At 31.1% G+C, this 81422-nt stretch carries 90 protein-coding genes and 1 riboswitch; of the genes, 66 read left to right on the top strand and 24 right to left on the bottom strand.

All coding sequences use genetic code 11. The features are described from left to right. Positions 1-69: 69 nt before the first annotated feature. Genes AACQ14_RS18150 through AACQ14_RS18140 form a run of 3 tightly spaced genes read left to right on the top strand, consistent with a single transcriptional unit; the run spans position 70 to position 1642 of the window. Positions 70-411, top strand: coding sequence for a hypothetical protein (locus tag AACQ14_RS18150; protein WP_339365001.1), 342 nt, complete (start codon positions 70-72; stop codon positions 409-411). 13 nt (positions 412-424) lie between these two features. Then, on the top strand, positions 425-1360 hold the full coding sequence (locus AACQ14_RS18145; protein ID WP_339365000.1) for a helix-turn-helix domain-containing protein: 936 nt from the start codon (positions 425-427) through the stop codon (positions 1358-1360). Between the two features lie 3 nt (positions 1361-1363). Beyond that, the gene (locus AACQ14_RS18140) at positions 1364-1642 is read left to right on the top strand and encodes a hypothetical protein (RefSeq protein ID WP_339364999.1); all 279 of its coding nucleotides are present in this window, start codon (positions 1364-1366) and stop codon (positions 1640-1642) included. 5 nt (positions 1643-1647) lie between these two features. Here the strand turns inward: AACQ14_RS18140 and AACQ14_RS18135 are convergent, their stop codons facing one another. Further along, positions 1648-1890 (bottom strand): hypothetical protein, encoded by a 243-nt coding sequence (locus AACQ14_RS18135; protein WP_339364998.1) that lies wholly within the window; start codon positions 1888-1890, stop codon positions 1648-1650. A 119-nt stretch (positions 1891-2009) separates the two neighbouring features. Between AACQ14_RS18135 and AACQ14_RS18130 the strand changes: the two genes are divergently transcribed. From AACQ14_RS18130 to AACQ14_RS18120, 3 genes are all read left to right on the top strand, one after another. Then, complete coding sequence (locus AACQ14_RS18130) at positions 2010-2243, top strand: hypothetical protein (RefSeq protein ID WP_339364997.1); 234 nt, start codon at positions 2010-2012, stop codon at positions 2241-2243. 263 nt (positions 2244-2506) lie between these two features. After that, on the top strand, positions 2507-3166 hold the full coding sequence (locus AACQ14_RS18125) for a DUF2786 domain-containing protein (protein WP_339364996.1): 660 nt from the start codon (positions 2507-2509) through the stop codon (positions 3164-3166). Between the two features lie 44 nt (positions 3167-3210). After that, complete coding sequence (locus AACQ14_RS18120; protein ID WP_339364995.1) at positions 3211-3645, top strand: ASCH domain-containing protein; 435 nt, start codon at positions 3211-3213, stop codon at positions 3643-3645. Between the two features lie 813 nt (positions 3646-4458). Here the strand turns inward: AACQ14_RS18120 and AACQ14_RS18115 are convergent. Continuing rightward, positions 4459-4701 (bottom strand): hypothetical protein, encoded by a 243-nt coding sequence (locus tag AACQ14_RS18115; RefSeq protein WP_339364994.1) that lies wholly within the window; start codon positions 4699-4701, stop codon positions 4459-4461. Between the two features lie 141 nt (positions 4702-4842). On the opposite strand from AACQ14_RS18115, the gene AACQ14_RS18110 reads away from it, so the two are divergent. The 41 genes from AACQ14_RS18110 to AACQ14_RS17910 all read left to right on the top strand — a co-directional run bounded on the left by AACQ14_RS18110 (position 4843) and on the right by AACQ14_RS17910 (position 38417). Then, positions 4843-5190, top strand: coding sequence for a hypothetical protein (locus AACQ14_RS18110; protein WP_339364993.1), 348 nt, complete (start codon positions 4843-4845; stop codon positions 5188-5190). Positions 5191-5297: 107 nt separating this feature from the next. Further along, on the top strand, positions 5298-5762 hold the full coding sequence (locus tag AACQ14_RS18105; RefSeq protein ID WP_339364992.1) for a sigma-70 RNA polymerase sigma factor region 4 domain-containing protein: 465 nt from the start codon (positions 5298-5300) through the stop codon (positions 5760-5762). A 194-nt stretch (positions 5763-5956) separates the two neighbouring features. Further along, the gene (locus AACQ14_RS18100; RefSeq protein WP_339364991.1) at positions 5957-6328 is read left to right on the top strand and encodes a hypothetical protein; all 372 of its coding nucleotides are present in this window, start codon (positions 5957-5959) and stop codon (positions 6326-6328) included. A 37-nt stretch (positions 6329-6365) separates the two neighbouring features. Beyond that, positions 6366-6920, top strand: coding sequence for a tyrosine-type recombinase/integrase (locus AACQ14_RS18095; protein WP_339364990.1), 555 nt, complete (start codon positions 6366-6368; stop codon positions 6918-6920). Positions 6921-7276: 356 nt separating this feature from the next. Continuing rightward, positions 7277-7843: a DNA-packaging protein gene (locus AACQ14_RS18090; protein ID WP_339364989.1), complete on the top strand. Its 567-nt coding sequence runs from the start codon at positions 7277-7279 to the stop codon at positions 7841-7843. After that, positions 7809-9635, top strand: coding sequence for a phage terminase large subunit family protein (locus tag AACQ14_RS18085; RefSeq protein WP_339364988.1), 1827 nt, complete (start codon positions 7809-7811; stop codon positions 9633-9635). The genes AACQ14_RS18090 and AACQ14_RS18085 overlap by 35 nt, the downstream gene beginning before the upstream one ends. Continuing rightward, positions 9632-9856, top strand: coding sequence for a DUF6148 family protein (locus AACQ14_RS18080; RefSeq protein ID WP_339364987.1), 225 nt, complete (start codon positions 9632-9634; stop codon positions 9854-9856). The genes AACQ14_RS18085 and AACQ14_RS18080 overlap by 4 nt, the downstream gene beginning before the upstream one ends. 9 nt (positions 9857-9865) lie before the next feature. After that, on the top strand, positions 9866-11386 hold the full coding sequence (locus tag AACQ14_RS18075) for a phage portal protein (protein WP_339364986.1): 1521 nt from the start codon (positions 9866-9868) through the stop codon (positions 11384-11386). Beyond that, positions 11379-12464 (top strand): head maturation protease, ClpP-related, encoded by a 1086-nt coding sequence (locus AACQ14_RS18070; protein WP_339364985.1) that lies wholly within the window; start codon positions 11379-11381, stop codon positions 12462-12464. The genes AACQ14_RS18075 and AACQ14_RS18070 overlap by 8 nt, the downstream gene beginning before the upstream one ends. Further along, the gene (locus AACQ14_RS18065) at positions 12464-12847 is read left to right on the top strand and encodes a head decoration protein (RefSeq protein ID WP_339364984.1); all 384 of its coding nucleotides are present in this window, start codon (positions 12464-12466) and stop codon (positions 12845-12847) included. The genes AACQ14_RS18070 and AACQ14_RS18065 overlap by 1 nt, the downstream gene beginning before the upstream one ends. A 30-nt stretch (positions 12848-12877) precedes the next feature. Next, entirely contained in the window at positions 12878-13897 is a 1020-nt protein-coding gene (locus AACQ14_RS18060) for a major capsid protein (protein ID WP_339364983.1), read from the top strand. Between the two features lie 11 nt (positions 13898-13908). Further along, positions 13909-14073: a hypothetical protein gene (locus tag AACQ14_RS18055; protein WP_193774563.1), complete on the top strand. Its 165-nt coding sequence runs from the start codon at positions 13909-13911 to the stop codon at positions 14071-14073. A 38-nt stretch (positions 14074-14111) separates the two neighbouring features. Further along, on the top strand, positions 14112-14429 hold the full coding sequence (locus tag AACQ14_RS18050; RefSeq protein WP_339364982.1) for a hypothetical protein: 318 nt from the start codon (positions 14112-14114) through the stop codon (positions 14427-14429). After that, a complete protein-coding gene (locus tag AACQ14_RS18045; protein WP_339364981.1) occupies positions 14426-14998 on the top strand; it encodes a phage tail protein in 573 nt (190 codons plus the stop codon). Before AACQ14_RS18050 ends, AACQ14_RS18045 begins: the two co-directional genes overlap by 4 nt. Before the next feature lie 5 nt (positions 14999-15003). Beyond that, on the top strand, positions 15004-15477 hold the full coding sequence (locus AACQ14_RS18040; RefSeq protein WP_339364980.1) for a hypothetical protein: 474 nt from the start codon (positions 15004-15006) through the stop codon (positions 15475-15477). A gap of 19 nt (positions 15478-15496) precedes the next feature. Beyond that, a complete protein-coding gene (locus AACQ14_RS18035) occupies positions 15497-16882 on the top strand; it encodes a phage tail sheath family protein (RefSeq protein WP_339364979.1) in 1386 nt (461 codons plus the stop codon). Between the two features lie 16 nt (positions 16883-16898). Continuing rightward, positions 16899-17414, top strand: coding sequence for a phage major tail tube protein (locus tag AACQ14_RS18030; RefSeq protein ID WP_339364978.1), 516 nt, complete (start codon positions 16899-16901; stop codon positions 17412-17414). A 25-nt stretch (positions 17415-17439) separates the two neighbouring features. Then, a complete protein-coding gene (locus AACQ14_RS18025; protein WP_339364977.1) occupies positions 17440-17739 on the top strand; it encodes a phage tail assembly protein in 300 nt (99 codons plus the stop codon). A 156-nt stretch (positions 17740-17895) separates the two neighbouring features. Next, the gene (locus AACQ14_RS18020; protein WP_339364976.1) at positions 17896-20181 is read left to right on the top strand and encodes a phage tail tape measure protein; all 2286 of its coding nucleotides are present in this window, start codon (positions 17896-17898) and stop codon (positions 20179-20181) included. After that, entirely contained in the window at positions 20174-20377 is a 204-nt protein-coding gene (locus tag AACQ14_RS18015; protein WP_339364975.1) for a tail protein X, read from the top strand. The genes AACQ14_RS18020 and AACQ14_RS18015 overlap by 8 nt, the downstream gene beginning before the upstream one ends. Further along, a complete protein-coding gene (locus AACQ14_RS18010) occupies positions 20377-21306 on the top strand; it encodes a phage late control D family protein (RefSeq protein WP_339364974.1) in 930 nt (309 codons plus the stop codon). Before AACQ14_RS18015 ends, AACQ14_RS18010 begins: the two co-directional genes overlap by 1 nt. Next, positions 21306-21527 (top strand): hypothetical protein, encoded by a 222-nt coding sequence (locus AACQ14_RS18005; protein ID WP_339364973.1) that lies wholly within the window; start codon positions 21306-21308, stop codon positions 21525-21527. The genes AACQ14_RS18010 and AACQ14_RS18005 overlap by 1 nt, the downstream gene beginning before the upstream one ends. Further along, positions 21524-21916, top strand: a complete 393-nt coding sequence (locus AACQ14_RS18000) for a phage tail protein (protein WP_339364972.1) — start codon at positions 21524-21526, stop codon at positions 21914-21916. The genes AACQ14_RS18005 and AACQ14_RS18000 overlap by 4 nt, the downstream gene beginning before the upstream one ends. A 4-nt stretch (positions 21917-21920) precedes the next feature. Next, the gene (locus AACQ14_RS17995; protein ID WP_339364971.1) at positions 21921-22223 is read left to right on the top strand and encodes a hypothetical protein; all 303 of its coding nucleotides are present in this window, start codon (positions 21921-21923) and stop codon (positions 22221-22223) included. Beyond that, positions 22216-23313: a baseplate assembly protein gene (locus AACQ14_RS17990; protein ID WP_339364970.1), complete on the top strand. Its 1098-nt coding sequence runs from the start codon at positions 22216-22218 to the stop codon at positions 23311-23313. Before AACQ14_RS17995 ends, AACQ14_RS17990 begins: the two co-directional genes overlap by 8 nt. After that, positions 23306-23869, top strand: coding sequence for a phage tail protein I (locus AACQ14_RS17985; RefSeq protein WP_339364969.1), 564 nt, complete (start codon positions 23306-23308; stop codon positions 23867-23869). The genes AACQ14_RS17990 and AACQ14_RS17985 overlap by 8 nt, the downstream gene beginning before the upstream one ends. 14 nt (positions 23870-23883) lie before the next feature. Then, positions 23884-25245: a phage tail-collar fiber domain-containing protein gene (locus tag AACQ14_RS17980; protein WP_339364968.1), complete on the top strand. Its 1362-nt coding sequence runs from the start codon at positions 23884-23886 to the stop codon at positions 25243-25245. A 13-nt stretch (positions 25246-25258) separates the two neighbouring features. Continuing rightward, complete coding sequence (locus AACQ14_RS17975; protein ID WP_339364967.1) at positions 25259-25942, top strand: hypothetical protein; 684 nt, start codon at positions 25259-25261, stop codon at positions 25940-25942. Positions 25943-25964: 22 nt separating this feature from the next. Further along, positions 25965-26465, top strand: a complete 501-nt coding sequence (locus AACQ14_RS17970; RefSeq protein WP_339364966.1) for a hypothetical protein — start codon at positions 25965-25967, stop codon at positions 26463-26465. Next, complete coding sequence (locus AACQ14_RS17965; protein WP_339364965.1) at positions 26465-26764, top strand: hypothetical protein; 300 nt, start codon at positions 26465-26467, stop codon at positions 26762-26764. Before AACQ14_RS17970 ends, AACQ14_RS17965 begins: the two co-directional genes overlap by 1 nt. After that, positions 26761-28083 (top strand): radical SAM peptide maturase, CXXX-repeat target family, encoded by a 1323-nt coding sequence (locus AACQ14_RS17960; protein ID WP_339364964.1) that lies wholly within the window; start codon positions 26761-26763, stop codon positions 28081-28083. The genes AACQ14_RS17965 and AACQ14_RS17960 overlap by 4 nt, the downstream gene beginning before the upstream one ends. Then, the gene (locus AACQ14_RS17955) at positions 28083-28346 is read left to right on the top strand and encodes a hypothetical protein (protein ID WP_339364963.1); all 264 of its coding nucleotides are present in this window, start codon (positions 28083-28085) and stop codon (positions 28344-28346) included. The genes AACQ14_RS17960 and AACQ14_RS17955 overlap by 1 nt, the downstream gene beginning before the upstream one ends. Before the next feature lie 13 nt (positions 28347-28359). Beyond that, the gene (locus AACQ14_RS17950) at positions 28360-28488 is read left to right on the top strand and encodes a hypothetical protein (RefSeq protein ID WP_339364962.1); all 129 of its coding nucleotides are present in this window, start codon (positions 28360-28362) and stop codon (positions 28486-28488) included. Then, positions 28479-29189 carry a hypothetical protein gene (locus AACQ14_RS17945; RefSeq protein ID WP_339364961.1) on the top strand — a complete coding sequence of 237 codons (711 nt, stop codon included), beginning with the start codon at positions 28479-28481 and terminating at the stop codon, positions 29187-29189. Before AACQ14_RS17950 ends, AACQ14_RS17945 begins: the two co-directional genes overlap by 10 nt. A 16-nt stretch (positions 29190-29205) precedes the next feature. Continuing rightward, on the top strand, positions 29206-29385 hold the full coding sequence (locus tag AACQ14_RS17940; protein ID WP_339364960.1) for a hypothetical protein: 180 nt from the start codon (positions 29206-29208) through the stop codon (positions 29383-29385). A 231-nt stretch (positions 29386-29616) separates the two neighbouring features. Next, the gene (locus AACQ14_RS17935) at positions 29617-30990 is read left to right on the top strand and encodes an RNase A-like domain-containing protein (RefSeq protein WP_339364959.1); all 1374 of its coding nucleotides are present in this window, start codon (positions 29617-29619) and stop codon (positions 30988-30990) included. A 17-nt stretch (positions 30991-31007) separates the two neighbouring features. Beyond that, complete coding sequence (locus tag AACQ14_RS17930) at positions 31008-31307, top strand: hypothetical protein (protein ID WP_339364958.1); 300 nt, start codon at positions 31008-31010, stop codon at positions 31305-31307. Positions 31308-32869: 1562 nt separating this feature from the next. Next, entirely contained in the window at positions 32870-33703 is an 834-nt protein-coding gene (locus AACQ14_RS17925; protein WP_339364957.1) for a DUF6385 domain-containing protein, read from the top strand. 35 nt (positions 33704-33738) lie between these two features. After that, complete coding sequence (locus tag AACQ14_RS17920; protein ID WP_339364956.1) at positions 33739-34530, top strand: DUF6385 domain-containing protein; 792 nt, start codon at positions 33739-33741, stop codon at positions 34528-34530. 141 nt (positions 34531-34671) lie between these two features. Continuing rightward, entirely contained in the window at positions 34672-36459 is a 1788-nt protein-coding gene (locus tag AACQ14_RS17915) for a tetratricopeptide repeat-containing glycosyltransferase family 2 protein (RefSeq protein ID WP_339364955.1), read from the top strand. Between the two features lie 14 nt (positions 36460-36473). After that, complete coding sequence (locus tag AACQ14_RS17910; protein ID WP_339364954.1) at positions 36474-38417, top strand: glycosyltransferase family 2 protein; 1944 nt, start codon at positions 36474-36476, stop codon at positions 38415-38417. A gap of 222 nt (positions 38418-38639) precedes the next feature. Here AACQ14_RS17910 and AACQ14_RS17905 read toward each other — a convergent pair whose 3' ends face one another. The 4 genes from AACQ14_RS17905 to AACQ14_RS17890 all read right to left on the bottom strand — a co-directional run bounded on the left by AACQ14_RS17905 (position 38640) and on the right by AACQ14_RS17890 (position 41339). Then, the gene (locus AACQ14_RS17905; protein ID WP_339364953.1) at positions 38640-39146 is read right to left on the bottom strand and encodes a hypothetical protein; all 507 of its coding nucleotides are present in this window, start codon (positions 39144-39146) and stop codon (positions 38640-38642) included. 30 nt (positions 39147-39176) lie between these two features. Further along, entirely contained in the window at positions 39177-39665 is a 489-nt protein-coding gene (locus AACQ14_RS17900; protein ID WP_339364952.1) for a GNAT family N-acetyltransferase, read from the bottom strand. A 262-nt stretch (positions 39666-39927) separates the two neighbouring features. Then, positions 39928-40326, bottom strand: coding sequence for a helix-turn-helix domain-containing protein (locus tag AACQ14_RS17895; RefSeq protein ID WP_339364951.1), 399 nt, complete (start codon positions 40324-40326; stop codon positions 39928-39930). A gap of 764 nt (positions 40327-41090) precedes the next feature. Continuing rightward, positions 41091-41339, bottom strand: a complete 249-nt coding sequence (locus tag AACQ14_RS17890; RefSeq protein ID WP_339364950.1) for a hypothetical protein — start codon at positions 41337-41339, stop codon at positions 41091-41093. Between the two features lie 262 nt (positions 41340-41601). Here AACQ14_RS17890 and AACQ14_RS17885 point away from each other — a divergent pair, with 262 nt between their 5' ends. Together AACQ14_RS17885 and AACQ14_RS17880 are read left to right on the top strand one after the other, a co-directional pair. After that, positions 41602-41967, top strand: a complete 366-nt coding sequence (locus AACQ14_RS17885) for a hypothetical protein (protein WP_339364949.1) — start codon at positions 41602-41604, stop codon at positions 41965-41967. 165 nt (positions 41968-42132) lie between these two features. Further along, the gene (locus AACQ14_RS17880; RefSeq protein ID WP_339364948.1) at positions 42133-43458 is read left to right on the top strand and encodes a sulfatase family protein; all 1326 of its coding nucleotides are present in this window, start codon (positions 42133-42135) and stop codon (positions 43456-43458) included. A 95-nt stretch (positions 43459-43553) separates the two neighbouring features. Here AACQ14_RS17880 and AACQ14_RS17875 read toward each other — a convergent pair whose 3' ends face one another. The 4 genes from AACQ14_RS17875 to AACQ14_RS17860 all read right to left on the bottom strand — a co-directional run bounded on the left by AACQ14_RS17875 (position 43554) and on the right by AACQ14_RS17860 (position 47312). After that, positions 43554-44561, bottom strand: a complete 1008-nt coding sequence (locus tag AACQ14_RS17875) for a lipoate--protein ligase (RefSeq protein WP_339364947.1) — start codon at positions 44559-44561, stop codon at positions 43554-43556. Further along, positions 44551-46308 carry a dihydrolipoyl dehydrogenase gene (gene lpdA, locus AACQ14_RS17870; protein ID WP_339364946.1) on the bottom strand — a complete coding sequence of 586 codons (1758 nt, stop codon included), beginning with the start codon at positions 46306-46308 and terminating at the stop codon, positions 44551-44553. Before lpdA ends, AACQ14_RS17875 begins: the two co-directional genes overlap by 11 nt. Before the next feature lie 89 nt (positions 46309-46397). After that, the gene (locus AACQ14_RS17865; protein WP_339364945.1) at positions 46398-46751 is read right to left on the bottom strand and encodes a carboxymuconolactone decarboxylase family protein; all 354 of its coding nucleotides are present in this window, start codon (positions 46749-46751) and stop codon (positions 46398-46400) included. A 135-nt stretch (positions 46752-46886) separates the two neighbouring features. Next, positions 46887-47312: a MarR family winged helix-turn-helix transcriptional regulator gene (locus tag AACQ14_RS17860; protein ID WP_339364944.1), complete on the bottom strand. Its 426-nt coding sequence runs from the start codon at positions 47310-47312 to the stop codon at positions 46887-46889. 314 nt (positions 47313-47626) lie between these two features. On the opposite strand from AACQ14_RS17860, the gene AACQ14_RS17855 reads away from it, so the two are divergent. The 9 genes from AACQ14_RS17855 to AACQ14_RS17815 all read left to right on the top strand — a co-directional run bounded on the left by AACQ14_RS17855 (position 47627) and on the right by AACQ14_RS17815 (position 57434). Beyond that, entirely contained in the window at positions 47627-48637 is a 1011-nt protein-coding gene (locus AACQ14_RS17855; protein ID WP_339364943.1) for a LacI family DNA-binding transcriptional regulator, read from the top strand. Between the two features lie 142 nt (positions 48638-48779). Then, complete coding sequence (locus tag AACQ14_RS17850) at positions 48780-49823, top strand: aldo/keto reductase (protein WP_339364942.1); 1044 nt, start codon at positions 48780-48782, stop codon at positions 49821-49823. 17 nt (positions 49824-49840) lie between these two features. Then, positions 49841-50878 (top strand): galactitol-1-phosphate 5-dehydrogenase, encoded by a 1038-nt coding sequence (locus tag AACQ14_RS17845; RefSeq protein ID WP_339364941.1) that lies wholly within the window; start codon positions 49841-49843, stop codon positions 50876-50878. Positions 50879-50893: 15 nt separating this feature from the next. After that, a complete protein-coding gene (locus AACQ14_RS17840) occupies positions 50894-51757 on the top strand; it encodes a class II fructose-bisphosphate aldolase (protein WP_339364940.1) in 864 nt (287 codons plus the stop codon). 9 nt (positions 51758-51766) lie between these two features. Next, positions 51767-52699 carry a 1-phosphofructokinase family hexose kinase gene (locus AACQ14_RS17835; protein ID WP_339364939.1) on the top strand — a complete coding sequence of 311 codons (933 nt, stop codon included), beginning with the start codon at positions 51767-51769 and terminating at the stop codon, positions 52697-52699. 193 nt (positions 52700-52892) lie between these two features. Then, a complete protein-coding gene (fucU, locus tag AACQ14_RS17830) occupies positions 52893-53318 on the top strand; it encodes an L-fucose mutarotase (RefSeq protein WP_339364938.1) in 426 nt (141 codons plus the stop codon). Further along, positions 53318-54823 (top strand): xylulokinase, encoded by a 1506-nt coding sequence (locus tag AACQ14_RS17825; protein ID WP_339364937.1) that lies wholly within the window; start codon positions 53318-53320, stop codon positions 54821-54823. Before fucU ends, AACQ14_RS17825 begins: the two co-directional genes overlap by 1 nt. Positions 54824-55155: 332 nt before the next feature. Next, entirely contained in the window at positions 55156-56256 is a 1101-nt protein-coding gene (locus AACQ14_RS17820) for a helix-turn-helix domain-containing protein (protein WP_339364936.1), read from the top strand. Between the two features lie 773 nt (positions 56257-57029). After that, on the top strand, positions 57030-57434 hold the full coding sequence (locus tag AACQ14_RS17815) for a helix-turn-helix domain-containing protein (RefSeq protein ID WP_339364935.1): 405 nt from the start codon (positions 57030-57032) through the stop codon (positions 57432-57434). Positions 57435-57523: 89 nt separating this feature from the next. On the opposite strand, the gene AACQ14_RS17810 is transcribed toward AACQ14_RS17815, so the two are convergent. From AACQ14_RS17810 to AACQ14_RS17795, 4 genes are all read right to left on the bottom strand, one after another. Then, positions 57524-58651: a glycerate kinase family protein gene (locus tag AACQ14_RS17810; RefSeq protein ID WP_339364934.1), complete on the bottom strand. Its 1128-nt coding sequence runs from the start codon at positions 58649-58651 to the stop codon at positions 57524-57526. Between the two features lie 34 nt (positions 58652-58685). Next, complete coding sequence (locus AACQ14_RS17805) at positions 58686-60029, bottom strand: GntP family permease (protein ID WP_339364933.1); 1344 nt, start codon at positions 60027-60029, stop codon at positions 58686-58688. 151 nt (positions 60030-60180) lie between these two features. Then, on the bottom strand, positions 60181-61332 hold the full coding sequence (locus AACQ14_RS17800; protein WP_339364932.1) for a CdaR family transcriptional regulator: 1152 nt from the start codon (positions 61330-61332) through the stop codon (positions 60181-60183). 18 nt (positions 61333-61350) lie between these two features. After that, positions 61351-62190: an MBL fold metallo-hydrolase gene (locus tag AACQ14_RS17795; RefSeq protein ID WP_339364931.1), complete on the bottom strand. Its 840-nt coding sequence runs from the start codon at positions 62188-62190 to the stop codon at positions 61351-61353. 360 nt (positions 62191-62550) lie between these two features. Between AACQ14_RS17795 and AACQ14_RS17790 the strand changes: the two genes are divergently transcribed. Beyond that, entirely contained in the window at positions 62551-63018 is a 468-nt protein-coding gene (locus tag AACQ14_RS17790) for a hypothetical protein (RefSeq protein ID WP_339364930.1), read from the top strand. Positions 63019-63164: 146 nt separating this feature from the next. Then, positions 63165-63803 carry a single-stranded DNA-binding protein gene (locus AACQ14_RS17785; protein WP_339364929.1) on the top strand — a complete coding sequence of 213 codons (639 nt, stop codon included), beginning with the start codon at positions 63165-63167 and terminating at the stop codon, positions 63801-63803. Between the two features lie 230 nt (positions 63804-64033). Here the strand turns inward: AACQ14_RS17785 and feoB are convergent, their stop codons facing one another. Together feoB and AACQ14_RS17775 are read right to left on the bottom strand one after the other, a co-directional pair. Continuing rightward, positions 64034-66187 carry a ferrous iron transport protein B gene (gene feoB / locus AACQ14_RS17780; protein WP_339364928.1) on the bottom strand — a complete coding sequence of 718 codons (2154 nt, stop codon included), beginning with the start codon at positions 66185-66187 and terminating at the stop codon, positions 64034-64036. Next, positions 66187-66432: a FeoA family protein gene (locus AACQ14_RS17775; RefSeq protein WP_339364927.1), complete on the bottom strand. Its 246-nt coding sequence runs from the start codon at positions 66430-66432 to the stop codon at positions 66187-66189. Before AACQ14_RS17775 ends, feoB begins: the two co-directional genes overlap by 1 nt. 361 nt (positions 66433-66793) lie before the next feature. Here AACQ14_RS17775 and AACQ14_RS17770 point away from each other — a divergent pair, with 361 nt between their 5' ends. Continuing rightward, entirely contained in the window at positions 66794-67201 is a 408-nt protein-coding gene (locus AACQ14_RS17770; protein WP_339364926.1) for a metal-dependent transcriptional regulator, read from the top strand. A gap of 36 nt (positions 67202-67237) precedes the next feature. Here AACQ14_RS17770 and dapB read toward each other — a convergent pair whose 3' ends face one another. From dapB to AACQ14_RS17750, 4 genes are all read right to left on the bottom strand, one after another. Continuing rightward, positions 67238-67999: a 4-hydroxy-tetrahydrodipicolinate reductase gene (gene dapB / locus AACQ14_RS17765; RefSeq protein ID WP_339364925.1), complete on the bottom strand. Its 762-nt coding sequence runs from the start codon at positions 67997-67999 to the stop codon at positions 67238-67240. Positions 68000-68110: 111 nt separating this feature from the next. Beyond that, positions 68111-68995, bottom strand: coding sequence for a 4-hydroxy-tetrahydrodipicolinate synthase (gene dapA / locus AACQ14_RS17760; RefSeq protein ID WP_273325683.1), 885 nt, complete (start codon positions 68993-68995; stop codon positions 68111-68113). A 420-nt stretch (positions 68996-69415) separates the two neighbouring features. Next, positions 69416-69595: riboswitch (Lysine riboswitch) on the bottom strand. A gap of 65 nt (positions 69596-69660) precedes the next feature. Further along, positions 69661-71553, bottom strand: a complete 1893-nt coding sequence (htpG, locus tag AACQ14_RS17755) for a molecular chaperone HtpG (RefSeq protein ID WP_339364924.1) — start codon at positions 71551-71553, stop codon at positions 69661-69663. 319 nt (positions 71554-71872) lie between these two features. Then, positions 71873-72361 carry a DUF5721 family protein gene (locus AACQ14_RS17750; RefSeq protein WP_339364923.1) on the bottom strand — a complete coding sequence of 163 codons (489 nt, stop codon included), beginning with the start codon at positions 72359-72361 and terminating at the stop codon, positions 71873-71875. Between the two features lie 171 nt (positions 72362-72532). Here AACQ14_RS17750 and AACQ14_RS17745 point away from each other — a divergent pair, with 171 nt between their 5' ends. The 3 genes from AACQ14_RS17745 to AACQ14_RS17735 all read left to right on the top strand — a co-directional run bounded on the left by AACQ14_RS17745 (position 72533) and on the right by AACQ14_RS17735 (position 75564). Then, a complete protein-coding gene (locus AACQ14_RS17745; RefSeq protein ID WP_339364922.1) occupies positions 72533-73117 on the top strand; it encodes a DNA-3-methyladenine glycosylase in 585 nt (194 codons plus the stop codon). Positions 73118-73262: 145 nt separating this feature from the next. Beyond that, on the top strand, positions 73263-74558 hold the full coding sequence (locus tag AACQ14_RS17740) for a M18 family aminopeptidase (RefSeq protein WP_339364921.1): 1296 nt from the start codon (positions 73263-73265) through the stop codon (positions 74556-74558). 166 nt (positions 74559-74724) lie between these two features. After that, entirely contained in the window at positions 74725-75564 is an 840-nt protein-coding gene (locus tag AACQ14_RS17735) for a DegV family protein (protein ID WP_339364920.1), read from the top strand. Between the two features lie 48 nt (positions 75565-75612). Here AACQ14_RS17735 and AACQ14_RS17730 read toward each other — a convergent pair whose 3' ends face one another. The 4 genes from AACQ14_RS17730 to AACQ14_RS17715 all read right to left on the bottom strand — a co-directional run bounded on the left by AACQ14_RS17730 (position 75613) and on the right by AACQ14_RS17715 (position 78756). Continuing rightward, positions 75613-76419 carry an ABC transporter permease gene (locus AACQ14_RS17730; protein ID WP_339364919.1) on the bottom strand — a complete coding sequence of 269 codons (807 nt, stop codon included), beginning with the start codon at positions 76417-76419 and terminating at the stop codon, positions 75613-75615. Next, positions 76412-76603: a hypothetical protein gene (locus tag AACQ14_RS17725; RefSeq protein WP_339364918.1), complete on the bottom strand. Its 192-nt coding sequence runs from the start codon at positions 76601-76603 to the stop codon at positions 76412-76414. Before AACQ14_RS17725 ends, AACQ14_RS17730 begins: the two co-directional genes overlap by 8 nt. Positions 76604-76612: 9 nt before the next feature. Continuing rightward, a complete protein-coding gene (locus tag AACQ14_RS17720; protein WP_339364917.1) occupies positions 76613-78199 on the bottom strand; it encodes a recombinase family protein in 1587 nt (528 codons plus the stop codon). Between the two features lie 137 nt (positions 78200-78336). Continuing rightward, on the bottom strand, positions 78337-78756 hold the full coding sequence (locus AACQ14_RS17715; protein WP_339364916.1) for a helix-turn-helix domain-containing protein: 420 nt from the start codon (positions 78754-78756) through the stop codon (positions 78337-78339). Between the two features lie 187 nt (positions 78757-78943). Between AACQ14_RS17715 and AACQ14_RS17710 the strand changes: the two genes are divergently transcribed. Both AACQ14_RS17710 and rsgA read left to right on the top strand, forming a co-directional pair. After that, on the top strand, positions 78944-79189 hold the full coding sequence (locus AACQ14_RS17710; RefSeq protein WP_113671867.1) for a helix-turn-helix transcriptional regulator: 246 nt from the start codon (positions 78944-78946) through the stop codon (positions 79187-79189). Positions 79190-80006: 817 nt separating this feature from the next. Further along, the gene (rsgA, locus tag AACQ14_RS17705; RefSeq protein ID WP_339364915.1) at positions 80007-81050 is read left to right on the top strand and encodes a ribosome small subunit-dependent GTPase A; all 1044 of its coding nucleotides are present in this window, start codon (positions 80007-80009) and stop codon (positions 81048-81050) included. Positions 81051-81422: the final 372 nt, after the last annotated feature.

Here is an 81422-nt window from a genome sequence, read left to right as displayed (position 1 = left end):
TAACCAAGATACCCAGTGGGCGAATGTAAAAGGCTTCCAAGTAGTGGGATTAGTGAAGGCAGGAGTATTATGAGTAATAAGCTAAGGAAACTACTCACATTCAATGAGGACAACAAAGATATACTTGACCTGCTGAACAATAAATCTAATGCTTCACAGTACGTATGTGAAGCGGTTAGATTCTATGAACAATATAGAAATATGGCTGTAAGCATGACAAGAATAGAGGACAAACTAGATTTACTACTAAGTAAAGACAAGACTAATAGCAGCACTAATAATTCGGTACAAGCTGATGAAACAGTTAAGACTATTGCAGCTACTGGTACACTTAACAATAAACAGCAAGTTACACAAGTTCAGAAGATAGATAATGAACTAAAGAACTTAATCCTAAACGAAGAGGATTAGAGGGGGATTACACATGGAAAGAGATTTTAAAGGGATATGGATACCCAAAGATATATGGTTATCAAGTGATCTAACTATGCAGGAGAAAATATTTCTAGTTGAGATAGACTCATTAGATAATAATGGGGGATGCTATGCAAAGAATGAACACTTTGCTAAGTTCTTCAGTCTATCCAAGAATAGATGCTCAGAGATTATAAAATCCTTGGAAGCAAAGGGTTATATAACTATAGCATACATAAAAGATGGCAAACAGATTATTAAGAGAATAATCAAAGTAACCAACAAAGGATTTAATCGTGAATACAATAATGTACCCCTTCCAGATATCGAAGACCCCCCTCGAAATGTCGAAGACCCCCTTCGAGAAGTCGATAACCCCCCTTCGGAAAACTGTGAAGAGAGTAATACAAAATATAATAATACAAGTAATAATAATATATATACAAAAACAGATGAACCAGACGAAGTTCCAGAAAAGAAAAAGAACATCTATCAGGAGATTGTAGATAAGTATAACGAAACATGTACCTCTTTACCAAAGGTGTTGAAAATCACAGATAAGCGTAAAAAAGCTATTAAAAGATTCTATGAATCAAAGGTTGTAAATAAAGACATTGAAAGATTCTATAGAATATTTGAAATGGCAGAGCAAAGTGATTTTATATCAGGTAGAGATGGGATATGGTGTTCATGTAACTTTGATTGGTTAATCAAGAGCGATAATCCCATCAAGATACTAGAGGGTACATATGCCAATAGAGCAAAACCACAACCAAAGCAACAGCAGAAACCTGTCAGTGGTTTTATTAACTATGAGCAGACGGATGGTAAACAATACGAGATATTCCAACAAAAGCTAGACTTGAAGAATCTACTGGACTTAGGAAAAATAACTCAAGCTCAGTATCTCAATAAAATACAAGAACTTGAATCTCAAGGTGGTTAGAGCATGAAAGAAAATACCAAGATGTTACTAGAAAAAATGAAGAATGGTGAAGATGGTTCCAAGTATTTTCAGTACTGCGACCATACTCTCTATAACCTCAAAGAATCAGCAGAGGAAGCTAAATACATCAAAATCAGCGAAGAGTACAGAATCAGGATTAATAAGGCTGATAACATCAGAGATATAGCAATACTGGGGATTGAGTGTATTGCTAAAATGACAGGGGATAAAGTGTTTGAGAGAGAGAATATGAGGAAGTTAGTAGCTTTTAGTGATGAATAATAGGATTAAATATTAGATTTGTGATTATCATCGTCATCATGTGAATGTAGAGAATTCTTAAGCTCATTAATCTTAGAAATAATTAAATATGTACAGCAGATAACAATAGTACCTACTACAATTATTGCATGAAAGTCATCATCAATTGGATTATTTCCCATAGCAATATCTACTAATTGTGCTAGAAGGTCTAAACCAAAAAAAGAAAAGAAAGCAATAACTACTAAAAAAATGAATTTTTGTAACATAACAATACTACCTCCTACTAAGTTATAGTATAAATTATACATTAAAACCTAATAAGTGGGAAGGGAAATTATAAGAGTACATAGAGAAAATTGAAAGGAGTTCAAAAGGAGGGTGAGGATTGGAAGAAGAGAAAAGTATTGAAAATAGAATCCATGCTCTTGAAGTGCAAGTTCAAAAGCATGAAAAAAATGTAAGAAATCTAAAAGTAATTGTTTTTATATTGGTACTATCAACTACACTATTAAGTGTAAGAATTACCAAGACCAATTATACATTAATTAATTTTATGGAATCACAGCTTGAATTGGATGAATTACTCATTAGATTCAATAGACTTTTTGATATCATTTAATTTTGAAATTATTAGGTATGTACAACATATTATTACTGTACCCATTAAACAAATACCAACTAGGTCTGAGTCACCAGTAAAACCTAATATTGCAGATAAAAATGAAGTCGCATAAAGTAAACCAAAAAAAGATATAAAACCAATAAATATTAATATTAATATAATCATAAATAAACAGACCTTTCATTCATAATGATATTATTATATATCAAAATTCTTGGGAGGGAAAGGTTTGAGATTAATTTTATAAAGGAGGATTACTTATGCAAAATGAATTAGAATCAATTATAGAGAAAGTACAAAAATTACTTAGGTTAGCAGAGAGTCAAAACGAATTTGAGGCTCAATCAGCAGTCGCAAAAGCTAGATTACTAATGGCTAAACATAAATTATCAATGAATGATATACAAGAAAAAGAAGATAAAGTTGTTCAAGGTGAAACAGAAAAGATGCGATCACCATGGAAAAGGACTCTTGCTCATGTTATAGCTAAACATTTTAGATGTAAAACATATCTAAGGCATTCAAGTAATTGCTATAGAGTAATTTTTCTTGGGTTAGAGGAAGATGTTGAATTAACATCATTAATATATAAGCAAGTAGTCAATATTATCAATATATCCAGTAGAAGAAAAAGACTTGATAGAAAATCATATGCCATTGGGTTCATACAAGGACTTGATAAAAAATTACAAGAACAATCAATAAAAATGAAGAAGGAGAATGAAGAGGAATATGCACTTGTCGCAGTAATGCCAGTACCAGTTATCAAAAAATATAATGAGATTGAAAAAGGATTCTCAGGTAACTTCAAAGGTAAAGGAATTGACCAAGAGCAGATTGATTATAATTCTTATATAAATGGTAGAGAAGATGGATTAAATTACTCTAAAGACAAAGAATTAGATGAAAAAGCAATTTAAGCTTGTTAATAATAATTTGAAACAAAAAAGAAGTAGGTGAAGATATGCAATCAAAAGCTATAACAATAATTCAACCATGGGCTACACTAATAGCAGTGGCAGCTAAGAAAATTGAAACTCGTTCATGGAAAACTAATTATCGTGGTGAGATATACATACATGCAGGTAAAAAGCTTGATAGAGATTTTTGCTATCAGGATATATCAAAAAAAGTATTAAATATGAATGGATATAATACAGAGAATCTACCAACAGGAGTTATTATTGCAAAAGCTAATCTGGTGGATTGTGCAAAAGTGGTAGCAAGTAAAGAGGGAAGTGCAATACTAGAAGGTGACAGACAATATACAGTTGGAAACTATGAATTTTATTTTGGGAACTATGAAGTAGGTAGATATGGATGGATATTACAAGATATTGAATCAATCAATCCAATACCTGCTAAGGGACAATTAAGCATTTGGAATTTAGATATATAAGAAGTGATATTTGTAGGGATTTTTTGTTTAGGTAAGGAGTGAGTAAGATGAAAAATACCTAAAGGAAAGCCCTCTAAATAGGGTAGGTTATGATAGGAAACGCAATAAAAAAGCCCACATTATGTGGGAAGGAATATTTATAACTTTTGTCCAGTGATTAACGAATATATACCTATTCCAATAACAAATAAACTGGTAAGGAGGTATATAATAAATGCAACATTATCACCAACTAATTTTCTGAATCGTAAAGTTTTTCTACTATCCCAATAAAAGCTAGGTTTAGTTATTGAACAAAACAGAGAAAATAATCCGATTAATATTAATAGTTTGTATTGTAACATATATGGTATCCTTTCATTTGAAATAATGACTAATTATACTATAAATTTACAAAATAAGCAAAATAAAAGATAATACAATATATATATAAGCCAAAGAAATGAGATATATAGAATTATTGGTTACAATAGCTAAGGTTACAGTTTAGTTAGGATAAAAATATAATATCAAATAAATAATCAAATATTTATTTAATAACTTGATTATCATAGATATTACCTCATTAGTAAGTATAAATATTATAAATGGTTAATTACATTCATAATATTATGTTGTTGATTATAACATAAAATAGAAAAAAGGTAGATATGATGGAGAAGGATATGAAAACTTAATTATTATTGCAGATTTTGAGACAGGTGAAACATTATCATTATCAGAACAATGGTTTGAAGTAACAAAAAATTAGTGAAGATAGTAAGTTATATTATATAAAAAAGGGAGTTAATACTCCCCAAATACAGTTTAAACTTAATCAACATCTAATTCATCATCATCGTCATCATCGTTAATAAAAATATATACGAATTGATAACTTTGTCCTAATATTCCAGCTTGTTTAAATTGTTCTAGATCGTAATCCTGTTCTTCAAGTCTTCGGATAGTTCTAGCGATAGAATCTCCTGAAGTTATAATAGGAGCAGCATTAACAGGACTTTGATCTACTGAAATTACTTCGTTATGATCTGCAAGAATAACTTTAACACTTGCCAAAATTTACACCTTCTTTCATGTTTTTTTACAACACAGAATGCATGTCCATGTCTATAATGCATGTCCACGTTGTTACTATATAATATTCATAAAGCTTGTAAATGGTGAAAGAAAAGAAAGTGAAATATTAAGGAGCTGAATATGAAAAAAAGAATAATAAAAACCATAAGAATCATACTTAATGTATTTCTAGATAGAAAAGCTTATATTAAACTTGGTAAAGTTGGACTGTTAACATCAGATAAAGATAGAATGATTAAATATATAGATACATACTCTATTTACCTGCAAAGGAATGATACGGTATGGTATGTAACTGGATTGGATGCAGATGATACCAAAGAAGTTATTGACCACCTGACAAAGAGTATAAAAGAGAATGTAAAATCAATGAGATTACATGTTGGTATTCAATACATAGATATTCCAAGATGGGCGTATGAAAGCTTAAGAGATGAGATATATAGAATTATTGGTTACAATTATTAAGGTTAAGTTTAGTTAGGATAAAAATATAATAGTAAAAAGTCAGATTATCATATTAATAATTTATGGTAAAGCAGTGGGGTTTTTTGTTTAGGTAAGGAGTGAGTAAGATGAATAATAACATGCCAGAACAAATACTTAAGATAATCAATAATCTTAGAAATTATTATACTATCAAAGAAACAATAAAATTAGATGAGAAATACCTAAAAGAAAGTCCTCTGAATGGGGTAAGTTATGATGGAGTGAAAACTTCAGCAACTAATAAGATGTATTCTGTAACAGAGGATCTAGCCCAGAGAAGATTAGATAAAGAAAACAGGATAAGAGTATACCAAGATATTATCATGCAGATTGATGCAGCATTAACTATACTTAGTGATATTGAAAGACAGATTATTACTTATAGAGACATTGAACAATATACTTGGATGCAGGTAGAATATCATGTCAAGCTTAGTGAAAGCCAATGCAAACGAGTTAGGAAAAGAGCATTAGCTAAGATGCAGGAATACATCTATAATGAGAGATATGATTTTGATACAAAATCTACTCAATTATCGCTAGGATTATGATTCGTGACCTTTTTATGATTAGATTGTGGGACATACTTAAGCTCTTATAGAGCTATATTATAATATATAGATGATATAATAGTATTGTGTTAAATTATTACTTACACTCCTTACTGTAATAATTAATATATCTCCCTTTGAAACCTCAGGATAATATCTTGGGGTTTCTAAAATAGAATGAGAAGGTTGATAATATGAAAAAACTACAATTGACTCTCACTAACATAGATAACAGAGTAGAAGAGTTGAGACTAATAAAAAACAAGATGTTGGATTTACTTGATATAGAGATTGATAACATATATGATCTGATACTGCAAATGTACATTGAGATTCAGAGTGTGAAGTTGGTTGCAGAGTATATCAATGACAAAGGGTTTCGTATTGAAACAGAATTTGCTGATAAGGTTAGTACAAGGAAATACATATCAAATGATATCACAGAGATAATATTATCTAACACAGTAGAATGTAATGCTGAATTAAAGCAATATGCCAAGACGCTTTTTAATTATAACAAAGGCAGACAATATTTTTCAGATTTATTGAAATTAGCTTCTAAGTAGGAGCTTTTTTTATATGGTCATTTAGGTAGGTGGTGGTATGAACAGTGTTGAGCCAATAAGAGATTTATCTACATTAAAGGATATGCAGGATTATTTTAAGGTTAAGAATAAGCGTAATTATGTATTATTCAATGTAGGGATATATTCTCCTATGAGAATCTCGGATATATTAACTCTTAAGGTTAGAGATGTAAGAGGGAAATATATAAGACGTAGAGAGAAGAAGACTAACAAGGAGAATAAAGTCATCATTAATAATGAGTTGAGAAAGATACTTGATGATTATATAGAGGATATGAATGACTATGATTACTTATTCTTATCAAGACAAAGGAATAGATATGGTGTGTATTCTCATATAACAAGACAGCAAGTAGATAATATTCTTAAGGATGCAGCTAGAGAGTTCCATCTGGAAGCTATTGGATGTCATTCAATGAGAAAGACATTCGGATATCATTACTATCAAAGGACCAAAGACTTGGAGATATTAAGGAAGATATTTAATCATAGTAATACAGGTGTGACAGCTGCCTATATAGGAATAACTCAAAAAATGAAGGATAATGCTATAGAGACATTCAAGTATTAAGAAACGGAAATCATTTGCAAAAATCAGTTGAGCTTTACATATATAGACTGTGTCAAACTCGGTGTGAAGAATTAAGTGTATATATTAGTAGGAATTATAACGAATGAGTTTGACAGTTTTATACATATGTAAAACTTAACTTAATACATATAACTATAATGTATTGTTGTATTGAATCAATATGTATATCATATCCATGACTAGAGAAGGGAATACTTCATCTAATATAGATTGTTGATTTGATATAAAAAGGTACTTCCAATTGATTTCCAAAAATGCGGGTGCTCATGACCCCAGTTCTTGAGCAGTTACAAAAAATTTTTAGAGGGTTAATCCGTTTCCTAAGGGGTGAAATAATGAATCAGAAGACTAATGAAGTAGATGGAATCACAGTTTCAAGTGCTGTATTACAGAGCATATTGGGGCTTACAGATAGAAGAGTGAGACAGTTAGCACAAGAGGGAACTATAGTCAGGGTGTCTCGTGGTAAGTATTCGTTGGTGAGTAGTGTCCAGAACTATGTTACATACATCAAGACAACAAAGGAGACAGCAGAAACACCAAAGAAACTTGATTATGAAGATGAAAGAGCCTTGCATGAGCGTATAAAAAGAGAAAAGTCAGAGTTGACATTGAAGCTTATGAAAGGTGAGCTGCATAAGACAGAAGATGTTGAGAGAGTCATGAATGATATGCTTACCAATTTTCGTAGTAAGGTATTATCAATCCCATCAAAAGTAGCACCAAGACTTATATATAAAGATGATGTAAATAATATTCAAGACACTATTGAAATTGAAGTAGTGGAAGCTCTTCAGGAGTTAAGTGAGTATGATCCTTCATTATTTTATTCAGATGAATATGTAGATGTAGAAGATGGTGAAGAAATTGAAGAAACCAATAGTACAAAAAAAGACAGTTAAACTGTTCAGAGATATTGTCAAGATATTATCTCCACCACCTAAGCTTACTGTTAGTGAGTGGGCTGACAAATATAGAAAACTGTCAGCAGAGAGTTCAGCTGAAGCAGGACAATGGAATACTGATAGAGCACCATATCAGAGAGAGATATTAGATGCTATCAATAATAAAGAAACAGAGACAATTATTATTGAATCATCAGCACAAGTAGGTAAGACAGAGATAATCAATAACATCATTGGTTATCACATTGACTATGATCCTGCGCCTATTATGGTTTTACTCCCAACTGTTGACCTAGCTAAGAGTTATTCTAAGAAACGACTAGCACTTATGATTAGAGATACACCAGTTCTTAATGACAAAGTGGCTGATGCCAAGTCAAGGGATGGAGATAATACAGTTCTTGAAAAAGGTTTCCCCGGTGGATATGTAGTTTTGGTTGGTGCTAATTCACCTGCTAGTCTTTCATCAAGACCTATAAGAATATTGTTGGCAGATGAGGTTGACAGATATCCATTAAGTGCAGGAGATGAAGGAGACCCTTTATCACTGGCAGAGAAGAGAACAAAAACATTCTTCAATAAGAAAAAAGTCTATGTATCAACTCCAACTGATGAAGATACATCAAGAATACACAAAGAGTATCTGAAGAGTACCAAGGAAGAATGGTGTTTACCTTGTCCATATTGTGGAAGATATCAACCTTTGAAGTGGGGACAGATCAAGTTTGAAGATGTGACAATGGAATGTGCTTATTGTCATGAAAGAGCCACAGAATATGACTGGAAGAATCAAAAGGGAAAATGGATATCAGAGAATCCAAGTGCATCAATTGAGAAAAGAGGTTTTCATCTTAACGCTCTAGCTTCTCCTTGGGAACATTGGGAAACAATCATAAAAGAGTTCAAGGATGCTAAGAAAAAAGGTAAGGATGTTCTAAAGACATGGATTAATACTTATCTTGGGGAGCCTTGGGCAGACCAAGATGGTGAGATGGCTAATGAGGAAGAACTCTTAAAAAGAAGAGAAGCCTATAATTGTCAAGTTCCAAAAGATGTTTTAGTTCTAACAGCTGGTGTTGATGTGCAGGATGATAGACTAGAAGTTGAAGTTGTTGGATGGGGCATTGGTAAGGAAAGTTGGGGTATCAGATATGCAGTGTATAGAGGTGACCCAGGTCAACAAGTAGTATGGGAACAGGTAGAACAATTACTTGATAGCGAGTTTTGCTATGCATCAGGTGAGAGATTAATGATATCAGCTACTTGTCTTGATACAGGAGGTCACTATACCAATGAAACTTATAAGTTCTGTAAGGCAAGGGAACATAAAAGGATATATGCAATAAAGGGTAAAGGTGGTAGTGGAATACCATTTATACATAGAAGTTCTAGAAACAACGAAGAAAAGGTGCTTTTAACTATTCTTGGGGTAGATACAGGAAAAGAAACACTTCTAAGCAGGTTAAAAGTGAAGTTCGAGGGTGAGCCTGGTTATTGTCATTTTCCTATAGAGAAGGGAAAAGGCTATGATGAGGCTTATTTTAAAGCCTTGACTAGTGAAAGAAAGGTAAAAAAGTGGGTTAAGGGTAAGCTAAAAATAGAATGGAAGAAAAAAAGAACTCGTAATGAAGCCTTAGACCTTCGTAATTATGCTACAGCAGCACTGGAGATACTTAATCCTAATTTTGAAAAGCTTAAGGAACTTAATAAGAATGGCAATATCTATAGACAGAAAGCCAAGAAGAAAAAACGTAAAAGAAAAGTTGTATCGAAAGGAGTTTCAGTATGACAGATTTAGAAGTAGCAAAAGAACATCTGGAAGCTTGGTTAATGGCAGATTTGGCAGTATCCAAGAATCAATCATATCAGATGGGAAGCAAGAGATATACAAGAGCAGATGCAGGACTTATTGCAGAACGTATCAAGTATTGGAAGAAAGAAGTTACAAGACTATCTAGTAAGAGAAAATCTCGTATAAAGATTAGATCAGTTATTCCTAGAGACCTGTGAGGTGGTTAGATGAGTGTACTTGATAGATTTATTGCTAATATTTCTCCCAGTACTGCACTTAAGAGAAAATTGGCAAGGAAGAGACTAGAATTTCTTAATACTGGTTATAGTCATTATGGAGCCAGTAAGAAGAAAAAGAGTATGAAAGGTTGGAAAGCTGATGGAGGTTCGACAAAAGAAGATATTGACGATAATCTCCAACTATTGCATGAGAGGTCAAGAGACTTATATATGGGAGTTCCACTTGCTACTGGTGCATTGAAAACCATTAGAACCAATACTGTAGGCAGTGGACTAAGATTGAAAGCACAGATTGATGGAACTTTTCTCAACATGAGTGAGACAGAGGCTGATAAATGGGAGGAACTTGTTCAACGAGAATTTTCTCTATGGGCTGATACACCACATTGTGATGCTATGAGGTTCAATAATTTTTATCAGCTACAGCAGTTATCATTTTTATCTTATCTTATGTCAGGTGAATGTTTTGTATTATTGCCTTACATAGAGAGACCCAATATACCTTATGACCTAAGAGTACAATTACTTGAAGCAGATAGAGTATGTACTCCTAATGGAAAAGAAAGAGACAAGAGCATAATAAACGGTGTGCAAGTAGGTGATTATGGAGAGATAATCGCCTATTATATTGCAAAACAACATCCATTAAGCAGTGATAAAGGTAAGATGGAATGGTTCAAGGTAGATGCATATGGGAAAGAAACAGGGTGTCCCAACATACTTCATCTAGCAGAATTCGAAAGACCAGAACAGCGTAGAGGGGTTCCCATATTGGCACCAGTCATTGAAAGTCTGAAACAACTTGGTAGATATACTGATGCTGAATTAATAGCAGCTGTGGTTTCAGGAATGTTTACTGTGTTCATTACTTCGGAGTATTCAGAGGATGAAGACTTGTATAATGAAAATGTTGAAGAGGATGAACTAGTTGACAAGGGAAATGATCTTACCCAAGAGATAGGACCAGGTGCTATGATAACACTGGGAGAAGGGGAGAGTATGACATATGCTAACCCTGCTAGACCTAATTCAGCTTTTGATGGTTTTGTAACTTCTATATGCAGACAGATAGGTGCAGCTCTTGAACTGCCTTATGAAATGTTAGTCAAACATTTCACTGCATCCTATTCAGCAAGTAGGGGAGCATTATTAGAAGCTTGGAAGATGTTCAAGATGAAAAGGACATTTGTTGCTTCTAAGTTCTGTCAGCCTATCTATGAAGAGTTTCTTGCTGAGGGGATTGCAAAAGGAAGGATATATGCTCCTGGTTTCTTTGAAGATCCTCTTGTTAGAAAAGCATATTGTGGAGCTGAATGGAATGGACCTTCTCAAGGACAGCTTGACCCATTGAAAGAGGTTAAGGCAGCTAGTGAAAGAGTCAATAATGGATTCAGTTCAAGAAGTAGAGAGACAACAGAACTTACTGGGGGTGATTTTGGCAGGATTGTAAGACAAAGAAAAAGTGAAGAGAAACTTATGAGAGAGATAGGAGGTAATGAAGATGCCTAAGGCTAAGAAATTTTGGCAGTTTCAGAACATTTCATCTACCAAAGGGAAGTTATTGCTATATGGCAATATAGCAACTTATTCTTGGTGGGGTGATGAAGTAACACCAAAACAATTCCAAGAAGACTTGGATTCACTTGGAGATGTTAGTGAGATAGATGTTCATATTAATAGTCCTGGTGGAGATGTTTTTGCAGCACAAGCTATAAAATCAAAACTACTCCAACATAAAGCTAAGGTCACTACTATAGTTGATGGTTGGGCTGCATCAGCAGGAACTATTGTATTGATGGCAGGTGACAATATTCAAGTTTTACCCGGTTCCATGGTTATGGCTCATGATCCTTCAATGGGGTTGATGGGATATTATCAAGTGCAGGATTTAGATGCTGTAAGAAATGCACTAATTAAGGTAAAGGATTCAATCATAGAGACCTATCAAGCTAAGACTGGAAAAGACAAGGAAGAACTAATTAATCTTATGAGTTCGGAAACTTGGATGACAGCTACAGAAGCAGTTGATAATGGGTTTGCAGATGAAGTTATTCATAGTGGTAAGCTTGATATAGTTGAGAATAATAATGGTGTTATTGTAAATGGTATCAATTTTGATATGAAAAGATTTAAAAATGCATCTCTACCAGATGTATTTCTAAATACAGCAGCAGGAGGACAGCAAGTTAATAACAAAGATGATGATAATAATGAAGAGGATGGTGAAGAAATAGTGAACAAAGATGAGTTAAAGAACAAGTATCCGGATATCTATAATGAAGTCCTAGAAGAGGGTAAAAACGCCGAGAGACAGCGTATGAAAAAGATTGATGATATCGCATTACCTGGTATGGATGATCTCATCAATAATGCTAAGTATGATGAACCTATCACAGCTGAACAAGTTGCAGTTAAGATTATTGATGAACAAAAGAAAAAAGTTGAAGCATATTTGAATCAAAGAAAGCAGGAAGTTCCAAAAGACAATAAGGAAGTAGAACATGAAGAGGAAAATAAGAAAGAAGATGAAGAAGCAGCTAATGATATAGCTGATTTCATCAATAAAAAGAGGGGAGTGATTAAGTAATGATTAACCTACATAATACTATTGGTGAGTTCGTTCCAGATAAGCTTATAGCAGATACACAGATACCTATTCGCCTTGAAGGTATAGTCCTTGAAAAGGGTAAAGGCATATTAAGAAGAGGTACATTTCTTGGCAGAAAAGAAAGTGATGGACTATATAAGATTGTTAATAAAGCGAGTTCAGATGGCTCACAGAAACCAATATGCGTTTTAACAGATGATGTTGATACAGGAGATGATTCAGCTGTAAAAGATGTTAGGACTACAGCTTATTTCTCTGGTGTATTTAATCAGAATGCATTAATAATTGAAGGTGATGGAAAACCAGTTGATTTCAAAGATGAGTTAAGGGATAGAAGTATCTACTTAGAGAATGCAAAGTAAAATAATAAAAAATTATAGGAGGTTGATATCATGCCTGATATTTATTCAACTAAGACAATGTTAAGTTCAATCAATCAGATGCTACCAGTATACACATTTTTTAGGGATACTTTTTTCCCTAATACGGTTACTTCACCAACTGAAGAGGTTGAAGTTGACTACAAAAAAGGTAAAAGGAAGATGGCTCCATTCGTAGCACCAAGAAGAGGTGGAGTAGTTGTTACTAGAGATGGTTTTACTACTAAGAATTATAAAGTACCTAAGATAGCACCTGTAAGGATTATGACCCCTGATGATTTATCAAAGAGAGGTATGGGAGAGAATCCATACAATGCAAAAGACCCAGAAGATAGAGCCAAGGAATTGTTGGCTACTGACATGATAGAGCTTGATGATATGATTACACGTCGTGAAGAGTGGATGTGTAGAGAAGTCATGCTTAATGGTAAAGTGCTTATGGAAGGAGAAGGATTCGAACAGCAAGTTGACTATAAATTCACTAATAGAATAACTCTTACTGGTGATGCAAAATGGACTAATGAATCATCTGATCCACTAGCTGACCTTAAGGATGAGAGAAAAAGAATCATTAAGAAATGTGGAAAAGCACCTAATATATTGGTCTTTTCCAGTGATGCTATTGATATATTCGTTAATCATCCAAAAGTAAAAGATAAACTTGATAATCGCAGGATGAATTATGGTAATATCGAGCCAACTATCAAGAATGATGCAATTACGTTCTATGGTAAGCTTCCAGAGTTGGGAGTTGAAATATATTCATATGATGAATGGTTTCTTGATGATGATGATAACGAAGTTCCTATGATGCCAGAGAAAACAGTTATCTTTGCATCAAAAGGTCAACATAAAAGACTATATGGTGCTGTTCGCCAGATAGAGAATAAGGAATTTGTAGTTATTGAAGGTGAACGTGTTCCAAAATCTTGGGTAGATGATGAAAACGAAGTTAGAAAAGTACGTATTACATCAAAACCATTACCTTGTCCAGATGATGTTGATAGTTGGTCAGTAATTAAAATTGCATAGGAGGTTATTGTATGTATATAGCTAAGACAAAGATAAGAACCATAAATAAAGATGGTGAAAGAATTCTTTTTGATGTTGGTGATGAGGTAGAAGGTATCACCAAGAAGCAAGCAAAGGAACTTATTGGAGATGGTGCATTGGAGGAAGTCAAGACAGAGCAAGAAAAAGCTAAATGAAGGTATTATTTTCATAAGCAGAGAATGGGGGCATATTAATGAATGCAAAAGATTTATTTGAATCTGATCTAGATCTAATCTTCAACATAGATGAGTTTGGAGAAGAGCATGAGATTAATGGTAAAACCTATATAATTCTTATTGATGATGAATTACTCCAAGAGAGAAAAACATCTGGTGTATATAACGAAGGACTTTATGATAGTGAGGTTCTTTTTTTTATTAGGAAGAATCAACTATCTTATATACCAGAGGTAGAGGAACATATCTTGTTTGATAAGAAAAGATATAGAGTTGGTAGTGTGAATAGTGATGGTGGAGTGTTGGAGATATCCTTGGGAGCTGTACAGTCATGATTAATATTGTCAATGCAACATTGAGTAATAGACAGATTAAGAAGGCAACTAAAAAACTTGCAACAGTTAAAGATGGAACTCCAAAGGCTATCAACGCTGCTATTAATGCAACGATTAAACCTATGAAAGATACTTCAAAAAAGTTAATTAAAGATAACTATGAAATTAAAGCATCAAAACCTATAACTAAAACAATGTTCACACGTAAATCTACAGTTCATACGTTGACAGCTAGATTGGATTCAAAAGGAAGCCCACTACCATTAATAAAATTTAGTGTTAGTCCTAAAAAAGTACCTAAGAGGAAGCCTAGAATATTAAAAGCAGCAGTATTAAAAGGTGGTGCTAAGAAAGGAATTCCTAATACTTTTACAGCAAAGATGGCTAATGGACATATTGGAGTATTTGAGAGAACTTCTGATGGCAGATTACCTATTCAAGAAAAATATGGACCATCTGTTCCTTCTATGATGAAATCAGATGATGTTAAAGAAAATATTGAGGTAGTAGCTAACAAAGTACTCAAACAGAATCTAAAGGTACAGATTAAAAAGTTAACGAAAGGATAATTGTTATGACACCTTTACTATTAGTAAAAGCAGTTATAAAGTTTCTGACACCAATCTTGAATGATATCACTATCAAAGTTGATGAAGGAGAAGTTACTCCAAGGATACATGAAGGATGGGTTTCACCTAAAACCAAGTCCAATAGGGATGAAGAGTATCCTCATGTTGCTGTAAGGCTTAAAAATGGTACTGATACCAAGAATGAATCAACAGTTAATATAATCATTTATTTTGGATCATATTCTTATGGAACATTAAAAGATGACAAGTTAGTTGAAGATTACAGTGGATATAAGGATATAGCCAACATGATTGAAAGAGTCAGACAAGAGTTACTTAAGACTTCATTCTTAGGACCATATATCCTAGAGGATAATGTAACTTGGGAGATACCTGAAGAACAGCCTTATCCCTATTGGACAGGTAATATAAGAACTACATGGAAGATTAGACAGATACAAAAAGATATAGATATTTAAACGAAAGGAGAGGATTAAGATGTATAAACATGGTGTTTATATAGAAGAGGTTTCAACTAATCTGAGAAGCCCACAAAAAAGTGCTACGATACCTATTGTTTTTGGTACAGCACCTTCATATTTAACTGAGTATGATACTAGTAAACCTATTCTATGTAATAGCTTTGATGAAGCAGTCAGAAAGGTCGGCTATAGTGATGATTGGGAAACATTCACTTTATGTGAATTCATGAAATGCCATTATCACCTATATGCCTTAACACCTGTAATATTCATTAACATACTAGATATCAAAAAACATAAAGCAAGTAAAACATCTAATGTAAGTCTTATTAATAAAAAGGCTGCCATTGAAGAAAATGTAATAAAAGAAAGCCTTGCTATAACTGGTGGTGAGTATACACTTGGTACTGATTATCTACTGAATTATAACACAAGTGGTTATCTAGAGATTGTAATACCAGAGGAAAGTAAGATTGAGGATAACACCATAGATATTACATATGACATAGTGGATAGAAGTAAATTGACTGTAGATGAGATTGCTGCAAGTATTAAGCGGATTAATACAGTATTTCCACAGTGTTCAGTTATTCCAAGTCTTATGTTAGCACCAGGATTAAGTCATATGCCACCAGTAGCTCAGGCAATGATGGATAATTCACATAGGATTAACGGTTTATTCAATGCGGTCATCATTACTGATGTACCTGATACAGTTAATAACTATACAGATGTAGGTGAGTGGAAAAAGACAAATGGTTTTACTGGAAGCAACCAAATCGTTTGTTGGCCACAAGTAAAATATAGAGAAAATACATATCATTTATCTACTCATATAGCTAGTTTATTGTGTTCTCTAGATATTGAAAGTGATAATGTTCCAATATTATCTCCATCCAATAAGTCATTGTGTATTGATTCAGCTGTTACCAGTGAAGGAGAGGTGAATCTAGGTTTACCGGAGGCTAATATTCTTAATAGTTCTGGAATAGTAACAGCTATTAATTTTATTGGTGGCTGGAAATGTTGGGGTAATAGACCAGGAGCTTATTCACAGAACTTGAGTATAGACCCTAAGGATGCTTTTATTACTGAAAAAAGGATGACGTATTGGTTAGGTACTACATTGACTAAGATGTTCTGGGGCAATATTGATGAACCAGGTAATAAGAGACTGATTGATACAGTACTTGATAATGCTAACCTATGGCTCAATAGCCTAAAAGCTTCTGGATATATATTAGGAGGTAGGGTTGAGTTTCGTGCTGAAGAGAATTCTTATGATGATCTAATGGATGGTAACTTCAAGTTTCATGTATATAAAGCATCTGCAACCCCAGCTCGTAATATTGATTTTATTGTTGAGTATTCAACAGAGTTTGCAAAGGAATTATTCACTTAGGAGGTGGTTTTAAGTTATGAAGATGCCTGATAAGGTATTAACCTACAGAATATATAATAATGGTAAAGAATTGATTGGTACTGCAAGTGTTCAGATGCCATCTATAGAATACTTGACTGAAACAGCAAAAGGAGCAGGAATAATGGGAGAGGTCGACTCTCCTGCAATAGGTCAAGTAGGAAGTTTAACATTGGCACTCAATTTTAAAACAGTTGAAAAGGGTGCTATTAATTTGCTCAAACCTAAGGCACATGCATTAGAACTAAGAGCAGCACAACAAGTATTTGATTCGAGTATTGGTTCTTATAAGATGCAGCCAGTCAAGATTGTCACTAGAGCGGTACCTAAGAAAGTTGACCTTGGTAAGTTGGAAGTGGCTGCTATGACAGATAGTGCCTTAGAGTTGGAAGTAACCTATCTTAAAATATACATAGACGGTGAGAGAATACTGGAGATTGATAAATTCAACTATGTATTTTTTATCAATGGTACAGATTATGGAGAAGAAATTCAAAAGGCATTAGGATTATAGATATTAATCTAGGAGGTAAAAGAAAATGGAAGAAAAATTCGTATTGAAGAAACCTATAAAATTTGAAGATATTGATTATAAAGAGTTAAAAGTGGATTTTGATAAACTGACAGGGCAAGATATCATTGCAGCTGAGAAGGAAGCACAATCACTTAACAATGCACTTATGATGATGGAGACTTCTAAGATCTATCAAGCCATAATATTTGCAAAAGCATCAGGTATAAGTGTTGATGCTGTCATGAAATTCTATGCAAAAGATTTTACGAGAGCGACGGTCAAAGCACAGACTTTTTTAATGGAAGACTTGGAAGAAGAGGAATAAAATCTACTTCCAAATTTTTAAGGAAGAAAGCTCTAGAAATGTCCTATTATTCTTCAGGAACGTTGAGTGTTGAGTTCATCATGAATACTCCACTTGAAGATTGGAATGATTGGGATGACTGCATTATAGAGCTTATGAAAGAAATGAGGGAATAATATGTCTACAACGTTTAAGGTTGGATTTATTCTCGGTGCTGAATTAGGTAGTAAGTTTAATAAAAATTTTACTCATGCCTCTAAGAGTGTGACTAAACTTAATAAGAATATAAGTAAATCTAGTTCTCTAATGAAGAACAATAATAAAATGATTAGAGGTGCTTGTTCAGGAATAGTCAAAAGTCTTGGAGGTCTAGGAGCTGCATTTGCAGGTATAAAGGGATTGACAGGAACAATTAAGAAATCTAGAGAGTTCAAGGATGAGATGGAGGATGTTGCTACTCTATTAGATGGTAATGTTGATAAAAAGATTAATAATATGTCAAAGGATGTTAAGAAACTAGCTGTTAATCTTGGAGTTTCAACCAATCTATTGACTAAGGGAGCATACCAGACAGTATCGGCATTTGGTGACCAAGCTGATTCAATGGAAAGATTGAAAGTTGCTTCAAAAGGTGCTATAGCAGGAAACGCAGAGGTCAAGGATTCAATCAATCTTTTATCAGGAATAACAAAAGGTTATGGAGATACTAGTTTGAAAGCAATGGAAAAGGCTTCTGACCTAGCTTTTATGACAGTTAAGTTAGGTCAGACAGAGTTCCCTGAGTTAGCTTCTAACATGGGTAAAGTTGTTCCACTGGCAGGTACATTGAAAGTAAAACAGGAAGAGTTATTTGGTGCTATGGCTACATTAACTGGTGTTACTGGTAATACAGCTGAGGTATCTACTCAATTAAAATCTACTTTTCAAGCATTCTTAAAACCGTCAGCAGATATGGAAAAAGCTATCAAGAGTCTAGGTTATAAGAACGCAGCTACTGCAATGCAGACAGAAGGATTGGGGACAATATTAGGTAAATTAAAAGATCATGTTAATGGTAATGAAGTTGCTTTTGCTAATCTTTTTGGAAGTGTTGAAGCCAAGAATGCTGTTCTAGCTTTGACAGGAGCACAGGCAGAGAATTTTACGCAGAAAACCTTAGCAATGAATAAAGCAGCAGGAGCAACAGAAAAAGCCTTCTTAATCAAAAAAGACCCAATAGACAGGTTGAAACAATTAGGTAATGTTGCAATGATTTCCATAGGTGAGAAGTTGTTACCAGTTATTGAAAAGGCAGCCGACTACATTGTGAACTTTTCTAGTAAGTCAGGACCATACATAAAGAAAGTTGGACAGTACATTAACACATTCAAAAATGTAGCTGTAAAAGCTTTTAATAAAACTAAGCAGATTGTAATGCCTATCATCAATGTTTTTAAGAAGGAGTTCAAAGAGACTTTTGAGCGTAGATTACAATTAGGAAAAAATATGATTGCTTCTATGGCAGGTATTTTCAATAAGATTAGACCTCATATCCAAGTATTCATAAATAATTTTGTTGAAGCAGGTAAAAAGATTATCCCAGTAGTAGGTAAGATGGTTAGAAGCATTGATAATTGTTTTCAGAAGATATATCCCATATTTATGAAGATAATCGGCTATTTAGTTGAGAATCTACTACCCATATTCAATAAAGTATTTGGTTTCATAGCTAAGAGTATTATTCCACAAGTCATCAATGTTTTTTCTTATCTAGCGAATAAGGCAGGAGCTGTATTTGGCAAGATAGGTCAATTAGTCATAGCATTAAAACCTGTGTTTGATGCTTTCTTGGCAGTAGTAAAATTCGTGATGCCAGCTGTAGGATTTCTTGTTACTAATGTTATTGGTGGTATTAAATCTGTTATAGGAGGACTATTAACAACATTTGGTGGTATCATTGATTTTATTACAGGAGTATTCACAGGTAATTGGTCGAAAGCCTGGGGTGGAATAAAAGATATCTTCGGAGGTATATTTGAATCTCTAGGAGGACTTGTCAAGACTCCACTTAATGTAGTTATATCCATCATTAACGGTGCCATTAATGGTATTAATAAGATTGGGTTCAAGATTCCTGATTGGGTACCTTTTATTGGAGGTAAGGATTTCAAGGTTAATATTCCTAAGTTACCTTTACTAGCGAGAGGTGGTTTTACCAATGGTCCATCTATTGCAGGTGAAGCAGGTACAGAGTCGGTTATACCTATTAAGAAGAATAATCCTCGTTCAATTATGTTGTGGAAACAAACAGGTGAGAAACTTGGGTTGCTAAATCAAAAGAATGGTAACACTTATGTATTTGCTCCTAAGGTACAAGGAAATACAAGTCAAGAGGTTAGAAAAGAGATGCTAACTCTTTATGAGAAATTCAAAGAAATGATAGAACGATATGAGGATGACAAAGGACGTGAATCTTATGCATAATTATATTACTATCCAAGGTGATACTTGGGACATGATTTCTTATAAAGTATATGGTGATGAGAAATACATGGATATATTAATGGACGCTAATCCGTTGTATATCCATGTAGTTGTTTTTTCAGCTAACATAGAATTAATAGTTCCTACGTTACCAGAGGATAAAATAAGTCAGTTGCCCCCTTGGAAGGTGAGCTAATGTATAAGGTTCTTATTGATAATTATGATATAACTAAATACTTGAGTGGCAGTCTTAAGTCAATAGTCTATACAGAACATGCTACAGGGAAAGCTGACAGTATAGAAGTTACTTTTGAGAATAATACTGGCATCTGGAACTTGGATTGGCAGCCGGATAAAGGTCAAGAGATAAAAGTTATCCTTGATAAGGTTAGTTGTGGAACTATGTTTATAGATGAAATAGAGGTTGATGGACCACCTGATGAGATAACTATAAAAGGTGTATCTATTCCACTGGATGCAAAAGAGTTAAGAACCAACACATGGCAGAATACTAGATTGTCTCAGATAGCTGAGGATATTAGTAGTAGATATGGTTTTAAAATAATCATGGATTGTTATGATTATGGTTATAAAATGTGTCAGCAAGTGGATAAGACTGATTTTGATTATCTAAATGAGTTATGCTACAAGGAAGGTATTGGATTGAAATTAGCTGATAAACAGATTGTTATGTATGATAAATCAAGGTATTGGTCAAAGAATGTGATTCGTACCATTAATAAATCAGATGTATATAGATATAATCTGAAAAGTTGTTCTGATAAAGTTAATTATATTGGATGTAACATTAAAGATGTCATAGGTAATATCAAGTATAGTTATAAGAAAGCTGATGAGGGAGCTATGTTGAATGTTGTTAGAGATATAGAATCTCTTGCAGAGGCAGAACGCTACTCAAAACACTTTTTAGCAGCTATTAATGGTAATGAAACTAGAGGGTATGTAAGATTAGGTTATGACATCAAGTTATGTGCTGCTCTTAACATAGGATTAAGTGATTTCTATAGTTTTAATGGTAAGTACACGATTGCATCAGCGGTTCATCACTATGGAAAGGAACCATATACAAAATTGCAAGTAAGAGGTATTAAGGGAGTGATCTAGTGGAGTTAGTAACTGGTAAGGTGCAAAATATAGACAGAGTTAATTATAGGGTTCAGGTTATCATCAATAGTAATCGTATTACAGATTATCTACCTCTTGTTTTTCAGTACAAAGACTGTATGAAAGATAATATGCTAGTTGACATTGGAGATGATGTTGTTTGTATAATGGTTGGTAGTAAAGGCTTCTGTATAGGAACTTTCAAGGGGTGGGATAATTGATTGGAACATTTGGTAAAGTAGTTTTTAGTGTTTCATCAGATCATGTGAAGACTTTTGATGAATTTGAGAAGAGTGGTTCTGCTGTATGGGATAGCCAAGAAGTGATAGGTGGCAAACCAAAGCAAAAGTTCAAAGGTACTGAGTTAGAGACAATCAGTTTTTCCATGTTTTTGGATATCTTCAAAGGAGTTAAGCCAAGAGAAAATATTGAACTGCTTAATGAGATGAGAGATAAAGGAAAGACAGAGTTTCTAATCATTGGTGGTAAACGTATAGGAAAACATAAATGGTACATAAGTTCAATGAGTGAGAGTTGGACTAATATTGATAATAAGGGAAGATTACTACAAGCTAAGGTTAGTGTGACCCTTAAGGAATTTGTTAGGTGATATTATGATTGAAGTAACAAGTAATACAAGAGAAATTAATTTTGACCCATCAACCAAGGAAGAGATTATACAGAATGTAAGTAATCTCTTAAGGACATTAAAATCAACTGTTCCACTTAATAGAGGACAAGGGTTGACTGGTACTGCTATTGATAAAACTAGTGAGGTTGCTAAGGCTATTCTTACATCTGAGATAATTGATCTGATTAATGATAATGAGCCAAGAGTAAAAGTTGTAGATATTGTGTATGATGAAGGAAAAGACGGTGTACTAGTACCGAGAGTGAGGTTAGATATCAATGTTTGATTTTGTTAATAAGGATCCGCAAGATATTATTGATAACATTATAGGATTGTTTGAAAAGATTAGTGGAGAAAAATTATATCCCGGTGACCCAAGGAAACAATTTCTCTTAACTCTAGCTAATATTATTATACAGCAAAGAGTTGTAATAGACCAAGCCTGTAAAGCTAACCTTCTTAGATTTGCCCAGGGTAATAGCTTAGATGAGTTAGGTAAGTTTTCCAATGTTATTCGGTCGGAAGCTACAGCTGCTGCAACTATATTGAAGTTTGCCATTAGTAAGATTCTAGATATTAGAGTAATAATCAAAAAGGGAACTAGGGTAACTCCTGATGGTTCTCTTTTTTTTGCAACTGATGAAGAGGTTATCATAGAACCTGGTAGCACTTTTGTAGAGGTAAAAGCTACTTGTCTTAGCAAAGGTACCATTGGTAATGACTTCTTGGTGGGACAGATAAACAACATTGTTGATGGTTTCCCATATTTCAGAAGCGTATCTAATACAACGATATCTGGTGGTGGTAATGAGGTTGAATCTGATGATATCTATAGAGATAGGATAAGAAATTCACCAGAGAGTTTTAGTACAGCAGGTCCTGAAGGTGGTTATAAGTATTGGGCTAAGACAGCTGATGCAAATATTATTGATGTTGCTGTTTATTCAGTTAACCCAGGAGAGGTTACTATTAAACCACTGCTTAATAATGGAGTGCTGCCAAGTGAGGAAGTCATTTCGAAAGTCTATAGCATCTGTAATGATAAGAGAATAAGACCATTAACAGATAAGGTTATTGTAACTACACCAAGGGTAATTAATTATGATCTAGATGTAACTTATTATATTCATAATAGTAATAGTGCTCAAAAGGATGAAATTAGTTCTAAGGTCAATGATGCAATAGCTGATTATATCAAGTGGCAAAAGAGTAAGTTAGGTCTTAATATCAATCCTTCCAGATTGATAGCAAATGTTATTAATGAGGGTGCTCTTAGAGTGGAAGTGAATTCACCTGTATATAAGGTTATTGCTAATGACCAAGTTGCTATAGATAATAATGTAAATATCAAATTTGGAGGTTTTGAAGATGATTAATCTATCCCAAGTGTCACTTTTGAACCTTTTACCTAACCATCTGAGAGAAGATAAGAATGTTGTAACAATGTGTAAAGCATTAGATGAAGAGATAAAAGACATCAATTCTGTTATACCCATGTTGAGTTACATACAAAATATGGAATCGTTGGATGATGAAATGCTTGATTATCTTGCTTGGCAATATCATGTTGATTTTTATGATACTAGTTTGGAGATTAGTAAGAAAATAGAACTGAATAGGAATTCTATAAGATGGCATAAGAAAAAGGGTACACCTTCTAGTGTAGAGGAATTGATAACTACTGTTTTTGGTGATGGTTATATTGAAGAATGGTTTGAATATAATGGTGAGCCTTATACTTTTAATGTTGTAACAACTAATGCTGACGTAACCAACACTAAGGCTAATGATTTTCAACTGGCATTAAATAGTGTTAAGAATAGCAGGTCTCACTTAAATAACATCATCATCCGTAAAACCAACAATATGAGTTTAACTATTGGAGCTATTGTACATACTGGTGACTTCATGGTGTTACATCAAGTTAATTGAAAGAAGGTGGTATTTTGAGTTTTGGAGGTCTTATACTAACTAATAAGGGTAGAAACCTACAGGTTAAGGCACAGACAGGAGTTACCCTTAATTATACTAATGTGAAGATTGGTGACGGTGAGATTGGCAGTAGTTCAATCTTGGATATGAATGATCTTAAGAATACATTACATGTCTTGAATATAAGCAATATACGTAGGAATGGGAATCAAGTCACTATTAGAACTATTATTACTAATAAAGAGCTGCAAGAAGGATTTTATTTCAGAGAGATTGGAGTTTTTGCAGAGGATCCTGACGAAGGAGAAATATTATATTGCTATGCAAATGCAAGAAGTAATGCTGAGTATATTCCTGTAGCTGGTACAGATATTGTTGAGAAGAATATTGATGTTGTTGTTATTGTAGGTCAAGCAGAGAATGTTACAGCTGCTATTGATGAGAGTCTAATATTTGCTTCTAAGAAAGATGTTGAGAGTAAAGTTAGTAAGGTTGAGGGTAAGGGACTTAGTGATGAGAATTATAGTACAGATGAAAAGAATAAGTTAGCAGGGATTGAAGAAGGGGCACAAGTTAATAGAGGGATTAGTGATAGTATTGCTTCAGATAGTAGTGAGGTCGCTGCTAGTTCCAAGGCTGTGAAACAGGTTAATGATAAGGTTAATAATAGAGTTGTTAAGGTTAGTGGGAAAGGGCTGAGTACTGAGGATTATAGTTTGGAGGAAAAGGATAAGTTAGCAGGGATAGAAGGAAATGCAAATAACTACATACATCCTGATAATCACTCTGCATCTATGATAAATATAACTGATACAGGCAATAATTTTGAATCCAATAATGTTGAAGGTGCATTAGCAGAAGTCAAACAACTTATTCAAGATACAGCGACACAGGTAAGTCAACAGTTAGAAGTAAGCAGTTTTCACATAGAAGCATCTTCTATAGAGTTAGTAGGTAGTAAAAAAACAGATAATCTTTGCTGGGATAATAAATGCTGTTATGCTGATACTTCTACAAGTTCAAATATTACCTTAGCATACATTTTAATTAATAAATTGAGATTTAACAAATACACACTAATAGTAAGACTAAAAAGTGCCAATAAGTCACTAAATACTGATGTAATTAAAGTTGAGGTTAGTAAGAAGAACGGAGAGTCATATTCAGTTATTGGAAGTAGGAACGTAAAAGCTAATGAATTTAAGGATACTAGTACATACAAAAGCTTTTATATTCCTTTTGAGTATCAGGGACCCAAAGCAGCTGATAACGAATTAAAAATACAATTAACACTATTAAAACAATCAAGTGCATTTGAAGTATGTTTAGATAGTATATCTGTAACATTAACAGCACTTGGCGTTTTTAGTATATAGGGAGTGATGAAGTTTGTCTTTTGAAAAAGAAAATCCTTACAATGCCAATGATTTTATTGTACTGAAGAATAGGGTAAAGGCGGAAATGAAACGTAGAAATGGGTACGGAAGTTTAACAAGTTATGGTGAAAGTCAGTACGATTATAGTGAGCAGCCATCTAAAGATAAAACGCTTGATGTAGAGCATTATTCTAAGATTAGAGACCTACAGAGTAAAATTAATCCTTCTGGAATACCATCAAAACAAGCGGATGGTATTATACAGGAAATGACTGTTCTTGATGCTAAACAGACAGTATTTGAAGCTCAGCCAAGAGGGGCTAGGTCAGGAAATGATTGCAATAGTGCTTGTACTGGTATGTGCGTATCAGCATGTACAACTACCTGTACAGGTAGTTGCTCGGGTGGTTGTTCAAGCTGTACAGGATGCTCTGGTTGTAGTAGCTGTTCAGGAGGATGTTCTGGATGTTCTGGTTGTGGCAGTTCCTGTTCTAATAATTGTAGTGGTGGGTGTACAAGTTGCAGCGGTTGTAGTGGTGGATGCAGTAGTTCATGTAGTGGTTGTAGTGGTGGATGTACGGCAAATTGTGGTGGTAACTGTAGAAATGGGTGTTCAGGCAATTGTACAAGAGTAGGTGGTAGTTGCAGTGGTAGTTGTTCCGGAGGGTGTACAGGTGTTTGCAGAAGCAGTAATTAAATGCAAGAAGGAAGGGATATAGATGAGTGATACAAGTATTTTATTAATAGAATCAGATATATTAATAGACATACAACAAAATAATGCAATTTCAAATGAAAACATAAATAAATTAAGAGAAAAGTTGGATATTTTATCTAAGATAGAAAAAACAAAGATAAAGAGAAATATTCTTACTGTAACTTCTAAATATATTATACTAAAGGATAAATCTATAGATGAAATAAAGGCTTTATTGATTCCAATAATAAGTAAAATTCAACCATTGTATAATTTTAATCTTGATTTCGTTGTTGACTTTTTGAGCATAAGTAGAGAATTAGAAAAAGATGATATAGAAATTAGCAAAAAAATCGGAATGCTTAGAGCTTGTATTAATGATAAACCTATCAATGACTCGGAGATAGAAGCAGTATATTATAGGCAACTATTAAACATATATCTATCTCGCCCAGATGCTTATATGGATGAGATAATAGAGTGCTCTACTCTATTAAAAACAAAATATAAGGAGGAATTATAATGAAAACAGTAAAATCAATAGAGATTAAAGAGAATCAGTCTATATACATACAAAAATTATATTATGAGATGACAGGATTACAATCATTAATCAAAACGATTGTTAGCGATCTAGATGATAAATTTGATGCAAAAATGTTCCAATCCATTAAGAATCAGTACATAAAAGCTTCTAATATATTCAATTTGGCACTTAATGAATTATGTTTACAGTATGCACCTGAATTTACATCAAACAAATATCAGGCACAGGTAGAATTTAATTGTAACACCCTCTATATAAAGGAGGCTTGTAAATGATACAAAAATACTTACCAAATTATCAGGACGCATTTCATCAAATGTATCCAGAAAAATGTGGTACAGATATTGCTGTTAAAGTTATAACATTTGTAGTCACAGAACAATGCAACCTAAGATGTACATATTGTTATGAATACAAAAAAAATGAAGATAGACCCATGACTAAGGATATAGCTAGGCAGACCATCGATACATTATTTAATGAAGATATGAAAGGTAATAATATATCAGGAACGAATGCGCAAGCAATAGTACTTGATTTTATAGGTGGAGAACCATTATTGGAAATAGAATTGATGGAATACATAGTTGATTATTTTAGGTATAAGGCTTTGAAGCTTAACCACAGATGGGCTTTACACCATATGATATCAATATCAACCAATGGAACATTGTACTTTGAACCAGATGTCCAAGCATTCATAAAAAAATATCAGGAAAGGTTGAGTCTAAGTATCACAATAGACGGTAATAAAGAATTGCATGATAAATGCAGACTATTCCCTAATGGGGCAGGAAGTTACGATATTGTAGAAAAAGCATTTCTTGCAGAGTTGAAGAGGTTTCCGTATGCATCTACTAAGTTAACATTAGCTCCTGAGAATATCTCTTACCTTAAGGAAGCAATTTTACACTTATTCAGTATTGGTGTAATAAGTATATTTTCTAATTGTATATTTGAAGAAGGTTGGAATGTTAGTCATGCAAAAATATTTTATCATGAATTAAAAGAACTAGCTGATTATATGATTAGTACTAAATTATACACTAAACATACATGTACATTGTTTGACCCAGATATAGGATATGCCATGTCACCAGAAGATAATCAAAATTGGTGTGGTGGCACTGGTAAAATGTTAGCAATAGATGGTGAAGGTATTATATATCCTTGCCTTAGATATATGAAATTTTGTTTAGAAAAGGAAGAACCAATAACAATAGGTGACATAGTTAGTGGTATAGGTGAAAGTGAAGAACAAAAGAAAAATTTAGAATGTTTAAAATGCATTACGAGAAGAAGCCAGTCAACAGATGAATGCTTTAATTGTCCAATAGCTACAGGCTGTGCTTGGTGCAGTGCATACAACTACGATAAATTTGGAACTGCAAATAAACGAGCGACCTATATATGTATAATGCATAAGGCGAGAGTATTGGCGAATGTATACTACTGGAATAAACTTTATAGGAACGAAGGACTGGAAGAGAGATTTCCTGTGAATGTACCTAAAGAATGGGCTTTAGAGATTATTTCAGAAGAAGAATATAATATGTTATTAAACTTATCTAAAGAAACAGAAGGAGGTAACTAATGAGCGAATCTGTAAGTCAAAAAGAATTTTATGAAGCATTAGCCAAAGTAACAAAAGAAATAGGTGATTTGACTAAGGAAATGACAGAAACTAAAACGCTTATTAGAGATTATAACGGATTAAGAGATAAAATAGATAAGTTTGATAATAGGTTACAAAGCTTAGAAAATAGAAATGATAACAAAAAGAATTATAGAGAGTACATAGCATGGCTGGTAGCATTAATTAATACGTTACTGGCTATTTTTATGGCTATAAATTAGAAAGGGTGTTTTGATGAAAGCAATCATAGAATTATATAATTCATATTTAGTAAAATTCCCGAAATTAAAACAAGAAAAGTTTGTTACAATCTTGGCAGAAGGACTGGAGATTATGAAGGAAAACCAAATAGTTTGGCGATAAAATTACATCCACTAGGAAGAATGGGTGCAGCGTTAGGAATATTTAAGAATGGAGAATTAATATTTCTTACTAAAAACGCAAGCACATTGCCTGACATTCCAATGGATACAATGGGTAGGTTTAATAGTGGATCTAAAACTCCTACTGTCTGTGCAGGAATATATTCATTGTTTACTAAGTTACATGGAAGTAAACGCATAAAAGCTTTTGAACTGGAAAAGGGAGGGGAAAGTGTACCAGTAATCCGAAACAGTAAAGATTATATAGAATATAAAAGTATTTCTAGTGGTATTAATCTACATAATAGAAGTGTTAATGACAGTGATACATGGGCTAATAGTACAGGTTGTCAAACCGTAAAAAAAGAAGATTTTGACAAAATAGTTAACATACTAGGGTGTTATAAAAACGGTAAATATGTAGAAGGTGTCTATGTAGGCAAAATCATAATAGATAGGAGTAGAATATCGGAGGTTCTACAGAAGCGTTATCAACAACGCTACGGTAAATATTATCTAGATTGTTTTAATACAGAAGATGTTTCAACTTGGGCTAGAGATGCGTGGAATAAGTTCAGGATTGAAGGAGTTAATGACGGTAAAGGGGCTAAGAACATAGTGACTGAAGAGCAATTAATGGTTTTCTTGGATAGAATGGAGCATTACCTGGTTAAAAAATATAATCTAGAAAAATTGTTATAAGAAAGGTGTGTTTATAATGAAAGAAAAATTAACTTCATTATTAGAGGTAAGAAAAATAATAGCTATATTAGTTGTTATATTATTTATCGTATTAAGCATTACTGGTAGTATTGATGCAGATAAATCTTATAGCGTAATACTTATGGTAGTAGCTTTTTATTTTGGTAAGTCAACTGCTTTGGACAAGCCACAATAGAATATGTTTTAATACTAATATTTAATAATTAATCCAATCATTAAATATTACCAAAAAGTAATAAAAATCATTGATTTATGCATTTCATCCCATAAATCGTGCATTTCGTCAGGATTTGTTGAAATTTTTATAAGTTATACTTATCATATTCTTTATAAGATATAATTTATTTTAGTTTATATTAATTCTAGAATTACTTAAATGCTTATGCTAATATAAAGGAGTGATGAAATGCATACTATTTCTATTAAATCAGAAGAATTAACCCAAAAAGAAAGTCAATTGAAGAGTATGGCTTCTAGAATAGAAAATACAAAGGATTGTCTTTTTAGAATAAGTAATTCGCTAGATTCAGACATAAAATATAGACATAATATAGACTATGAATTAAAAAAACTTTATAAAGACCTAGATAGTATTGAATCACAGTTATATAAAACTGGTGATTTCTTAAAGGAAACAGGAAAGGTATATCATGAAACTGAAATTAAACTTGAGTTAGAATTTAATGAGCTTTCACTAGAAATTACTGATAATTATTATACTAATGATCCCAATACACCCTTACCAATTATGAAAAAAGAAGAAAGCTTTTTTGAACGGTTCAGTAACAAATTAAAATCTGGGATAAAACATTTAGTTGATTTTTTTACTAACTCTAATGAAAAAGTTAATAATGAACCTTTACCCTATTATAATGATAATAATAGTAATTTTGTCATTGTAAACGATTATCTCCAACCTGATCCCTATATGTATTATACATACGATACAAAGACATATCTTGAAACAAGAGGAGATTGGCCAACTTGGGATGATATAGATTATTCTAATAATAAACCAAAAAAAGGCGTGCTTGATTACTTAAAACGTTCAGGTGAACAAATAATTAAGGGGAATTATACAGATGAAGTTACTCTATTAGGTACAGGTGGTCAGATAGGGTTGGGTATCTTAGGCTTAGATGTACCAATGGATATAAGAGATATAGTATGTGATTTCCATAAATGGGAATGGTCTTGGGGACATGTTGGACAAACTGCATTAGATATGGCAGCATTATTACCATTTGTTGGGGCTCTAAAGTATACTGATGAAGTTGGTACATTAGTAAAAGGAGTTAATAAATCTAGTGATTTAATTAAAAATATTGATAAGACAGATGAGATCATTGATGGTATTAAAAGTAGTAAGAAGCTAGCTAATTCAATTAGAAAAGTAGGTAATGATATTCTTGATATAATGGAATCAGCTGGTGGACATACTTTAAAGAAGCATGTATCAAGAACTAATCAAGAACTTATTAAAAGAGCTATTAAAGAAAACGTGGAGGCTGCAACAAGCTTTATAAATAAGAGTACTGCAATAAAAGCTGTACAGGAAAATTTAAGAAAAAATGCTGATGAAATTGCAGACTGGTTATCAAATTCTAATAAAGCTAAAAAAACATTTGAAGTTATACACAATAACCCAATAGGAAAAGGGGTTTTATCTGATAAAAAAACTGTAATATATAATTTAACTAAATCAAAAGTTGTATTAGTAAAAGATGCAACTCAAGAACTGGGATTTAGAATTATTACGTCTTTTCCAGTAGTTAAATAGATATGAGGAGGTAAACAATGAAGACAATCGAATATTTTTTTGATTGCTATTTCAATATGAGTGCAGATTATGATGAAATAGAAAAACTTGTTAAAGAGTTCAAGGATATTGAAATAGAGAAATATGTAGTTGCTTTAGAAAAAGAACTTATAGAAATAATTAAGTCAGAAAATTGGAATGCTATCATTGAAATAGCCCATGATAAAGGAGGACGTATATTATCTACTAAAAAAGCAGAAATGTTTTCAAGATTTTTATATTGCCTTATCAAAGGAGATACTAATATAAATATTCAAGATTTATATGGAGATTTTTAAATATCATAATAGTATCTTATTAGTAATAAATAATATGGTTTAAAGTTAAAGAGTACTTAAGATAATGCTTAGTTTAGAGGGAATACGAATAGTATTCTCTTTATAAAAATACTTTTGTCATTTTATAACTAGCGAGGATAGTTTAGATTGGAAGGAATATGGGGTAGACCACGAAATAAAAACAGTTGTTCAAAATAAACACTTATCAAATGGTTCCATAATACTTTTCCATAACGATGCTAAATATACACCAGAAGCATTAAGACCAATATTAGATGCTTTAAAAGAAAAAGGCTATGAAATTGTTCCTATATCAGAATTAATCATTAGAGACGATTATTATATGGACCACACTGGTAAACAAATAAAAAAAGAATAGATACATATTATTATTAATACAATTTCTGGTTAGGTATTAACTGACTAGAAATTGTATTTTCTTATTTATAGTATAAATATATTTTAAAACTACAGAATGAAAGAAGTTATTATTCAAGTATTTATATATTATAAAGCTCTAAAAAATAGATACCTGCTTTTTATTGTGAAAAATCAATAGCTTTAGACAAGCCACCAATATAGTGCATTATGAATAATAAAAGTTATTATTTAATAATTAATCTATAAATAAAATATTATCAAAAAGTAATTAACATTAATTTATGAATTTCCATCCCATAAATCATGCATTTTGTCAAGAAAGATTGTTTTTGTAGAATAAGGTTTTACTAGAGTCAGAAATAAAATAAGATATAATATAGACTATGGAATTAAACAGATTTATAAAGATTTAGTTATAGAATTATAGGTAGAAAAACTGGTTGTTTTTAAAGATAATAGAGGGTAAAAAACACTAAAGGAAAGAATGCTATATTACAATGAGTAGGAGAATATGAACTAAATACTTTGCCTAATGTGATAATCGGTAGCATATATTTAGAATGACGATACAATTAATACTCTGTTGGCTATCTGGAGAGCAGGTTATGATGTTAACAAAAAATGTCCAATCAGGACACTTATTTATTATTCTTTTTAGTTTGATTGTAGGCTAGAAAACATAAAACTGCCCCAATAATACCACAGAATAAGGCTATGAAAGTACCAGTCATTAAAACACCTCCTAATATTTAAAATATTGTAACACGAATAATGGTAAATATCAATTTTTTAGGATAAAGCTTGATTAAGAAAATCTTTTATATTTAAGAATTAATTCTACCATTGAAACTAGAAACTATTCTCTTCAAAATATATAATTTCACCATTTATAGTATGATATGTTAGTTAATCAAAACTAAAAAGATATAATTTATCGTAACTAGAAGCATAAGGATATATAGTAAGGAGATGATTATTATATGGATCACATTGGAAATATAAAAAAAGAATAGATACATATTATTGTTAGATACAATTTTTAATCAGATATTAAATGACTAGAAATTGTATTTTTTTATCAACAAGATGATGATTTATATTAACTATCACTAGTATCACCTTTTGAAAAATTTATCATAGTATATAGAGAAGAATATATTATGAATGTAGGAGAATTTATGTTGAATGAACACGTAATTCAACCACAATTATATATGAAACAAATCGAATTAAACCAAAATAGGACAAGTGAAAGCTTTCCAATGTATATTGGTAAATATGATTCCGATCATATTTATAGGTTATGGCTACGATGTTCTAATTTTCAACTTCCTGAATCTTCAATTATTACAGAAGCCATATTAAAATTTAATTATTACTATACGAGCAAACATAGTAAGAATCATTTTGCGTGCTATAGTTTTCTTGATGATTGGTTGGATGATTCTGTAGTTTGGTTTTATAAAACTTCATTAAGTGCTTGTTTAATTGAAAAGGGAACAAATAACCATGTAGGAAGACAAATATTTGATATAACAGCTATTGCAAAGAAATGGCATAATAATGAAGTTTGCAATAAAGGGGTTATTATAAAAAATAATGAAAGCAAAAAAGATTATGTTCAAGTTCTTGATAAATTACCTTGTCAACCTGAGATAATCATCAAATATATATTGCTAGATATCTGTGAAACATCTACAAAGTTTATTAATGAAGAAGAAGTTATATTGTTAAATGGTCTCAATAAATATCATTCCGAACCAAGAAATACTTCTTTAACAAAAACAGTAACTTATATTATAAAGAATTTAGGGTGTTCTAAGATAGAAGCAACTATTCAAATAAGTCCAGATTGTAAGAATTTCTTTAGTGAAAATAACAATATTATCCTAAATCCAGGAGAAATTATGGGGCTAATTCCTAGAATGTATGCAAAATATACGAGAATTATGTTAAAAATAAAAGAGCATAACAACTTTTCAAAAGTTAAGATATGGTATCAGGCACAAATATAAGACATGTTTGGTTGCATTGAAAGGAGGTGAAAAGTATGCCTAATAATTTAGTGTTTAATGGTACAGCCAGTGAGTTGCAAGTAATGGTAAATGGTGTAGATGAAAGTTCTAATACTAGAAAACTTCTTACAGATGATACTGGTAAATTACAAGTGGTAATCCCTGGAACAGTAACAGTAACAGCTGAGAATTTAGATATAAGAGATTTATCAGGTGCAACAGATAGTGTAACAGTATTTGGAACAGTAACAGTAACAGCAGAGAATCTAGATATAAGAGATTTATCAGGTGCAACAGATAGTGTAACAGTATTTGGAACAGTAACAGTAACAGCAGAGAACCTAGATATAAGAGATTTATCAGGTGCAACAGATAGTGTAACAGTGTTTGGAACAGTAACAGTAACAGCGGAAAACCTAGACATAAGAGATTTATCAGGTGCAACAGATAGTGTAACAGTATTTGGAACAGTAACAGTAACAGCAGAAGAATTAAATATACAACTAGGTTCAAGACTTTTTACTGAATCATCAATTGAGTTAGAGGATGTTGTTGATTCAGCAGGTATACTAGAATTTAATACATCAGAACAAAGTATGTACTCATTCTATATTTTTAATACAGGAGATAATACAATATCTGTGAATTTACAAATTAGTCCTACTACAACAGATAGTTATTTTATGGATGATAGAGCTCAAGTTGCAATTAGTTCAGGTGAAAAAGCAGTTTTGGTTGCAGAAAAATTTATGCAATATACTAGGTTATTTTATGAGACAAGTGGTGCTGCTTGTTCGTTTAGTGCCTATTATAATTCACATGTATAATGCAGAAAGAAATTATGTGACGAAAGCCGCTCTTCTCAAATTCTTACTGCTTGGTAAGTTATAGAAATATTTAAAAATAGAAAAAGGTGGTGTCAACACATGGGTTTCTTATTAAGAATTTGAAATCCATGTGTCAGTAGTATGAATAGAAATAAGACAGTTAGCTTATGCATGATTGTTAAAAATGAAGAGAAATATCTTGTAAAATGTCTAGAAAGTGTTAAAGAATTAGTAGATGAAATGATTATCGTTGATACAGGTTCTATAGATAGTACTGTAGACATTGCAAAGAAATTTGGTGCAAAAATACTTCATTATACTTGGGATAATAATTTTAGTAATGCAAGAAATTTCTCATTAAAATACGCTAGTAAAGACTGGATTTTACTTATGGATGGTGATGATGAATTTGCTAAGGAAGATTACTCTAAATTTATACAACTAGTCAACACGTCTTCAAAAGATGCTCATTATTTTAAGACGTTAAGCTATGCTGGTAAAATTAAAAATAATAATATTATAACTAATTTAAATCTAAGGCTGCTTAAGAATAATAAAAAATATAAGTTTCGTGGTGCAATCCACGAACAAATTACACCTATTGAAGGAAAAATGGATTACAACAATTGTTCATCAGAAGATATTAAGATATATCACTATGGCTACTTAACTGATGTAGCGAAAGACAAAAATAAAAGAAAAAGAAATATAACAATAATTGAAAAGGCATTAGAAAATGATCCCCATAATCCTTTTCATATATTTAATCTAGGAAATGAATATTATGCCATGGATAAAAAAGAAAAAGCTTTAGAACTATATAATAAAGTTTATGCAAAGGTTGTCACTACGTCTGGATATTATTCAAAACTTATAATTAGACGAATAATGTGTCTTGATGAATTAGGTAGATATAGTGATGCACTACAAGGGATAGAAGAGGGGCTTAAAATATATGAAAAATTTGTAGACCTTGAGCTAATCCGTGGATGGATATATATGAAACTAAAAAGATTTACACTTGCTATTGATGCATTTAATAGCTGCCTTAAAATTGTTAGTCCACCAATAGAATTAGAGTTTATTAATGGTGCCAATACGGTTAGACCTTTACAAGCATTAGGAGATATATACTATCAATTTGAAGATTATGAAAAGGCTTATTCTTATTATGAAAAGATGTTAACCTATGCCTATAACATTGAACTACCTATGTCTAAAATAGCATCTATCCTAAACAAACAATATGAAAATAAACAATTTGTAACCTATAAATTAACTTCTTATATTAATTTAGAATATCTCCCAAATCTGTTACTAATTTCTAAACTGCTTATAAACGAAGGCTTGTACGATCTAGCATTAGGTTATTTAGAAAAAGCTAAGGAGATGGAACCTAACAACTATAGTATCCTCTTTTTACTTGGTAAAACCTTATTTTATCAAAAGAAATATAAAGAAGCACTTAACATAATGTCTAGTCTAACGGAATATAATGATATAACTATAGATGCTTTAAAATATATATTTATTATTCGTCTCATTCAACAATCAAATAATATACGAAATATTCTTGATAAAATAAAGGATGTGTCTACTGAAACAGTTTACTCTATTTATAATCAATTGTATAACATATATATTGGGAAGGAAACTCTTTGTATAAAAAGTGAAGACAGCAAAGAAATATTATCTTATACACTGATTATATTTGAGGAACTATTAAAGGTTCAAGAATTTGAACTGTTTGAGACACTTTTAGAAATATTAAATATGATTGAGTCTAGATATGTACTTCTATATCTTGCAAAACTCTATTACAAAACTGGATTTAAAAAGATGGCTGTAAAAGAAGTCTTACGTTCAATAAAAGAATTAGATGCTTTTGATTTATTTGGTGCAGAAATACTATATAGGGAAATAGGTTAGAAAGGATATTAAACATGATTAAAGTATTAATTGGAAGTCCAATACGTCAAAAACCTAAAATACTAAAAGAGTTTTTAGCTTCTTTGAAAGGTCTTAATCGTAAAAATATTCTTTTGGATTTTTACTTTGTTGATGATAATGATTTGAAAGAATCCTCCAAATTACTTAATGAATTTAAAGAGAATATAAGTAAGACTAATGATAATTGTGAAGTCATAATAGATGGTGGCGTGCATTATGGAAACTATCAATGCACATCAATCAATCATCAATGGAATAATGAGTTAATAAAAAAAGTAGCAGCTTATAAAAATGGCATGCTCAATTATTGTAATAAACACAACTATGATTATTTATTTTTAATTGATTCTGATCTATATCTTCATACTGAAACACTTAAGCAATTAATCTCTACAGGTAAAGATATTATTTCAGAAATATTTTGGACCAAATGGACACCTGATTCGAAAGCGTTACCTCAAGTTTGGATGTATGATCAATATGCATTTACTAAACAGAAAGATATTGCAAATAATGAGGCTCAAGAGATTTTAGAAAAGCTTAAAGTACCAGGAGTCTACAAGGTAGGTGGACTTGGTGCATGTACATTAATAAGTAAAAAAGCAATTGCTGCAGGGGTAAATTATAATGAACTATATAACATATCATTTTGGGGGGAAGATCGTCACTTTTCAATAAAAGCAGTTGCATTAGGTTTTGATTTATATGTAGATACAAACTATCCTGCTTATCATATTTATAGAGAGAGTGAATTAGAAGGGTTAGTACACTATAAAGAGAATTTTAGAGAAAAAATAGATAGAGTATTATTATCTCAAAAAACTGAAGTGATTAATATTGCCAAGAATTTTATAAAAGACTATTTAAGTTGTGATTATAGAATTGCTACAGGCTTTGAAGGATTTAAATATTTATCTCCTAGAAATATATCGAAAAATACTAAATTGCATAATGAAATTCTTGATTACTTAAAAAATAATAAAGTTAGGTGTAGTGCTGAACCAAATTCTGTAACTATTGAAGATATTAATAATGATACTGCTAATATCAATGTTCACTTTGTTATTAAAACTAAAAATGCTGATAGTATTCGTAAATACAGTTGTAAAATAATCCTAAGAATGTATCAGCAAATTTGGTTAGTAGATTCATTATTTTTCTATAACGATAAAGGTACCAGCCTGCTAGGTGATACAATTAAAGATGTTCTTGAAAGTAAATGCAGAGTAAGTAAAGTAACCAATAATAAAATAACGTTAGCTATGTTAGTACGAAATGAAGCTGGAAAATTTCTTGAGAACGTATTATCTCATGCATCACAATATATAGATTATGCTGTTATCTTAGATGATGCAAGTGATGATAATACAGTTGATATTTGTAAAGGAATACTTAGTAATATACCACTACAGATTTCTTTAAATAAAACATCAATGTTTCACAACGAAATATCTGTGAGAACAAAATTATGGAATATGGCAACAAGTACAAATCCTGACTGGATATTATGTTTAGATGCAGATGAAATCTTTGAAAATAAAATAGTAAGTGTTATTCAAGACTTAATAAATCAAGACGCTTTTGATTATTATAATTTTAGATTGTACGATTTATGGAATAATGATTATTATAGAGAAGATGCTTATTGGCATGCTCATCATTATTTTCGAACATTTCTAGTGCGATATCAATCCAATTTTAATTATGAATGGATTAATACACCACAGCACTGTGGAAGATTCCCAAGTAATTTGTATAGACTAAAGGGATGTCAATGTAGTATACGTTTAAAACATTATGGATGGTCTACTGAAGCTTTGAGACAAGAAAAATATAAAAGATATTTAAAATTAGATCCTGAGGGTAAGTATGGGAATATTCAGCAATACCGAACTATTCTAGATCCTTATCCTACACTAATAAAATGGAACGAATAAATTTTAAGTTGAAGATAATTAATATATAAATAATGAACTACATTTCACATTCTGATTCAAATTAAAAATAAATTATATGAACCAACTGATAAACAAATAAAAAAGAATAGTAATAATATTATTAAATACAATTTCTAGTTAGATATTTACTGACTAGAAGTTGTATTTTGTTATTATCAAATTTACCCTCTTAAATTGTATAATGATAATTTATACTAAGCATTATTTTTTATGAAGGGTATTAAAAAAATCAAAAGGTTCACCTACAATTTCAAAAAGGATACTGCCTTTTGAAGATTTTTCTTTGCTCAACATTTTAGCACTTATACATCTACCACCACTTATATGAAAATTATAATGATTATTAGGTAAATCCAATATTATCATATAATTAGTAAGAGTATCATATTTTTCAGATACAGATAAGCCATGATTAAACTTAAATTGTTTATAGACTTTTTGTTTAACAGTAAAGTTTCCTAGTTGATCTATTATTCTAATAATTTCTCCTTTAGAATCTATTTCATATTTGTCTAGTGTATTTTCATCAAATTGTCCATTACCTATTTTATTCTCTATTATACAAATACTAGTAACATCTTGGGCATCAATATTAAAATAAGTTACTAAGTCAGATCTATAGATAAATTCAAAATAACAAAAATAACTTGTTAATAATATTATTACACCTAATAAAACTAAACCTAATATTTGCTTTGGATTTCTCATTGATTTATTCCTTCTTTTAAAAAAATATAATTATTTTGCTTTTGGTATGACTAACTCATAATAAACGGACTCAATTCCATCTTCCACAAATGTTTCAATTTCAGAGAATCCAGATTTTTGTAACAAACCCCGTGACCTATAATTGAAAGAGTAGGTAAAAGCTCCAATTTTATCTATCTTATATTTATTAAAAACATCTTGGGTAAAAAATTTAGTGGTTTCCGTTGCAATGCCTTTTCCCCATAAACCCTTTTCAAAGATTACAATACTTAACATTGCCATTTTCTCATCAGTTTCATCAATACAATAACACCAGATATCCCCTATGTACTTTTCATTACAATAAATAACCTTTCCATAGCTTGAAGCCCCTTCTTTAAGTGTTTCTTCGTATAATTTTAATGATTCTTCTAAAGACTTTATACTAAATGGGAATAATTTTTGAATTTCTTCATCCTGTGTTTTATCCCAATAAATTTTAACATGCTCTTTTGTTCTTGATTTCAGTGATATAGTCATAATATTAATCCTTTCAAATACCTTCTAAATAATAATACTGTTTTATGAATTTAATATAAGCTAATTTCTTAACTCAATTATAACATATTACTTATATGGAAAATATACATTTAATGACAATTTTATATTATATTAGAGATTTTTTATCTTTTATATATCACTAATTTCTAGTAATGAAAATAGCAGTGGATTAATAACCCAACTGCTTTTTCATATTTAGTTAATAGTACTATGTATTAAATAAAATAAGTTAATATTTATTCTAAATAAATCTATTATTATTTCGTTTATTAGTATTTTGTACTATTTCTTTAGTAGTATTTAACATTTTAATTAAAATCCTTTTAGTTTCTTCGTCAAGAGATTCATTGTTTAATGTGTCATTCTCTTCAAGTTGTTTAAGTAAATCATTGATTTGTTCATCGATTCCTTTCGTTTTTTTTGCTTGACCTATTGGAGTACAATTATCAGTTCTACCTATCAGATAATCAATAGAAACATTATATAAATCAGCTATGTTACTTAAAGTACCATAGTCTGGCTGTCGTTTTCCTATTTCATAATGTGCGTAAGTTCCTCTTGGGATATTTAGTTTGGTAGCTGTAACTAATTGTGTCCAATTATTTTGTTTTCTTAAAATTTTTAATCTCTGAGGTAACATATAGTATCAAATCCTTTCTGAATTATTATAACGTTGCGCAATGTAACATTCAATAAAATGTAGCAAAATGTATATTAATTACTTAAAATTACTTTAACCTATCATTTAATAGAGTAATATTGTGCTTAATATAATCAAATTTTAATATAAATCAAATAATTGGTTGTCGAACAATCAGAATAAAAAAAATAGAATTATTAGTTAAAGATGTCAAAAATACTTAACTACATGTTTTAAACAATGGTTCAGTTAGATGAAAAAATATTTAAAGAGTGTAGAAATCTTATTTAAGAGGTGTTTATTTTAAATATACACCACCATTTCATTATATTATATTTCAAATTTATAAATAAAAGATTTGCTTCTGGAATAATTTATAACAAAGATTTACAACCATATGGTTCTATTCAAGGTGAAATTAAAAAGGTGAGTTTATTGGTAGATGGGATATTAGGAAAAAACAACATTAAAAAAGTTTATAAGCTATAAAAAAACATAACGAAGCAAAACTAAGTAGGATTGCTGGAAAGTAATTGCCAATTATTAATTGTATTATACTTATTATAAGAAAAACTAAAGAAAAAAATATAGCAATAAATTTTTGTTTGTTCATCATTATAAAACCTCTTTTTACTATTATATTATTAATGAATCAAACAAATGTTTATAAATATGTTTTTTAATATTTTTTTGTACATGTATTGAAAATTTTACCCTGAGGTTTACTCCCCAGGGGATATTATTTTAGCAGATAAAATTAGTCATTAAAATTCTTGGTCATCATTACTGTCATTATTTTTTAGAGGATGTTCTTGCCTATATAGTGTATATGCTCCCATAAAACTTACAAACATACCAGCTATTGCAATAAAGCCAGTCATTACACCAAATCCTATTACATCTTCACCAGACTTAATATACATCAAACATGTTATAAAAGGAGTTAATAAAAGGATAACAAAAGAAAAAATAAGCACATAGCAACAGTAATGAAAAATATTTTTTTTATACATGTCAATACACCTCCTAAGCTATATACAAATTATATCATATTAATTTAAATCATAATAAACATTATTTATAATTAATAGTAAAAGTGATAATAAGAATTGAATATGTTTTCATGCTATAATAAATAAGCATGGGTATAAAAGAGTCAAAGGTGGATGAAAATGGAAAGGATAGAATACAATTTTAAACTAAAAGATATAAAAAATATCTTTAAAAAGAAGAAATGTCCATATTGTGGAAATACAAAAAATAACAAAAAGAACAGTGAAAGAATTTAAAGGCAAAACAAAAAGTCAATTAGATGGTATGGTATTCAATCAAGATGTAGATTTATATGCTGGAACTATTGTATATCAATGTGAAAAATGTAAGAAAGAATTTGTTCTACAAGCTCTATCCGATAAAACTAAATTGATTGAGTCTATACCAAAAAATAATCTTAATGATAATGAAGATACATCTGAAAATAATACTAAAAATCGTCTAAGCATATTCTTTAAATTGTTAACTATCATTATGCTGCTCAGTGTATTATCTGTAGCAATTTCAGATAAAAACATAGTACTGTTTTTAGTAGCTACCCCAATTATTGTAATTACATATTTTCTGACAAAAGTATTTACAAGATAATAGGATTCATTGAAAAAAATCAATCTAGACTATATATTAGAGCTGATTGATTTTCACTAATGTATAATAAACTGAATATATTTTCATATTGAAAGTAAGTATCGAATATGTTAATATACTAATAACTAATCAAACATAATTCAACTAAAATAGGAGGTATAGCAGATGAACATTATTTATTTTAACACCCATGATTCAGGAAGATACATTTCACCATATGGCTACAAAGTTCCAACAGAAAATATTGAGAAATTCGCAAGAGAATCAATATTATTCAGACAGGCTTACAGTGCTAGTCCTACTTGTAGCCCTAGTAGGGGATCTCTATTATCTGGAATGTATGCACATAATAACGGTTTAATAGGTTTATCCCATCATGGATTTAAGATGAATGATTATACAAAACATTTGGGTAGCTATCTAAAAGAAAATGGTTACAGAACAGCTATAGCCGGTACAGAACATATAGCTAATCATGGATTATTAGAACAGCACAACATGAATTATGATGTTCTGCCATATGATGACATTCTAGGACCAGCCAGTGACGACAATGATATGGAAAATGCCAAAGCAGTTGCAGACTACATACTTAACTATAATGAAGATAGTAATTTTTTCATTTCATTCGGCTTATGGAATACACATAGAAAATATCCAGAAGATATAACAGAAGGATATGAACCTGATTACATTAAAGTACCTTCTAAGCTCAAAGATACAAATATGAACAGAGAAGATTTTGCTCATTACTGTACCTCTGTAAAAATAGCTGATGACTGCTTTAAGATGGTTTTAGATGCTGTAAAGGAAAAAGGTATTTATGAGGATACAATAATAATATTTACCACAGACCACGGATTACCTTCTCCATTTATGAAGTGTACACTTTTTGATAGTGGAATGGGGGTATCCTTAACTCTTAGGGTACCTGATTCACCAATGAATGGAAAAGTGGTGGACTCTATGTTTTCTCAAATAGACCTATATCCAACAATATGTGAATTATTAAACTTGGAAATACCTGAATACATACAGGGAATCTCACAAAAGAGTGTAGTAATGAATGAAAAAGATAAAGTCAGAGACGAAGTATATGCTGAAATTAATTACCATGCCTCATATCAACCTATGAGATGTGTAAGAACAGAAGAGTATAAATATATCAGAGTGTTCAATAACTATAAGAAGCCAATGCTGGCAAATATTGATAATTCTAATCCAAAACAACTATTAATAGATAATGGATTTGACAACTATGAAATAAAGGATGAGTACCTATTTAATATAGTTTTTGATCCACAAGAAAAAGAGAATCTTGCAGGTAATAAAAAATATGATAAGGTATTAACCAAGATGAGAAGAAAATTAGACGATTTTATGGAAGAAACCAACGATTTCCTATTGAAAGATGAGATAGAAGTACCAAAAGGTGTAGTAGTCAATGACCCATCAGCCGATACACCAAAGGACAACCGTATTTTTTATTGATAATACAAAAGGGCTTAACTAATAGTTTTATTGCCATATACTCCATATAAAATATAATGACAATACTTATTAATTAAGCCTTATAAAAATAAATTCTATATACTTTTGGATTTTTCAATGAGCCAAGCTGTTACATCATCTATAATCAGTTTATCTGCATCATCTGTAGAAATACTACCAATAGCATCAATTATTCTATCCATTATAAAAGGAACATCTAACAAACAAGAAGCCATCTTTTGTATTAATTGACTGTTCATGGCATCTGAATATATTTTAGCTTCTTTGATATGACCGTTTTTAAGATTCAAACCTAATTCAAAACCGCCCCATGAAAATCTTTTATCAAAAGTAATGTCAAATTTTGGAGCTTCTCCAAAACGCCATTTCCAAGAAGCATACTTATCATATATTTCTTGAATGTTGTAAGTATCATTGTCTACATTAATTACAGTACTAGATTTACCATATATGTTTTCAAAACTATCAATTAAATATCTTTTCATATTTTCAGTAGTTAAACTATCATTAAGCTCACTTAAATTAATGACTCTAGAACGAACTGAATCAATCCCCTTAGAACTAATTTTCTCCTTAGAGACTTGTAGATAATCAGTAAGCTTACTAAAATCAGTATCTATAAGTATGGTACCATGATGATAAGATGATTTATCCAAGAAATAAAAAGCATTACCAGAGAATTTCTTACCATGTACGGTTAAATCATTACGACCTGAAAACTCTGCATCAATTCCAAAGCTTCTTACAGCTTGCAAAATTACATTTAACTGTCTATCCAGATCATACAAATTTTTATCCATAACAAATGTAAAATTGAGATTCCCTAAATCATGATAGACAGCACCTCCACCAGATAACCTTCTAGCTAATTTGCCACCCTCGTTCTCTAATTTTTTACACTTGCATTCTTTCCAAGGATTTTGATTTCTGCCTATAACTACAGTATTATCATTTTGCCAGAGATACAATATTATTTCATTTTCATTGATACCACGTAACAAGTATTCTTCAAGAGCTAAATTGTACCAAGGATCTGTGGAGTTAGAACATATCATTTTTACATTAATATCATTACTTGGCAAAATGTAACGCACCACCTTCAGCAGCTAAAACAGCTTCATGTATAGACTCAGCTGTAGTTGGATGAGCGTGGATGGTTTCAATAATTTCATTTGTTGTTAATCCATTTTTTATTGCTAAAGTTATTTCTGCTATTAAATCTGTTGCATGAGGTCCTATTATAGAACCACCAATAACCTTTCCAGTTGATTTATCCTTAATGATCTTAACAAAACCTTTGCTGTCTCCTAGAGTTAAAGCTTTACCATTAGCCGCAAAAGGGAATTTACCGATTTCAATATCAAGCCCATCTTTTTGTGCCATACTTTCACTTACTCCTACCATAGCGATTTCAGGATTAGTGAATATAGCACTTGGGACTACATTGTAATCCATCTTAGTCTCAGTACCTAAAATATTTTTAACGGCTACTATACCTTGATGTGAAGCAACATGAGCAAGTTGGATTATGTTGGTTACATCACCAATAGCATAAATATTAGGTATATTAGTCTGCATTTTGTAATTAACTTTGATACCTTTTGTTCTTTCATCTAGTTCGATATTTAATTTCTCAACACCTATGTTTTTATAAGATGGTTGCCTTCCAACAGCCATAAGTACTTTATCAGCAGTTATAAACTTGGTTTCGTTATCTTCGGTGAATGAAACAATACATTTATCATCTTCACTCCTGATGATAGATTCTACTCTAGAACTTGTATATAGTTTGATACCACTATTCCTGGCTATTATATTAATCTCATCACAAACATCTTTGTCACATGCCAGTAAGGTGTTTTCCAAAAATTCTACTACTGAAACATCTACACCAAAACTAGAGTATATAAAAGCAAATTCCATACCGATAATACCACCACCAACAATAACTAATTTTTCTGGTAGTGTATCAAGTTCAAGAGCTTCTTTGCTTGTAATAACATTATCCAGCTCTATTCCTTTAATAGGAATCATTGATGTTTTAGAGCCAGTAGCTATAATAATATTCTTACTAGATATGGTTGCTTCTAGTTTATTATTTTTAGCAAACACTGTGTTTTTGTCAATTATTTCTCCAGTACCTTTAATCACTTTTACATTATTTTTTTCTAGTAGATATTCTATACCACTTACTAATTGATTAACTATATCGGATTTTCTATCAATAACTTTTTTCATATCTACTGAGATGTTATCAGCATGTAGGCCGAATTTATCAGCTTCTTTTAATTCTCTATATACTTCTGATGAGCGAACGATAGCTTTAGTTGGTATACAACCATAGTTGAGACATGTACCCCCAACTCTTTCTTTTTCCACTAAAACAACATTAGCTCCTAATTTAGCAGCTTGAATAGCAGCCACATAGCCTCCAGGACCGCCACCTATTATAGTTATATCACTTTCCAACTGTTGCTTTTGGGGTTTTAATAGTCCACCAAAATAATTAAAACTGCCTGAAGATTTACTAGTAGTTTTATTAGTATTCATATTTTTGAGTGGTGTTTTTTGTTCTGTTAACTCTTCAGGTGTTTCGCCATCAATTACTGCTAATAGAGAACCTATAGCAACTGAATCACCTTCATTGGCTTCAATACTTTTGATTATTCCATTAGCTGCTGCCTTAATAGGCATATTTCCTTTATTCGATTCAATATTAAATAAAATATCCTCAGTAGTAACTTTATCACCAACGCTTTTATGAACTTTTCCTACTTTGCCATCTTTTGCATGACCTGATAATTTATCTAACTTAACTTCAATGTTCATGATATCCTCCTTGCAAATATAATGTTATTAAAACTAATGTATTTAAAAATAAGAGGCAGTATCAACTGCCTCCGCTGTTTATATTAAATTTATTTGAAATCGCCTTCAAAAGTATCAATAGATTTCTTTAATAATGTTACAGTGTATGCCATAGAAGGTCCTCCGCCAAATGCTACTGCTACCATAGCTGCTTCTAAGATTTCCTCACGTGTTGCACCTGCTTCAAGAGCTTTGTATACATGGAATACAATACAATATTCACAACGGTTATAAGCACCGATTGCTACGCTCATCAATTCTTTTGTTTTAACATCTAGAGCACCAGGTTCATAAGCAGTACCTAATAAATTCATGAATGAACCCATATGAGCTTCATTTGTCTTACCTAAATCCTCTAATCCTGACATAAAGTCGTTTAACATTTGTCTTGGGTCTTTTGACATCTATATTACCTCCTAGTAGTAAAATAATTGTATATGCAATAGTTAGTATAGCACATATTATTTTAGATATCAACATCTATCAATAAATAATTGATGTTATCCTTTAGATACCTAGAAAAGTATATCTAAAATAAATTATTCATTAATATTATCTACCATTTTCTTTAAAACATTCACAAAAACTTCAAGTTCTTCATCTGTAATGTTCTTAGAAAAAACTTTACTAGCTTTTTCACCTTCAGGAAGTAATTGTTTTCTTAGGTTAAGTCCGGAATCAGTTAATTCAAGAGTGGTTATTCTTCTATCGTTAGAATCTTTTACACGTTTTACATAACCGTCTCTTTCCATTCTGTCAATTAATCTTACTACGGTAGAACTTTTTATATTCATTTTTTTGGCAAGATCAACTTGACTAATAGATTTATTTTTCCCTAGATAATATAATGCAATCCATTGAACTCTGGTACTCCCTAATTGAGTCAACCTTTCATTAAAATAATTCTCCATTTGTTTAGAAGCATTATTAGTAATAAATGCAACACAATCATCAAGATTGAACATTAAATCACTCCCTATATTATTAAGTAATTATATTAGTTTATTAATTAAAAGAATAATTTTATAAAAATATCACGTAATTAATTTTAGCAATCAATTAAATTATATTAAAATTATATTAAAAAGAAAAGTCTTTTTTCATAAAAATTCATTTTGGGTAATAAATTTATTAAATAAGTTTACTTTTTTATATTATCATAATATTATTAGTGTGATTACATAAAGCAAAACAAAAAAACTAATGTGATATTATAAAAAAACTTGTATATTAAAAAATCTATGATATAATTAAGATGACGAAACGTTTCGTGATGGAGGTGTATAATATTTCAACTATTAAAGATGTAGCAAAATATACTGGATTATCTATAGCAACCATATCAAAATACATTAATGGTGGTAATGTCCTAGATGAGAACAAAAAAATAATCCAAGAAGCTATAGAAGCCTTAGATTATAAAAGAAATGAAATGGCTAGGGGATTGAAAACCAATAAAACGATGACAATAGGGGTGTTGTTACCATCTTTGGAAAACATATTTTTTACCTCAATAGTATCAATAATTGAAGGCATTCTACAAGAAAAAGGTTATGGTACTATAATATGTGACTTCAAAGAAGACAAAGAATTAGAGCACACCAAACTTGAATTTCTTATAAATAAACATGTTGATGGTATTATCATGGTTAGTTATAGTGGAGAAAAAAAGCATATACAGAGTCTGATAGATAAAAAGATTCCTGTTATATTATTAGATAGAATGATAAGAGGGCTGGATTGCGATATAGTCATTGCAGATAATTTGAATGCCTCATACCAAGCTGTAGAAGAACTAATTATGAGAAAACATAAAAGGATAGGTATAATATGCGGACCAGAAAACACTTATACTGCCGATGAAAGAAGAAAAGGATATATTAGAGTCCACGAAGACTATAACGTTGAAATTGATGAAGAATTAATTAAAAACGCAGATTATACTGTAGTAAGTGGATACAAAGCACTTATTGATCTTTGGAATATGGATAAACGTCCTTCTGCAGTATTAGTAACCAATTATGAAATGACAATTGGTGCAATAATGGCAATTAATGATTTGAATATTACTATTCCAAATCAATTATCTTTGATCGGATTTGACAACATACAAATGGCAAGGATAGTAAGACCACCACTATCTATTGTGGAACAACCAATGAAGGAGATTGGAGAAACAGCGGCCAATCTTATGCTCAAAAGACTTAGTGACGATTATTCAGATTTTCCTTCAACTTATAGATTAAAAACAAAAGTTCATATCAAAGAGTCTGTATCGACCAATATATAGATTTTAACTATATTTGGTTGATATTACTTTATGCTAGAGCTAAACGTTTAGCTTTAATATTTTAATATAAAACTAAACGATATGCCAATTAATAAAGCAACAATTATTAAACTATAAATAATATAAAGGAGAGTAATGAAAAATGGAAAATAATCTAAGAAAAAATTTTCAAATTGCGTCAGATGGAGTAGACCCTAATATTATACCAAAGAAAATATTATATACAGGGGATGAAATGCCTGCTGTAGGGCTTGGTACTTTTGGTTCTGACAGATTCACTGCCAATCAGATATCAGATGCTGTTTTGGGAGCAATCTCAGTTGGTTATCGTCACATTGATTGTGCTTCTGTATATGAAAACGAAAAAGAAATTGGTGAATCTCTAGAGATAGCTATGAAAAATGGAATGAAAAGGGAAGACCTATGGATTAATTCCAAAGTATGGAATGATATGCATGGAGATGGTGACGTTTTAATATCTGTAGCAAAGACATTAAAAGATCTAAAGCTTGATTACTTGGATTTATATTTAATTCATTGGCCATTTCCTAACTACCACGCTCCAGGTTGTTCAGTTGATTCAAGAAGTGAGAATGCTCATCCATATATCCATGAAGAGTTTATGAAAACTTGGAGACAAATGGAAAGATTGGTAGACATGGGATTAGTAAGAAATATCGGTACTTCCAATATGACAAAAGCAAAATTTGAATTGTTACTTAAGGATGCAAGGATAAAACCAGCAGTAAATGAAATGGAGCAACACCCTCATTTTCAACAACAGGAGCTATTTGATTTTTGCATAAAAAATAATATTCAGCCTATCGGTTTTTGTCCTATTGGTTCTCCAACTCGTCCAGGTAGAGATAAAACAGAAAATGATACAGTAGACATAGAAGACCCAGTTATTCTCGCAGCAGCAAAAAGACTTGGGGTACATCCAGCAGTCGTATGTATCAAATGGGCAGTTCAAAGAGGGCAAGTGCCTATTCCATTTTCAGTAAAGAGAAATGAATATCTTAGCAACATAAAATGTGTAACAGAAAACCCTTTAACTGATGAAGAGATGGAAGCTATATCTAAGATTGATAAGAACTGTCGTCTTATCAAAGGTCAAGTTTTTTTATGGAAAGATAACCAATCATGGGAAGACTTATGGGATTTAGATGGAATCATAGCTAAATAGTGAGGAGGGTAATATCAATGAAAGCGGCTGTATTATACGCACAAAATGAAATTAGAATAGAAAATATTGAAAAGCCTGTTATTGAAGATGATGAAGTGTTGATTAAAGTAAAGGCTTCTGGAATATGTGGTTCAGATATACCAAGAGTCTTGGGAACGGCTTCTCATTATTATCCCAATGTATTTGGACATGAGTTTTCAGGTGAAGTAGTTGAAATTGGAAGAGAAGTAAAGAATGTACATATTGGAGACAAAGTATCAGTAGCACCTCTGAAACCTTGTCATTCATGTGTGGATTGTCTTAGTGGTAATCATGCATTATGTAAAAAATATAGTTTCATTGGTTCAAGAGAATATGGAGCTTGGGCTGAATATGTAAAAGCGCCGGAAGTTAATATAGTAAAACTACCAGAACAAGTTTCTTATGTTCAAGGTGCATTTCTTGAACCTATAACCGTAGTATTACATGGTCTGTTGGTAATGGATTTCAAACCTATGACTACTGTAGCTATAACAGGCATGGGAACTATAGGTCTATTGACATTACAATGTGCCAAGATAATGGGTGCAAAAGATATTACAGTGTTTGATATTGATGACGAAAGATTAAAAATAGCCTTAGAATTGGGAGCGGATAATGTAATCAATACTAAAACAGATGATATAGCTGAACAAGTTAAAAAAATCACTAATGGTAAAGGTTTCCAGATGGTTATTGAAACAGCAGGAGTGCCTTTTACAGAATTACTATGCTTGGAGATTGCTGGTAACAAAGGAAGTGTTATGTATATTGGTACACCTCATACGGAATTTGTCATACAGCCAAAACAATTCGAATATATGAATAGAAAAGAATTGACGGTAAAAGGTTCTTGGATGTCATATTCAGCTCCTTTTCCAGGAAAAGAATGGACTCTAGGTGCAAACTATCTTGGAACAGGACAGATAAAAGTAGAAAAATTGATAGATAGGGTTATTGATATTGATGATACAAAAAAAGCTTTTATAGATATAGAGGCAAAAAGAGTGTCGGGTAAAGTGATGATGAAATTTTAATAAGGAGGTATAACTATGCCATTAGTAAGCTCACTAGAATTAATTAAGAAAGCAAAAGAGAAAAAGGTAGCAATAGCGGCGTTTAATATACATAATCTAGAAACTATTCAAGCAGTTATTGAAGGTGCTAGTGAAGAGAGAGCTCCGGTAATAATTCAGACAACACCAGGAACTCTAAAACATGCTGGAATAGAATACATTGGAGTTATTGTAAAAAAGGCAGCAGATATGTATAATATTCCTGTAGCACTTCATGTTGACCATTGCCCATCTTTTAATACTATTGTACAATGTATTAAGAATAACTATACATCTGTTATGATTGATGGGGCTAATCTTGAATATGAAGAAAATGTGAAATTGGTTAAGCGTGTTACAGATATGGCTCATGCTGTAGGAATACAAGTTGAAGGTGAGATTGGAAGGATAGGTGGAGTTGAAGACGATATGTTTGTCAACAGTGATGAAGCTGCCTTGACAATTCCTTCTGAAGCCAAGAAATTTGTTGAAGATACAGGTATTGATACATTAGCAATAGCTATAGGAACTGCACACGGTATGTACAAAGGAGAACCTAAGTTAGATTTTGACAGGTTGTCTGCAATTGAAGCGATAGTAGATGTACCACTTGTTCTACACGGCGCTTCCGGTGTACCAGATGATAGTATCAAAGAGGCCATAAAACGTGGAATAGCAAAAATAAATATAGCAACGGAATTAAAAAATCCTATGGCAGAAGCGATTGCAGGGACATTCGCTAAAAATAAAGAGGAAAATGATCCAAGAAATTATATGGGAGCTGCTAGAGAAGCTGTAAAAGAAGTAGTCAAGAAAAAGATAAGGCTTTGTGGATCAAGCGGCTTAGCTGACGAATTCTAGAGGTGTATAATGATTCTTACAATTACTATGAATCCAGCTATTGATAAAGTCTATATAATAGATAATTATAAACTTGGAGAGGTACATCGTCCTATCAAGACGGTTGCCTCTGCAGGTGGTAAAGGGCTTAATGTAGCCAAGGTTGCAAAAACAATGGGTGAAAAAGTTGCTGCAACAGGTTTATTAGGTGGTTCTAATGGAGATTTTATTAATAATAAAGTTAAAGAGCTAGGTATAGAAAGTAGATTTATTAAGGTAAGTGGAGAAACAAGAATATGTGTTAACGTATCTGATACTGTTAATCAGATTAGTACAGAGATATTGGAAGCAGGACCAGTTGTATCAGAATATGAAGTTAATAAATTTATCAAGGTATATGAAGATATGTTGGATGATATAAAAGTGGTTACTATTTCTGGGAGTTTACCAAAGGGAATATCTGCTGATTTTTATAAAGTATTGATTGATATTGCTAAGAAGCATAATAAGAAAGTTATTTTAGATACAAGTTCAAAAGCATTCATAGAGGGTATAAAAGCTATACCTTATATGGTGAAACCTAATACTGATGAGATTAAGCAGGTTCATAGTGGTGATGTTAGTACATTACAAGGACTTGTAAAGGCTATAAAGTATTTTAAGAGAATGGGTGTTGAGGTACCTGTAATCAGTCTAGGAAAAGATGGGTGTATTGCTGGACTTGATGAGGGTATATACAGGTTTACTATTCCACCTGCCAGGGTTATAAATACAGTTGGTTCAGGGGATTCTTTTATAGCTGGATGTGCAATCGGGTTAGAAAGAGAATCGAGTCAGATAGATATGATTAGGATGGGCATGGCTTGTGGAACTGCTAATACTCAATTTGCTCAGACTGGTTATGTGGAGAAAGAATTGGTGGATTTGTATTTTAGTCAGGTAGAGGTAGCTGAGATAGGTTGATTTTATGGTAGGAGGGGCAGGGTAAATTGTAATAATCACTTGCCTTACTCTGAGAAGCGATCGGTCTGCGTGATTATTACAATTTACCCTTTTGCCCGTGATATTCATGTTTGGTAGATAAAAAGATTACAGTTAAATTATGTGGTAAGTAATAAAATAATAAATATATAAATTAATTTAGGAGATGATTAGTATGTTGAAGAAGATTCCAAGTATTTTATCACCAGAGTTGTTGAAAATATTGATGGAGATGGGGCATGGGGATGAGATAATTATATCTGATGGTAACTTTCCTGCTGCTTCAATGGCTCAGAGATTAGTTAGATTAGATGGGCATGGTGTACCTGAAGTTTTAGAGGCTGTTTTAGAATTGATGCCTTTGGATGTGTATACTGATGAACCTGTTGGATTGATGGAAGTTGTAAAGGGAGATACTTATGTTCCTGAGATATGGGATACGTATAAGGCTATAATCAAGGAAAAAGAGGGAGACAAAAAAATCTGTTATGAGGAAAGATTTGCATTTTATGAAAGGGCTAAGAAGGCGTATGCAGTTGTAGCTACTGGGGAGACTTCATTATATGCAAATATCATTCTTAAAAAAGGTGTTGTTGTTTAATGGGAGAGTTACTATTAGCTATTGACCAAGGTACATCGGGTTGTAAGATGACTATTTTTGATGTAATGGGTAAAGTAGTTTCTAGTATTACTAAGAGTTATGAGACTTATTATCCTAGTAAAGGTTTTGTGGAGCAAAATCCAGAGGATTGGTGGCAGGTAATTACTGAGGGAATTTCCCAGATGTTAAGTAGAGATAATATTAATCCGGAAGATATAAAAGGGATTGGTATTGATGGGACATCATGGGCTTGTATTCCTATTGATAAGTCAGGTAATGTACTGAGTAGAGCTATGATATGGTTGGATAGAAGGGCTGAAGAGCAGGCTGAATGGATGAAGGATGCAGTTGGTGAAGAAAAGTTGATTAGCATCAGTGGTAATCCTGTTGATTCGGCTTATATAACTCCTAAGATGTTATGGTTAAGAGATAATATGCCTGAGGTATTCAATAGGACTTATAAATTTTTGCAGAGTAATGCTTATATAGCATATAAGCTGACTAATCAAATTTCACAGGATTATTCTCAGTGTTATGGATTCCATTTTTTTGATATAAACAAAGGTGAGTGGGATTTTGAGATAGCTGATAAGTTAGGGTTATCTCTAGATTTGATGGCACCATTAATGCATAGTCATGATATTGTTGGTAGTGTTACAGAAAAGGTAGCCAAAGTAACGGGATTAAAAGTGGGTACACCTGTTGTTGCTGGTGGTTTAGATGCTGCTTGTTGTACTTTAGGTGCTGGTGTAATTAATGAAGGAGAGACTCAAGAACAAGGTGGTCAAGCAGGTGGAATGAGTATTGCGTTAGGTAAGCCTGTAATACATGAGAAATTGATTCTTGGATATCATGTTGTACCTGATATGTGGTTGTTGCAAGGTGGTACAACAGGTGGAGGGGGAACTCTTAATTGGTTTAATAGAGAATTTGGACATGTAGAGCAGGAAGAAGCTGATAAAAGAGGTAGTAGTCCATTTGTTATAATGAGTGAGGAAGCTGAGAAGATACCACCAGGTAGTGATGATATAATCTTTTTACCTTATATGAAAGGGGAAAGATCTCCTCTATGGAATAGTAAGGCAAAAGGTGTTTATTATGGATTGTCTTTTGATAAAACAAGAGCACATATGATAAGAAGTACAATGGAGGGCGTTGCATATGCTCTTAACCATAACTTGGAGACTGCTAAGGAAGCAGGAGTTGAGGCTGGTACTTTATCAAGTGTAGGTGGAAGTGCCAATAGCAGTGTATGGACTCAAATCAAAGCAGATGTAACTAACCGTACTATTCAGGTACCTTATTCAGACCATGCGACTACGCTAGGAGCTGCAATTCTTGCTGGAGTTGGTGTAGGTATATATAAGGACTTTCAAGAAGCTATAGATAAAACTGTAACTATCCAAAATACTTATCGGCCTAATAGAGAGTGTGTTAAAATATATAAAAGGTGTTATGAAGAATATATAAGACTAAGTGAATTATTAGTAGATTCATTTTGGTAGTAAAAATAGAATAAAAAAATACAATTATATATTTAGATGAAGCAGGGAATAGGATAATACTACTCTCTGTTTCTTGTGTTTAGAAAAGTTTAAAAATATGAAATACGTAATAGCCTTTACTTAACGAATTTGTTTCTCTAGTTCAGTAATTATTATTTTATATAAAAATTAACCAACAGTTATATTTTGAGGACTATAATTAACTATATCTCTATTGGTATATGGATTATTACACTGTATACTAGAAGAAGAATATTCTATTTAATAAATGTTTAAGAATGGTAATTACCTAGATTATTTTATTGGTTAGTAAAATTAAGGAGTGTATTATTATGAAAAAATTACAGATTGGAGAAATAATATATAGATTAAGAAAAGATAAGGGTATAACGCAGCAACAACTTGCGAAAATAATTGGAGTATCAACTGCTGCCATATCAAAATGGGAAAGTGGAAATTCTTATCCAGATATAACATTATTGCCTATATTAGCAAAATTTTTTAATGTTACTATTGACACATTGCTTAACTTTGATAAGGATTTAAGTGATGAGAAGGTAAAAGAGATATATGAAGAATGCGAAGAGCTTTTTAATAACTCAGATATGAGTACAGCCATTAAGAGAACAAAAGAGTATTTGAACAAATATCCGTCGAGTTATTTTCTGATGAGTAGAATAGCGTTTTTATATACTATTTATTCTTGGAAAACTGAAGATGAAGAAAAATGCACCCAAATATTAAATGAGGCTGTAGAATTATATGAAGAAGTAGTTTCAAATTGTAATGATACTAAACTGGTAGAAGTTTCATTATTTGCTTTAGGTAGCTTATACGCAACATTAGGTAGAGAAGAGGAGGCTATTAGTACACTTAATAAGATTAATAAAAGTCAATGTGATCCTGATGATATTATGGCAAGTATTTATATAAAACAAAAAAAATATCAAGATGCTAGGAAATTACTTCAAAGTAAATTGTTCAAGAGTATTAATGATATATCTAATATCTGTTTAAGTTTAGGAAATACCTATTGTATCTATGAACAGGATTATGATTTAGCTGAAAGATATTATAATCTAGGTGTAGATATAAAAAATTTATTTCAATATAATGGGAAGACAGTTTTTCTGTTAAATGAATATCTACAATTAGCACAATTATTCATAAATATTGGTAATAAAATAAAAGCAATAGATATGTTAAAACAGATGATAGATTCTTATAAAAATCATGATTTTACCAATATTGAAGGATTCAAGAAATTATGGTGTTTTGATGAATTAAAACAAAGTAAGTATCCAATCAAAATTAACATTTATGAAAATATATTGGTTCTACTAAAGCAATCAATTTTTGATCCTATAAGAGAAGAAAAAGAATTTAAGAAGATATTTAATGAAATAGAAAAATTGAATAAAATAATCAATTGACCTGAATCTAAAAAAGAAACAGATTATAAATTAGACTAATGAGTAATATAGTGTAAAGTTAATAAAAGTAAAATAAAATGTGATATAATAAGGGTGAAATATCTAATATACTCCAAAGACTAGATATTTCACCCTTTTAAGGATCATTTGCATAATAGACATATGTGTTGAAGATTCTAATCTAGTTAGGATAAGGGGAGTATGTATATATAATTAATCATGTAAGGGGAAGGGGAGTTAAAAATAAACAGCTCTCAAATTGAGCATAAAATGGCAGAACAGGATTATAAGTGAATTAATCCTATCTATCATACCCTTAACAATGATAATTATTATATTTATGTTTATTAAATTGTTTCTTGTCATGTGTTTAATATACAATGTCGATGTTATAAGCATTAATGAAACTTTACTACTAATGAATATTCATATAGAATATTTTTTCAGTGCAATATAGTTTACTTACTTGCCCTTTAGTTAAATAAACTATATTGCATTTGCATAATCTAATTATGCATTTTTGAATTGTTAACACTAGTAATACATTAACAAAACAGTGAGGTATAGAACACATTATATATAAATGAAAATAAGTAATAACTGAAATGGATATTATATTAACTTGATGTCAGTAATAATAACCAAATCGTTAACTACATTATAATACACATATTGGTTACTGTCAATACCTAATTTTGTATTAAGTTGTCTTGTTGGTTATTGCTATTTACAGTGATATTAATGGATTCTAAAATAAATGTGAGGTGGTTAGAATGCCAAATTTTAGCAATAGATTAAGATTATTAAGGAAACAGAAAGGAATGAAACAGCAAGAATTAGGAGAAATAGTAGGAAAGACTAAAAATAATATTTCACAATATGAAAGAAATGCTAGACAAGCAGACGATGATACAAAAATGCAATTTGCAAAATTTTTTAATGTATCAATGGATTATCTAATGGGATTAACAGATGACCCAACTCCTATATCAGAACTGAGTCATTTCGTAGATGTTGATAAAGAACTTCATAGATTTATTAATAATGTAGAAAATCTAGATGGACTGCGTTTTGGAAATAAACCAATGCTTGACAGAACAAGATTGATTATAACAAAATCATTGAAGCATACTAATGACTTAGCATTGGATTCAATAAAAAATATTAAAAATAAATAATTTAACACTTAGTTTACCTGCATTAATTAAAGGTAGGTAAGTTGAGTAAATAATAAGGGACTGTCCATAAAGAACAGTCCCTTAATTGGTTATACTACCGATACCAGTCTAATAATGGATTCGGTTGTTTTTAATAAGTTTTCTTCAGAATAATTCTTAGCAACTTCAAAGGCTTCCGGTCTTTGATTAATACTGAAGATAGAACTTATTCCTCTTTCATAGAGTGCATCAGTCTCATCACCAATAGCACCTACAATAGCAATAACAGGTTTGTGATGTTTAACAGCTCTATCAGCTATACCTACAGGTACTTTACCTCTTAAGCTTTGCCCATCAATCTTACCTTCACCGGTTATAATTAAATCAGCATCAACTATCAGATTATCAAAATCTACAGCATCAAGTAATATATTGATACCTGATTTTAGCTGGGCATCAACAAAGGCAACAAGACCAGCGCCTAATCCTCCTGCGGCACCTGAACCCTTATATTTCTGCAAGTTTATTCCTAAGTCTCTATTAACGATACCAGCATAATGCTTAAGGTTCTCATCAAGAATCTTTACCATTTTTGCATCGGCACCTTTTTGTGGAGCGAAAACATAAGCGGCTCCGCTAGCGCCATATAATGGATTATCAACATCACAAGCTACGATAAATTGACAATCAGATATTTTGGAATTTAGATTACTTGTATCAATAGTAGCTAAATAACCTAAGCCTTCACCAGTTAGATCTATTTCACTATTATCTTCTTGTAGGAATCTGACACCTAATGCAGCAGCCATTCCCACACCGCCATCATTTGTTGCGCTTCCCCCAATACCGATGATTATTTTATTACAGCCTTTTTCTAGAGCATCCTGAATTAGCTCACCTGTACCATAAGTAGTTGTCTTTAGAGGATTTTCTCTTCCTTCTACTAGAGGCAGTCCTGAAGCTTGAGCCATTTCAATGACTGCTGATCCATCATCTAATATTCCGTAAGTTGCTTCAATTTTGTCAAAAAGTGGACCTGTAACTTTTTTGGTTACTTTTATACCGCCAATAGCATTTAAAAAAGCATCTACAGTTCCTTCACCTCCATCAGCTATAGGTATCGTAATCGTCTTAATTTCTGGTCTAATGTTTTTAATACCTTTTTCAACTATATTACAGACATTAATAGAGTCCATAGTACCTTTGAAAGAATCTGAGGCAATAACTATTTTCTTCAAGTAATCAACTCTTTTCTATGTTAGTCAGTCTTTGTTAGATGAATATTACTCCTAGTATCATTATCATCACAATTGCTACAATACCTTGGACAAGGGTAACACCTGTTTGACATTTATAAGCCGTGGATGTATCCATATCACTGAACTGGGAGACAACCCAGAAATAACTATCGTTAGCATGGGATACTGTCATTGAACCAGCACCGATCGCTAGAACTACAAGTACTTTTGCCATTTCACTTGTCATACCCATATTAGCCATAAGTGGTGCAACCATTGCAGAAGTTATGATCATAGCAACTGTAGAAGCTCCCATCGCTGTTTTAAGTAACATGGCTATGATAAATGGTAATAATAATCCAATGTTATATTTAAGTAATGAATCGCTTAATGCATCAGCAAGTGGTAATGATTGTAAGATAGCACCAAGAGCACCACCAGCACCTGTAATCGCTAAGATGGATGCTGAATTATAGATGCCTTTTCCAATCCATTTAAAACTATTTTGCTTTTCAGACTTTGGTATTAAAGTCATAGCTAGGAAGATTCCTAGAATTAAAGCAGTAACAGGATTACCTATAAAATCAAAGAATGATTTGATGATACCTTCACCAAATGGTGCAGATGGAAAATCAGCTATTGATTTGAAAGCAATAAGAATGATAGGTAAAATGATAGGTGCAAATGATTTGAAAGCACTTGGAAGTTTACCATATTTCTCTAATAATTCTTCTACTGTTGTTTCTGGATTAGGGTCGATAGGGAATTTTGGACCTACTTTAATTGCATATATGTAACCTGCAAGCATAACAGGGATGGATACAACTAGACCCATTAGAATAACTAAACCTAAGTTAGCGGACAATGTACCAGCCATTGCTATTGGACCTGGTGTTGGTGGAACAAGACAATGTGTTGCATATAATCCTGAGCTAAGAGCAGTAGCCATAACAGCTAAAGATACTTTTGATTTTTCGGCCAAAGCTCTATTTATAGGGGATAAAATTACGAAACCAGAATCACAGAATACTGGGATACTTGCAACATATCCAGTTAAACTCATTGTAAGAGGTGCTCTTTTTTTACCAACTAATCTCAATATACTATTAGCCATTGTAAGAGCCGCTCCGGTTTTTTCCAGTATCGTACCAATTATTGTACCAGCAATGATTACAATACCAATGTTACCTAGGATATTACCGAAACCTTTTTTAATTGTTGATATTATAGAATCAGCAGGCATTTTTGTACATATACCTATAAAATACGCTGCCAGTAGCAACACTATAAAAGGATGCATTTTGAATCTTGAAATCAAAATGATTGTACCCACAATTGCAATTAAAACGATAATAAATAGTCCTATGCCACTTGTCATAATATTTCCTCCTAGTATTTTTAAGTATTAGATACCACTATCTACACATATTGAAATTAAACATCAATATTCATTTTATTAAATTCAATATATGTCCTTGATTTTTATAAGCCTAATAGAACTAAAAAATTACTGGTTCTATAGTAATTTTTTAATTCAACTTATCTATATTGTTTATATAAGAATATAAACAATATAGAAGCATTGAATGATAAAAATTATTTACATTCAATCCTGTTATCTGCTCAATCTTCTTTAAGCGATAAACAAGGGTATTCTTGTGAACAAATAGAGCTTCCGCCGTTTCATTCAAATTAAGATTATGTTCAAATAATGAATCTAATGTTTTATAAAACCATTCGGGAACTTTATTATTTTCATTTAGTATTGATAAATACAATTTCTTAATAAATGGCTCAGATTCATCTGTTTGTATTTTATGGAGAAGATATTTGGCTTGGGTTTCAAAATCGTTAATATCAAGAGGAGCGTTTTTGCTTATAGAAATAAGTTCAACAGCTTCGTTGAATGATTTTTTATATCCATATAAGTCGTTATAAGAATTACCTAAACCTATTCTAGTATCAAATGGTTGTTTATCTTTAAGGGTGTGTAAGATGTTATCTATATATGTAGAGCGTTTTTCATCAGCAATATCTTTGAAAATTATAAAATAATGATTAATGATACCAAAAAAATCATTATTAGTTATATAATTATTACTTGTTAACAGTTTTTCTATCTCTCCCATAGCATTGACAGATTCATAAACTTCATCATTAGAAAATTTATCTAATTTTATTACCACAGCACATCTTCGCAGTTTTAGATCCACATGTGATACTTTTGATAAACATAAAATTTCTTCTTCTGTTTCAGATATAGGATTGAATATTAATTTTCTTATCATTTGATTATTCAGGTCTTTTACAAGATTGACCTGTTCAGATATAAGATATTGTTCAAGAGCCAGCTCTACAGAATTTTTAACAAGCTTGGCAACCATTCTAACTTCATCAGGATGCCCGTAGACTCCTACAACGCCGATAACCTTTCCTTCAATATTGATGGGAAGATTAACACCTTGTTTAGCACCAGGGAATTTTTCAACATCACCTGGATATATTTCAATACTTTTTCCAGACTTAATAACATCATCAGCACCTTTATGATAGGTGGAAACTCTGTTAGGTTCACCTGAAGCAAGGATAAAACCATCACAATCCATAATATTAATATTACGGTAATCAATAACTTCCATCATTAAATTAACAATTTTTTGTGCAATATCTTTTAAAAACATACCTATCTCTCCATATTTTTATTTATCAAAATATAGTACTGTTCCAGTTGTATTATGAAAATATTTTTCACCAAATGCTTGTTTCAACTGATTCATGGCATTTTCTCCCGTACAATGTGAAATGCCGAATTTCTTTATGTCCATAGCTTGAAAATTATCTATGGTTTGGCGAATTCTATCCTCGTCAGCCCTAACCAAATGTGTTCCACCAATGATTGTATTAATACTTTTACCAGTACGCTTAATCAAAGTTTTCAGCATATTGATTACACCAGGATGAGAGCAGCCCAAAATAACTACTAGACCTTCTCGTGTATCTATTGCTAACATAATTTCATCATTAAAATCATCAAGAATATGTTCATCATTATTTTCAAGATAAAATCTAGGATTTTTTTTCTCAAATGAAGTAACACGTTCGAAATTAGAAATAATATAAATTCCTTTATCTATTTCTAATATATCCTCTTCCACAAAATGAGATTCAACATTATTATCCTCTAAAAATTCTTTATCAAAACTGTTTCCTAAAAATTTGTAATGAGTATTATCAAAGCTATATTTTTTTCTAAATGCATTCTTATGAAAATACAGTTTAAAGTCAGAAGTAACATTTTCTACAAAACGTCTAAATCCGCCTGTATGATCATAATGTCCGTGACTTAAGACGACCATATCTATATCTTTTAAGTCTTTACCAAGAGTAGATGCATTTTTAATAAAATCACCACTTTGCCCAGTGTCAAATAGTATTTTCTTATTATTCACTTCAATCAAAAAGGAAATACCATGTTCGTTCAATAAGCCTAAATGTTCTCCTTTAGAATTTTCTATAAGAGTTGTTATAGTTAATTTCATTGACATCCTCCTTTCTATTAAGATAAGTAGTTGCATAATATCAACAAATACATTCGATAAAATAAGATGTTATTATGCGCTTTTACTACTTTTTATATTATTGATTACAATTATAATTATAATTTATCTAAAATTAATATTCATTATGTATAAAAACAATAAATAGTGACATAATGTCTTGTTTTTTGTGTGTTTTAATAATATGAAAAATTATTTGTAAGTTATGTATTATTATACAACACATATAGCTGTTTATGTTAGCTAATAATTATTTTTTATTTTTAAGGATTATAAATTACTAAGTTAGACAATAATAAGTGATATAACTATTTTTATATTTTCAAAGGCAGGTTGCTATATATGAAAAAAATTATTATAACAGGTAATGATAAGTTAAGTAACTTAATATTTATTTTTGAAGATATCATGAAAAAAGTTAACGTGAAATATGAAATAGAAGAAGAGAGTAATTTGGTGACTATTAGTGTATTTGATAATGGTAAAACAAACTATTATGCTATCGCTAATGTAGATCATGAATTGAAAGATATTAACCTTGATATTCCTCTATGCAGATTTATTACTCTTGGATTTAATAAAAAATCTAGTGTTACTATATCAAGTTTGGGTGGTGATTTGGATACAAGTAAAACTCTAATCTACTGTATTCAAAGAGAGATAGACGAAGATGATACGATAATTGAGCCACAAGAATTTCCTGTATTTATTAAATCGTCTTGGGGACACGATATATATAATATAATGTCAGCTGTAACTGCTGTAATGTTAATAGATAGGAGTATTAGTGATAAATTAAATTCCATGTAAGAAGAATTAAAAATCTGCTTCTAAAAATCAATCATTTTGAATAAAGATAAATATAGATAAACATTAAACATATGAATATATATTGAATGATAATTTTTCTAAGGAGAAGGGTTAACGTTTAATATAATGGAAGGGAGATAAGTATCATGGAAGATAATGTTATCAGAAACAATCAAGTCAATTTAATAGGAAAAATACATTCTACATTTGAATTCAGCCATGAAGTATATGGAGAGGGGTTTTATAATTTTAATGTAGAAATATCAAGACTAAGTGATAACTCTGATATAATACCTATAATGGTATCGGAACGTCTTATTGACACAACTAGTGATTTGAGAGGTAAGATAGTAGATATTCAAGGACAATTTCGTTCTTATAACAGACAAATTGAGGGTAAAAATAGATTAGTTTTAACAGTTTTCGCTAGAGAAATCTCTATTTTTGAAGAAGAAGAGATTAAGAGAAACCCTAATTACATATATTTAGATGGTTATATTTGTAAGCCTCCAATGTATAGAACAACACCTTTTGGAAGAGAGATTACAGATATTTTATTGGCTGTTAATCGTCCTTATAACAAATCGGATTATATTCCATGTATTTGCTGGGGAAGAAATGCAAGATATGCAGAAAAATTCAATGTTGGTGATAGAATAAAAATATGGGGCAGGATACAGAGCAGGGAGTATCAAAAAAAATTAAGTGAGAATGAGTCCATAAGTAAGGTTGCTTATGAGGTTTCGATTTCTAAGATAGAGGTGCATGAGGAAGAGATTAAGTGAGTTAGGGGAGTTATGTATAAATTATAGAGACAGCGGTAGTATGTTAAACCAATGTAGTGATAACCACTCTGGTTAGGTTTGTTGTTTATCTCTTTTTAAGATATACAACAAGTCGTAAAAATTGTGATTATCACTATATTTTTTACAGTTCTATTCATTTAGAGTAAAGAATTAAACCAGATTTAAATATCGAGCGAATATTCCCCTATACTATATTTGCGACTGTTCTCCTAATAAAATCCAAACAATCTAGCTGTTTGAGCCACAATAAAACATATCACTATTCCTGTTATGGTAGGTATAATAAATGATGCAAAAGTCCATTTTTTACTTTTAGTTTCTTTATAGATGGTTAATAATGTAGTTCCACATGGAAAATGATTCAGAGAGAATAACATAGTACATATGGCAGTAAGCATGGTCCATCCATTATTAACTAATAAATCTTTTAGATCTGAGAGACTATCAAGTTCTAGCATTGCACCAGTTGACATGTAACTCATAATAAGTATGGGTATAACAATTTCATTTGCTGGGAATCCCAATATGAATGCCATTAGTATATAGCCATCTAGACCAATCATATTGGCAAAAGGTTCTAGAAAATTAGCACAGTGGGATAGAATACTTATATCTCCAACAGTGATATTCTGTAGAATCCATATGATTACTCCAGCGGGAGCAGCTACAATTATAGCTCTACCTAATACAAATAAAGTTCTGTCGATTATTGATCTAATCAATATCTTACCAATCTGTGGTTTTCTGTAAGGCGGTAATTCTAATGTAAAGGATGAGGGTATTCCCTTAAGTATAGTTTTTGATAGCAACCTTGATATTCCAAAAGTTAGAAATACAGCAAGAACAATAGTAAGTAGAATTATTATAGTACCAATTACAGATGAAAATTTACCGCTAATTCCAGCAATGAAGATTGTAGCTAGTGCGATAAGTGTTGGAAAGCGTCCATTACAAGGTACAAAATTATTAGTTATTATTGCAATAAGACGTTCACGAGGAGAATCTATTATTCTACAGGAAGTTATACCAGCTGCATTACATCCAAATCCCATGCACATAGTCAATGCCTGCTTACCATGAGCACAACATTTCTTAAAAAAATAATCTAAATTAAAAGCTATCCTAGGTAGATATCCCAAATCTTCTAATAGAGTAAACAATGGGAAGAATATAGCCATAGGGGGTAGCATAACAGATATTATCCAGCCTAGAGTCCTGAACAATCCCAAAACAAGTACACCATGAACCCAAGCAGGAGTATTAATCCAGTTGAAAAATTCTGTTAATTTTAATTCTGCATTACAAAACATATTTGACAATAGTGATGACGGATAGTTAGCACCTATAATTGTTATCCAAAATATGATGCCAAGTAGTAAAAGCATTATAGGAATACCAAGTGCTTTGGAAGTAATAACTTTGTCAATTTTCCTATCAAAATCTCTATGTTGCTTTTTATGTTCGGTTATCACCTTATTAGTTATTGTCTCAGCTTTTTCGATTATACTAGATACAATTTTTTCTCTGAGATTATTAATATTCATATGATGAACTACTTCAAGCTCTTCTTTTATGGTTTTTATCTTGTTCATGATTTCATTATGAGTTGATAAATCAATATCAAGATATTTTAATATAGATTGTATTATTGAATTATCTCCATCAAGTAATCTTAACGAAGTCCATCTCATATCTAAAACATCATTTTTAATTATAGGAGATATAAGAGGACATAACTCATCAACAGCATTAGTTATCTGTTCATTATAATTAATAGATATAGGAGATAAAGTTTCCTTTGTTTTAATCATACTATGTAAACTATCTTTTAATACATCAAGGCCTATACTCCTTCTAGCGTTAGTAGGAACAACTGGAATTCCAAGTTCTTCAGATAATTTTCTGCAATCTATATCAATACCTTTTCTTTTGGATTCATCAATTAAGTTAACACATAAAATAACATTACTTGTAATTTCAAGTATCTGGATTACTAGATTGAGATTTCGTTCTAGGCATGTGCTGTCTGCAACTACTACTACAGCATGAGGTTTACCAAAACATATAAAATCTCTAGCTATTTCTTCTTCAACAGAGTTTGATAAAAGAGAGTACGTACCAGGTAGATCTACAAGGATATAATTCTGTTCCTTATGAGTAAATGTACCTCTAGCATTAGTGACTGTTTTTCCCGGCCAATTTCCAGTATGCTGTTTTAGTCCTGTTAGGGAATTAAAAACTGTGCTTTTGCCTGTATTAGGATTACCTGCCAAAGCAATGACTATATCATCTGGAGATTGCAGGTCTACATTAAAACTATCTCTTAGAGTTTTTAGACCAGTGGATTGATTAGTAAGTCCCATTAAATAGACTCCTCCTTCTTAGGAATATATTCTACTATTATCTTAGATGCTTCTTCTGAACGCAACGCTATAACTGAACCTCTAATTTCATATGCTACAGGGTCTCCACAAGGGCTCTTATACAAAGCTTTTATGAAAGTATCTTTTACTAATCCTAAATCAAGTAATCTTCTTCTAGTGATTCCATCAGCCTGTAATCTCAACAACTTACAATTTTTACCTATTGTAAGTTTATCAAGTGACATTATGTTACTATTTATACAAATCACCTCAATCATAATTTTTATAGGGATATATTTACTTATTTGAATATAACTTATAAAAAAGTTAGCCGTAAGAAACTTTTCTAACTCATTTAGAATAATATATTTTAATAGAACCTGTTTGGTGCAAGTACAAATAAGATTTTTTTAAAATAATAACTATAATTCAATTAATCACTAAAAATAATATTGGAAATTGGAATGTATATATTGAAGAGGAATAAATCTAGTAACAAAATAATAAATTAGACTTAGGGAGGCGATAATCATCAATTTATCTGAGTTCTATACATTTAGAGGTTATGAGATACTAAATAGGGAAAATAATTATCTCACCCCCAGCATGGAAGATTATCTGGAAATGATACATAGAATATGTAAAGAAGAAAATTACGTAAGAATGAATCAACTTGCTAATAATCTCAATGTAAGACCTTCTTCATCAACTAAAATTGTTCAAAAACTTAATTCAATAGGATTAGTTAATTATGAAAAATACGGATTAATAAATCTTACTGAAGAAGGGGAGAAGATAGGAGAATTTTTATATCATAGACATATGGTTATAGAAAAATTTCTTAACATTATTGGAGTTAAGGATAGCATATTGAAGGATACAGAATTAATGGAACATTATGTTAGACCAATGGTTCTAAAAAATATGGAACAGTTCGTTAAGTTTCTAGATGTTAATCCCAATATCCTACAAAAATATTATAAATACCTAAAAAATAATAATCAGCAGCTTTAAACATGGTCGTTTAATCTGCTGACGTAAAATACTTTTTTAATTACCTTCAATTACATTCTGCATATCATACATACCTTCAGATTTTTGGCTTAAGAACTTAGCAGCATTCACAGCTCCAACAGCAAAAATATCCTTTGATAAGGCACTATGATTAAGTTCGATTATTTCATCTTTTCCAGCGAATATAATTGAATGCTCACCGACGATTGTACCGCCTCTAACAGCATGTATACCTATTTCTTTTGAATCACGTTTAACTCTTTCCTTAGATCTATCATAAGTATAGGAATATTCATTATTAAGAGAAGCATTAATTGAATCAGCAATAGCTAATGCAGTACCACTAGGAGCATCGATCTTTTGATTGTGATGTTTCTCAATAATCTCAATATCAAAATTAGCTGAGGTAAGGGTTTGTGCAGCTTTCTTTACTAAGTTAAGTATTAAATTAACTCCAAGTGACATATTAGCCGATAAAAGGATAGCAATCTCTTTACTAGCTTCATTAACAAAATTAATTTGTTCATCATTCAGACCGGTTGTACATAAAACAACAGGTATTTTTCTAGACTTTGCATAGTCGATTAATGAAGGTACAGCTTTGGCAGTGGAAAAGTCGATTATAACATCTCCTTCAACATCAAGAGTGTTAATATCAGTAAAAACAGGGTATGGGTTATCAATATGATCAGATATATCAATACCTGCTACTATAGAGGTATCATTATCTTCTTCTACTATTTTAGAAATTACCTGTCCCATTTTCCCATTACAACCATGCATTATAATTCTAGTCATTGTAAAACTCCTTTCATTTTAAAAGCTTTCCACGAAAAAAAGTAGTTTTTTCCATAGTATATAAATAACCACTGAATACTGAATCAAAATGTATTCAGTGGTTTTAATGATTTAGATAGTTATTCCTAATTTTTTAATTGCGTTCTCAACTCTTAATCTATTAGCTGGTTCCATATCTGTTAATGGTAAGCGACATGGGCCAGATGGAAGGCCTAAATAATTCATAGCAGCTTTAACTGGTATTGGATTGACTTCACAGAAAAGTGATTTAATCAATTCATGTAATTTAAGTTGTAAATCAAGACTTCCTTTTACATCCCCAGCTAAAAACTTGGCAACTATGTCATGAGTTTCTTTTGGTAGAATGTTAGCTACTACTGAGATAACACCTTTACCGCCTAGAGAGAGTAGAGGTACTATCTGATCATCATTACCAGAATATAAATCAAGATTACCTTCGCATCTAGCAACTAATTCAGTAATATGACCTATGTTTCCACTAGCTTCCTTTATAGCAACGATATTATCTACTTTTGATAATTCTACTGCAGTATCTACATCAATGTTAAGACCTGTTCTTGATGGTACATTATATAATACAACAGGGATATCAACGCTGTTTGCAATAGAAGAAAAGTGTCTAATCAATCCTTTTTGGGTAGTTTTATTATAATAAGGAGTCACTTGCAATAGACCGTCAGCGCCAAGCTTCTCAGCTCTCTTAGATAATTCAATACCATGCTTAGTGTCATTGCTTCCAGTTCCAGCTATAACAGGTACTCTTTTATTAGTCCTGTCGATTGCTACTTTTATACATTCAAGATGTTCCTCATCATTAAGTGTTGATGATTCACCAGTTGTACCACAGATAACAATACAATCAGTTTTATTTTCTATTTGAAAATCAATTAATTTCTCTAATCCTTCAAAGTTAACACTCATATCATCGTTAAATGGTGTTACTATCGCTACACCAGATCCTGTAAAAATAGACATATAACAACCTCCTAAGATTTTATATACAAAATTATTTACCTACATCTATAAACTTTACATTTTATTATTACTTTCTATTTTCCTTGAAATCTTTTATGTGACACAGTCACTCATGTTTATCTTATAGAAAAGTCTATTTCTAAAGCATATGAAATGCTTAAAATAGCTTTTTATTCTACTTTAGTATATCTGTTTTTCACCAAAACATCAATATAAGGTAAGCAAATATTTACGATTTCATGTGGAAAATTATTTTTATGATTACCAGACCTCCTATTTCTATTACTTACTTAATATATTATATTGCTATTAACTAAAATAATTGAAATTTTTGTTTAATATTTCAGTATTTAGTGGAGGATAAAATTTTAATAAAAAACAGTCGGCGTTACGTGCCGACTGTGATAATCAATATTAAATGTCACAAGTAGCACCCCATATATAATATTATATATGACAGTTATATAGCTATTGACTATATACCCAGACAGAAAATAAACAGGTATTTTCTTCTTCGGCACCTTACCCTTTCAGCAATCATCACTTTTGCCTGAACAAATCAAATTACTTACTAATGTAAAATGCTCCTCTACCATACTAAACTATTAAATTTTGTATTATAATATCACTAATGTAGATATTTGTCAAATATTATCTATTAAAGATTAGATTAATTTTTGAAGAATCTTATTACTTCTTTCAATGAATTTAGTCATTGCTTCAGGGGATAACTGTTTATGACTTATCATAGCTAAATCATAAATTTGATTACAGAATATATCAGTATTTTCGTTATCCTTATTATCAATGATATATTTAACTAACTTGTTTTTCTTGTTAAGTAGAAGACTTTCATTACTTGGCATAGCTGCACTGTCCATTCCAAACATACCGTACATTTTGCTCATATCCTGCATTCTACGAGATTCTTCAGGTAATATTATCATAGCTGAAATATCTTCTGATTTTAGATTCTCCATAGTTACATTAAGATTTTCATTAGCAAGAGCTTTTCTGAATATAGTTTGAACTTCTTCACTAAGCTTTTTATTGTCTTCTTCACTTGTACTGTCTTCATCTTTTAGACTATCAGTAAGGTCAGCATCTATTCTAGCAAATTTTATATTATTTTCACTTTCCTTCATCTCAATATGTGAAATATATGGCTGGTCAATAGTTGTATTCATTATGACAGCTTCCATACCATTATCTTTGAACATCTTGATGTATTGAGATTGAAGAGTTTCATCTGTTACATAGTAGACTTTATTTTCATGTTTTTCTTTATTTCTATCTAAATACTCTTCAAGAGTTACATAATCACCTGTTGTTGTTTTATATAAGATGATTCCCTTTGTTTTGTCAAAGAACTTATCATCTTTTAAGCATCCGAATTTAATGAATGGATGAATATCATCCCAGAACTTTTCATAGGATTCTTTTTCTTTCTTATATAATGAATTAAGTTTGTCAGCAACTTTTTTAGTGATGTAGTTAGAAATTTTCTTAACGAATCCATCATTTTGTAAGAAACTTCTTGATACATTAAGTGGAAGGTCAGGACAATCTAAAACACCTTTTAACAATAGTAAGAATTCAGGAATAACCTCTTTGATATTATCAGCAACAAATACTTGGTTATTATATAACTTGATTTGTCCTTCCATTGTATCAAATTGATTTCCAAGTTTAGGGAAGTAGAGGATTCCTTTTAAGTTGAATGGATAATCCATATTAAGGTGAATCCAGAATAAAGGTTCTTTGAAATCCATAAAAATCTTTCTATAGAATTCCTTATATTCTTCATCAGTACACTCATTAGGTTTCTTTAAGTATAGAGGTGTAGTATCATTTAATGGTTTTGGTGCTTCAGGTTCTTTTGCCTCACCATTTGCATCTTCATTTTCTACCTTAGGCTCTTCTTTATTAGGATTGATAAGGTAGATTTCTATAGGCATTAGAGAACAATATTTTTGGATAGTGCTTTTGACTGTCCATTCATTCAAGAAGTCTTTTCCATCTTCACCAATACTTAATGTAATCTTAGTTCCTCTTTCAGTCCTATCACTATCGCTCATTTCATATTCATTACCACCGTCACTTACCCAACGTACTGCTTTTGCTCCTTCTTGATAAGAAAGAGTATCTATTGTAACTTTTTCTGCTACCATGAAGGCAGAATAGAAACCAAGTCCAAAATGACCGATAATCTGATCTTCATTAGCCTTATCTTTATATTTATTAAGAAAATCTTCAGCACCAGAGAAAGCAATTTGGTTAATATATTGTTTAACCTCTTCATCAGTCATACCGATACCATTATCTATAAAAGTCAAAGTTTTCTCTTTGTCATCAACGATAACTTCAATCTTGAATTCATTATCTTCTGGTAGAGATGCCTCTCCCATTGCATCCAATTTCTTTAATTTTGTTATAGCATCACAACCATTGGAAATAAGCTCTCTTACAAATATATCGTGGTCAGAATATAACCATTTCTTTATTATTGGAAAAATATTTTCACTATGGATGGATAAATTCCCTTTTTCAGTACTCATTCTTAACTCCTCCTAACGTTTTTCGTAAAGTAATTTTTATTTATATTGTAGGAATCCCAACAAATGATTTAATACTTCCCTATACCATTGGAGCGACTGTTAGTTACTTTAGTCACTACTTAGCTGCATATTTCATTAGGAATTCCATAAAGTATTAATAATTATGTCTAACTAAAATAGAAAAATTATATGTGTTATTAAAACTTATATAAAATATAATAAATGTATTTTCAATAGATGTCAAGATAAAATTAGCACTCGTCTAAGAAGAGTGCTAACAAAAAGATGTTTTAATATTGTAAACTGTGTATTTAAGCCTTTAAACAGCTATACCATGTTTTTTGAAAAATGTTTTTACAGAGTTATCCCAATAACTTTCTAAAGTTTTATCTAACGTAAATATATTCATGGAGCTTCCAGTAGTACACTTTAGAACGTTATCTTCAAATAAGATATTGATGAATAATCCATTTACATTATCAGCTTTAATACTTAATTCATGTTTATTAACCATGCTTTCTATTTTATCATGGGGTAGGGAAAAGACAATCTTCAGATATGAAGGGGTCTTGTTACCTTTTATCATATAGAAAGCAATATCCTTTATCTCTGACCATTTAACCAGTTTTCTATGTCCAAGTATCTCTATTTCATCTGACGATAGGTATTTTTTATTTAAATCACAAGATATATTAAACTTAGTAAAAGTATGAAGTTCTACACTTGATACTTCAAATTCATCAAACATTTTATCTCTTAATAGATTATTCATAAAAAGTTTTATATCAATTACGTTAAAAGATACCATTTAGCACCATTCCTTCCAAATTACCTATCGATATTATACCCTTAAAGTATATCATACAAAATAGAGGTAGAACTTTCAATACTTTTATTGTAATATTATTAAGTAAGTAGTATATCGATTAAAGCATTGTATAATTTTAAAAATATGTATAGAAAGTAGAGTTGTTTACATATGAATAAATTAAGTAGAGATTTCTATGAAAGAGATACATTGGTAGTTGCAAAAGAATTATTAGGTAAGTATCTAGTATATAATGATAACGATGAAGAGGTTGTAGTAAAAATAACTGAAGTTGAAGCATACAAAGGTATTGATGATAAAGCTTGCCATACTTATGGAGGGAGAAGAACACCTAGAACCGAAGTAATGTGGGGTGAAGCTGGACATGCGTATATTTACATCATATATGGGATGTATTATTGCCTTAATGTAGTTACAGAAAATATTGATAATCCATGCGCTGTGTTGATTAGAGGAGTAAAACCAGTTAAAAATATTACTAAAATGTCTTACAATAGATATAATAAAGCTTATGAAGAGCTTAACAGTTATCAAAAGAAAAATTTTTCTAATGGACCAGGTAAGCTATGTAAAGCCTTATCCCTTGACCTTACTCAAAATGGAATGGATTTGCTTTCTGACAATTTATATATATATGATAACAAAGAAAATATTGTAGACATAAAAAAATCAAAACGAATCAATATTGATTATGCTGAAGAAGCAGCTGATTATTTGTGGAGATTTTATATATAAGTTGAATTATAGACAAAACGAAACAAGAGCTCTAATTCGGCATATAAAGATAATGTAGTAAATATAAACTTTCCCACTACAAACAGTCATGTTCTGAACTAAAGGTGGTAAGTTGAATTAACGATTAAAGAAAGGAAAATAAAAAATGAGAACAAGTATGAGTTATGCAAAAGATTTATTGACATTTATTAAAAACAGTCCTTCACCATATCATGGAGTTATAGAAGGCAAGAAATTACTTGATAGAGCAGGATTTAAAGAACTCAAAATGAAAGATGAGTGGCAGATGCAAAGAGGTGGCAAATATTATATTATCCCTTATTCATCAACAATAATAGCTTTTACAGTAGGAGAGTTAGTTGATGATATGGGATACAAAATAATATTATCCCATACTGATAGTCCAAGTTTCAAGATAAAACCTATCTCTGAAATTAAAACAGAAAATTATATTACACTTAATACAGAAGTCTATGGAGGACCTATATATTATACATGGTTGGATAGACCTTTATCATTAGCTGGTAAAGTAGCATTAAAATCAGATAATCTCATGAAACCAACAATAAAGTATATAGATTTCAAGAAATCTGTACTTACAATACCAAGTTTAGCAATTCATATGAATAGAGATGTCAATGAAGGTGTCCAATTCAATCCTCAAAAAGATACTTTACCTTTAATTGGACAGATTAATGATGTACTGGAAAAAGATAATTATCTAGTATCACATATCGCAAAAGAACTTGATGTGGAAGTAGATGATATATTGGATTTCGAACTGTTCCTTTACTTAATAGGAGAGGGGAATATTGTTGGTATTAATGATGAATTTGCCCAATCTTCTAGATTAGATAATCTAGCTATGGTATACACTAGTCTTTCAGCAATTGCAAGCACAGAAAATAAGAGCGGTATTAATATAGCTGCTTGTTTCGATAATGAAGAAATAGGAAGCAGGACTAAGCAAGGTGCAGATTCAGTCATGTTTGCTAACATATTAGACAGGATATCCTTGGGACTAAGTAGAACAAAATCAAAACACTATAGAATGTTAGATGAATCATTTATGATATCAGCAGATGCTGCTCATGCATTACATCCTAATGCTGTAGAAAAAAATGACCCAACTAATAAACCATTACTTAATGATGGTATAGTTATAAAACTAAGTGCAAAACAAAGTTATGCTACAGACTGCGAATCAACAGGTGTAATTCAGCAATTATGTGGTAATATAAATATTCCTTACCAAAAATACGTTAACAATTCAACTATACCAGGAGGAAAAACATTAGGACCTATTACTACATCTTATGTACCTATAAAAACAGTGGACGTAGGAGTACCTATGCTCGCAATGCATTCAGTCAATGAATTAGTAGGGGTAAAAGATTTATTGAGTATGGATAAACTATTTAGTAAGTTTTATAGTTTGTAGATATTAAAATATTGATATATAAGTTGAATTAGATAAATGTGAACTTTTATTTATTATATTTATAACTAAAAACTTAAAAGAGCCTTTTATTATTTTTACATTTATGGTAATATTAAGTAGTATTAATAACTACATTGTGCAGTATAGATGTTGAGGAGGCTATTCATTGAATTTTAAAATCGTAGTAGACAGCAGTTGTGATATAACTAAAAAGATGAAACAAAATATGAACGTAGATATAACCCCACTTACCATAGAGCTAGAGGGTACAAGATATAGGGATGATGATTCATTTGATGTAGATGGCTTTGTTACGCAAATGAATGCAAGTACTAGTGTACCTAAGACTGCATGTCCTTCACCAGCAGAATATATTGATAGATTTGCGGGGGAAGAAGAAAACGTATTCGTTATAACTTTATCAAGTAAATTAAGTGGAAGTTATAACAGTGCTGAAATTGCAAAAGATATTTATCTCAGTGAAAATGATAATAAGAATATACATGTTTTTGACTCACTTAGTGCATCAGCAGGTGAAGTATTATTGACGTTGAAAGTTGACTATCTTGCAAAGCTTGGAAAAACTTATTCACAAATAGTAGATACTATAGGTAATTATATCAAAGAAATGAAAACACTATTTGTACTAAATAAACTGGATAATCTTGTTAAAACAGGAAGAATGAGTCTAGTAAAAGCTGCTATAGCTAATGTACTTAATATAAAACCTGTATTAGCTTCTAATGGCAAAGGTGAAATAATTATGATAAATAAAGGTAGAGGTATCAACAAGGCTATTAGCAAAATGATTGCCGCAATTGGCGAGACTAAAATCAATCTTGAAGATAAATTGTTGGTTATAGCACATTGTAATTGTTTCAAAAGAGCTAATACTATAAAAGACAAGGTTAATGATATGTATAACTTTAAAGACATATTTATTGTAGAAATGCGTGGAATTTCTTCTACCTATGCTAATGATGGGGGAATAGTTATAGCTTTTTAATATATAGACTCTGTTTGGCGTTAACAGTTGCTAAACAGAGTCTTTTAATTATTCATTGAGCTTATTAACTTTTTTTTCTGCAAATACAATCAGTTCATACAGACCCGTTGCTAATAAAGCTAATATGATGATACTCATCATTACCCAATCCATCTTGAGTACTTGACTACCATAAACAATTAACTGACCAAGTCCTGCTCTGCCAGCTATGAACTCACCTATGATAACACCAATAAAAGATAGTCCTATATTAACTTTCATAGTACTGATGATATTGGAAAAGTTAGCTGGAATAATAACTTTTTTCAGTACATCTATTTTTTTACCATTGAAAGTGTAGATAAGCTTTACTTTTTCTTTATCCACATTTACAAAGCCATTAAACACATTTATGATTGTAACTACTATAGCAACTGTTAAAGCAGTTATGATTATTGATCTTTTATTATGACCTAGCCAAACAATAAAAATAGGGGCTAATGCTGTTTTAGGCAGACTATTGAATACTATTAGATAGGGTTCAAGTATTTTGGATATTTTATTGTTCCACCATAAGATAATAGCTATTATGATGCCTAAAATACTTCCTAATACAAAACTGATTATTGTTTCATATAGAGTTACCCAAATGTGATATAACAGGGAACCATCCATTAACATTTCTATAAAGGTTTTAACAATTCTAGATGGAGAGCTGAATATAAAAGAATCAATTATTCCATATAATGAACATATTTCCCAGGTAATTATTAGTACTGCTAATATGATTATCTGATATAACAGGATAACTTTTCTTTCTTTATAAACTTTTCTTAAATATTTATTTTGTTCAGGTGACATATTGTCATTATTCATTTTTATCTAGCTCCTTCCATATAGCATTAAAATAATTACGAAATTCAGGAGCACTTCTGGAATTAAAAGGTGTTTTATTTTCTACAGTAAGTTTGATATCAAATATTTTTTTTATGGTTGCAGGACGTTTACTAAGAACGACAACTTTGTCACCCATGCTGATAGCTTCATCTATATGTAACAAAAAGTTACACTATAGATTATTAACAGGCAGAAGTTCAACTTCTAGTTTGTCACCATCCCATAGAATATCTTTTATAATTTTATTAATCAATATCTTTTTTTGTTCATTTGATAATAGATTATGTATACTGCCATTAGTCAAGTAATTAAGATTATAATCATTATCAGTACCATTAGTGGTGGTATCAGTGAGCATTTTTAACTGTTTATTTAGTGATTGTAGTTTATTATCCATTTGTTCAATTTCATATATAATATATTTTGATGCTGAAGAAGTTTTACTTGATAATATTAAAGTCAATTGATAGATTGCATTTTTTGTTTCACTGATTTCTTTTTCTAATTCAGCTATTTCTTTGTCTTTATCAAACTCAATTTTCGTATTAATATAGTTTTGTAATTTATCAATAAGCTTATCAACTGATAGATATTGTTCTAAGGAGTCAAAAATTATTTCTTCACATAAATTTCCTTTAAGGTTTTTTACGTGGCAGTCAGTATTATGAGTAGATTCTTTCACCCGGCATTTATAATAAAAATGTTTCACATGCTTATCTTCGTATTTGCTTATTATTTTCAGTGGTACTCTACAATTTTTACATTTGATAAGAGGGGTTAGAATTGCTGTCTTACTGCCTATAGAATAATTTCTATGTATATTGGATAATAATATTGTTTGGACTTTTATCCAATTAGCTGATGTAACAATAGGACTGTGAACACCAATAGAAATAATCCAACTGGACAGCTCTTTTTTATGAGGAACATGTTTTTTTTCATTATTCTTATTGTAAGCCATAATTCCATAGGTTCCATCAAAATCTTTACTACTTAATTCTTTAGTGATTAATGAATTATTTTCTAGGAAATAATTATATGCTTCATTATCTGCAGCCATATAAACTGGATTATTTAGTATATTTTTTAGAGAACTAATATTAAAATCTTTATTGTTTCTAGTCTTCAAGTTGTTTTTTAGTGTATATAGCTGTAATTTAGTAAGAGAACCTAGATCTAAGTATTTTTTGAAAATTATTTCAACCAATTTACTTTCTTGGGGTACGTTGGAGAGAATGGATATTGATTTTCCGGTAATTTTGTCTACTATTCTTGTTGACTTATAGCCTAGAGGGGTTATACCTCCAAGCCATCTACCTGTTTCAGCTAATTTGTACATGTTATCTTTAATTCTTTCTGCGATTGTTTCACGCTCTAGCTGTGCAAAGACACTTGCTATATACATCATAGCACGCCCCATAGGAGTGGAAGTATCAAAATGGTCCCTTATACTGATAAATTCAATATTATGGGAGGCAAGCAACTCTAATATATTGGAAAAATCCAACACATTCCTACTTACTCTATCTAATCTATAACATATGAGAACATCAAATTTTTTTTCTTTTGCATTCCTAAGCATTTCTTGATATCTGGGTCGTCTGGTATTACCACCTGAAAAGCCTTCGTCTTCGTATATGTATAGATTTTTTACATTGAAATTATTATGAGCATATTCTTTACATAATTCTATTTGATTTTTTATTGATTCGCCGGATTCTGTTATCTTTGATTTTCTTGAATAGATTCCTATATTCATTTAATTACTCCTTATATTTATTATATATAAGTATATGAATATAATTAGAGTTTAAGAGCAGAAAATTTAATTTCTGCTCTTAAGAGAGTGTAGAGTATGATATTATTAAATATCGATAAGGATATTCACATTCATAATTACTGCTTAGTAGGATTAACCTTATTCCGATGCATTTCTTCTGCAATTTCCCTTGCATGAATTAAAGTCTTTAAGATAATACTTCTTGTTTGTTCATCAATAAGTTCTCCATGGAATTTTAGACCATCAACTTCTTCTAATTTTTCAATAAAAGTATCCAGATCAACATCTATGGATTTATTATCGTCTAACTCCCTAATGGGAAGAGAGTTATTACTTCTTCCTAGCAGATAATCAGTGGTAGTATTTAAAGCTAAAGCAATTCTATTAATTATTTCGCCCTTAGGCTCTCGAAGGTTATTTTCATATCTTGACATTGTTGCTTCTGTAACATGAACTTTACCAGCTAATTCTTTTTGAGTAAGCTGCTTTTTTTTTCTAAGACTTAATATTCGATAACCAATAGAATTATTATCCATTATAAACACCACTTTAAATAATTATTTTTGTAATATATATACCCTTTGAGATATTTCATTAATAGTATAATACTTACTTACCAAAATTAAAATTAGTATTACCAAAAATACAAACTATTAGTTGACACTTACCAAATGGTATGGTACGATTTATTTGTTCGAATGGTAAGTGCTGGGAGGTGAATGTATGAATACTTATAGATTAAAATCTGCCAGAGCTTCTATGGGATACACACAGGTAGAAATGGCAAGAAAGCTGTCCATAACACAAAAAACTTACAATAGAAAAGAACTTGGAATAGTCGATTTCAATTTACGTGAAGTAACCAAAATTATTGAAATTTTGAAGCTAGATGTTGATAATGTGTATGGTATTTTTTTCAATGATAAACTTACCAATTGTATACCTAATGAAGCTTCTAAAAATGCTTAGTCAGAAAAAATATCACTATAATACATATATTAAAGCAACTATATATTAAAAAGCAAATATATATTGATGTTTAATAATATATTCTTGGGAAAAAACACTTAAGCTACTAAACATTAAAATTATAATGTACAATAGATTTTTAGTTCGTTTCTATTAAATTTAATGCATGATTAATACATTTACTTATAATATTATTGGCTTAACTAGAATAAATTATGTTAGAATTTTAATGAAAAATAATGATTTATGGATAATAGATGTTATAATCAATATTCAAGATCATAATTAAAAATATGTTGTTGATAAAGAAGGTAACCTCTCATTATGTTGGTAGCCTTTTTTATTTTAGAATAAAAAGGGATAATTCTTATATTGTTAGACTATTGTCAATAATTTTTGTACTTACAGAATATAAAAGAGTGTATTATGAAAATATAAATATTAAATAGTGCTTTTAAAAGAGAGATATATATGGTAGAATGTAGCTATAAATTTGATTTTTGAAAGGAGTGGTGTTACATGTTAAAAATGAATATGGTAATACAAGTAACTAAAAAATTGATATTAAACTGCTCCCAGGGAAAAATTAATTATTAGAATAATTATTAGACCTAGAGCAGCGTCATTTGTTGCCTAGGTTTTTATATTTATTGATAAAGGGCTTTTCTTGTGGATTACGTAGGGAAAGTCTGTGTATGAATATTATATAATTCTATACTTCTGTGGATAATTATAATCCTAGTGCGATGAATGAACGGTGCATTAGGATTTTTTTCTGGAGAGAAAAAGGAAGGTAATAATATTTATGAGGATTAACATGTATGGATGGAATCAAGATTTGGAAGATAGTTTTAAAACTCATTATGAGAATGGTTTAATACCTGCACGTATACTAGTTGAACATAGAGGAATGTATAAAGTCATAACAGAACAAGGTGAACTTGACGGTATTAATTCAGGTAAATTGTATTACGAGAATGATAAGGAAGCATTACCTACAGTAGGTGATTGGGTGGCTGTAACACCTATTGATGGTGAAGATAAGGTGGTTATTCAGTACGTTTTACCTAGAAAAAGCCAATTTGTCAGAAAAATAGCGGGTACAACTACAGAAGGGCAAGTAGTTGCTGCTAATTTTGATTATGTTTTTATCGTTGCATCCCTTAATAATAACTTTAATATCAATAGATTGGAAAGGTATTTGACTACAGCATGGGAGAGTGGTGCAGAGCCGGTTATAATATTGAGCAAAGCTGATTTGTGTAATAATACGAATGAGAGATTGATAGAAGTAGAGAATATTGCTTTTGGTGTGAGTACTTATGCAATTAGTTCATTAGAAGGTATAGGTATTTCGCAGATAAAAAGGTATTTCCAAGAGGGTAAAACTTCGGTTGTATTGGGTTCGTCTGGTGTAGGTAAGTCAACGCTCATAAACACTTTGTGTGGAGAGGAAATATTGAAAGTCAATGAAGCAAGGGAAGGTGACGATAGAGGGAGACATACGACGACTCATAGGCAATTGATAATACTTGAAGATGGGGGGATGGTTATAGATACCCCGGGAATGAGAGAGCTTGGGTTATGGAGTGAAGGTGAAGAAGGGAATGCTCTATCAGATACTTTTACTGATATTGATGAACTTGCGAAAAGATGTAGGTTTAGAGATTGTACTCATAGTAATGAACCGGGGTGTGCTGTTTTAGAGGCTATTGATAGTGGAGAGTTGGAGAGAGGCAGGCTTGATAATTTTAATAAACTTAAGAGAGAGTTGAGGTTTATTGAAGGAAAGAAGAATGCTAGGGTGAGGTTGGAAGAGAAAAAGAAGATGAAAGCTATGTTTAAAAAATATAGGAGATAGCTTGATTAGTTTTAGGTTGCTACAGTATTTAATGTGTAGTGACCTTTTGTTTTGCGAAATTAGGATTAAGGGGTAATATGATAAATGTGGAAATAGGGAGTAGAGGTTATGTGTATAAAAGGGTGTGTTCTGTGCAGGACGTCTAAACGCCTTTCCTCTAAACATGGACGTTTAGCGGAAAGGAATAGTATAGCCATAAGGATGATATTAGAAAAATATCATTTGTGGAAATAATGCTAAAATTGAATTTTTTCATGTTTTAAAGCATGCTAATTAGAAGAAAAAGTGTTTTGTAACTATATTGACGGGGACTACAAGCAAAATAGTATATGTATATGTGAAGTAGTGAGGCAGGACGCCGAACCCAGCTTT

The organism is Vallitalea maricola, assembly GCF_036985595.1.
GTDB lineage: Bacteria > Bacillota > Clostridia > Lachnospirales > Vallitaleaceae > Vallitalea > Vallitalea maricola.
Note: the sequence above shows the minus strand (reverse complement) of the source record. Positions and strands in the feature narration are given on the sequence as shown.

What these genes read in the sequence shown, in the direction of transcription:
- lpdA (WP_339364946.1), bottom strand. Translation starts at nt 46,308, where the DNA reads ATGAACATTGAAGTTAAGTTAGATAAATTATCAGGTCATGCAAAAGAT.
- AACQ14_RS17905 (WP_339364953.1), bottom strand. Translation starts at nt 39,146, where the DNA reads ATGAGAAATCCAAAGCAAATATTAGGTTTAGTTTTATTAGGTGTAATA.
- AACQ14_RS17920 (WP_339364956.1), top strand. Translation starts at nt 33,739, where the DNA reads ATGCCTAATAATTTAGTGTTTAATGGTACAGCCAGTGAGTTGCAAGTA.
- AACQ14_RS18125 (WP_339364996.1), top strand. Translation starts at nt 2,507, where the DNA reads ATGCAAAATGAATTAGAATCAATTATAGAGAAAGTACAAAAATTACTT.
- AACQ14_RS18015 (WP_339364975.1), top strand. Translation starts at nt 20,174, where the DNA reads ATGCATAATTATATTACTATCCAAGGTGATACTTGGGACATGATTTCT.
- AACQ14_RS17820 (WP_339364936.1), top strand. Translation starts at nt 55,156, where the DNA reads ATGAAAAAATTACAGATTGGAGAAATAATATATAGATTAAGAAAAGAT.
- AACQ14_RS18145 (WP_339365000.1), top strand. Translation starts at nt 425, where the DNA reads ATGGAAAGAGATTTTAAAGGGATATGGATACCCAAAGATATATGGTTA.
- AACQ14_RS17895 (WP_339364951.1), bottom strand. Translation starts at nt 40,326, where the DNA reads ATGTTACCTCAGAGATTAAAAATTTTAAGAAAACAAAATAATTGGACA.
- AACQ14_RS18140 (WP_339364999.1), top strand. Translation starts at nt 1,364, where the DNA reads ATGAAAGAAAATACCAAGATGTTACTAGAAAAAATGAAGAATGGTGAA.
- htpG (WP_339364924.1), bottom strand. Translation starts at nt 71,553, where the DNA reads ATGAGTACTGAAAAAGGGAATTTATCCATCCATAGTGAAAATATTTTT.
- AACQ14_RS18065 (WP_339364984.1), top strand. Translation starts at nt 12,464, where the DNA reads ATGATTAACCTACATAATACTATTGGTGAGTTCGTTCCAGATAAGCTT.
- AACQ14_RS17730 (WP_339364919.1), bottom strand. Translation starts at nt 76,419, where the DNA reads ATGAATAATGACAATATGTCACCTGAACAAAATAAATATTTAAGAAAA.
- AACQ14_RS17995 (WP_339364971.1), top strand. Translation starts at nt 21,921, where the DNA reads ATGATTGAAGTAACAAGTAATACAAGAGAAATTAATTTTGACCCATCA.
- AACQ14_RS17860 (WP_339364944.1), bottom strand. Translation starts at nt 47,312, where the DNA reads ATGTTCAATCTTGATGATTGTGTTGCATTTATTACTAATAATGCTTCT.
- AACQ14_RS17800 (WP_339364932.1), bottom strand. Translation starts at nt 61,332, where the DNA reads ATGTTTTTAAAAGATATTGCACAAAAAATTGTTAATTTAATGATGGAA.
- AACQ14_RS17770 (WP_339364926.1), top strand. Translation starts at nt 66,794, where the DNA reads ATGGAAGATTATCTGGAAATGATACATAGAATATGTAAAGAAGAAAAT.
- AACQ14_RS18070 (WP_339364985.1), top strand. Translation starts at nt 11,379, where the DNA reads ATGCCTAAGGCTAAGAAATTTTGGCAGTTTCAGAACATTTCATCTACC.
- AACQ14_RS18100 (WP_339364991.1), top strand. Translation starts at nt 5,957, where the DNA reads ATGAAAAAACTACAATTGACTCTCACTAACATAGATAACAGAGTAGAA.
- AACQ14_RS18010 (WP_339364974.1), top strand. Translation starts at nt 20,377, where the DNA reads ATGTATAAGGTTCTTATTGATAATTATGATATAACTAAATACTTGAGT.
- AACQ14_RS17950 (WP_339364962.1), top strand. Translation starts at nt 28,360, where the DNA reads ATGAAAGCAATCATAGAATTATATAATTCATATTTAGTAAAATTCCCG.
- AACQ14_RS18080 (WP_339364987.1), top strand. Translation starts at nt 9,632, where the DNA reads ATGACAGATTTAGAAGTAGCAAAAGAACATCTGGAAGCTTGGTTAATG.
- AACQ14_RS17805 (WP_339364933.1), bottom strand. Translation starts at nt 60,029, where the DNA reads ATGACAAGTGGCATAGGACTATTTATTATCGTTTTAATTGCAATTGTG.
- AACQ14_RS17745 (WP_339364922.1), top strand. Translation starts at nt 72,533, where the DNA reads ATGAATAAATTAAGTAGAGATTTCTATGAAAGAGATACATTGGTAGTT.
- AACQ14_RS18150 (WP_339365001.1), top strand. Translation starts at nt 70, where the DNA reads ATGAGTAATAAGCTAAGGAAACTACTCACATTCAATGAGGACAACAAA.
- AACQ14_RS17795 (WP_339364931.1), bottom strand. Translation starts at nt 62,190, where the DNA reads ATGAAATTAACTATAACAACTCTTATAGAAAATTCTAAAGGAGAACAT.
- AACQ14_RS18135 (WP_339364998.1), bottom strand. Translation starts at nt 1,890, where the DNA reads ATGTTACAAAAATTCATTTTTTTAGTAGTTATTGCTTTCTTTTCTTTT.
- AACQ14_RS17985 (WP_339364969.1), top strand. Translation starts at nt 23,306, where the DNA reads ATGATTAATCTATCCCAAGTGTCACTTTTGAACCTTTTACCTAACCAT.
- rsgA (WP_339364915.1), top strand. Translation starts at nt 80,007, where the DNA reads ATGTATGGATGGAATCAAGATTTGGAAGATAGTTTTAAAACTCATTAT.
- fucU (WP_339364938.1), top strand. Translation starts at nt 52,893, where the DNA reads ATGTTGAAGAAGATTCCAAGTATTTTATCACCAGAGTTGTTGAAAATA.
- AACQ14_RS18105 (WP_339364992.1), top strand. Translation starts at nt 5,298, where the DNA reads ATGAATAATAACATGCCAGAACAAATACTTAAGATAATCAATAATCTT.
- dapA (WP_273325683.1), bottom strand. Translation starts at nt 68,995, where the DNA reads ATGTCTATTTTTACAGGATCTGGTGTAGCGATAGTAACACCATTTAAC.
- AACQ14_RS17715 (WP_339364916.1), bottom strand. Translation starts at nt 78,756, where the DNA reads ATGGATAATAATTCTATTGGTTATCGAATATTAAGTCTTAGAAAAAAA.
- AACQ14_RS17740 (WP_339364921.1), top strand. Translation starts at nt 73,263, where the DNA reads ATGAGAACAAGTATGAGTTATGCAAAAGATTTATTGACATTTATTAAA.
- AACQ14_RS18110 (WP_339364993.1), top strand. Translation starts at nt 4,843, where the DNA reads ATGAAAAAAAGAATAATAAAAACCATAAGAATCATACTTAATGTATTT.
- AACQ14_RS18095 (WP_339364990.1), top strand. Translation starts at nt 6,366, where the DNA reads ATGAACAGTGTTGAGCCAATAAGAGATTTATCTACATTAAAGGATATG.
- AACQ14_RS18060 (WP_339364983.1), top strand. Translation starts at nt 12,878, where the DNA reads ATGCCTGATATTTATTCAACTAAGACAATGTTAAGTTCAATCAATCAG.
- AACQ14_RS17890 (WP_339364950.1), bottom strand. Translation starts at nt 41,339, where the DNA reads ATGTATAAAAAAAATATTTTTCATTACTGTTGCTATGTGCTTATTTTT.
- AACQ14_RS17720 (WP_339364917.1), bottom strand. Translation starts at nt 78,199, where the DNA reads ATGAATATAGGAATCTATTCAAGAAAATCAAAGATAACAGAATCCGGC.
- AACQ14_RS17750 (WP_339364923.1), bottom strand. Translation starts at nt 72,361, where the DNA reads ATGGTATCTTTTAACGTAATTGATATAAAACTTTTTATGAATAATCTA.
- AACQ14_RS18040 (WP_339364980.1), top strand. Translation starts at nt 15,004, where the DNA reads ATGACACCTTTACTATTAGTAAAAGCAGTTATAAAGTTTCTGACACCA.
- AACQ14_RS18090 (WP_339364989.1), top strand. Translation starts at nt 7,277, where the DNA reads ATGAATCAGAAGACTAATGAAGTAGATGGAATCACAGTTTCAAGTGCT.
- AACQ14_RS17835 (WP_339364939.1), top strand. Translation starts at nt 51,767, where the DNA reads ATGATTCTTACAATTACTATGAATCCAGCTATTGATAAAGTCTATATA.
- AACQ14_RS17880 (WP_339364948.1), top strand. Translation starts at nt 42,133, where the DNA reads ATGAACATTATTTATTTTAACACCCATGATTCAGGAAGATACATTTCA.
- AACQ14_RS17840 (WP_339364940.1), top strand. Translation starts at nt 50,894, where the DNA reads ATGCCATTAGTAAGCTCACTAGAATTAATTAAGAAAGCAAAAGAGAAA.
- AACQ14_RS17955 (WP_339364963.1), top strand. Translation starts at nt 28,083, where the DNA reads ATGAGCGAATCTGTAAGTCAAAAAGAATTTTATGAAGCATTAGCCAAA.
- AACQ14_RS17865 (WP_339364945.1), bottom strand. Translation starts at nt 46,751, where the DNA reads ATGTCAAAAGACCCAAGACAAATGTTAAACGACTTTATGTCAGGATTA.
- AACQ14_RS18075 (WP_339364986.1), top strand. Translation starts at nt 9,866, where the DNA reads ATGAGTGTACTTGATAGATTTATTGCTAATATTTCTCCCAGTACTGCA.
- AACQ14_RS17915 (WP_339364955.1), top strand. Translation starts at nt 34,672, where the DNA reads ATGAATAGAAATAAGACAGTTAGCTTATGCATGATTGTTAAAAATGAA.
- AACQ14_RS17790 (WP_339364930.1), top strand. Translation starts at nt 62,551, where the DNA reads ATGAAAAAAATTATTATAACAGGTAATGATAAGTTAAGTAACTTAATA.
- AACQ14_RS18050 (WP_339364982.1), top strand. Translation starts at nt 14,112, where the DNA reads ATGAATGCAAAAGATTTATTTGAATCTGATCTAGATCTAATCTTCAAC.
- AACQ14_RS17970 (WP_339364966.1), top strand. Translation starts at nt 25,965, where the DNA reads ATGAGTGATACAAGTATTTTATTAATAGAATCAGATATATTAATAGAC.
- AACQ14_RS17785 (WP_339364929.1), top strand. Translation starts at nt 63,165, where the DNA reads ATGGAAGATAATGTTATCAGAAACAATCAAGTCAATTTAATAGGAAAA.
- AACQ14_RS18030 (WP_339364978.1), top strand. Translation starts at nt 16,899, where the DNA reads ATGAAGATGCCTGATAAGGTATTAACCTACAGAATATATAATAATGGT.
- AACQ14_RS17825 (WP_339364937.1), top strand. Translation starts at nt 53,318, where the DNA reads ATGGGAGAGTTACTATTAGCTATTGACCAAGGTACATCGGGTTGTAAG.
- AACQ14_RS18020 (WP_339364976.1), top strand. Translation starts at nt 17,896, where the DNA reads ATGTCTACAACGTTTAAGGTTGGATTTATTCTCGGTGCTGAATTAGGT.
- AACQ14_RS18045 (WP_339364981.1), top strand. Translation starts at nt 14,426, where the DNA reads ATGATTAATATTGTCAATGCAACATTGAGTAATAGACAGATTAAGAAG.
- AACQ14_RS18035 (WP_339364979.1), top strand. Translation starts at nt 15,497, where the DNA reads ATGTATAAACATGGTGTTTATATAGAAGAGGTTTCAACTAATCTGAGA.
- AACQ14_RS17850 (WP_339364942.1), top strand. Translation starts at nt 48,780, where the DNA reads ATGGAAAATAATCTAAGAAAAAATTTTCAAATTGCGTCAGATGGAGTA.
- feoB (WP_339364928.1), bottom strand. Translation starts at nt 66,187, where the DNA reads ATGGGACTTACTAATCAATCCACTGGTCTAAAAACTCTAAGAGATAGT.
- AACQ14_RS17965 (WP_339364965.1), top strand. Translation starts at nt 26,465, where the DNA reads ATGAAAACAGTAAAATCAATAGAGATTAAAGAGAATCAGTCTATATAC.
- AACQ14_RS17910 (WP_339364954.1), top strand. Translation starts at nt 36,474, where the DNA reads ATGATTAAAGTATTAATTGGAAGTCCAATACGTCAAAAACCTAAAATA.
- AACQ14_RS17960 (WP_339364964.1), top strand. Translation starts at nt 26,761, where the DNA reads ATGATACAAAAATACTTACCAAATTATCAGGACGCATTTCATCAAATG.
- AACQ14_RS17775 (WP_339364927.1), bottom strand. Translation starts at nt 66,432, where the DNA reads ATGTCACTTGATAAACTTACAATAGGTAAAAATTGTAAGTTGTTGAGA.
- AACQ14_RS18025 (WP_339364977.1), top strand. Translation starts at nt 17,440, where the DNA reads ATGGAAGAAAAATTCGTATTGAAGAAACCTATAAAATTTGAAGATATT.
- AACQ14_RS18055 (WP_193774563.1), top strand. Translation starts at nt 13,909, where the DNA reads ATGTATATAGCTAAGACAAAGATAAGAACCATAAATAAAGATGGTGAA.
- AACQ14_RS17900 (WP_339364952.1), bottom strand. Translation starts at nt 39,665, where the DNA reads ATGACTATATCACTGAAATCAAGAACAAAAGAGCATGTTAAAATTTAT.
- AACQ14_RS17935 (WP_339364959.1), top strand. Translation starts at nt 29,617, where the DNA reads ATGCATACTATTTCTATTAAATCAGAAGAATTAACCCAAAAAGAAAGT.
- dapB (WP_339364925.1), bottom strand. Translation starts at nt 67,999, where the DNA reads ATGACTAGAATTATAATGCATGGTTGTAATGGGAAAATGGGACAGGTA.
- AACQ14_RS17845 (WP_339364941.1), top strand. Translation starts at nt 49,841, where the DNA reads ATGAAAGCGGCTGTATTATACGCACAAAATGAAATTAGAATAGAAAAT.
- AACQ14_RS17940 (WP_339364960.1), top strand. Translation starts at nt 29,206, where the DNA reads ATGAAAGAAAAATTAACTTCATTATTAGAGGTAAGAAAAATAATAGCT.
- AACQ14_RS17815 (WP_339364935.1), top strand. Translation starts at nt 57,030, where the DNA reads ATGCCAAATTTTAGCAATAGATTAAGATTATTAAGGAAACAGAAAGGA.
- AACQ14_RS17710 (WP_113671867.1), top strand. Translation starts at nt 78,944, where the DNA reads ATGAATACTTATAGATTAAAATCTGCCAGAGCTTCTATGGGATACACA.
- AACQ14_RS17930 (WP_339364958.1), top strand. Translation starts at nt 31,008, where the DNA reads ATGAAGACAATCGAATATTTTTTTGATTGCTATTTCAATATGAGTGCA.
- AACQ14_RS17990 (WP_339364970.1), top strand. Translation starts at nt 22,216, where the DNA reads ATGTTTGATTTTGTTAATAAGGATCCGCAAGATATTATTGATAACATT.
- AACQ14_RS18120 (WP_339364995.1), top strand. Translation starts at nt 3,211, where the DNA reads ATGCAATCAAAAGCTATAACAATAATTCAACCATGGGCTACACTAATA.